General features: G+C 61.7%; 86 protein-coding genes, 1 tRNA gene, 1 other RNA gene and 1 pseudogene (2 of these 89 cut by a window edge). 37 read left to right on the top strand and 52 right to left on the bottom strand.

Going from position 1 to position 115,343, the window contains the following annotated elements; genetic code table 11:
• From GRO01_RS00870 to GRO01_RS00835, 9 genes are all read left to right on the top strand, one after another.
• Positions 1 to 222: the 3' portion of a serine hydrolase gene (locus tag GRO01_RS00870; RefSeq protein ID WP_062508349.1), read on the top strand. The gene continues 1,386 nt to the left of window position 1, outside the view; only the last 222 of its 1,608 coding nucleotides appear in the window; its start codon lies beyond the left edge, outside the window; the stop codon is at positions 220 to 222.
• A gap of 163 nt (positions 223 to 385) precedes the next feature.
• Positions 386 to 1,606: an FAD-dependent oxidoreductase gene (locus tag GRO01_RS00865; protein WP_062508347.1), complete on the top strand. Its 1,221-nt coding sequence runs from the start codon at positions 386 to 388 to the stop codon at positions 1,604 to 1,606.
• Between the two features lie 17 nt (positions 1,607 to 1,623).
• Positions 1,624 to 4,011, top strand: a complete 2,388-nt coding sequence (locus GRO01_RS00860) for a penicillin acylase family protein (RefSeq protein ID WP_174787378.1) — start codon at positions 1,624 to 1,626, stop codon at positions 4,009 to 4,011.
• Positions 4,008 to 5,291 carry a serine hydrolase domain-containing protein gene (locus GRO01_RS00855; RefSeq protein WP_062508343.1) on the top strand — a complete coding sequence of 428 codons (1,284 nt, stop codon included), beginning with the start codon at positions 4,008 to 4,010 and terminating at the stop codon, positions 5,289 to 5,291. Before GRO01_RS00860 ends, GRO01_RS00855 begins: the two co-directional genes overlap by 4 nt.
• On the top strand, positions 5,288 to 5,821 hold the full coding sequence (locus tag GRO01_RS13470) for a hypothetical protein (RefSeq protein ID WP_231490167.1): 534 nt from the start codon (positions 5,288 to 5,290) through the stop codon (positions 5,819 to 5,821). Before GRO01_RS00855 ends, GRO01_RS13470 begins: the two co-directional genes overlap by 4 nt.
• Complete coding sequence (locus GRO01_RS13765; protein WP_062508340.1) at positions 5,764 to 7,362, top strand: S9 family peptidase; 1,599 nt, start codon at positions 5,764 to 5,766, stop codon at positions 7,360 to 7,362. Before GRO01_RS13470 ends, GRO01_RS13765 begins: the two co-directional genes overlap by 58 nt.
• 245 nt (positions 7,363 to 7,607) lie before the next feature.
• Positions 7,608 to 10,496 (top strand): TonB-dependent receptor plug domain-containing protein, encoded by a 2,889-nt coding sequence (locus tag GRO01_RS00845; RefSeq protein ID WP_062508338.1) that lies wholly within the window; start codon positions 7,608 to 7,610, stop codon positions 10,494 to 10,496.
• 107 nt (positions 10,497 to 10,603) lie between these two features.
• On the top strand, positions 10,604 to 12,109 hold the full coding sequence (gene dacB, locus GRO01_RS00840) for a D-alanyl-D-alanine carboxypeptidase/D-alanyl-D-alanine endopeptidase (RefSeq protein ID WP_062508336.1): 1,506 nt from the start codon (positions 10,604 to 10,606) through the stop codon (positions 12,107 to 12,109).
• A gap of 24 nt (positions 12,110 to 12,133) precedes the next feature.
• Complete coding sequence (locus GRO01_RS00835) at positions 12,134 to 13,432, top strand: exo-beta-N-acetylmuramidase NamZ family protein (RefSeq protein WP_083541304.1); 1,299 nt, start codon at positions 12,134 to 12,136, stop codon at positions 13,430 to 13,432.
• Between the two features lie 6 nt (positions 13,433 to 13,438).
• Here GRO01_RS00835 and GRO01_RS00830 read toward each other — a convergent pair.
• Positions 13,439 to 15,732, bottom strand: a pseudogene (locus GRO01_RS00830) (GH92 family glycosyl hydrolase).
• Between the two features lie 697 nt (positions 15,733 to 16,429).
• On the opposite strand from GRO01_RS00830, the gene GRO01_RS00825 reads away from it, so the two are divergent.
• Positions 16,430 to 19,471, top strand: a complete 3,042-nt coding sequence (locus GRO01_RS00825; RefSeq protein WP_231490165.1) for a TonB-dependent receptor domain-containing protein — start codon at positions 16,430 to 16,432, stop codon at positions 19,469 to 19,471.
• Positions 19,472 to 19,664: 193 nt separating this feature from the next.
• Here the strand turns inward: GRO01_RS00825 and GRO01_RS00820 are convergent, their stop codons facing one another.
• From GRO01_RS00820 to GRO01_RS00800, 5 genes are all read right to left on the bottom strand, one after another.
• A complete protein-coding gene (locus tag GRO01_RS00820; protein WP_062508330.1) occupies positions 19,665 to 22,025 on the bottom strand; it encodes a TonB-dependent receptor in 2,361 nt (786 codons plus the stop codon).
• A 113-nt stretch (positions 22,026 to 22,138) separates the two neighbouring features.
• Complete coding sequence (locus GRO01_RS00815) at positions 22,139 to 23,473, bottom strand: MFS transporter (RefSeq protein WP_062508328.1); 1,335 nt, start codon at positions 23,471 to 23,473, stop codon at positions 22,139 to 22,141.
• Between the two features lie 102 nt (positions 23,474 to 23,575).
• Positions 23,576 to 24,730 (bottom strand): M24 family metallopeptidase, encoded by a 1,155-nt coding sequence (locus GRO01_RS00810; protein WP_062508326.1) that lies wholly within the window; start codon positions 24,728 to 24,730, stop codon positions 23,576 to 23,578.
• 161 nt (positions 24,731 to 24,891) lie between these two features.
• Positions 24,892 to 25,536 (bottom strand): TetR/AcrR family transcriptional regulator, encoded by a 645-nt coding sequence (locus GRO01_RS00805; protein ID WP_062508324.1) that lies wholly within the window; start codon positions 25,534 to 25,536, stop codon positions 24,892 to 24,894.
• A gap of 158 nt (positions 25,537 to 25,694) precedes the next feature.
• Positions 25,695 to 26,540, bottom strand: a complete 846-nt coding sequence (locus GRO01_RS00800) for a deaminated glutathione amidase (protein ID WP_244926359.1) — start codon at positions 26,538 to 26,540, stop codon at positions 25,695 to 25,697.
• 473 nt (positions 26,541 to 27,013) lie between these two features.
• Between GRO01_RS00800 and GRO01_RS00795 the strand changes: the two genes are divergently transcribed.
• Positions 27,014 to 28,993, top strand: a complete 1,980-nt coding sequence (locus tag GRO01_RS00795) for a hypothetical protein (RefSeq protein ID WP_062508322.1) — start codon at positions 27,014 to 27,016, stop codon at positions 28,991 to 28,993.
• Positions 28,994 to 29,014: 21 nt separating this feature from the next.
• Here the strand turns inward: GRO01_RS00795 and GRO01_RS00790 are convergent, their stop codons facing one another.
• The 3 genes from GRO01_RS00790 to GRO01_RS00780 are packed head-to-tail and all read right to left on the bottom strand — an operon-like array spanning position 29,015 to position 34,434.
• Complete coding sequence (locus GRO01_RS00790) at positions 29,015 to 32,092, bottom strand: efflux RND transporter permease subunit (RefSeq protein WP_141306726.1); 3,078 nt, start codon at positions 32,090 to 32,092, stop codon at positions 29,015 to 29,017.
• Positions 32,093 to 32,101: 9 nt separating this feature from the next.
• Positions 32,102 to 33,265, bottom strand: coding sequence for an efflux RND transporter periplasmic adaptor subunit (locus tag GRO01_RS00785; protein WP_062508318.1), 1,164 nt, complete (start codon positions 33,263 to 33,265; stop codon positions 32,102 to 32,104).
• Entirely contained in the window at positions 33,262 to 34,434 is a 1,173-nt protein-coding gene (locus GRO01_RS00780) for a TolC family protein (RefSeq protein ID WP_062508510.1), read from the bottom strand. Before GRO01_RS00780 ends, GRO01_RS00785 begins: the two co-directional genes overlap by 4 nt.
• A gap of 268 nt (positions 34,435 to 34,702) precedes the next feature.
• On the opposite strand from GRO01_RS00780, the gene GRO01_RS00775 reads away from it, so the two are divergent.
• The 3 genes from GRO01_RS00775 to GRO01_RS00765 all read left to right on the top strand — a co-directional run bounded on the left by GRO01_RS00775 (position 34,703) and on the right by GRO01_RS00765 (position 37,387).
• On the top strand, positions 34,703 to 35,386 hold the full coding sequence (locus tag GRO01_RS00775) for a Fe2+-dependent dioxygenase (protein ID WP_062508316.1): 684 nt from the start codon (positions 34,703 to 34,705) through the stop codon (positions 35,384 to 35,386).
• 221 nt (positions 35,387 to 35,607) lie between these two features.
• The gene (locus GRO01_RS00770) at positions 35,608 to 36,225 is read left to right on the top strand and encodes a PAS domain-containing protein (RefSeq protein WP_062508314.1); all 618 of its coding nucleotides are present in this window, start codon (positions 35,608 to 35,610) and stop codon (positions 36,223 to 36,225) included.
• A complete protein-coding gene (locus tag GRO01_RS00765) occupies positions 36,113 to 37,387 on the top strand; it encodes a putative bifunctional diguanylate cyclase/phosphodiesterase (RefSeq protein WP_083541302.1) in 1,275 nt (424 codons plus the stop codon). Before GRO01_RS00770 ends, GRO01_RS00765 begins: the two co-directional genes overlap by 113 nt.
• 29 nt (positions 37,388 to 37,416) lie before the next feature.
• Here the strand turns inward: GRO01_RS00765 and GRO01_RS00760 are convergent, their stop codons facing one another.
• Positions 37,417 to 39,720, bottom strand: a complete 2,304-nt coding sequence (locus GRO01_RS00760) for a TonB-dependent receptor (protein ID WP_062508310.1) — start codon at positions 39,718 to 39,720, stop codon at positions 37,417 to 37,419.
• Between the two features lie 234 nt (positions 39,721 to 39,954).
• Between GRO01_RS00760 and GRO01_RS00755 the strand changes: the two genes are divergently transcribed.
• A complete protein-coding gene (locus tag GRO01_RS00755; protein ID WP_062508308.1) occupies positions 39,955 to 42,288 on the top strand; it encodes a TonB-dependent receptor in 2,334 nt (777 codons plus the stop codon).
• 16 nt (positions 42,289 to 42,304) lie between these two features.
• Here the strand turns inward: GRO01_RS00755 and GRO01_RS00750 are convergent, their stop codons facing one another.
• Both GRO01_RS00750 and GRO01_RS00745 read right to left on the bottom strand, forming a co-directional pair.
• Positions 42,305 to 42,958 (bottom strand): TetR/AcrR family transcriptional regulator, encoded by a 654-nt coding sequence (locus GRO01_RS00750; RefSeq protein WP_062508508.1) that lies wholly within the window; start codon positions 42,956 to 42,958, stop codon positions 42,305 to 42,307.
• 127 nt (positions 42,959 to 43,085) lie between these two features.
• Positions 43,086 to 43,562: a c-type cytochrome gene (locus tag GRO01_RS00745; RefSeq protein ID WP_167494554.1), complete on the bottom strand. Its 477-nt coding sequence runs from the start codon at positions 43,560 to 43,562 to the stop codon at positions 43,086 to 43,088.
• Positions 43,563 to 43,727: 165 nt separating this feature from the next.
• Here GRO01_RS00745 and petA point away from each other — a divergent pair, with 165 nt between their 5' ends.
• From petA to GRO01_RS00730, 3 genes are read left to right on the top strand one after another with little or no spacing between them, the layout of a single operon-like run.
• Positions 43,728 to 44,360: a ubiquinol-cytochrome c reductase iron-sulfur subunit gene (gene petA, locus GRO01_RS00740; protein ID WP_062508304.1), complete on the top strand. Its 633-nt coding sequence runs from the start codon at positions 43,728 to 43,730 to the stop codon at positions 44,358 to 44,360.
• 12 nt (positions 44,361 to 44,372) lie between these two features.
• Complete coding sequence (locus tag GRO01_RS00735; RefSeq protein ID WP_141306722.1) at positions 44,373 to 45,551, top strand: cytochrome b; 1,179 nt, start codon at positions 44,373 to 44,375, stop codon at positions 45,549 to 45,551.
• Positions 45,548 to 46,240, top strand: coding sequence for a cytochrome c1 (locus tag GRO01_RS00730; protein WP_141306720.1), 693 nt, complete (start codon positions 45,548 to 45,550; stop codon positions 46,238 to 46,240). Before GRO01_RS00735 ends, GRO01_RS00730 begins: the two co-directional genes overlap by 4 nt.
• A gap of 6 nt (positions 46,241 to 46,246) precedes the next feature.
• Here the strand turns inward: GRO01_RS00730 and GRO01_RS00725 are convergent, their stop codons facing one another.
• Both GRO01_RS00725 and GRO01_RS00720 read right to left on the bottom strand, forming a co-directional pair.
• Positions 46,247 to 46,675, bottom strand: a complete 429-nt coding sequence (locus tag GRO01_RS00725) for an STN domain-containing protein (RefSeq protein ID WP_062507910.1) — start codon at positions 46,673 to 46,675, stop codon at positions 46,247 to 46,249.
• Between the two features lie 137 nt (positions 46,676 to 46,812).
• Complete coding sequence (locus GRO01_RS00720; RefSeq protein WP_231490105.1) at positions 46,813 to 47,379, bottom strand: cupin domain-containing protein; 567 nt, start codon at positions 47,377 to 47,379, stop codon at positions 46,813 to 46,815.
• 272 nt (positions 47,380 to 47,651) lie between these two features.
• Between GRO01_RS00720 and GRO01_RS00715 the strand changes: the two genes are divergently transcribed.
• Entirely contained in the window at positions 47,652 to 48,002 is a 351-nt protein-coding gene (locus tag GRO01_RS00715) for a hypothetical protein (RefSeq protein ID WP_062507914.1), read from the top strand.
• Between the two features lie 6 nt (positions 48,003 to 48,008).
• On the opposite strand, the gene GRO01_RS00710 is transcribed toward GRO01_RS00715, so the two are convergent.
• The 3 genes from GRO01_RS00710 to GRO01_RS00700 form a co-directional block, all read right to left on the bottom strand.
• Complete coding sequence (locus GRO01_RS00710) at positions 48,009 to 48,776, bottom strand: sulfite exporter TauE/SafE family protein (RefSeq protein WP_062507916.1); 768 nt, start codon at positions 48,774 to 48,776, stop codon at positions 48,009 to 48,011.
• Between the two features lie 7 nt (positions 48,777 to 48,783).
• The gene (locus GRO01_RS00705; RefSeq protein ID WP_062507918.1) at positions 48,784 to 50,472 is read right to left on the bottom strand and encodes a bifunctional protein tyrosine phosphatase family protein/NAD(P)/FAD-dependent oxidoreductase; all 1,689 of its coding nucleotides are present in this window, start codon (positions 50,470 to 50,472) and stop codon (positions 48,784 to 48,786) included.
• A gap of 63 nt (positions 50,473 to 50,535) precedes the next feature.
• Positions 50,536 to 51,462 carry an MBL fold metallo-hydrolase gene (locus GRO01_RS00700; protein WP_062507919.1) on the bottom strand — a complete coding sequence of 309 codons (927 nt, stop codon included), beginning with the start codon at positions 51,460 to 51,462 and terminating at the stop codon, positions 50,536 to 50,538.
• A 110-nt stretch (positions 51,463 to 51,572) separates the two neighbouring features.
• Here GRO01_RS00700 and GRO01_RS00695 point away from each other — a divergent pair, with 110 nt between their 5' ends.
• The 4 genes from GRO01_RS00695 to GRO01_RS00680 all read left to right on the top strand — a co-directional run bounded on the left by GRO01_RS00695 (position 51,573) and on the right by GRO01_RS00680 (position 54,251).
• On the top strand, positions 51,573 to 52,220 hold the full coding sequence (locus tag GRO01_RS00695) for a peroxiredoxin (protein ID WP_062507921.1): 648 nt from the start codon (positions 51,573 to 51,575) through the stop codon (positions 52,218 to 52,220).
• The gene (locus GRO01_RS00690; protein ID WP_062507923.1) at positions 52,217 to 52,606 is read left to right on the top strand and encodes an ArsR/SmtB family transcription factor; all 390 of its coding nucleotides are present in this window, start codon (positions 52,217 to 52,219) and stop codon (positions 52,604 to 52,606) included. The genes GRO01_RS00695 and GRO01_RS00690 overlap by 4 nt, the downstream gene beginning before the upstream one ends.
• A 127-nt stretch (positions 52,607 to 52,733) precedes the next feature.
• On the top strand, positions 52,734 to 52,994 hold the full coding sequence (locus tag GRO01_RS00685) for a hypothetical protein (RefSeq protein WP_062507925.1): 261 nt from the start codon (positions 52,734 to 52,736) through the stop codon (positions 52,992 to 52,994).
• A 183-nt stretch (positions 52,995 to 53,177) separates the two neighbouring features.
• Positions 53,178 to 54,251: a LacI family DNA-binding transcriptional regulator gene (locus GRO01_RS00680; protein ID WP_141306718.1), complete on the top strand. Its 1,074-nt coding sequence runs from the start codon at positions 53,178 to 53,180 to the stop codon at positions 54,249 to 54,251.
• A 9-nt stretch (positions 54,252 to 54,260) separates the two neighbouring features.
• On the opposite strand, the gene GRO01_RS00675 is transcribed toward GRO01_RS00680, so the two are convergent.
• The 5 genes from GRO01_RS00675 to GRO01_RS00655 form a co-directional block, all read right to left on the bottom strand.
• Complete coding sequence (locus GRO01_RS00675; RefSeq protein ID WP_062507929.1) at positions 54,261 to 54,926, bottom strand: HAD family hydrolase; 666 nt, start codon at positions 54,924 to 54,926, stop codon at positions 54,261 to 54,263.
• Positions 54,927 to 54,988: 62 nt separating this feature from the next.
• Positions 54,989 to 57,154 carry a family 20 glycosylhydrolase gene (locus tag GRO01_RS00670; RefSeq protein ID WP_231490107.1) on the bottom strand — a complete coding sequence of 722 codons (2,166 nt, stop codon included), beginning with the start codon at positions 57,152 to 57,154 and terminating at the stop codon, positions 54,989 to 54,991.
• Between the two features lie 27 nt (positions 57,155 to 57,181).
• On the bottom strand, positions 57,182 to 58,195 hold the full coding sequence (locus tag GRO01_RS00665; RefSeq protein ID WP_231490109.1) for an ABC transporter substrate-binding protein: 1,014 nt from the start codon (positions 58,193 to 58,195) through the stop codon (positions 57,182 to 57,184).
• Positions 58,192 to 58,974: an ABC transporter ATP-binding protein gene (locus tag GRO01_RS00660; RefSeq protein ID WP_062507931.1), complete on the bottom strand. Its 783-nt coding sequence runs from the start codon at positions 58,972 to 58,974 to the stop codon at positions 58,192 to 58,194. The genes GRO01_RS00665 and GRO01_RS00660 overlap by 4 nt, the downstream gene beginning before the upstream one ends.
• Positions 58,971 to 60,035 (bottom strand): FecCD family ABC transporter permease, encoded by a 1,065-nt coding sequence (locus GRO01_RS00655; RefSeq protein ID WP_062507933.1) that lies wholly within the window; start codon positions 60,033 to 60,035, stop codon positions 58,971 to 58,973. The genes GRO01_RS00660 and GRO01_RS00655 overlap by 4 nt, the downstream gene beginning before the upstream one ends.
• Before the next feature lie 424 nt (positions 60,036 to 60,459).
• Between GRO01_RS00655 and GRO01_RS00650 the strand changes: the two genes are divergently transcribed.
• The 4 genes from GRO01_RS00650 to GRO01_RS00635 all read left to right on the top strand — a co-directional run bounded on the left by GRO01_RS00650 (position 60,460) and on the right by GRO01_RS00635 (position 65,394).
• Complete coding sequence (locus GRO01_RS00650) at positions 60,460 to 61,794, top strand: cytochrome c (RefSeq protein WP_062507935.1); 1,335 nt, start codon at positions 60,460 to 60,462, stop codon at positions 61,792 to 61,794.
• Positions 61,795 to 61,820: 26 nt separating this feature from the next.
• On the top strand, positions 61,821 to 62,297 hold the full coding sequence (locus tag GRO01_RS00645) for a (2Fe-2S)-binding protein (RefSeq protein ID WP_062497722.1): 477 nt from the start codon (positions 61,821 to 61,823) through the stop codon (positions 62,295 to 62,297).
• Positions 62,290 to 64,605 (top strand): xanthine dehydrogenase family protein molybdopterin-binding subunit, encoded by a 2,316-nt coding sequence (locus GRO01_RS00640; protein WP_062507937.1) that lies wholly within the window; start codon positions 62,290 to 62,292, stop codon positions 64,603 to 64,605. The genes GRO01_RS00645 and GRO01_RS00640 overlap by 8 nt, the downstream gene beginning before the upstream one ends.
• Before the next feature lie 195 nt (positions 64,606 to 64,800).
• Entirely contained in the window at positions 64,801 to 65,394 is a 594-nt protein-coding gene (locus tag GRO01_RS00635) for a DUF4339 domain-containing protein (RefSeq protein WP_062508047.1), read from the top strand.
• Positions 65,395 to 65,398: 4 nt separating this feature from the next.
• On the opposite strand, the gene GRO01_RS00630 is transcribed toward GRO01_RS00635, so the two are convergent.
• Positions 65,399 to 66,439 (bottom strand): glycosyltransferase, encoded by a 1,041-nt coding sequence (locus GRO01_RS00630; RefSeq protein WP_174787377.1) that lies wholly within the window; start codon positions 66,437 to 66,439, stop codon positions 65,399 to 65,401.
• Positions 66,440 to 66,479: 40 nt separating this feature from the next.
• Positions 66,480 to 67,019, bottom strand: coding sequence for a hypothetical protein (locus GRO01_RS00625; protein WP_062507939.1), 540 nt, complete (start codon positions 67,017 to 67,019; stop codon positions 66,480 to 66,482).
• A gap of 179 nt (positions 67,020 to 67,198) precedes the next feature.
• Between GRO01_RS00625 and GRO01_RS00620 the strand changes: the two genes are divergently transcribed.
• Complete coding sequence (locus GRO01_RS00620) at positions 67,199 to 69,898, top strand: M16 family metallopeptidase (RefSeq protein WP_062508051.1); 2,700 nt, start codon at positions 67,199 to 67,201, stop codon at positions 69,896 to 69,898.
• 150 nt (positions 69,899 to 70,048) lie between these two features.
• On the opposite strand, the gene GRO01_RS00615 is transcribed toward GRO01_RS00620, so the two are convergent.
• The 6 genes from GRO01_RS00615 to aroA form a co-directional block, all read right to left on the bottom strand.
• Positions 70,049 to 71,086 (bottom strand): CgeB family protein, encoded by a 1,038-nt coding sequence (locus tag GRO01_RS00615; protein WP_231490111.1) that lies wholly within the window; start codon positions 71,084 to 71,086, stop codon positions 70,049 to 70,051.
• A gap of 47 nt (positions 71,087 to 71,133) precedes the next feature.
• Entirely contained in the window at positions 71,134 to 74,124 is a 2,991-nt protein-coding gene (locus tag GRO01_RS00610) for a glycosyltransferase (protein ID WP_062507941.1), read from the bottom strand.
• A gap of 24 nt (positions 74,125 to 74,148) precedes the next feature.
• Positions 74,149 to 77,496 (bottom strand): glycosyltransferase family protein, encoded by a 3,348-nt coding sequence (locus GRO01_RS00605; protein ID WP_141306716.1) that lies wholly within the window; start codon positions 77,494 to 77,496, stop codon positions 74,149 to 74,151.
• Positions 77,497 to 77,723: 227 nt separating this feature from the next.
• Positions 77,724 to 79,436, bottom strand: coding sequence for a 30S ribosomal protein S1 (gene rpsA / locus GRO01_RS00600; RefSeq protein WP_141306714.1), 1,713 nt, complete (start codon positions 79,434 to 79,436; stop codon positions 77,724 to 77,726).
• 252 nt (positions 79,437 to 79,688) lie between these two features.
• Complete coding sequence (cmk, locus tag GRO01_RS00595; protein WP_062507945.1) at positions 79,689 to 80,330, bottom strand: (d)CMP kinase; 642 nt, start codon at positions 80,328 to 80,330, stop codon at positions 79,689 to 79,691.
• Positions 80,327 to 81,655 carry a 3-phosphoshikimate 1-carboxyvinyltransferase gene (gene aroA / locus GRO01_RS00590; protein WP_062507947.1) on the bottom strand — a complete coding sequence of 443 codons (1,329 nt, stop codon included), beginning with the start codon at positions 81,653 to 81,655 and terminating at the stop codon, positions 80,327 to 80,329. The genes cmk and aroA overlap by 4 nt, the downstream gene beginning before the upstream one ends.
• Before the next feature lie 172 nt (positions 81,656 to 81,827).
• On the opposite strand from aroA, the gene GRO01_RS00585 reads away from it, so the two are divergent.
• Complete coding sequence (locus GRO01_RS00585; protein WP_062507949.1) at positions 81,828 to 82,154, top strand: TIGR02300 family protein; 327 nt, start codon at positions 81,828 to 81,830, stop codon at positions 82,152 to 82,154.
• Positions 82,155 to 82,197: 43 nt separating this feature from the next.
• Positions 82,198 to 82,701: a chorismate--pyruvate lyase family protein gene (locus tag GRO01_RS00580; RefSeq protein ID WP_062508055.1), complete on the top strand. Its 504-nt coding sequence runs from the start codon at positions 82,198 to 82,200 to the stop codon at positions 82,699 to 82,701.
• 4 nt (positions 82,702 to 82,705) lie between these two features.
• On the opposite strand, the gene GRO01_RS00575 is transcribed toward GRO01_RS00580, so the two are convergent.
• From GRO01_RS00575 to GRO01_RS00540, 8 genes are all read right to left on the bottom strand, one after another.
• Positions 82,706 to 83,464: an SDR family oxidoreductase gene (locus GRO01_RS00575; protein WP_062507951.1), complete on the bottom strand. Its 759-nt coding sequence runs from the start codon at positions 83,462 to 83,464 to the stop codon at positions 82,706 to 82,708.
• Between the two features lie 2 nt (positions 83,465 to 83,466).
• Positions 83,467 to 84,063, bottom strand: a complete 597-nt coding sequence (recR, locus tag GRO01_RS00570; RefSeq protein WP_041111188.1) for a recombination mediator RecR — start codon at positions 84,061 to 84,063, stop codon at positions 83,467 to 83,469.
• Positions 84,064 to 84,088: 25 nt separating this feature from the next.
• Positions 84,089 to 84,412 (bottom strand): YbaB/EbfC family nucleoid-associated protein, encoded by a 324-nt coding sequence (locus tag GRO01_RS00565; RefSeq protein WP_062497712.1) that lies wholly within the window; start codon positions 84,410 to 84,412, stop codon positions 84,089 to 84,091.
• A gap of 10 nt (positions 84,413 to 84,422) precedes the next feature.
• A complete protein-coding gene (locus GRO01_RS00560) occupies positions 84,423 to 86,381 on the bottom strand; it encodes a DNA polymerase III subunit gamma/tau (protein WP_062507954.1) in 1,959 nt (652 codons plus the stop codon).
• Positions 86,382 to 86,476: 95 nt separating this feature from the next.
• Positions 86,477 to 86,573, bottom strand: an RNA gene (ffs, locus tag GRO01_RS00555) — signal recognition particle sRNA small type.
• 74 nt (positions 86,574 to 86,647) lie between these two features.
• The gene (ggt, locus tag GRO01_RS00550; RefSeq protein ID WP_062507955.1) at positions 86,648 to 88,447 is read right to left on the bottom strand and encodes a gamma-glutamyltransferase; all 1,800 of its coding nucleotides are present in this window, start codon (positions 88,445 to 88,447) and stop codon (positions 86,648 to 86,650) included.
• Positions 88,444 to 89,244 carry a type I methionyl aminopeptidase gene (gene map / locus GRO01_RS00545; RefSeq protein WP_062507957.1) on the bottom strand — a complete coding sequence of 267 codons (801 nt, stop codon included), beginning with the start codon at positions 89,242 to 89,244 and terminating at the stop codon, positions 88,444 to 88,446. Before map ends, ggt begins: the two co-directional genes overlap by 4 nt.
• Before the next feature lie 91 nt (positions 89,245 to 89,335).
• Complete coding sequence (locus GRO01_RS00540) at positions 89,336 to 90,382, bottom strand: D-alanyl-D-alanine carboxypeptidase family protein (RefSeq protein WP_062507959.1); 1,047 nt, start codon at positions 90,380 to 90,382, stop codon at positions 89,336 to 89,338.
• Positions 90,383 to 90,624: 242 nt separating this feature from the next.
• On the opposite strand from GRO01_RS00540, the gene clpS reads away from it, so the two are divergent.
• Both clpS and clpA read left to right on the top strand, forming a co-directional pair.
• Positions 90,625 to 91,050, top strand: coding sequence for an ATP-dependent Clp protease adapter ClpS (gene clpS / locus GRO01_RS00535; protein WP_231490118.1), 426 nt, complete (start codon positions 90,625 to 90,627; stop codon positions 91,048 to 91,050).
• A gap of 129 nt (positions 91,051 to 91,179) precedes the next feature.
• The gene (gene clpA, locus GRO01_RS00530) at positions 91,180 to 93,495 is read left to right on the top strand and encodes an ATP-dependent Clp protease ATP-binding subunit ClpA (protein ID WP_062507961.1); all 2,316 of its coding nucleotides are present in this window, start codon (positions 91,180 to 91,182) and stop codon (positions 93,493 to 93,495) included.
• A 54-nt stretch (positions 93,496 to 93,549) separates the two neighbouring features.
• Here the strand turns inward: clpA and GRO01_RS00525 are convergent, their stop codons facing one another.
• Both GRO01_RS00525 and GRO01_RS00520 read right to left on the bottom strand, forming a co-directional pair.
• Positions 93,550 to 94,044: a DUF3465 domain-containing protein gene (locus GRO01_RS00525; RefSeq protein ID WP_141306712.1), complete on the bottom strand. Its 495-nt coding sequence runs from the start codon at positions 94,042 to 94,044 to the stop codon at positions 93,550 to 93,552.
• Positions 94,045 to 94,162: 118 nt separating this feature from the next.
• On the bottom strand, positions 94,163 to 94,855 hold the full coding sequence (locus GRO01_RS00520) for a bactofilin family protein (protein WP_231490121.1): 693 nt from the start codon (positions 94,853 to 94,855) through the stop codon (positions 94,163 to 94,165).
• Between the two features lie 296 nt (positions 94,856 to 95,151).
• Here GRO01_RS00520 and GRO01_RS00510 point away from each other — a divergent pair, with 296 nt between their 5' ends.
• On the top strand, positions 95,152 to 96,132 hold the full coding sequence (locus GRO01_RS00510; RefSeq protein ID WP_062508061.1) for an adenosine kinase: 981 nt from the start codon (positions 95,152 to 95,154) through the stop codon (positions 96,130 to 96,132).
• Between the two features lie 32 nt (positions 96,133 to 96,164).
• On the opposite strand, the gene hpnK is transcribed toward GRO01_RS00510, so the two are convergent.
• From hpnK to GRO01_RS00490, 4 genes are all read right to left on the bottom strand, one after another.
• On the bottom strand, positions 96,165 to 97,001 hold the full coding sequence (gene hpnK, locus GRO01_RS00505) for a hopanoid biosynthesis-associated protein HpnK (RefSeq protein ID WP_062507965.1): 837 nt from the start codon (positions 96,999 to 97,001) through the stop codon (positions 96,165 to 96,167).
• A 73-nt stretch (positions 97,002 to 97,074) separates the two neighbouring features.
• Positions 97,075 to 98,499, bottom strand: coding sequence for a hopanoid biosynthesis associated radical SAM protein HpnJ (hpnJ, locus tag GRO01_RS00500; protein ID WP_011252191.1), 1,425 nt, complete (start codon positions 98,497 to 98,499; stop codon positions 97,075 to 97,077).
• Positions 98,496 to 99,707 (bottom strand): bacteriohopanetetrol glucosamine biosynthesis glycosyltransferase HpnI, encoded by a 1,212-nt coding sequence (gene hpnI, locus GRO01_RS00495; RefSeq protein ID WP_062507967.1) that lies wholly within the window; start codon positions 99,705 to 99,707, stop codon positions 98,496 to 98,498. The genes hpnJ and hpnI overlap by 4 nt, the downstream gene beginning before the upstream one ends.
• 58 nt (positions 99,708 to 99,765) lie before the next feature.
• A complete protein-coding gene (locus tag GRO01_RS00490; RefSeq protein ID WP_062508064.1) occupies positions 99,766 to 100,422 on the bottom strand; it encodes an ABC transporter substrate-binding protein in 657 nt (218 codons plus the stop codon).
• 324 nt (positions 100,423 to 100,746) lie between these two features.
• On the opposite strand from GRO01_RS00490, the gene hpnH reads away from it, so the two are divergent.
• Positions 100,747 to 101,943, top strand: a complete 1,197-nt coding sequence (hpnH, locus tag GRO01_RS00485) for an adenosyl-hopene transferase HpnH (protein ID WP_062507969.1) — start codon at positions 100,747 to 100,749, stop codon at positions 101,941 to 101,943.
• A 156-nt stretch (positions 101,944 to 102,099) separates the two neighbouring features.
• Positions 102,100 to 103,392: a hemolysin family protein gene (locus tag GRO01_RS00480; protein WP_062508066.1), complete on the top strand. Its 1,293-nt coding sequence runs from the start codon at positions 102,100 to 102,102 to the stop codon at positions 103,390 to 103,392.
• A gap of 9 nt (positions 103,393 to 103,401) precedes the next feature.
• Here the strand turns inward: GRO01_RS00480 and GRO01_RS00475 are convergent, their stop codons facing one another.
• From GRO01_RS00475 to GRO01_RS00465, 3 genes are read right to left on the bottom strand one after another with little or no spacing between them, the layout of a single operon-like run.
• Complete coding sequence (locus tag GRO01_RS00475) at positions 103,402 to 103,833, bottom strand: flagellar protein FlgN (RefSeq protein ID WP_062507971.1); 432 nt, start codon at positions 103,831 to 103,833, stop codon at positions 103,402 to 103,404.
• Positions 103,830 to 104,132: a rod-binding protein gene (locus GRO01_RS00470; protein WP_174787376.1), complete on the bottom strand. Its 303-nt coding sequence runs from the start codon at positions 104,130 to 104,132 to the stop codon at positions 103,830 to 103,832. The genes GRO01_RS00475 and GRO01_RS00470 overlap by 4 nt, the downstream gene beginning before the upstream one ends.
• Entirely contained in the window at positions 104,132 to 105,274 is a 1,143-nt protein-coding gene (locus GRO01_RS00465) for a flagellar basal body P-ring protein FlgI (RefSeq protein WP_062507973.1), read from the bottom strand. Before GRO01_RS00465 ends, GRO01_RS00470 begins: the two co-directional genes overlap by 1 nt.
• 234 nt (positions 105,275 to 105,508) lie before the next feature.
• Here GRO01_RS00465 and dksA point away from each other — a divergent pair, with 234 nt between their 5' ends.
• Positions 105,509 to 105,922, top strand: a complete 414-nt coding sequence (gene dksA / locus GRO01_RS00460; protein WP_062508070.1) for an RNA polymerase-binding protein DksA — start codon at positions 105,509 to 105,511, stop codon at positions 105,920 to 105,922.
• Between the two features lie 52 nt (positions 105,923 to 105,974).
• Positions 105,975 to 106,049, top strand: a tRNA-Thr gene (locus GRO01_RS00455).
• A 181-nt stretch (positions 106,050 to 106,230) separates the two neighbouring features.
• Here the strand turns inward: GRO01_RS00455 and GRO01_RS00450 are convergent.
• The 5 genes from GRO01_RS00450 to addB form a co-directional block, all read right to left on the bottom strand.
• Positions 106,231 to 106,926, bottom strand: a complete 696-nt coding sequence (locus GRO01_RS00450) for a GcrA family cell cycle regulator (RefSeq protein ID WP_062508072.1) — start codon at positions 106,924 to 106,926, stop codon at positions 106,231 to 106,233.
• A 135-nt stretch (positions 106,927 to 107,061) separates the two neighbouring features.
• Positions 107,062 to 108,252 carry a ribonuclease D gene (gene rnd, locus GRO01_RS00445; protein WP_062507975.1) on the bottom strand — a complete coding sequence of 397 codons (1,191 nt, stop codon included), beginning with the start codon at positions 108,250 to 108,252 and terminating at the stop codon, positions 107,062 to 107,064.
• Between the two features lie 76 nt (positions 108,253 to 108,328).
• Entirely contained in the window at positions 108,329 to 108,655 is a 327-nt protein-coding gene (gene trxA / locus GRO01_RS00440) for a thioredoxin TrxA (RefSeq protein WP_011252202.1), read from the bottom strand.
• An 84-nt stretch (positions 108,656 to 108,739) separates the two neighbouring features.
• Positions 108,740 to 112,315, bottom strand: coding sequence for a double-strand break repair helicase AddA (gene addA, locus GRO01_RS00435; RefSeq protein ID WP_062507978.1), 3,576 nt, complete (start codon positions 112,313 to 112,315; stop codon positions 108,740 to 108,742).
• Positions 112,312 to 115,343: the 3' portion of a double-strand break repair protein AddB gene (addB, locus tag GRO01_RS00430; protein ID WP_062507980.1), read on the bottom strand. 19 nt of this gene lie beyond the right edge of the window; the window shows 3,032 of its 3,051 coding nt (coding positions 20-3,051); its start codon lies off the right edge, out of view; its stop codon occupies positions 112,312 to 112,314. Before addB ends, addA begins: the two co-directional genes overlap by 4 nt.

The following is a 115,343-nucleotide window of genomic DNA, read 5'->3' as shown; positions in this document are numbered from 1 at the left end:
CTGACCGGAACGCTCTCCGCCCTGCCACATGATCTGTTCATTGTCCGCTGGGATGACCGCGGACAGGACGCCGACGATGATTCCTACGTGCAGTTCGAGCGCGATGTCTCGGGTCAGATAAGCGGCATGAAAATGCAGGTCATCGGCTCGGATTTCAGTTTCGATGCGCAGGATCTGCACCCAAAGAAGGTCAGTTCCACTCCAGAAGCCCCAAATCCCTGATCCACCGTTTTCATTGCAAAACAACACCTTAACCACAGGTTATGGGAGGATGGCCTCTTTGCATTGGCCCAACCGGTTTGGGAAATGTAGATTCTGGTCATGATCACGGCGCAGGAGACTGCAATGTCTCCCCGCGCCCAGCCTCTGGACGCTCAGGATTCTTATGGCCGGCAAACGGACCATCACCATCATCGGCGGGGGCGTTATCGGCCTGACATCCGCCTGTGCCCTTGTTCGAGACGGACATGACGTCACCCTGATCGAACGACGCGGCGACGTCGGACGGGAAGCCAGCTTCGCGAATGGCGGTCAGCTCAGCTACCGCTATGTCAGCCCGCTGGCCGATGCTGGTATCGCGCAGGACGCTCTGGGCTGGCTGTTCCGCCCGAACTCCCCGATCTCGTTGCGCCTGAAAGCCGATCCGCATCAGTGGCGCTGGCTGCTGGCCTTCCTGTGCGCCTGCAACCGGCAGACCAACCGCCGCAATGCCGCAGTCCTACTCGATCTCGCGCTCAGCGGACAGGCCGAGCTTGAGAAATATCGCGAGGAGGGCCTCGGCGACTTCCTGTGGCGCCGACCGGGAAAGCTCGTCCTGTACCGCAACGCCGCCACCTTCCGCAAAGCCGCGAAATCGGTCAGTGATCCGGAACGTCAGCGCGCGCTTTCCCCGTCCGAATGCACAGACGTCGAACCGGCCTTCGAAGGCCTGCGGGAACAGATCGCAGGCGGCATCTTCTCGCCCGAAGACGAAGTCGGGGACTGCTTCCTGTTCTGCAAGGCCCTGCGCGAAACCCTCGCCGCTTCACCGAACTTCCGTCTCATACAGGGCGACGCCACGCTCACAACAGGCCCGAAAGACCGCTGCGAAGTCCAGCTGGATGGCAAGCCATTCGAAACCGATCTCGTCGTCCTCGCAGCCGGGATCGGCTCCCGGAAACTGGCACGTCCGCTCGCGCTCAACCTGCCGCTCTATGGCCTGAAAGGCTACAGCCTGACCACCCGTCCCCGCCCCGGCCTCGTGCCCTCGGTCAGCGTGACGGATTACGATAACCGCGTGGTCTATGCCGGTCTAGGCGATCGCCTGCGGGTCGCCGCAATGGTCGATATCGGTTCGGAAAACACCCATCTGAACCCCAAACGCCTCGGAGAACTGCGCGCCCTCGTGTCGGAGACGCTGCCCGGCGCGCTCGGCAAGGGTGACGATACGCCCTGGGCCGGACTGCGGCCCGCCACCCCGACCGGCGTTCCGATCATCGCCCGCACCCGATATGACAATCTTCTGCTCAATGTGGGGCATGGTGCCCTTGGCTTCACACTCTCGGTCGGCTCGGGCCTGAGACTGAAAGAGATCGTGGCCGGGTTCGACACCCGCGCCGTCAGCTGAAAAAGGAACAGGTTCCTATGCAGGCCACCCGCCGCACCATTCTTCTTGGCGGCGTCGCCGCCACCCTGTCCATGCCGGGACGCAGCGCACGCGCCGCCTCCCCCCTTCAGAGCCTGCCGGGCCTGAGCCAGCCGGTCGAAGTTCTGGAAGACCGCTGGGGCGTCCCCCATGTCCGCGCGCAGACCATCCCCGATGCCTTCTTTGCTGACGGCTATCTGGTCGCACGCGACAGGCTGTGGGAACTGGATTTCGGCCATCGGCAGTCTCTGGGACGACTGGCGGAAGTCTTCGGCCCGGCCTTCGTCCCGTCCGACACGGCCAACCGGCTGGTTCTGTTCCGCGGAGACGCCGAACGCGAACTCGCAGCCCTCCCTTCCGTAACGCAGGACTGCGCACGCGCCTATGTCGCCGGGATCAATGCGCGCATCGCAGAAGTCACCGCAACCCCCTCGCTCCTGCCGCCGGAATTCGGCATTTTCGCTGCCACACCGCTGCACTGGGACGTGCTGGACCTGATCCGCATCCGCGCCGAAGTCACAGGCAATACCCAGACCGAAATCCGTCGCGCCCGACTGGCCGCACGAGGCGGGCTCGCCTACGACGCGCTCATCACACCGCTGGAACCCGTCCATGACCTGCGCGTCCCGGAAGGGCTGGACACCAGCGCCATCCGCGAAGACGACCTCGGACTGTTCGGCGTGCTTCAGGCCCCCCTGCCACGACACGACCTGCATGCGGCCACCGATAACGAGACACGGCGACGGAACGAGGGCAGCAATTCCTGGGTCATCGCCCCCTCCCGCACCGCCACCGGCCGCCCCATTCTGGCCAATGACCCACATCTGTCCTTCGGCGTCCCCGGCCCGCGTCACGTCATCCATCTGACGGCCCCGGGGCTGGATGTGATCGGCGGCGGCGGTGCTGGCATGCCCGGCGTCATGCAGGGCCATAACGCGACGATCGCCTTCGGCCGGACCAATTTCCATATCGATCAGGAAGACCTGTTCATCCTGCGCACCGACCCCGCCGATCCGCTGCGCTATGCCCATCAGGGCGGCTGGAAACGCATGGAGCAGGTCGAGACACGGATCGCAGTGCGTGGTGAAGCCGAGAGGGTGGTGAGCCTGTTCTACTCGGTCCACGGCCCGGTCGTCTCACGCGATCCAACCCGCAACCGCGCAACGGCGGTCTCGGCCACCTGGCTCGCCCCCGGCGCCAATGGCCTGCTGGCCAATATCGGGATCAATCTGGCGCATGACTGGACCAGCTTCCGCGAAGCCCTGCGCGTCCATACCAGCCCGACCAACTTCACCTATGCCGACACCAGCGGCAATATCGGCTGGCAGGCCGCGGGTGGCCTGCCCCGTCGCGCTCCGGGACATGACGGGCTCATGCCCGCACCGGGAGACGGACGATATGACTGGCAGGGTCTTCAGCCGCTCGAAGCCCTCCCCAGCAGCTTCAATCCCGCACGCGGCTGGTTCGGAACCTCCAACGAAATGAACCTGCCCCCCGGCTATCCGATCGAGGAACGGCGCGTCAGTTTCGAATGGCGTGACGGCTTCCGCCACGAACGCGTGACCCAGATGCTGGATGCAACACCGCGTGCAACCCTTGCCGACAGCGTAGCCCTGCAACACGACACATTATCCGTTCTGGCCCTGCAGATGGTCCGGCTCCTGCCAGACGCCCCGCCCGATCTCGCCGCAGAGGCTGCATTGCTCAAAGCATGGAACGGCCGCGTCGATGCCACCAGTGCGGCCGCCGCGCTGTATGAAGTCTGGTGGACCCGCCTCGAACGCGCCCTGCACGCCCTCATCATCCCGTCCGCCCTGCACGACCTGCTTCCGGGACCGGTCAATGCCACGGTTCAGCTTGCCCTGTTCCAGTCCCCCGATACCCGCTTTGGCGCAGACCCCGTGGCCGCACGGAACAGAATGCTCGTCGAACAGTTCCGGGAGGCTGTTCAGGAACTGCGGGGACGGCTCGGCCCTCTCCCCGTCGCATGGCGCTGGGGCGCGCTCCACACCATCACGTTGCGTCACCCGCTCGCAGTCGTCCCGGCCATCGCGGCGGCTTTCCCCACGATCGGCGGTCCCTCAGCCCAAAGCGGCGGCGACCCCTATACCGTCATGGCCCGCTGGTACAGCCCCCAGAAAGGCGGCGCGAATGCCTATGCCACCACCGGAGGAGCCAGCTATCTGATGGTGTGCGACGTCGGCAACTGGGACCGCTCGCTGTATCTCAACTTCCCCGGTCAGTCAGCCGATCCAAAATCGCCGCATTACGCCGATTTCCTGCCCGTCTGGCTGCGCGGCGCCATGCAGCCGCTGTCATTCAGCGCCCGCAGTGTCGATGCAGCCGCCGTCCGCCGCATGACGCTCCGCCCGGAGGCTCAACCATGACCATCCGGGGCCTCACACTGGCCGCCCTCGCGGTCCTGCCTTCAGCCGCACACGCCCAGACACCCACCGAGACCACCCACGCGCTGGATCGCGTCCTGACGCAAGGCGAAGTCCGGCCACTGGCCGCCATCGCCGCAATCCGTCTGCGCCACGGCCGCGTCGCCTACAGCTATTACGGCGGATTTGCCCGACAGAGCCCGGACGGAGCAGTCCCTGTCGGTCCGCAAACGCTTTTCCGCATCGCCTCGATCTCGAAAGTCGTCACGACCATCGGGCTGATGGAACTGGTCGAACAGGGCAAAATCAACCTCGATCACGACGCCTCCGACTATCTGGGCTTCCGGCTCCGCAACCCGGATTTCCCGCAGACACCCATCACCGTGCGGATGCTGCTCAACCACACCTCCAGCATCCGCGACGCCGACGGCTACACGCTCCCACCGGACCACAGGATCAGCGAGTTTTTCGACGCCACCCACAAACCCGGCGACCCCGGCTATCACTTCGCGCATGGAGACGGACACGCACCGGGCACGTGGTTCGAGTACTGCAATCTCTGCTACGGCCTCGTGGGCACGATCATGGAACGTGCCAGCGGCGAACGGTTCGACCACTACCAGCAGACGCATGTGCTGGCCCCCCTCGGGATCGACGGTGGCTATAACCGTATGGCCCTCCCCCATCCCGACCGTCTGGCCACGCTCTACAGCCACCAGCCCAGAGGATGGGAAGCCGAGACGGACACCCAGCCCCGGACCCCGAACTGGAACGCCGCATTCCTCGCCAGCTACACGCCGGGCACGAACGGCACGCTGTTTTCCCCGCAGGGTGGCCTGCGCATTTCCATGGAAGGGCTGACCCGTCTCGTCCGCTTCATGCTCGCTCATGGCACGCTGGATGGCAGAACACTGCTTTCCGCACGCAGCATCGACCTGATGCAGACACCCACATGGCAGTATGACGGCAAAAACGGCGACTGCCCTTACCCAATCGCCAGCTACGGCCTGAGCATGGCGCGCCTGACCGGAGCACGGGATTCTTCGGGGCGCGAAACCCGGCCCTATAAAGGATATTCCGGCGATCTGGCCGGCCATCTCGGTGACGCCTATTCGCTGCATTCAGGCTTCTGGTACGACCCCGCAACCGGCGACGGCTTCCTGTTTGCCGCAGATGGCTTCCCCGATTCCGGACAGGAACGGCCCGGAGCCTATTCCTCATTCACCCGCGTCGAGGAAGAAATCTTCACCGCCCTCGCCGAAGCCGGGACATCAGCCCCATGACCATCCGACTATCCCTTCTCGCCGCATCCGCACTGCTCGCGGCCACCTGTTCCGGCGCAATCGCAGCCCCCGCGCCGGACACAGCCCAACTGGGCGCCCTGCTGGCCATGCCCTATGCCAACGGCCTGACAGGCGCCGCAAAAACAGCACGTCTGGCCTGGGTGGAACGTCGGGATGGCGTCCGCAACATCCTGATTTCCGACGGAGGCGCGCCCCCCCCCGCAAGGTCACTGCCTATACGCAGGATGACGGAACCGATCTGTGGGGCCTCGCCCTCAGCCCGGACGGGCGAATACTGGCCTTCGTCGAAGGCGGCGATGCAGAATATCCGAACGACCACGCCCCCAACGCCGGCAATGCGGCCATCCCGGGCAGGGAAACCGTGCGTGTCATCCTGCCCGATGGCCGGACCGTCACTGCTGGCGAAGGACATAGTCCGGTCTTCTCCCCTGACGGACGCCTACTGGCCTTCATGCGGGGTGGCGCGCTGCTGGTCGGCCAACCGGGTCAGACGCCACATGTCGTCATGACCACACCGGGCGAGATCACCGCCCTGCACTGGTCCCCGGACAGCACCCGCCTTGCGCTCGAAATCGACCGAGGCTCCCACAGTCTGATCGCACTCTGGAACGCCCGAAACAGCAGTGCCGCACCCGTGTTCCTGCCCGCCGCACTGGGGCACGATCAGGAAGCAACCTTCTCGCCAGACGGCCGCTCCCTCGCCTTCGTCCGTGCCTACAAGCCGCTGCTGACGGCCGAACGCGGCAAAGGGCATTTCTGGTCCGTTCAGGTCTATGACACCACATCCGGCGCAGAGCACACGCTCTGGACCGCACCGGAAGGGCCCGGAAACCGCTTCTGGGCCCCAGAAGGCATGGAGCTGACATGGACCCGCAACGGCCAGCTTCTTTTCCCATGGGAAGGCAGCGGCTGGCTTCGCCTCTGCGCCCTGCCCGTTGCCACCCCGACGGCAACACCACGCTGCCTGATGCCGGATAACGCCGAAATCGCGTCCTACCGTCTGTCAGCGGACGAAACCCACCTGCTCTATACCGCCAATATCGGTGATACGGATCACTGGCGCGCCTGGTCCCAGCCCCTCGATAACGGCCAGCCTGTTGCCCTCAGCGACCCGGACGAACAGGTCATGGACCTCACGATGGCTGGCCCGGACCTCGCCATGATGGCCACAGGCAAAGACCAGCCTGCCCACCCGGTCGTGCTCCAGAACAATGCCCGCCACCTGCCTGTGACGCCCACCATCCCGGCCGGCTTCACATTCACAACGCCTCAGATCGTCCATTTCCGCAGCGATGATGGCCGCGACATCCACGGACAGCTGTTTTTGCCTCCCGCCGAAACGCCGGGCCCGCATCCGGCACTGGTCTTCGTCCATGGTGGCCCGCACCGGCAGATGCTCCCGGCCTTCAATCCGATGGGCTATTATTCCAATGCCTATGCCATGAACCAGTATCTGGCATCGCGCGGATATGTGGTGCTGGCCGTCAATTATCGCAGTGGCACCGGCTATGGCGTGGATTTCCGGACCGCCCCCGGCATCGGCCGGGCTGGCGCCAGCGAATATAAAGACGTGCACGCGGCCGGACTATTCCTGCGCAGCCGCTCCGACGTAGCACCGAGCCGGATCGGCATCTGGGGCGGAAGCTGGGGAGGCTATCTGACGGCTCTGGCCCTCGCCCGCAACAGCGACCTGTTCGTGGCCGGCGCCGACTTTCACGGCGTCCACGACATGACGGAACCAGATCATTCCGGCCTGTCTCCCGAAGAAAAGCAGCGGGAAAAAGACAGCGAATGGCGCTCCTCCCCAATCGCCGACATCGCACACTGGCGCTCACCAGTCCTGCTGATCCACGGGGATGACGACTTCAACGTTGAATTCGAGCAATCCGTCCTGCTGGCCCGCATGCTCGCAGCACGGAACATTCCGTTTGAAGATCATGTCTTCCCCGGTGAGCGTCACGCTTTCCTGCGGACACAGGACTGGCTGAACGCCTATCTGTGGACGCTGCATTTCTTTGACACAAAAATTCCGCTCCAGCAGTCTCACTGATTTTCTGCCGGATCTGCCTTAGGGAACAAGCCGCTCTGAAAGGCAGATCCGCTTGAAATCACAAGACATACCCCGCCCCGCCATACGGAAAATGTTGCTTTCATGAAACATCAAGGGGTGGCACGGACATAACTCTAGGTTATATGGCGCGCGCAGTTTCGAAATCGACGACTGCATAACGGACATGCATATTAGTTCGATATCGCAACATCACCGCCGCCGGCGCTTATCGAGGGAACCAGGGTATGACGGCCAGACTGCCCCTGAAGTCTTATTTCCTGTCCTTTGCGGCCCTGTCATCAGGCGCAGCGTTCCTCATGCCGCAGCAGTCTTACGCTGCCGCAACGGTCACCAAACCTGCCGATACGAAGCCTGCATCTTCCCAGCCTTCGAAGACCGCCGCAAGTCATAAAAAGACACAAAATCAGACAGAGTCCAACCGGGAAGTCATCACCGTTACGGGCAGTCATATTGCGAACTCGCATATCAAATCCCCGACCCCCATCAGCTCCCTCAGCCAGCAGGAAATTCTGAACCAGGCGCCGAGCAACAACATCGCCGATCTCGTCAACCAGATGCCGCAGTTCGCGGGCAGCCAGACGCCCCAGAACTCCGCCTACTCCCTGAGTGACGGCACGGCCGGCATCAACGCGCTCAACCTTCGCAATCTCGGCCCTGTCCGTTCCCTCGTGCTGATGGACGGCCGACGGATCACGCCCTCTGCCATCACCGGCATCGTCGACATCAACACGATCCCCCAGCAGCTGGTCAAACGCGTGGACGTGGTGACGGGCGGCGCCTCCGCACAGTACGGCTCCGACGCCGTCGCGGGCGTTACGAACTTTGTGCTCGACAAGACCTATACGGGCCTGAAGGTCACGGCGGATTCCGGCATTTCCGACTATGGTGACGGAGAAAACGAACACGCCGCCATCGCCGGCGGCTTCGGCTTCGCGCACGGAAAAGGCCACGTCCTGCTCAGTGGCGACATCGCCCATCAGGACGGCATTTTCCACGTCTCCCGCGACTGGAACGTAAACGGCAACCGCATCGTCGCCAATCCCGACTATGTCGCAGGAAACGGCCAGCCCTATTACCTCCGTGTCGGCGATGCAGGCACCAACAACGTCATGCCCGGCGGCATTATCAACGCCTCCACGGGCGGCGTGGCGAACTCCCTGCGCGGAATCTATTTCGGCCCCGGCGGCAGCGTCAACCATTACAATTACGGTTCGTTCTCAACGTCCAGCGTCTCGGTCGGTGGCGACCAGAACCTGGCCAACAACAACAAGAACATTGGTCTGGAACCGCAGAGCGACCGCAAAAACCTCTTCGGACGCCTGAGCTACGACGTCGCGCCATGGATGACCCTGTACGCAGAAGGCGCCTATAACGAGAGCGAATACGTCTACAATTCCGGCCCACAGTATCTCAGCTCGGTCTCGCTGAAAGGGACCAACCCCTATCTCGTGGACGCTCTGGGGGCCGACGCCCTCCAGAACGTGTCGTCCGTCACGGTCGGCACCACCGCGCTCGACATGCCCTATCGCCGGACCGACAACCTCCGCAGCGTCCAGCGCTATACTTTCGGCGGCGAAGGCAATTTCGAGATGTTCGGCAAGCGCGCCTCATGGAGCGCCTACGGCCAGTATGGCGTCACCCACACGCATGAGCAGATCTACAACGTCATGAACACGGCGAAGATCGCCAATGCGACTGACGCCGTGCGCAACTCGGCGGGGCAGATTGTCTGCCGCTCCTCCCTGACCGATCCCGGCAATGGCTGCTCCCCGATCGACTGGCTGGGAACGGGTGTCATGTCCCCCGCGTCCATCGGTTACGTTCTTGACGCACCGTGGCGGAACCAGCGGTTTCAGGAAATCGTCTCGGGCGTGAACCTCTCCACGATCCCGTTCGCCACATGGGCGGGTGACGTGAACGTGGCCGTCGGCGGCGAATACCGTGACGAGCGCTCTTCCGGATACGTCCCGACCGAATACCAGTCGGGCTGGTCCGTCGGCAATTACCGCCCGACATTCGGCCACTACAACGTCAAGGAAGCCTATCTCGAAACCGCAATCCCGCTGGCGAAGGGCCTGTCCTTCAACGGTGCCGTCCGCGGAACCGACTACTCGACCTCCGGCTACGTCACGACATGGAAAATCGGTGGAACCTGGCAGCCCATCAAGGACGTGCTGTTCCGCGCCACCCAGTCGCATGACATCCGCGCACCCAACATCAACGAGCTTTACAACGCCGGAACGTCCCAGACGACAAGCGTGCTCAATCCGGCAACGGGCCTGACGAACACCGTCCTCGCCAATACCACAGGCAACGCAAAACTGCGTCCCGAAACCGCCAACACGACCGTCGTCGGTGCCGTCATCACGCCGCGCTATGTCTCCGGTCTGGCCGTCTCGGTCGACTGGTTCCATACCAAGATCAAGAACGCGATCGAACAGTTCTACCCGCAGTCCATCATCAACGAGTGTTACTCGGGATACACCACGTTCTGCTCGGCCATCCGCCCCGATCCGACAGGCACGCGCGATCTGCTGATCAGCGCCTCCCCGTTCAACTTCGCCAAGCTTGAAACCAGCGGCATCGACATCGACGCCTCATACAGCTTTCCGCTCCGCCGCCTGCTGCGCGACGCCGACGGCAAGTTCACCATCCACGGTCAGGCCACGAACTACCTGAAATATGTCTCTGACTCAGGTATGGGCTACACGGTCGACACGTCGGGCGACATTTCCTCCGGCCCGCCGCGCTGGATCTACCGCTTCTCGGCCACCTACAGCACGTCGCGCTACAGCCTCACGGCCATCGCCCGTGGCATCAGTGCCGGCAATTATTCCAACAGCTACATCCAGTGCTCCGGAACATGCCCGGCCTATAACGCCAACTATCCCACGATCAACAACAACCGCGTCACGGGCATTTTCTACTTCGACATGAACGCGACCTATAATCTTCCGGTCGAAAAAATCGGCAAGATGCAGCTCTTCCTGACCGTCACCAACCTCGCAAACACCTCCCCGATCCTGCTGCCGGAAGGTGGACTTGAAGCCGACGAAACCTACAGCAACCTGCTGGGCCGGACCTATCGCGGCGGTATCCGCATGGAGTTCTGAACCAGACCTTCCACCCCTGACCTGCCCACGAGGCTGCCTGTTCACCCGATACAGGCAGCCTCGTGTCTTTTCAGCCCCCTCACAATTTCCACTCGGACAGGGCCTTCATGCGTCAGATTTCCAGCCATGCCCCGCGATGTTCATCCCGGCTCCTCCGGAAACTGCTCCCATACGCAGCGCCCATCACCCTGAGTGCCTGCGCCGTCCAGAACGCCCCACCCCCGCTCGGCCCACATGCGCTGGCAGACCGCCTTTCTCCCATCCTGCAAACCTCGCAGGACCAGGGCATGCGCTGGGGCATCGTCATTGCCACTCAGGACGGAAAGACCCTGTTCTCCCGCAACCCCAACGGACGCTTCATCCCGGCCTCGAACACCAAACTCTTCACAACAGCCGCCGCCATGGCAGAGCTTGCAGAACTGGACCACGAAGCAGCCGAACACCCCACGACACTCCTGCTCGCCCCCCGCCCTCACGGAGCCCCAGACCTCATCCTGCGTGGCTCGGGCGATGCCGTCCTGTCCGATGACGCTGCCTGCAAAACCGACTGCCTGAAAACACTGGCGGATGCCGTCTCCGCCAAGCGGCTCAGACACATCCATGCCATCATCGCGGATGATCAGCTTTTCGCGGACGAACGCTGGGGCGACGGATGGAGCTGGAACAACCTGCCGACCCAATGGGGAACCGCCGTCTCGGCCCTGACGCTGAACGACAACGTGGCCGAACTGACCGTCCAGCCCGGAACCCACCCCGGCGACCGCCCAACCGTCCACTGGTCAGCACCCGACGAAGGACTGACGCTGGTCAATCAGGCCCTGACAGTCCCGGACGGCAAACCCGAACTAAGCCTTGAAAAGAAGCCCGGCGACACCCGCGTCATCCTGACAGGAACACTTCCGATAGACGCACCCGTCCAGACACTGAAAATCGGGCTCGATGATCCAGCCCTCTCAACCGCCCGCCACCTCAGATCCCTTCTGCGCCAAACCGGCATCCGGGTTCAGACCATACAGGTCAGACACCGTCTGACGAAAACTGCCGCCGATACGCCTGCGCCAGCCGCCCGCATCCTCGCCACCCTCCCCGCCCCGGATCTGAAAAACGACATCCGTCACCTGCTCAAAGTCAGCCAGAACCTCCATGCCGAACTCATTCTGCGCCGGCTGGCCCTTGTGCATGGCAAAGGCTCCACTGAAGACGGCCTTACTGAGCGCAAACAGGTTCTGACCACTCTGGGCCTGCCCACCGCAGGCTTCTCGCTCTACGACGGCTCGGGAATGTCCCCCTATAACCGCGTAACACCTCAGACCGTCATCCAGCTTCTGCGCTTCGCCAACAACCAGCCCTGGGGCGCAGACTGGCGGGACGACCTCCCTCTCGCAGCCCGGGACGGCACCCTTGCCCACCGCTTTATCGGCACCCCCGTCGCGGACCACCTGCACGCAAAAACCGGCACCCTCGCAGCCACCCATTCCCTGTCCGGCTACCTTCAGACCACCCGCGGCCAGACCCTCCTGATCGCCATCTTCGCAAACGACATCCCGGACGATCTGCCTCATCCGACCAAAATCATGGATGATCTGGTCACTGCCGTCGCCAAAGCCGAATAGCCAAACCCCGGGAGCCCGCACGACATGCCCCACCGTTCTTCCGCAACCCCCGCCCGAAAAACCTCCCTCGGCCGTCGCACCTTCATGAGCCTGTGTGCAGGAACCGCCGTATCATCATGGACAACAGCTTCGGGAATGCCTGCGGAATGCTCTCCCCCGGTCAAAATCCGAACCGGCTATGACGTTCTCGAAGCCGATGGCTATCAGGCGCTCAAAGGCCGCAAACTGGGCCTGATCGCCAACCCCACAAGCGTGGACCGACAGCTGCGCCATATTGCAGACCGGCTGCACGCCGCTCCGGGCGTAAACCTGAAAGCCATTTTCGGACCGGAACACGGCTTCCGCGGATCAGCGCAGGCGGGCCATTCCGAAACGAAAAGCATCGACCCCCGTACGGGCATCCCCGTCTATGACATGTACACGCTCTCCGGCCCGAAGCTGGATGCGCTTCTGAAATCTGCGGATATCGACCTTCTCGTCTTCGACATTCAGGATATCGGCGCCCGGTTCTACACCTATATCTGGTCCATGTTCGACGCCCTCGCCGCCTGCGCCCGCTGCGGCATCGCGTTCATGGTGCTGGACAGACCCAATCCCATTACAGGCCTGCACCCCAGCGGCCCTACCCTCGACCCGGCCTTTTCATCCTTCGTAGGCAGGGTCCCGCTCCTCCTGCGACACGGTATGACCGTGGGCGAACTCGCCCGCCTGTTCAACAGCCGCTTTGTGCCTCAGCAGGCAGGCCGCCCCGCCCGACTGAGCGTCATTCCCATAACCGGCTGGCGCCGGGATCTGTATCAGGACGAAACCGATCTCGTCTGGGTGCCCCCAAGCCCCAACATGCCCGACGTGACAACGGCCATCGCCTATCCGGGGACCTGCCTGTTCGAAGGCACGACCCTCTCGGTCGGCCGCGGCACGGCCTCCCCCTTCCTGACACTCGGCGCCCCCAATCTCGACGCAACCCGCTGGGTGGACAACCTCAACAACGCAAGCCTCCCGGGATGCCTGTTCCGCGAAGACTGGTTCACACCCGGGTTTAAAGTCGCAAAAGACCAGTTATGCCACGGGCTCCAGCTCGCCATTACGGACCGGAAATCCTTCGATCCCCTGCTGACAGGCGTGACACTGCTTCAGACCGTCCTGAAAATATCGGACAGCCCGATATGGAGGAAATCCGGCTCCACCTTCGACATCCTGGCTGGCAGCAGCACCCTCCGCCACCAGCTCTCACAGGGCATGTCAGCACCCGACATCACGGCCAGCTGGAAAACGGACGAAGCAGAGTTCGCCCTGCAACGCCGGCCGTTCCTGATGTACTGAGCGCCGTTATGGAGCCTTCGCCCCCGTTTCAGGCTGGGCCTGCATCACAAAACGCAGTTCTCCGCCTGCGATAACACTCTTCTGCGAAAGAAAGGGCGTCTCAAGCCGTCGGCCATTCAACGTGACGGACCCGACATAAGGGTACTGCGCATCAAGATGCTCGGCAACCACCGTAAACGTGCGGCTGTTGCCAAGGTGAATCACAGCCTTCGGAACAAACGGACGCCCAATGGCATACTCCCCGCTCGCCGGCGTGACGGGATAAAAGCCCAGCGCCGTGAAAATATACCATGCCGACATCTGACCGAGATCATCATTCCCGGCCAGCCCGTCCGGCCGGACGGCATACTGCGTCTGCATGATCTGCGTCAGACGCTGCTGCGTCTTCCAGGGCGCACCGGCATAGTCATAAAGATACGCGACATGATGGTCCGGCTCGTTACCATGAGCATACCATCCGATCAAACCGCTGATATCCTCGACATTCTTGAAAATCGCAGGATCCACTTTCGCATCGAAAAGCGTATCGATCTTCGCCATAAACGGCGCCCCCCCATGACAGAGATCAGCCCCGGAATATCCTGCGGGACATACCAGGAATACTGCCAGGCATTGCCTTCCGTATAATCGCTACCATAGGCGGCCGAAGCCGGATCGAACGGCATCCGGAACTGCCCGTCACTTTTGCGCGCCCGCATGAAGCCCGACTTCGGATCCCAGACATTCCGCCAGTTATGGGACCGCCGCTCGAACTCACCGGCAATATCCCCATGCCCCATGGCACGTGCCATCCGTGACAGCGCCCAGTCGTCATAGGCATATTCAAGGGTCTTCGAGGCGCCCTCGGCTTCTTTGTCGATCGGCACGTAACCGATCTTCATGTAGTCGGCGAGATCGCCATAGGACGCGTAACTGGCACTGTGCACCATGGTTCTGAGTGCAGCCTCGGCATCAAAGCCCCGCACACCCGCAAGATACGCATCGGCAATCATGGGCACCGCGTGATACCCAATCATGCACCAGGTCTCGAGCCCCTGATAGGACCAGACCGGCAGCAGCCCGAACGGACTGTTCTCCGCCGCTGCCACCAGAGACTGGACGAACTGCGAACTCAGATCAGGCCGCAGAAGCGCGAGCAGAGGCTGCTGCGCGCGATAGACGTCCCATGTCGACCAGGTTGAATAGAAATCGAACCCTTTCGCCTTGTGCACTTCATAATCCGGTCCGCGATACTCGCCATTGGCATCCATGCTCAGCGTCGGCGCCAGCATCACATGATACAGCGCCGTATAGAACTGCGTGCGCTGATCGGCCGTGCCATCCACATCCATGATCGAAAGCGCGCTTTTCCAGGCGTCCTGTGCCTTCGCGCGCTGCGCATCAAAATCCCAGCCCTGACCTTCACGGTCAAGATTATCGACCGCATTTGCTTCACTGACCGGCGAAATCGCTGTCTTCACCATCAGAGGCGCATCAGGCTTGCCGAAGTCAAAGATCGCCTCAAGCGCACGGCCGTTCTGCGCATCCTGATCCACAGCCCGATTGCCCGGACCTTTGAAGCCCTTGTACGGAACATCCGTCTCACGATTATAGAGCGTCCGGCTCACCATCGGCCGCGAGAACCGCATGGCAAAACACAGCACCCGCCCGGGCGCCCATCCGCGCGTCATGCGGCACCCCGACACGGTGCCATCAGCCGCGACATGCAGCCGCGCCCAGCTGACCTTACCGGGATAGTCATAGATACTCGGCCGCAGATCGAGCAGCAGATGCGCAGGCTTGCCCTTTGGAAACGCATAGCGATGCCAGCCCACACGCTGACCCGCCGTCAGCTCGGCCCGCACACCATAATCATCGAGCGTGACCGCGTAATATCCCGGATGCTCCACTTCGGTCGCATGCCGGAAGCGCGACCGATACCCGCTGCCCGGCACCGCCGCATCCCCCGGCTCCAGCCGCACGTCTCCCGAAACCGGCATGACCAGCACATCACCCAGATCGGAATGACCCGCGCCGGAAAAATGCGTGTGCGAGAAGCCCAGAATGGTCGGATCGTCATACTGATACCCGGCGGCCCAGGGATAGGAATGTTTGAAATCCTTCATATCCGTATCGGGTGAGACCTGAACCATTCCAAACGGCATCGTCGCCCCCGGAAAGGTATGCCCCGCTCCCCCGGTCCCGATCCGCGGATCAACCGCAGACACTGCTCCGTCATCAGCCCGGACCGGATGCAGCCCCCCTCCCGTCAGGAAAACCGAACCCGCAACACTCAGAACGCACAGAAAAGAATGCTTCATTGAAATGACCCGACCAGAACCGTGAGAAATCGGAAAAACCGTAATCAGAAATATCCCGCCCGCCTAGCGCTGCTGGCCCGAACCGACCCCAGAGACAATGCGATCAGACGGCAGAGACCTGCGAATCTTCTCAGATCACCCAGTCACTCCACAACATCCGCAGCACGACAATATACGGCGCACAAAGACGGAAAACCGTTCTTATTCCATAATAGTTTTCGGCTCACACAGCCCGATAAATCATAACGGTAAAGCAATCAGAAATCCATCAAGACTTCACAAGCAATAAAGACACTTCAGTTTCATCAATGAAAACTTAATAAAAAACAATCCATATCCAAAATGGATATGATAAACAAATATGAAATCATTTGCTATTTTAATGAATATTTTTGGTATCCTCCCCATTGCTCATTAGAAATAGAATGACACACTGGTCGTAACATTCAGGCCACACCCAATTCCAAATGCTGCGACCCACATCCTCCTTTAGAAACAAAATCACGTCATATCATTGAAAACAAACAATAGTTTTCTTTCAGATGTGAAACTGCATGTTGCGCATCTGTCACAACTTATACGCCAAGTGAGTGCGCCGTAACACTGAGAGACGATTCCTTCTTGCGCGTCTGCTCAATACTGTTGCGATTATGTATCGCAGACATCTCGATGATTTTCGGAGTTATTCTTTATGCGAATGGGAAGGCGTTTCCGTTTTGGCGCCACATTGTGCAGCGCAACCATCCTGGGAACCATCGCCGTACCGGCCATGTTCCTTGAGGCTCACGCTGCCGATACGGATGCAACAACCAGCACCAAAACGAAAAAAATCGTCAAGAAGACCGCTACCGCACCTTCCGCTGCCACAGCGCCTGCTGCGGCCAGCGCGAAGCATAGCGGAAACGCTGCAGTCCTGCGGACTGCCCGCCAGGGCGATACGGAACCCAAGGGCGGTTCAGAAAGCATCATCGTCACCGGCTCGCTGATCCATGATCCGAACCTGCACAGCGCGTCCCCGATGACGCAGCTCACACGGCAGGGCCTGCAGCAGCGCGGCATCAAGACGGTCACTGACGCGCTGCAGCAGCTGTCATCGAATGGCGCCGGCAACCTGACATCCGCTTTCAGTGCCAACGGCGCCTTCGCAGCCGGTGCATCCGCCCCGTCCCTGCGCGGCCTGTCGACTGACTCGACGCTCGTCCTGATGGACGGCCAGCGCCTGTCCTATTACCCGCTGTCCGATGACGGCGAGCGTAACTTTGTCGACACGCAGTGGATGCCATCCTCCATCATGGAACGCACGGACGTTCTTCAGGACGGCGGATCGGCAACCTACGGCGCTGACGCCGTCGCTGGCGTGGTGAACATGGTCACGCGCCGGCAGATCAAGGGCGTGGAAGCCAATGCCGAAGGCGGCCTGAGCCAGCGCGGCGATACCGGTCACCAGCGGCTTTATGCCACATTCGGCCATGGCGACCTCGATCGTGACGGCTACAACGTCTACATCAACTCCGAATACCAGCAGGATGACGCGCTGTATAACCGCCAGCTCGGCTATCCGTATAATTCGGGTGACCTGACCGGAATTGGCGGCGGCAACGGAAATTACAACGTCGCTTCAAACGGCGCGATCAACAATTTCGTAGCCACACCGAACGCGGTTGTACGCCCGGTCGACAGCAGCGGTGCGGCCGCAGGCCCCTGGCAGCTGCTCAACCCCTCCGCAGGCTGCTCCGCAACGGGTGGCGGCGGCCTCGTGACAGGCACCGTGAATGGTGGCGTTGGCAATAACAACCAGGCCTGCACCATGAACAGCGAGCGTTACGGAATGGTCGTTCCATCCGTACGACGCATCAGCGCAAGCGCACATTTCATTGCGAATGTGACCCCGCGCTCGCAGTTCACGACGATGTTCAACTACGCACAGACGGATACGTACGAGCTTTCGCACAACCCGTATCCTGTCCAGACGTCGAACCAGAACAAGTCCGTCAGCCTGATCGGCATCCAGATCCCTGCACTTCTGCCCAACGGCCAGCTGAACCCCAACGACCCCTTCGCTGCCCAGGGCCAGAACGCCAACATCTACGGCACCTTCGGCAACAATGTTCCCGGAAACACCCAGTTCAGCCAGACCTTCCGTGGATCCGCCCGATACAGCGGATGGGAACCGTCAAAATGGGGCAGTGACTGGAAGTACGACGTCAACTTCGTTGGCATGAACACGCTTCTGGATCAGACCTATACCGGCTATCCCAATGTTTACGCCCTGCAGAACGCGGTCAATGACGGCACGTACAACTTCGTAAACCCGTCACAGACGCCGGCTTCGGTCGTCAACTCGATCTTCCCGAACGTCACGACCCATTCCCGTTCGCAGGAATATTCCGGTGAAATGACGGCCAGCAAGGGTCTGTTCCGCCTGCCGGGCGGCATGACCACGCTTGCCATCGGCGGCAACGTGCGCTGGGAAGCCCTGAACGATCCCAACGCAAACCCGACGATCAACAACGTTGCATCCACGCAGCTCTATGCGGGCATCAACCCGTTCAACGCACAGGGCAGCCGCTGGGTCGAGTCCGGCTTCTTCGAAGTCGCCCTGCCCTTCCACAAGATGTTCGATGCCGACATCTCCGGCCGTTACGACAACTACTCGACCGGAAACCGTCACTTCTCGCCGAAGGTCGGTGTGAACTTCCGTCCGACCGACTCCCTGACGATGCGTGGAACCTTCTCCCGCGGCTTCCGTATTCCGAGCTTCGCGGAAACGGGCGGCTCCAACGTCGGCTACACGAACTACACCATCAAGAATGCCGACTGGATCGCCGAACATAATGGCGACGCCTACACGAACGCCTACAGCCTCGGCGTCAACTCGAGCGGCAACAAGAACCTCAAGCCGGAAATCTCGACCAACGTCACGGGCGGTATGGTTTTCCATCCGACGAACTGGGTCAGCCTGAGCGTCGATTACTACTACATCGAAAAGCAGCGCTACATCACGGCCAACCCGATCCAGGCCGGCGACGTCGCGGAAGCCTATATCGCGAATGGCGGTTCCTACTCGGCACCTGGCGTCACGGTTACCCCGGATACGGTCGATCCGCAGGATCCGAGTGCTTCCGTCCGTCCGGGCATCATCAATATCGGCTACATCAACGCCAACAAGCTCGTGACCGATGGTGTTGACGCTGAATTCTCCGCACGTCACCGCCTGCCGGGCGCACTGCACGACGTGATGTGGTCCAGCCACGGACAGTTCACCTATGTCCGCAACTTCAACCTGACCCTCCCGAACGGCAGCGTTCAGCACTACGCCGGCACGATCGGCCCGTGGGAAGCAGTTTCCGCATCGGGTACGCCGCGCTGGAGAGCCAACTGGGCCAACACCTTCACCTGGAAGTCCCTCTCGGTCACGCCGACGGTCTACTACACCAGCGGATACAAGACGGTGTCTGAAGACTACCAGGCCGGTCTCGGCTGCGGACAGTCCCTCGCACAGGTCAATAACAGCTTCGCTCCTGCCCAGTGCCACGTGAAGAACTGGTGGGATGTCGACCTGACGCTGTCCTATCAGGTCAACAAGCGCCTGAACGTCTATGCGAACGTCTACAACCTGCTCGGCTTCAGAGCGCCGTACGACTTCGCAACCTACGGGTCCTATCTGTACAACTCTTCCTGGGCCCAGAAGGGTATCATCATGCGCTCCTTCCAGTTCGGCGCAACGCTCACCCTCTGAGGAACCTTTTCCTCCCGGTGTGACGCTGCCCACCTGAACGGCCGCAAAAAGAATGGGATGGCATTTCGATGCCATCCCATTTTTCATGTCTGCTCTTCCAACCCGTTATCATCGCAGGTACGGCAAGCACCCTGTTTCCGGATCAGCCCAATCCAGCCGGGAGTATTCCTGCCCCCGGCTGCGACCCGATAGCTTACAGATCCACCCGGAACCGCCCGCCCACCATCCGCGGTGTTCCCGGAATCCCGAAAATCCCGTTCAGACCCGTCTGGCGCGTCACATCATACCGCCGGTCAAGAATATTGTTGGCATAGGCCGAAACCGACCATTTCCCGCTCTTCGGCGCAAAGGTCAGCCCGACATCCATCAGGAAATACGCCGGCATCCGGTACAGATTATTCCCCGGCACATCGAGCTGCGATCCACGATAGCTGTAGTCAAGATACGGCGTCAGCGTCCACCACGCGCCCAGCTTCGCCTTGTAGGATGCCGATCCCTCGAGCGTCAGTTTCGGGATCCCCATATCCACCCCGGCATAGCTGCGATACAGCGCCATCAGCTTGCCCGTCCTGATATAGGTCGCCGCCACGGCCGTGGAATCGATCGCACTGTAATTCTCGTAATTCCCGCGCTCGTATCCGAAGTGCTGATGCAGCAGCAAGCCCGGAATGGGATTGGCGTCGATCTCCATTTCCACACCCCAGATCCGGCTTTTGGGAATGTTGACGTACTGCCCGACCACACCATAGTTCGACACCACGGCAAGCCCGGCCACCTGCTGACCATGATAATCGTACCAGAACGCATCGCCATTGAGGCGGATCTTATGGTTCCAGTAATCGGATTTGAAACCGACCTCATAGGCCAGCAAAGATTCCGGCTTGGTCGGATTAAGCTGCGAGGCCACGACCGTATTGTTCGCCGTAAAACCACCCGGCTTGAAGCCCTTGCGGATGGAGCCATAGAACATCAAATTGTCGAGCGCCTGATACTCGATCCCGCCCATCCCCGAAAACTGGTTCGTCAGCGCCCCGCGACGCCCGTAATGGTTGTTAAACGGCGTGGGATAAACGGCCGTATTATAGCGCATCGTCTGCATGTTATAGAGATCACGATCATCGGATTCATGCGTGATCCCCGCCAGCAGATGCAGCCGCTTCGTCACCGTCAGGCGCAGATGTCCATACTGGCTGAATGCCTGCTGATCCTGATTATAGCTCGTCCGCTGGATATAAGGCCGCGATCCCGAACCGGTATAATCATTGAAAATGACTGAATGCATCTGCGTGCGGTCATAATACATGCCCACATTCCATTGCAGCCGCTCATGCGGATTGCGCGATGCCAGCCTGACTTCCTGCGAGAACAGGTTCGCATCCGTATTGACGTCATCGTCATAGATCGCATAGCGCGTGCCATCCAGATCCATCAGATTATGCACATACATCTGTTGGAACGCACTGATCGTGCTCAGATCGGCAAAGCCCAGATTGCGCGTGAAATTGACGCCCGCCCCCCAGAACGTGTTGTTGTAAGACGGCTTCGTCCCGGCGGAATTGCCTGTAAGCTTCAGGAATTCCGGCGTAAAGCCCCAGCCGGTGTTCCGGTTGTTCTGATAGGTCGGCGTATTGCGCGCCAGATCCTGGATGTTGTAGGCGCCCATCGCCTGGGAATCATCCTGCATCCAGTTGCCGCTGAAGACGATATTCGTCCTGTCATCCGGCTGCCAGGCCACCTTGGCCCGCAAACCGCCCTTGTTCGCATTCCCCAGCGACTGTCCGGTATTGATGTTCTTCTGAAAGCCCCCGCCCTGCTGCGTAAAACCCGCAATGCGGTACTGCACATTGGACGACAGAGGCTCCGAGACATACAGGTTCGTAATGCTGCGATCATAGGTCGCAATGTCTTCCGACGCCCCGTAATGGAACACCTTCGTCGGATCGGCAGTTTTCACATTGATCTCACCGGCCGTCACCGTCTGACCATGCGTAAAGCCCGATGGGCCGGTACTCACATCAACCCCGGCCATATCGAACATCGCAGCCCCCGCCATATACCCGATCGGCAGCGCCACCCCGTCCACATAGGTCATGACCGACGGCGTATTGTTCGCCGTAAAGTCGTTCAGCCCCACACCGCGCAGCGTGAAATTCACCGCCGAACTCGAACCCTGCGGCTGCACCGTCAGGTTCGGCGCAAGGTTCATCAGCCCCTTCACATCCGTGACCTGATGCCGCGCCAGCTCGGTTGAATCGATATGCGTGACCGACACACCCTGACGCTGCATCGCCAGCTGCCCGAACGCATTTTTCCTGCGGCACACCTGGATCGATTCCGGATCGGAAGACGGCGCCACATGCCGCACCCGGGGCTTTGCAGCCGCCACACCTGCCGCATGAGAGCCTACCGGACGGCTGACGACAGCACGCCCCTTCGTACCCTTCGCCCCCTGCACGACCTTGCCGGATGGCGTCGCCGCAACAGCGGACAGACCCAGCGGCAGCGTCAGCACCAGCGCACTCGTACACATGAGGATGTTGTTTAAACGGAACATTTCAGGTCTCCCCGGTACAACTCCGGCTTTCGGAAAATATGGCAGTCATGCAAAATGCATGGCGGATTTCAGATCCGGACCCGGAGCACACAGGCCCGGATATCCGGCAAAACTCAGTACGCCTCCCCGATCTCTTCCAGAGACCGGTTCACGGTCGACGGACCGAAAATCAGAACGGACAACACCCCCACGAGCAGGATCAGCGCCGTCAGGCCAAAAACTCCGGCAAACCCGGCCCGCGGATACAGCGCCCCGATCAGCAGCGGCGCCATAATCGCCCCCGTCCGGCCAACAGCAGAGGAACTCCCCATCCCCGTCGCACGCAGGGCGGTCGGGAAGATTTCGGGCGTATAGGCATAAACCCCGGCAAACGTGCCGTTCATGAAAAAGGACAGCAGCATCCCCGCCATCAGCACCCCGGTAGAGGTCGACACAATCCCCATCGCAAGCGCACTCAGAACAGCTGCCCCCAGATAGGACGCAACGGTCGTTTTGCGTCCGAAATACTCGTTACAGAATCCTGCACTGAAATAGCCGGGGATCTGCGCTACACAGATGGCGATCGAAAACCCGAAACTGTGCGTAATGGTGAACCCGCGCGCGATCAGAAGTGTCGGCAGCCAGGAAAAGAACGCGTAATAGCTGAACGTGACCGACAGCCACAGAACCCAGCTCATGGCCGTCACCCGCCGCAACCCACCACTCCACAGCCGCGCGAACTGCCCGCCCACCGACGGACGTTCCGATGCCACCGCACCCGCTTCATAAGCCGGAGGCACGACGCCGACACTCTTTTCGATACCGCAAAGAACGGAATGCGCCGCCTCACCCCGGCCCACGCCTTCAAGCCAGCGCGGAGATTCCGGCAAAGCCCGACGCCACCACAGCAACATGACCACCGGGCACGCCGTCAGTCCCACCGCCCAACGCCAGCCATTCGCAGAACCCGGCACCAGCGCATATCCCAGCAGCGATGCCCCCACGAACCCGAAGGAGAAAAACCCCGCCAGCGCCCCTGTAAACACCCCGCGATACCGCCGCGGCACGAATTCCGACAGATACGGCGCAATAATTGCGGATTCAGCGCCCGTTCCAAGCCCGGCCACCACGCGCGCCAGCACAAAACCATGCCAGCTCACACAGAGCGCCGAGACGAGAGACCCCACGCAGTAACACGCCAGCGCCCACATCATCACGGACCGCCGGCCCCACCGGTCCGCCGCCAGCCCCGCCGATAGCGCACCGATGAAATATCCAAAAAATGCCCCACTCCCCAACAGACCAAGCTGGGTCATCGACAGCCCCCACAGATGCTGCAGGGCCGGCATGACGAAGGCGAGAATGGCGCCATCAAGCCCGTCAAAACAGTATCCCGCGCCCCCGAGAAACAGGAGCCGGTAGTGAAACCCGGAGAACGGAAGACGCTCCAGTCGATCTGCAATGGACATAGGTTTCTATCCCGGAACGAAAGGCAGCAGGGAAATGCAACTTCTTCCAACCGTTCCCTCGCCCCCAGCCTTTCACAGCAGGAGGCGCAGGCCGGAAGGGCTTTACCCGACGATCAGGTCTTCTTTTCTGTCAGGATATTGCGTGAGGATCTCGTACCCGGTCTCCGTCATCAGAACCGTGTCGGAATGGCGATATCCGCCCTTCCCTTTGATGTAGATCCCCGGCTCAATGCTGAAGATCATGCCAGGCTGGATGACATTATCCTCACCCAGCGCCAGGAACGGCGCTTCATGGCTCGTGACACCAAAGCTGTGCCCCGTCCGGTGCAGCGGCGTCTCATATCCGGCCCCATGCGCAATCGCCTGACAGGCCGCATCGATTTCCGAACCGATCGCCCCGGGTTTGAGCATGTCATACGCCTTGTAGCGCATTTCCATCATCGTATCGAAAGGCCGCTTCGCCTCTTCAGGGATCGTCTGGAGGAAGAACGTGCGCTCTATTTCCGCCCCGTAACCGTTGATCTTGCCAGCCACGAACCCAAGGAACGGACCACCCGGTTCACAGGTCACCGTCAGGCACGAAAAATTATGCGGATCATCCGTATAGGCCGGCGGCTGGATCAGCCCGGCAGCATGGCTCGACATGACGTTATACTGCGGGGATTCCGTCAGGCAGCGCTGATAGAAATACGGCGTCACGTCTCCAATGGCATGCGCCACCATCACACCAGGCTGCACCTTCCCCAGCATCATCGCCAGCGCCTTCGTCATCACATCGCTCGTCCAGGCAATGCGCGAAATCTCATGCGCCGACTTGATCTCACGGACCTCGTCAATGATGTTCAGCACCTTCACCGGATTGGGGATCTGCGCCTGCAGATAGGCCGGACAGGCGCCCTCGATCCCGATTGTTCCCTGCTTCGGCAGCGCCTCGGCAAACCGGTCGGACCAGCGCGATCCCACGACTGCCGGGAACTCCGCATAGCTCAGCAGCCTGAAGTCCCCGACCTTGTGACGCAGCACATGCGGCACTTCGAGCACCGGCACGACGAAGAACGTCTCGGTCATTGTCAGCACGAGCACAAACGGCCGCTCATGCACGAAATTCGCAAAATTCGTCAGGTAATAGACATTGTTCGGATCAAAGGAGACATAGGCCGAAAGCCCGGCCTTCTCCATTTTCTCACGAACCTTCCGATGACGTTCAGCAATCTCGGGCGCGGAAACCTGTGCGGCAGTCAGAGGCGGCATCGTCATGTGGGACCCTGTCTTTCTGGGACAAGCGCCTTCCCCTCACAGGAGAGGACACTCGTGAATCGAATATAAAAGCAATACAACCTACTTGTTTTATGAGCGTCAAGAAAATTATTCTAAACACGCAATGACCTGAAAGGCCCCGATCCCGCTTTTCGAAACGCTTAGTCCTGCCGCCCGGCAATCCGCAGGAACTGCGCCCGCGAGAACTGCCGCCAGACATCAAAGCTGCGCGCCAGATCCTCCAGCGGCACGCCACGTGCCCGCTCCACCGCCATGCCCCGCAGCAGCGCCGAATTCAGCAGCCGCAATTCAACAAACCGCGGATCCGGCGTCACCATGCGCTGCCCCGAAAGCCAGCGGGTCATGAACTGGTCAATCCGCGCCAGAACCGGCGCCGTCGCCGCCTCCAGATCCGGATCGCTCCGCCGCGCCAGCTCGATTTCCACAGTCGCCAGAAATTCCGGCCCGTCCGTCACCAGCCGCCACATTGTATCCAGCATGGCATCCACGCGCTCTTCCGGACTGCCCTTCATGCTCAGCGCCCGCCGGTACAGCCGCGCGCGCTTGACCGCATAATGCCTCAGCACCATCGCCATGACCTGCGCCTTGGTCGGAAACTGATGCTGCAACGCCCCCAGACTGACACCCGCCGTCTTCGCAATGCGCTGGACAGTCGTTGCGGCATAACCCTGCGTCTGCAACAGCATGACAGTCGCCTGCACGACCTTGCCCCGCGTCACCGCACTGCGATCAGCTTGCGTCCGGCGACGGACAACCACGGGAACAGAAGAAGAGGAAACAGTCATAGGCCCGAGGGGAAATCCCTGCCAAGAAAACACGTCCAGAACGACGCCTGTCTTACAGAGACTTCCCCCGATAGCAAATGCCCGGAAAGAAATACCCTGTCGCCCAGCGCGTCATCACACGACGTTACTCCGCCCAGACCGAAAGAGCGCGCCCTGCCTCAGCGTTCGGCCAGAACAGGGTTCGCAAAACGCCGGTTTTCCAACACCGGCAGCACCCGCCGCGCATGGGCCACCCGCTCCGGATCCAGCGTCGCAAAACCCAGAGCCGGCGCCTCACCCAGCGCCAGCGTCACAACACCCAGAGGATCAACAACCATGCTGAACCCGGTATTGCGCGCCCCGCACTCCCCGACCGCCACGACATAGCAGGTGTTTTCCAGCGCCCGCGCCACCGACATGATTTCCCAGTGGCGTTCCTTGCCCGGCCCCCGCACCCAGGCCGCAGGCAACAGCAAAACTTCCGCCCCCGCCAGCGCCAGATGACGCGCCAGTTCCGGAAAACGCACGTCATAGCAGGTCATCAGACCCACCTTCATGTCCCCGATCTGCACAACAGGCGGCAGTTCCAGCCCCGGCGAGGTGCGCTGGGACTCCTTCATGCTGAATGCGTCATACAGATGCAGCTTGCGATACGTCGCAATGAACGCTCCATCCCGCAACACGAACTGCGTGTTGTAGAACCGCCCCGCCCCGTCCGGAACATTCACGCATCCCACCACGGCAATGCCCTGACTGGCCTTGCGCAGCCCCTCCATGAACGGACCATCCAGCGGCTGCGCCGTCTGCGGCAGAAGCTCCGGATTGTTGATGTCCTGCGCCAGAATCCCTTCAGGCAGAACCAGAAGCTCGGCCCCACCCTCACGCGCTTTCTCAATCAGATCCAGACACTGGCGCTGGTTGGTCTCCCAGTCCGGCGCAACGGCAAACTGTCCCAGAGCAACTTTCATCACGGCACCCCATTCCGGAAGGAGAACAACGCCTCCCCATTTCGTTCTCCCCAGCATGCCCGACCGTCCGGACGCGGTGAAGCCAGAACTTTCACCTCTCGCCCCTTCATCACATCACGGAAAAACGGATCTGATACTTTTCCTTACAGACAACAATATGGATATCCGCTCCCCCGAAAAGCAGCGGTTCCAAAGAACACAGAGAGCACCCCACCCTTCAGGAAAAACAGACCCAAAGTTCCCGATCCGGATTACGTCCGTATTCAAAAGAAAATCCACGATATAGCTGCGTTTTTTACTATCGGTCTTCCATCACACTGCCCTCCCAGCACGGCAGGATCACGGAATTCACATTCTGAAACTGACCTCACGTTTCCGTGATAACACCAGAAGCCGCTCCGAATATTTCCCTCCATTCAGCGCGATTTTCCGCCGTCCCACACCGCCCCCACACCTGAAAATCTTTTTAGAAGCTATCGCGCGCGAGTTCATGCACATGTTCGGGACATCTTTTGACATGGGGGAATTAGTTGAAACTGCTCACCTTCCGCACTCTGCACGCCCTGCGGTTATCAGGACGTGGATGCCTGTTTCTCGGAACCACCCTTGGCGTCCTCGTTCTGGGAACAAAAGCCCGGGCCGATGACGATATCGTTTCAAGGATGGAACAGGAAATGAGCCGTCTTCAGGCGGCCCAGGCCCATGTGCAGGAAGAACAGCGCGCCATCAATCACGACATGGCCGTGCTGAAAGCGGAAATCGCACGACACCACAGCGCAGGCACCTCCGCCTCCCATGCACCCGCATCCCATGACGGACAGCTCGCCGCCGCCCGACCCGACGCACGCAGTGACGTCCGCGCAGAGCACGGCGAACGGATCACCACCGCATCCGCCCGCCGTCACGGCGGCAAAACCGCCGAAGCCCCGCAGTTCACGAACGCCCCCGGCGAAATGACGGCCGCTTCCGGAACCGAACCGCTCCGTGGCACTACCGCACGACGCGACCGGGTCTCCCTCTCCCCCACCGGACGCGGTCTGGTCGATGCCGACAAGGGATCGGAACTCGCCGTCGTCGGCCATCGCGCCGAAGACGTGCTCGTCCACTTCGCCGAAAACGGCGTCGGCCCGCATCCGCGTGAAACACTGGGCGCACAGGCCGCGGGTGCCGTTGGCGATCACGGCGTGTTCCATCTCGGGCCGGTCACGCTCATGCTCGGTGGCTTCGTCGATACCGCCGCCGTTCTCGAAAACCGCCACGTCGCATCCGACACGTTCAATTTCTGGCAGGACATGCCGTATCCGAACGAGCCGCGCTATCACACCAACAATTTCGACGGCGGCGCCCGCTACAGCCGCCTGTCCCTGCTCGCACGCGGCAATATCGACTCTGAATCCACGATCTCCGGCTTCTTTGAATCCGATTTCGGCGCCGGTGCCGTCACGACCGACCCTTATGAGAGCAACAGCTATTCCTTCCGGATGCGTCAGGCCTATCTCGCCTATGACGACACCAAGGCGGGGTGGCATTTCCTCGCAGGTCAGGCCTGGAGCCTCCTGACACCGGGCCGTGCCGGTATCGTCGCACGACAGGAAAGCCTTCCGGAAACGATCGAAGCCTCCATGCTCGCAGGCCAGACCTGGTCCCGCCAGTGGCAGGTCCGCATCGTGAAGGACTTCTTCCATCATCGCCTGTGGACGGCGCTTTCGATCGAAAATCCCGCCACGCTGTATGACACGACCGGCTTTTCCGCCAGCAACGGCGCCGTGTCCATGCCCAACGGCTCCATCGTCACGATCGGCCAGAACGGCGTCGGCCTGACCAATGACACGGCCAATTTCTCCAATGAAATCGCGCCAGACGTGATCGGCAAGGTCGCCTACGATCCGATCTGGGGCCATTACGAAATGGAAGGCATCCTGCACTTCCCGCATGACCGCGTGACCATGGGCAATACCGGCCACAACAACACCGCCATCGGCGGCGGCGCAGGCGGCTCCATGATCCTGCCGCTGATCCCCGGCAAGGTGGAACTGCGCATGGCCGGGCTCGCAGGCTGGGGCATCAACCGCTACGGCTCCGTCCTGCTGCCCGACGCCACACTCAAGGCCAATGGCAGCCCCGATCCGCTCTTCGGCGTCCAGGCCCAGGCCGGCATCATCGCGCATCCCAACCCGCGCATCGACGTCTATGGCTATTTCGGCACCCAGCGCGTCGGCCATTCCTACTTCAACCAGAACGGCGGCTCCCACGGCTACGGCAACCCGGGTTATTCCAATGCCGGCTGCCTGCAGGAACTCTCCGCCCTGTCCTGCACCGCCAACACCCGTGGAGTGTCCGAAGTCACGCTCGGCGCATGGTGGCGCTTCTTCAAGGGCAAGTTCGGCACGGTGGAAGCGGGCACGCAGCTCGCCTATGCCCGCCGCCAGATCTGGTCCGGCATCGGTGGCGATCCGCATACCAGCATGAGCCAGATCTTCTTCGACTTCCGCTACCTGCCCTTCCAGTAAGGCTCCCCGCCCCGGACAGGCTCAATCCCTGTTCGGGGCGCTTTCGTCGTCGCGGCCAAAGAACCGCGCATAAAGCGTCGGCAATACAAACAACGTCAGCAGCGTGGAGGACACCAGCCCTCCGATCACGACCGACGCCAGAGGCCGCTCCACTTCCGCACCCGACCCGCCCGAAAACGCCATCGGAAAGAAGCCCAGACTGGCCACGGACGCTGTCGCCAGAACCGGCCGTAACCGGCTCCGGGCCGCCTGAAACGCCGCATCCGCCGCCGCAAGACCTTCCTGCCGGAACACCCGGATCTGGCTGACCAGCACCACACCGTTCAGAATCGCCACGCCAAACAGCGCAATAAACCCGATCCCCGCCGCAATGCTGAACGGCAGACCCCGGAGCGCGAGTACGAAAATCCCCCCCGTCGCCGCCATCGGCAGATTGGCAAAGACCAGCGCCGCCGCCCCGAACGATCCCAGAGCCGCCACCAGCAGCAGGAAGATCAGCGCCAGCGCGATCGGCACGACAATGAACAGACGGTGCAGCGCGGATTGCAGGTTCCGGAACTGCCCGGCCCAGACCATCCGGTAGCCCTGCGGCATCCTGATCTTCTGCGCCACGGCCTGCTGCGCCGCTGCCACGAACGAACTCACATCCCGCCCACGAATATTGGCCTGCACGATCACCCGGCGATGGATATTGTCCCGGTCAATCCGCGACACGCCATCCGACAGCACGATATCCGCCACCTGCGACAGCAGAACCCAGCCCTGCCCGTCCGCCCGACGCACCTGCAGATGCCCGATCCGGTCCGCCGAACTGACCGCATCCTCCCGCAGACGCACCTGCGTCGGAATGATCGCCCCCTGCACCGTCACCGGTTTGCCGACATGCCCGCCTACAGCTTCCACAACCGCCAGAATATCCGGCACCGATACCCCCAACCGCGCCGCCGCATCCCGGTTGACATCAATATGCAGGAACGGCACCGTCCCGCTCCCCTGCAACGCCACATCCGCCGCACCGCGCACCGTCCGCAGCGTCTCAACCACCTGCCCCGCAATCCGGTTCAGCTCCGACAGATCATCGCCATAGACCGAAATCGCAAGCTGCGTGCGCACACCGGCCAGCAGATCATCCATCCGCATCTGGATCGGCTGCGACCAGGAATACGCCGCATCCGGCCGCGTCTTTTCCAGCACGTCATTGATCTTCGTAACCAGCCCGGCCTGCGTGGACGCCGTTTTCCATTCCTCATGCGGACGAAGGAAAATAAACGTATCGGTCTCGTTCGTCCCCATCGGATCAGTCGGAATCGCCGCCGTACCCGTGCTGCTGACGACAGTCTGCACTTCCGGGAACGACCGCAGGATTTTCTCTTCCGCCGTCACGCCCTCCAGCACCGTATCAAGCGACGCCCCCGGCAGGCGCGTCGAAGTCAGGACCAGCGAGCCCTCCTCAAGCTGCGGCACGAACTCCCCGCCCAGACGCCCGCCGATCAGCACCGCCAGCAGAAACGCCGCCACGGTCACGACCAGAAGCCGCCCGCTGTGATGCTCCGTCCAGCGCAGCGCCGGCTCGTAATACCGCCGTACCGTTCGCACGAACCAGGTCTCCCGGTCCGGCTGGGCATTGCGCATCACCAGCGCCGCCAGCACCGGAACACAGACGAAGCAGTACGCCAGCGAAGCCAGCAGCGCCATGATGACCGTCTGCGCCATTGGCCGGAACATCTTGCCCTCAATGCCCTGAAGCGTGAGCACCGGCAGATAGACCATGATGATGACGAAGATCGCAAAACTGACCGGACGCACCACGGCCCGTGCGGCATCCGCTGTCAGCGCGGCAAAGGATCCGGACGCCCGACGCTCCCCACGCTCGACCATGATGTGCTCCACCACGACGAGCGAACTGTCCACGATCATCCCGAAATCGATCGCACCCAGACTCAGAAGATTGGCCGACACGCCAAACAGCCGCATCCCCGCCATCGCCGCCACCAGAGACGCCGGAATGACGGACACGATCACCAGCGCCGCCCGCCAGTCCCCAAGCACGACGACCAGCACGAACAGCACCAGCGCCGCGCCGATCAGCAGGTTCTCCTTGACCGTATGAATCGTCTGTCCCGTCAGGCTCGCCCGGCTGTAAAACGGCTCCAGCGTCACTCCCGGCGGCAGGGACTGCCGGATCGCCGGCAGCACGCGCCCGATTGCATCCAGCGTCGCATTCGAGCTCGCCCCGGTCTGCATCATCACAACGCCAATGACCGCCTCGCCCTGCCCGTCCCGCGTTACGGCCCCCAGCCGCGTCCTCGGCCCGGCGGACACAACACCCATGTCCCGCAGCCGGATCACATGCCCGCCTGTTCCCAGCTTCACCGGAATGGCGCCAAAATCCGCCAGACTGCCCACCAGTGCCCGGCCAACCACCACATTCTGCTCGGCATGATGCGCAATCCATCCGCCACCGGAGGACGCATTGTTCGTATCGACAGCCTGCACGATCTCGCTGACCGAGACCCCGAATGCCCGCATCCGCGCCGGATCAACCGCCACCTGATACGTCTCGACCGACCCGCCATTGACGTTGACGTCCACAACACCCGGCACCAGCCGCAACTGCGGCACGACCGTCCAGGTCATGAGCCGGTTCAGCTCCATCAGCGAGAGCCCGGCGCCCCGGATCTGCAACTGCATGATCTCGCCCATACCCGTCGCCAGCGGCCCCATCGAGACACTCACGCCCGGCATGGTGATGCTGTCCCGCGCCGCCTGCAGCCGTTCGGAAACCCGCGTCCGGTCCAGATCAATATCCGTCGCGTCATCGAACTGCAGATAGACCGCCGACACCCCTGTCCGTGACACGGAGCGCAGATCCGTCACGCCCGGAATACCCGTCAGGCTCGCCTCAACCGGAAAGGTGATGAGCTTCTCGACTTCTTCCGTCGCCAGCCCCGGCGCAGTCACCGAAACCATGACCTGTTTGGGCGAAATATCCGGCACTGGCTCAACCGGCAGGCCCGGCACGGTCATCACCCCGCCGATCATCAGCGCAACAAGCAGACCCAGTAGGACAAAACGGTTGGACTGGAAAAAATGTAGCATGAAACCCGGTCAGTCCGTATCCAGCCCGCTGACGAGCGACATGGATTTCAGGGCAAAACTGCCCTCCGTCACCACAGCATCTCCCGCTTTCAGATTGCCCTGCACGACGACGCTCTCATCCGTCGCTAGCCGCACCCGGACCTCGCGCGGCGCATACTGCCCCTCGGCAGTCTGCACATAGACAAGATCATGCCCCTCGATCGTCTGCACCGCATTCGATGGCACGATCATGCCATCCACGGCCTCGCTGGTCTCAAGCGCCGCATCCAGCATGATCCCCGGCCGCAGAAACGCCACCGGCCGGTCCACGACACACACCACCCGCACCAGCCCCGTCACCGGATCAGCCACACCATCAATCGTCGTAATCTTCGCCCGGAACGGCTCGGCCCGCGCATTGCCTGAAGGCTGGACGGTTACAACACCGCCCGGCACCAGCCGCGACACCTCATCCGGCCGCAGATCCGCGACAATCCACACACCCGACAGATCCACGACCGTCGCCACAGGCTGCCCCGGCGTCACATCCGACGCCACGGAAGTCTGGATGGACTGTACAACACCCCGCACCGGCGAAATCAGCGTGGACGCCTCATCCTGCACGATCTTTTCCGTCACGGAGGTGAACTCCTCCGTCAGCCGATGCTGGATCAGCCCGATATCCGCTTCCCGCGCCACGACCGTACTGCGCGCCTGCTGCACCGCCGCCTGACGCCGCCGCACTTCCCCGGCCGACACCGTGCTGCCCACAAGCGACTGCCCGCGCCGATAGGCCAGTTCGGCCTCCCCCAGCGTTGCCTTCGCCGAGGCCAGAGCTGCCTCGTCCTGCTCAAGCTGAAGATGCAGCACATGAAGGGAATGATCCGTGTAATCAATGAGCGCCTGTCCGGGCACCACAGTCTGCCCCGGCGTCACCCGCACAGCCGTGACCTTCCCATCCCCGCTCGTGCGGATCACCACCGTCCGCGACAGATCCGCGCTCACCCGCGCCAGCGCCGAGACAGTGTCATGCAGCGTCCCCTGCCGCACCGTCGCGGTCTGGAGATGCTCGCCGTCCCGCGCCTCGGCCCCGAGCGTCAGCGGCTGCATCCAGCCCGGCGCATCCGCTGCCCCCGCACGCGACAGAGCGCACAGCGCCACCCCACAGACCAGAAAACGTACAAACCGGCTCATGGAATGGTCCCCGTCGCAATACCCATCCGGATGATCGCCGCATGCCAGGCAATCTCCGCACGGTTCAGATCCAGCAGCGCCCGATACGCATCCATCCGCGCCCGCAACGCCTCGATCAGCGGCGTCTCACCCACCCGCCAGGACCGCTCCATCCCGTCCGCCCGGCGCAGCATGGAACTGGCCTCGACCCGCGAATTCGACAGCGATCCCGTCGCCGCGACCAGATGCGCCCGCACCTGCGCCATCTCGTTACGCACCGCCCGCCGCGCCTCGATTTCCTGCCGCGTCGCCGCCGCCATCCGGTCCCGCGCTGCGGATTCCTGCGGCGTATTCGTCACCGCACTCGGCAGCGGCACCCGCAGATTGACACCCACCTGCGTATCCCAGGGGCTGTCATACTGCCCCTGATCGATCGCATCGACGCCGATTTCCGGATTGGGCATGAAGCTCTTGCGCGCCAGCTTCATCTGGTTCTGCGCCGCAATCACGGCCTGATGCGTCGCCCGTACCCGCGGATCAACATCCTCGACCCAGCGCGCATCATTGGCCCGCGTCAGCGCCAGCCAGTGCTCGTCCGCCTGCGTGATGTCCGGCACCCCCGGCAGCCCCGTCAGCGTCCGCAACTGGCTCGCCGTGGTTTCAATCTCCTCAGCCGCCATGTCGGCTTCGTTCCGCGCCTGAGCCAGCTGCGCCTCCACGGCCTGCTGATCCGACACCGCGATTTCGCCCACATGCCCGGCCCGCTGTACATCGTCCTCGATCCGCCGTAATGCCGCCACCGTCGCCAGCGCCGCCGTCTGCCGACGCATGGCCATGATTGCAGCTCCCGTCGCATCCACGACCCGCACCGCAACCGACATCCGCTCTACATCGAGGCGGACCGTCGCTGTCTTCGCCTCGGCCTTCGCCACGTTCTCGGTCGCCGTGCCCTGCCCCGGCAGCCAGAGCGGCACGGAAACGCCGCCCTGCCAGGTGATGTAGCCATGATTGGAACCGCTGATGCGATCATCATAGTAGTCGCCCGTCAGCGTCGGACCACCCGCAAACCAGGACTGCGCCGCCTTCGCGCGCGCATCGGCGGAATCCTGATTGGTCTCCAGCTCGGCCCGCACGGGGTCCGTCCTCCAGGCCGCCGCAATCGCATCGTGAATGGACAGTGGCGCCCCCATCCCTTCCGAGGCCCAAACCGGCGCCGCACCACAGGCCAGCACAGCAAGACACGCAGCAGCCACCTGCCTGCGCGACAGTCCCGCACACCACGCAACGGAAAGGGAATGAAATGCCATCCCCGTCTCATCCCCCGCTCTGCCAGACGTGTCAACGGACGGAAGCGCGACACTCACCCCCACCCCCGATTGCCGCCCTTCACAAACAGTCTTATGAGTCGAAGATAAGATTCATTCTCAACTGAACCTTCCCTCCCAGAGAACAAGACGCATGCTCATCCATATCCCCAATGTCCTCTCCCCCGAAGATGTCTGCTACTTCCGTGACAGGCTGGAAAACGCCGAATGGACGGACGGCCGCGTCACAGCCGGCGAACAGTCCGCCAAGGCCAAGCTGAACCTCCAGATCCCGCAGGACTCCCCTGAATGCCGCGAACTCGGCGAACGGGTCCTGCGCGCGCTCGGCCGCAACCCGACCTTCAACAGCGCCGCCCTGCCCCTGCGCGTCTACCCGCCCCTCTTCAACCGTTACGATACCGGCATGCATTTCGACGCCCATGTGGACAACGCCATCCGCCCGATCCCGGGCGCCGGAATGCGCATCCGCACGGATGTCTCCTCCACGCTCTTCCTCACCGGCCCGGATGAGTATGACGGCGGCGAACTCGTCATCCAGGACACCTACGGCACCCAGAGCGTCAAACTCCCCGCCGGTGACATGGTACTCTACCCCTCGACCAGCCTGCACAGCGTCAACCGCATCACACGCGGCAGCCGCTGGGCCTCATTCTTCTGGTCCCAGTCGATGGTCCGTGACGACACGAAGCGCAGGCTGCTCTACGATTTCGACTGCTCCATCATCGAAACCCGCAAGGCCCTGCCCGACAACCACCCCGCCGTTCTCGGCCTGACTTCGACCTATCACAACCTGCTGCGTCAGTGGGCCGAACTCTGACCTTGACGTTGGCCCTGCCCCAGCCGCGCCGGAGCCATCCGGCACGGCTTTTGCTTTTACTGAAAATTATCAAATAAAAACTAACATTACATCTGGAAGACTGGAAAACCTGCAGCAGCTCTGCGAAAAGGTTCCCAAAAATACCGCAACAGCCTTTTAACGAACGCTTAATTATTGTATGATATTACCCGGATCTCCTATCGAGAGAGTCAACCCGGGTGATGGAAAAACAAGAGGATGATGTCAGGAAAAACCTGAATTACGTCAATAACTGGCCTCAGGGGACCCGTGACGATTTCGTTCTTCACGCCCTCGACTGTTCCGCCATTGTTGCCATCACTGATACCCGTGGCCGTATTCTTTCGGTCAACAGTCGCTTCGAGGAAATCAGCGGCTATACCCGCGCCGAACTCATCGGCAACGACCACCGGATGCTGCGCTCCGGCCAGCATGACAGGAAGTTCTTCCGGCAGATGTACCGGACGGTTGCCTCAGGCCATGTCTGGCACGGCGAAATCTGCAACCGCCGCCGCGACGGCTCCCTCTACTGGGTCGATACAACCATCGTTCCCCATATTGCGGAAAACGGCAAAGTCACGAGCTACGTGGCTATCCGCTTTGACATCACGTCCCGCAAACAGGCTGAAAACCACCTGAAGGCCAGCCGCCAGAAGCTCCAGAAAGCCGTCAACACCGACTTCCTGACCAAGATTTCCAACCGCCAGCATTTTTCCCACGCCCCTGCGCCGGCTCCTGCGCACAAGCGCTGCAAGCCATATCTGCCTGGCCCTGCTCGACATCGACACATTCAAGACGATCAACGACACGTCCGGCCATGATGCAGGCGACCGCCTGCTGCGGAAGGTTGCCGAAAAACTCCAGGACTTCCAGAGCGACAGCTGTTTCATCGCCCGCATCGGCGGCGACGAATTCGCCATCCTCATGACAGGCAACATCCCCGCCCTGTTCGAAACGGCCCTTCTCGACATCCTCGCCCGGATGCGTTTCACCTTCCGCAACCCGATCATGAGCCATGCCTGTACCGTCAGTATCGGCTATGTCTGCGTTCCCCTTCCAGACGCCCGGGAAAAATCCCTGCTCAAACGCGCCGATCTCGCCCTGTATGCCGCCAAGACAAGCGGGCGGAACCGGATCTGCGAATATCACCCGGCGATGGAAGAGAAGCTGGACCTCGCCGCCCGTCTGCGCAGACGCGTCCAGACCGGTCTGCGCGACCACAGCATCGAAGTCTTCTACCAGCCTATCTTTTCCCTGAGCGCCCCGGGCCGCATTTCCTTCGAGGCCCTCCTGCACTGGGACCACCCGCAGCACAGCCTCCTGTCCCCGCAGCATTTCCCGGAAGTCTTCGATGACCCGCGACTGACCCTAACGCTGAATACCTTCGTCACACATCAGGTCATGCAGGACATGCGCCTGCTTCAGGAACAGAACGTCCGTTTCGAGCGCATCGCCATCAACATCGCCTCATGCGACCTCGAAGGCAGCGGCTTCTTCACGAATATCAGCACGGTCGCCGAGGAAATGAACGTCCCGCTCGACTCCCTGGCTCTGGAAGTCACCGAGAACGTCTTCTCCCGTCCCCATCACCAGCAGCTCGAACATGAACTCGACACCCTGCACCGTCAGGGCGTGCAGATCTCGCTGGACGATTTCGGTACGGGCTTTGCCTCCCTGACCCATCTCAAAACCATCACGTTCGATTACGTGAAGATCAACCGGGCCTTCGTCGCCGGGCTGGAACGCCACGGCACGGACGCCGCCATCATCCGGGGCGTAATCGACATCGTCCACAGCCTCGGACGCAAGGTCGTCGCCGAAGGCATCGGCAGCGCCACACAGGTGCGCGCGCTGCTCGAGATGGAATGTGATTTCGTACAGGGCGATTTTCTGTGCGAGGCCGTGCCGGTGATGGACATCCCGGCCGCCCTCGAAAAAATCCGCTACCGGGCACTTTTGTCCCCGGAAAACGGACCAGCCTGACGGATCATCCGACCCGTCAGGAACCAGCGTCAGAAACGCTGGTCAATACCGGTGAGGATCGTCCGGCGCAGACCATATTGCGGCGCACCCACACCAATGCCGCTACCATCACGCAGCAGATAGGTCCGGTCAAACAGGTTGGTCACGTCAAGACGCAGCTGCGTGCGCTTGAGGAACGGCACCTGGAACAGATCCTTGAAGGACTGCACCAGCGACAGGTTGAACGTTGCATATTGCGGAACGGAAGCCCCGTTCGGCGTCGCACCATCCGCCCGCAGACCACTGCCATAGACCATCGTAGCCGACAGACGCAGCGGATGGCCCGTCCGGTGGAAGAAGGAATAGCTTCCACCTGCAGAAGCGGTCCAGCGCTGATCGTGATCCAGATGGATCCAGTGCTTGCTGGTATAGGCCAGATCGTCCGGATCAAAGTTCCACTGCGCCGTGGTGATGTCCTTGCCGATAGCGCGCGACCAGGAGAAATTGCCGTACACACTGAAGGCGCCGCGGGTATAGTCGGTGGCGAATTCATAACCATGAACCTGCCCGCGACGATAATTGAACGCCGACAGAATGACCGGAGAGCCGAACTGGCCTTCGTCGATCATGTTCTTGGCCAGCTTCACATACGCATCAAACGACGCATGCCAGCCCGGCAGAAGGGTCTGCGAGAAGCCCGCATCAAAGTAATGATCGCGCTCGGCCTTCACGTTACTGTTCTGGAACGTCCCCGGAGCTGCCGATGTATTGGCAAACTTGTTAAGCGACGTCCCGCCAACCAGTTCAAACGGCGGCGGCGTGAAGTAACGCGAATATCCCGCATGGAACGTCCCGCCATGCCAGGGCTTGTAAACAATGTTCAGGCGCGGACTGACCTGCTTGGAATGGGTATATTCATCCACCCCATCAAACCGCAGACCATAATTGATCGTCAGGTTCTTCAGCGGACGCCACTCGTCCTGCGCATAAAGCCCATACATCCAGCCCGTCCGGCCCGTGCCATCATGAATGGTCAGCGGGTTGTCGGAATAAACCGCTTCCCCGTCAGCATCCTCGCCGCTCTGCGGATAGACGGTTGAATCCGACTTGGAAACGTTCCGCTCCACATAGATCTGGTAGCCGAAGCGGACCGTATGATCCTTCGCCGCCTGCCATGTGGCATCGGACTGCGTACCCGTCGAGAAGACCGAACGCGCCGCACGCTGGGCAATGCCGTTATAGACCAGATCGCCCAGCGGATCAGGCGAATAGCGCAGCGAGCTGTAACGCAGCACGGCAGACGTCTGGAAGCTCAGCTTGCCCATGTCTTTCTGCAGAGACAGGATGCCGAAATCCGTGATTTCCTTCTGGTGCTCGTTCAGGCTTGAACTGTCGCCATTACCATAGAGCTGCTGTGACAGGTCACTATTGGCAAAGGACGGATTGGCGAACTGACGCTGCTGCCCCGGATTGTTGGGAAGCTGGTACTCGGCATTGGACACACCAGCGGTCAGGCTGATCCGCGTGTTTTCATCCACTGTGTAACGGGCATGACCCAGAAAGTGATACTGGTTCGTCAGATCATGCAGGGCGTTGAAGCTCGGCGTCGTATTTTCAATCCCGACACGGTTGTGAACGAAATCACCCGTCGCAAACCAGTCCCACTTGCCATGATGGCCGCCAAACTGCGCGGACGGGAAGAAATAGTCGCGTGCGCCACCATAGATCGAAACGTCACCACCAGCGTCCGAATAGCCGTTCTTGGTGTTGATATCGATCACACCGGCCTGAAGGAACCCGTACTCACTCGGCAGCGCGCCGGTCGTCAGCGACATGGAATGTGCAAACCGGGTCATGAGCGTCTGCCCGAAAACGCTCATGCCTTCCGGAAGCGCCACACCGTCCAGACGGAACTGCACTTCATTATGGTCACCACGCACATGGATCTGTCCGTAGCTGTCCTGCGCCACACCCGGAGCCTGCAACAGCAGCGTGTTCAGCCCCGCATTGTCACCGCCGGGATTGGGCTCAATGGCCTGTCGCGAGAAATTATAGGTCGTCGCACCCGTAGACGGCTGAAGCGCCGCGCGCGCCCGCTCAAGATGAGCGTTGACGGTAATGTCATCCGCCCCTGCGCGACTGACTTCCGTCGTCGTCGTTCCATGCTGGTCATCGGCATGACCGAAGCTGGACCGCGCAGCGGACGTCTCGTCATCCGTCTGTGCCGCAGAAGGCGTCGTCGCCTGCGAAGCCGGAGTGGACGACGTAACCGACTGCGCGAATGCGGAATCGGCAAGGGCAGTGGTGCAGCCCAGTAGCAGAAGAAATGAACGGGCAGACACGAAAGACGGCATGAAACCTCCGGGCAGGAAGACGGGCAGGAGCGAAGGATAATCGGAACGGCTCTCTTATTATGTTATATCATAACAGTTCAAGCGAAATCTTTCGCCTCAGGAACCAGTTTGCACGGATCGTTGGCTCCGATGCGCGAGTGCAATATAAGCACGATGTTTTTCAGGGCTTTCCTCCCCGTTTTCAGGCAGGATGCCCCCACCGATATCGCCCCCTCCAGGAGACCCGCCCCTTCCATGACGCTTCGCAAGGCCCTTCTCCTGAGCGCCAGTCTCCTTGGCCCTTCCCTCGCCCTTGCGGCCCCGCCGGAAGAGACAAAACCGCTGGCCGGCAAGGCCCGCACGCCCCATCATGCAGGCCCTCACCACACGCCCGCAAAGCCTGCCTCCCACCCGGCCACTCCGCCCGCGCCCCATGCCATCCAGGCCCGTGACACCGAAACAATCTCCGTCACCGCCCGCCGGACGGATTTCGCCTTCGCCGCCGCCCAGCACCTTCCAGACGCCGACACCCGCCTGACCGCAGACCGCCTGATCCAGCGCGGCGTCGTCACCCTGCGTGATCTGGAGCGCGTGGCGCCCAACCTGACGATCCAGTCCATCAACGGCACGGCCTCGACCAATTTCTATCTGCGTGGCGTCGGCTTCAACGACTTCACGATGAACAACATCCCCACCGTCATGACCTATTTCGATGACGTGCCCTTCGCGTTATCGACCATGTCGAGCGGCCTGATGTTCGATCTGGCAGACGCCACCGTCACCCCCGGCCCGGTTGGCACCACACACGGACAGTCCGACACCGGCGGTGAAGTCCGTCTGCGCACCGCCGACCCGACCAGCACCCTGCATTACGGTGCCAGTCAGGACATCGCCTCCTACGCCCGCAGCCGCAGCGAGGCCTATATTTCCGGCCCGATCGCCAAAGGTCTGGATTTCCGTCTGGCTGGCCAGATCCGACAGGGTGGCGGCTGGCAGACCGACCCGCAGAACGGCGCCCATCTCGGAGACGCGGATTCCTATGCCCTGCGCGGCAAGCTGCGCTGGCACTCGGATGACAACCGCACCACGATCCTGCTCTCCGGCCATTTCGTGCAGGACAACAGTCAGGTCGTCACCAGTCAGGCCATCCACCGCCTGATCGGCACGACCGGCCTGCCCCAGCTTGGCCAGACACAGGCCGAGTGGTCCTCCCGCCCGCAATTCGCAAATCTGATCGGACGTCCCGAAGGCCTCAAGCCCAGCGAACACAACCAGTTCTGGGGCTGGGACCTGCATATGGATCATAATTTCGGCTTTGCGAAACTCACCTCTGTCACGGCTTTCGAGACCGAGCGGCAGGGCGAATACACCGATCAGGACGGCACCTCCCGCTCCGAAGCCGACACCTACCGCACCATCAGCGCCAATGCTTTCACGCAGGAACTGCGTCTGGGCTCCAGCAATCCCGACAGCCGCCTGCAATGGGTCGTCGGCGCATTCTATCAGCGCAGCCGCATGAAACAGCGCTTTTTCTTCGATTACACCGACTATGCAGCGCGCGGTTACATGATGGCCACGTCCTTCTCCATGAATCAGGAAAGCACGTCCGAGTTCGGCCATATCAGCTATCGCCTGCCACATAACGTGACGCTGTTCGCAGGCCTGCTGCATGAAATCGACGACCGCAGCCTCCCCGGCCTGACATCGGAAATCTTCGGTGGCAAGACCACGGCCTTCCACGGTGAGAGCACGGCCTCGGCCCAGTTCGCCGGACAGGTCGGCGTTTCATGGCAGGCTACGAAAAGCACGCTCGTCTATTACAAGATGAGCAAGGGCTTCAAACCCGGCGGCTTCAGCGCCAACAACACCCAGATCCAGGCCCAGCTCGACCCGTTCGGCCCCGAGACGGTGCTGACCTACGAACTCGGCTTCAAGAGCGACCCGATCCCCAACGTCCTGCGTCTGAACGGGGCGGCCTTCTACAACGATTTTCACAACCAGCAGGTCGTGGGCACGGTGCTGATCCCGAATTACGGCCCACTCAGCGAGATCACGAACGTCCCCAAATCCGAAAGCTGGGGTTTCGAGGGCACGATCGAACTGCACCCGGTGCGCCATGTCTTCGTGACGCAGAATATCGGCTGGCAGCGCGGCAATTATCAGGACTTCCTGAACGTCAACCGCGCCGCCACCAATGCCGCCTACGCCAAAACCGGCGTCTGGCAGGCGGTGAACAGTAATTTCGCGGGCGTGGATAACGGCCAGCCCAAACTGACCCTCAACGGTCAGGCGGAATGGCGCCAGCCTCTGACATCTTCACTGGGTTTCGATATCGGTCCGGACTGGTCCTATCGCGGCAGTCAGGCCATCGCCGTCGGCGGCACCGGCTTCTACCGCCTGCCGCCCTATTTCCTGCTCGGCGCCCATGCCACCCTGCGTCCCTCATCCGGGAAATGGGAAGCCACGGTCTACGCGTCCAACCTGCTTAACCGCAGCTTCTTTGAAAGCGGCGGCATGGCAACAACAACCTATTTCTACATCCCCGGGCCGCCGCGCTTCATCGGCGGCCGCGTCTCCTACGGCTTCTGAAAACCCCCGGGACGGATCAGCAGGAAATCAGGCAGTGCGCGAGCGACTGGATTTCCTGCAGGTTCTTCTCGGTATTCATGGACTCACGCCCGAGCATGTTCATGGCCCGGAAGTGGATCGTGCTGAGCAGCATGTCGAGAACCGTATCCGGGTCCTGACAGAAAACATTCTCCCCGCGACGGCTTGCGCGCTCAAGAAACTGCGCCATCTGCGCCCGCGCCGGAACCACGCTCGTCTCCCACAGAACCTGACCGAATTCCGGATCATGCACCGCCTCACCCAGCAGCGTGCCATAGGTCCGCCCCAGCGGTGTCGCGAGAAAACGGACCCGCGCCGCAATCAGCGCATCCACATCCCCGGCAAAACTGCCCGTATCGATCTGCGGCGTCAGATCATCACGCCACAGACGGATCGCATCGAAGAACATCGCCTGCTTCGTCGGCCAGCGCCGATAGACCGTCGCGGTCGAAACCCCCGCCGCCTTGGCCACGCGGCTGATGGTCAGGCCCTGATACCCTTCCTCCACCAGAACCCGCGCGATCGCCGCAAGAATATTGTCCTTCAGCCGAAGATTGACAGGACGCCCCGGCGCACGGGACGGCACCCGGTCCCTTGAGGGAACATGAAGATTCTTTAGCGGTAAAGTATGTGACACTACGCTCTGTGACATGGTCGTTCCCTCCCTGGCCATTTCCTCGGCTGGCATCATTTCTGAATGAACGCAGCTATTCAGATATGGATTAACCGTTACAAGACGCATTTGCGTTTGTTTGGCAACAAAAGATGTCCGGTTTTTCTCAGTGGATCACATGGGAGGCCACAAGAGCCTGCCTTTTCGCCTGAATCGCCGCCGCATCCATGGCCGTCCCCCGTATGGATGCCACGTCCGACGCTGCCACACCAGACGCCGCCGACCCACCGCCCAGCGTCGCCGCATAAGCCAGCACGGCCGCAATATCATCATCCGACAGCGCCCGGAACGCCGGCATGTATCCCTTGTAGGACTGCCCCTCCACCGTAACCGGCCCATGCAGCCCGTTCACCAGAACCGCTGCCAGATACGCCTTCCCGTCAGAACTGCCCGCAATCTGCCCGACCCGTCCGGCCAGCGGCGGAAATGTCCCCGGACGTCCCGCACCCGAAGGCCCGTGACACATCGCACATTTGCCGCGGTATAGCGCCGCGCCGTCCGCCGCCATGGCCGAAGACGCCAGCACCGGTCCAAGCCCCAGCAGAGCCGCCAGCATGATCCTCAAACCGTGTCCCGTTGTCATGGCCCTGGGCCCTCCCGGAGTTCGCATTGCCGTAGCATTTCGGAAAACACTAGCCTCCGCTTTCCCCAAAAGCTACCGCCCCTGTCTTTCTCGCCACGGCAAAGCCGCCTATCCTGCCGCCCTCTTTCCCGCCGGACATCCCGGCACAGTCGGCAGAGGTTCCGCATGGCCCAGAGCGAGACACCCCCGTCCCCGGACGGCACAAAACGGCGGGACCTGCTGGCAACCGGAACCCTCGTCCTTGGCTGCGCAGGCGCCTGCGCCCTGAGCGTTCCCTTTCTCAACAGCCTGAAAAACCCCGCCGCCACACCCCTGTCCGACAACACGCTGGAAGTCGATCTGTCCACGCTCACCCCCGGACAGAACATGACCGTGCAATGGCGGGACTGGCCCATCTTCATCCAGCGCCGCACCTCACAGATGCTGGCCGCCCTTCAGGGCCCCGCCCACATTGCCACCCTGCGCGACGCAGACTCCAAAATCCTCCAGCAGCCCAAAGACGCCACGAACTGGCACCGCTCGGTCCGTCCGGAATACGGCGTTCTGGTCGGCATCTGCACTCATCTGGGCTGCGTCCCGACCTTCGAGAAACCCGGCTCGGCACCGGAAGCGAAGGGCGGCTATTTCTGCCCCTGCCACGGCTCGCATTTCGACGCCGCAGGCCGTGTCGTCCAACGCGCGCCCGCCCCCTACAACCTACCTGTCCCGCCCGTGACCTTCCTCTCCGACACGAAAATCCGCATCGGCCACAGCGCCGGCGATCCGGGCTTCAGCATGTCCGACATCCAGCAGATCTGAGGACCGGACGACATGCCCTCACCCGACAGAATGCCCGACACAGAACCCTCCGGCTGGCTCGACCGCCGCTTCCCGGTCACAGGCTTCCTGCGCCGCGAATATGTCGCCTTTCCGATGCCCCGCAACCTCAACACCCTGTGGAGCTTCGGCGCGTTCCTGATCGTCACGATGACCTTCATGATCGCCAGCGGCCTGTTCCTCGCGATCAACTACACGCCCGACATTACACAGGCCTTCGCCAGCGTCGAAACCATCGACCGGCAGATCCCCTCGGGCTGGTTCATTCGCAGCCTACATATGGGCGGCGTGACGATGCTGTTCGCCTGCCTCTACATCCATCTCGGCCGCGGGTTGTGGTACGGCTCCTACAAGGCCCCGCGCGAACTGCTCTGGCTGACCGGCCTTGGCCTGATGCTCATGATCATGGTCACGGCCTTTGCCGGTTACGTTCTGCCCTGGGGACAGATGTCCTACTGGGGCGCGACCGTGGTTCTCAACGCCGTTCACGCCATCCCCCTGATCGGCCACCCGCTCTCCGAACTCCTGCTCGGCGGCGAGACACTGGGCAACATCGCCCTGCACCGCCTCTTCGTGCTGCACTTCACGATGGCCTTCGCCATTCTCGGCGTCATCGCCCTGCATGTCGCGGCCCTGCATGTCGTGAAATCAAACAACCCCACCGGCATCGATCCCACAAGCCCGGCCCAGACCCTGCCGTTCCACCCCTATTACACCAGTCGGGACGGCTTCGCGCTCTGCCTGTTCCTGATGGTCTATGCCGGACTGGTCTTCTTCCTGCCCGGACTTCTGACGCTGGCGGACAACTACATTCAGGCCAACCCGCTCATCACCCCGCGCGACATCCGGCCCGAATGGTATTTCGCCCCGTTCTACGCAATCCTCCGCGCCGCCCCCTCCCGCCTCGGCGGCCTGATCCTCGCGACCGGAAGCCTCGCCGTCCTCTTCGCCCTGCCCTGGCTGGACCGCTCCTCCATCCGCCCGGCAACCCGGCGCCCGCTGGTCCGCCTCTCGCTCCCGCTCGCCTTCGCATCCTTCATCCTGCTGGGCGTCGCCGGCATGCATCCGCCCACCGAGGCATGGCTGATCGTCAGCCGCGTGGCGATGGCCTGGTGGTTCATCCATTTCCTGCTCGTCATGCCGCTGGCTTCCGAACGGGAGATCCCGTCATGACCCGCTGGACCCGCCCCCTTCTCCTCGCCGCCAGCCTGACCGCCCTTCCCGCCGCAGCCAGCACACCAGCCCAGCGCGGCCTGATGGTCTTTCAGCAGGTCTGCGCTGCCTGCCACGGCATGGAACATGTCGATTATGGAGACATGAGCGCCCTCGGGCTCTCCCCGGACGATATTCGCAAATGGGCCGCGGATCAGGAATTACCCGATGGCGTGGATGACAACGGCGACCCGAAAACCCGCCACGCCACCCCCTCCGATCCGATGCTCTCGCCCTATCCCAACGCAGCAGTTGGTCGCCTCGCCAATCACGGCCTGCTCCCGCCCGATCTGTCCCGGCTGGCCCTGACGCTGCCCGGCGGCGCAGACGAAATCCGGCGGATCCTGCTTTCCTACGCCCCCCCCCCGCCGGGCGTAAAACTCGATGAGGGCCGCTATTACAACACTGCCCTGAAATGGAAGCATATCGGCATGCCCCCGCCCCTTCAGGACGGCATGCTGACCTATCCCGACGGCACCCGCGCAACCTCCGCGCAAATGGCCAGCGACGTCTCCGCTTTCCTCAACTGGGTGGCGCACCCGCACCAGACCGAGCGCAGACGGATCGGCCTTTACGTCCTGGTCTATCTCGCCCTGATGGCGTTCCTGACCTTCCTGCTGCAACGCCGCGTCTGGACGTCCCGCCGCTGAGCGTCCCTACATCCGCGAGGCATTATCCATGCGATGCGCCGCCCGATAGGTCAGCGGCATGACCGCCAGCCCCTGCACCGTCTCGATCACATCCAGCTCCGTATTCCCCAGCAGCCGGATCAGCGCCTCCCGCGGCGTATAGGCCCCACGGACCGCAATACTGCTCCCGCCCTGCAACAGCGCATCATCCATCAGAACCGGACATTTCGTCTTGCGCGCCAGCTCCGCCACGGCCGCCGCAAGGCTCTGCCGCCCGATCTGTAATGTCGTCCTGCGGATCGGACAGATATCCCGCGTCCGCGTGACCGTCTCCGCCGAAACCGGGCTGCCCGCGCACAGGGCACAGAGCATCACCGCCACGCCCAGCCCCGCCCGAAAGAAACGGGAAACCGCGTGACGCCACTCATGTTTTTCTGAAAACGGACGGTCGCACATGTCCGTGACTCTCCGCTGGACCACCTGCCCCGGACCGCAACACGGGCAGGCTTACTCGCGGACTCAACGCCCCATAATCACGGGAAGCCACAGCCCTCCCGCTTTTTTGAGAACCCGGCACACCGGACCACGGGCAACTAGAACGTCGGCGGCGTACAGGCGCTGATGATCTCGCAGCCGTCCGGACTGACACAGCGGAAACGATGCGGCTGCCGGCTGTCGAAATGATAGGCGTCCCCCGGCCCCAGCACCTCGCACCGCTCTCCGACCGTAATCTCCACCCGGCCACGCAGGATAAACCCGCCTTCCTCGCCCTCATGGGCATAGACCGAAGACCCGGTATCCGCGCCTGGCGCATAATTCTCATTCAGGATCTGCAGGGTCCGGCCAAATGCCGGCGCGCCCACCTGCCGGAACGTCACGCCCCCCTGCTCGAACGTGACCAGTTCGTCCGACCGGAAGAAGATCTTCTCACCGCCATCCGGCGCAATGCTGAAAAACTCCCCGAGCGTCACCGGGATTCCGTCCAGAACCCGCTTGAGCGTCCCGACCGAAGGATTCATGTCCCCGGACTCGATGAGGGAAATGGTGGAATTGGTCACACCGGTCCGCTTGGCCAGTTCACGCTGGGACAGGCTCCTCGCCGTCCGGACAAAACGCAGGCGTGCTCCCAGATCCATTCCCTCGTCTTCCTCCCGACCCATTGCGTGTAACCAGTATGTCATATCGAAACAGAAAGGAAACCCGCAGAGATCAAAATACCCTATGGCGGTATAATTTTTCCCATATATGGCCTCACAACCCCACACACGATGACCCGGAGCCGGGGAACGTCTGGCCGCAAAAGCCGTTCTGGAGTAGAGAATCAGTCGGAGCGCCCTGTTTCGCAAGTTCTGAGGAACATGGTGACTTCCGGATATTCCGGTCACGGGTCCGAGAGTATGCGCGGATACATCAGGCACAAGGTGGATGACAGATGCTGTATGCTTCGACGGGATGTTTCACTCTGACGGTGATGATGGGTATCTGGCTCGCAATTTTCGCAGCCCGCTACAAACGCCCCTACAGCTTCCTCACCCCGCTCCATGTCGGCTCGGCCGTGGTCGGATCAATCTTCCTGATCATCGCACTCAGCAATGGTGACAGCCGCCTCATGCTGAACGTGGCGCTCGCCGTCGCCATCGCATCTTTCGGCGTCCTGATGGCCTTCTTCCGCAGGCGCGGCGCCATGATCGCGCCGCTCTATATGTGTCACATCCTGCTGGCAGTGATGTTCTATTTCTCGATGGTCTGTTTCACCATCTTCCCGAATTTCGGCCTCGACTGACCGCTCTTAGAGAGCCGAAAGGCTCTTCCAGATCATATAGGCCGCAACCGTGAAGATGACGCAGGCGAAAAACGTCGTCAGCGCCGCACCGGAACCCGACAGACGCTTCGCCGCCCGGGTTCCGAGGAAACTGCCCACAATTCCTCCCGCCACGAACAGCGCCCCCATTACCCAGTCCACATAGCCCGAGAGCATGTAACTCAGCGCCGTACTGGCCCCCAGCGCGGCCACGGCCACAAGCGACGTGCCCACGGCATTGAGAATGGGCATCCGCGTACAGGCAATGAGCGCGGGCACAATCAGGAACCCACCACCGATCCCGAAAAACCCGGATAGAACACCCGTCCCGGCCCCGGCCATCATGACGCGCGGCATGTTCTGGCGATTGCACGCCGCCCCCGCCTCGCCCTGATTGCGCCGCCCCCGCAACATGAGCACACCGACTGCGATCATCAGCAGCGCAAAACAGAGCAGCAGCTTCTGCCCGTTCACCGCTTTGCCGAAGGCCGCCCCGATGAACGCCCCCACCACACCGCAGGGCGCGAAAATGGCCGCGCATTTCCATTTGACCGTCCCCGCCCGGGCATGACTGACCAGCCCGGTCAGCGCATTGACCGCCACGGCCATGGCACTCGTCCCGATCGCGACATGGGGGTTCTTCACCCCCACCACATAGACCATCAGCGGAACGGCAAGGATGGAGCCGCCACCGCCGATCAGGCCCAGCGTAAACCCGATCAGGACACCGCAGGCCAGTTCAAGCGCAATCTGCACAACCGGTTCAGCCGTCCTTCTTCGCGTTCAGCGGCTTGGGCGCAACCATGAGCTCGCGCCCCTTGAGCATCCCGTCCCAGTACATCAGCGGCATGACATATTTCTTGAGCCACCAGGCCAGACGCGTCGGCTTCTGCCCGTTAAGCAGCCATTTCGGCAGCGTCGGCGCCAGCTTGCCGCCATAACGGAACTCGGCCAGCACGATCCGTCCGTTCTCCACCGTCAGCGGACAGGCGCCATAGCCTTCATATTCCGAAACCGGAGCCTGATGCTTCAGGAACGCCAGCACATTGGTCGCCACCACAGGCGCCTGCACGCGAACCGCCGCAGCCGTCTTGGCCGAAGACGTCCCGATCACGTCACCAATGGCGAACACGTCCGGGAAACGCACATGCTGCAACGTCGCCGGATTGACCTCAACGAACCCGTCCGAACCCGCCAGCGCACTCTCGCGGATCACCTGCGGCGCACTCTGCGGCGGCACGACATGCAGCATGTCGAACTTGCGCTCCACGCGCTCCACACCCTCGCCAGCCTTGCGCTCGAACACGGCGGTCCGGTTCGGACCATCCACTGCCACAAGCTTCGATCCGGTATGCAGCCCGACATGATAGCGCTTGATATACTCCATCAGCGGCGGCACGAATTCCTTCACGCCAAACAGTCCCGGCGTGGCCGTGTCGAACTCGACCGAAATGCTGTCCAGCACGCCACGGCGCTTCCAGGCATCACAGGACAAATACACGGCCTTCTGCGGTGCACCGGCACATTTGATCGGCATGGGCGGCTGCGTGAAGATCGCCGTCCCGCTCTTGAGCTGCTGCACGAGCTGCCAGGTATAGGGTGCCAGATCGAAGCGGTAATTCGACGTCACGCCGTTCTTGCCCAGCGTCTCTGTCAGACCCGGAATGGCATCCCAGTTCAGCGTAATCCCCGTCGCCACGATCAGCGCATCATAGGAAACGACCGACCCGTCCCCCAGAACCACTTCCCGCACATCCGGCCGGAACAGCTTGGCCGCCTGCCGCACCCAGACGACGTCTTTGGGCATGACATCCGCTTCCTTGCGGCGCGTCTGGGCCGCCTGAAAAACGCCTCCCCCCACAAGCGTCCATCCCGGCTGGTAGAAATGCTCGTTCGACGGCTCGACCACACCGATGGATAGATGGCTGTTGCGCTTGAGCAGACTACCCGCAACCGACAGGCCACCCGCACCACCGCCAATAATCAGAACCTGAAAATGCGCCGCCCCCTTGCGTGGAGCCGCAGACGGTGCCGCGACACTCTCGATCCGTCCCCGCAGAGCACTGACATCCACCCCGGCCTTACCCGCCGCAGCAATGATTTCCGCAGCCGGACGCTTGCCCGCTTCCGCCAGAGCCCAGATCTGCGCCACCCGCGCGCCCGACCGGCAATAGCCGACAACCGGCGCGGGAAGCGTAGCCAGAGCCGTCCGGGTCTGCGCGACCTGTGCCTCATCCGGCACGGTTCCCGCCTTGACCGGAACCGCAGCAAAGGCCAGCCCGGCCTCCTTCGCGGCCTCTTCGATCGCACCCATGTCCGACTGGTCGGGAGACTCTCCGTCCGGACGGAAACAGAGGATCGTGCGGAACCCTTCCGCTTTCAGATCCGCCACATCACTGACGGCGATCTGGGGAGACACGGCATAGTTTTCGGTCAGATGGCGGGTCGGCATGGGAACTCCAGAAACGGAAAAAGGATCAGAAGACCGGCACGCATCCCGCACCGGAGAAGAACGTCAGAGACGGTTGACGGGAATCTTGATGTAGCTCACGCCATCAGCTTCGGGCTCGGGCAAATGCCCCCCGCGCATATTCACCTGCACGGACGGCATCAGCAGGCGCGGCATCGCCAGAGTGGCATCACGGGCCGTCCGCATCTCCACAAACTCGTCCTCGCCCACCCCGTCATGAACATGGATGTTGTACGCGCGCTCATGCCCGACCGTCGTCAGCCAGGCATATTCGTCCCGCCCTGGCGCCTTGTAATCATGGCACAGGAACAGCCGCGTCTCGACCGGAAGTGACAGCAGACGGCGGATGGAGCGAAACAGCGGGCGCGGATCACCGCCCGGGAAATCCGCCCGCGCCGTCCCGAAGTCCGGCATGAAGATCGTATCCCCCACAAAGGCCGCATTGCCGATCACAAACGCCATGTCAGCCGGTGTATGCCCCGGAACATGCAGCACCGTCACCGGAAGCTCACCGATCCGGAACGTCTCGCCATCCGTGAACAGATGATCGAACTGTGACCCGTCCCGCGCAAACCGCGTCCCGGCATTGAAAATCTTGCCGAACACGTTCTGGACCCGGATGATATCCGCCCCGATCCCGAGCTTTCCGCCAATCTTCTCCTGCAACCATGGGGCTGCGGACAGATGATCGGCATGGGCATGCGTCTCAAGCTGCCACTCAACAGTCAGGCCTTCACGCTCGACATAATCAACAATCGCCTGCGCCGATCCATGCGACGTCCGCCCGGCAGCCGCGTCATAATCGAGCACAGAGTCGATCACCGCCGCCTGTTTCGTAACGGGACAGTGGACCACATGGCTCGCGGTATTGGTGGCCTCGTCAAAGAAGGTACAGACAACCGGCGCAGGGGCCGAGCCTTCCTCGGTTCGCCGGATCTGCGCGGTTGCGGCCTGAATTGCTGCGTCATGCATGGGCGCTCACCTTGCTGGCTGTGGAATGCCTTTACGACACTTTCATTAACTGTTAAGTTAATATTGTAAGTGTTGCATGTCAAGCGCCCTGATGCTTTTGGAACCGGATCATGACCGCATCTTCCCCCGTTGAGACCCAACTCCCGACCCTGCGCATCGGCGACCGCGCACCGGATTTCAGCGCCCGCACGACACATGGCGAATTCATCATGAGCGCCCTGCGCGGACACTGGGTCCTGCTCTTCGCCCACCCGGCCGATTTCACGCCGGTCTGCACCAGCGAGTTCATCGCCCTCGCCCGCAGCGCGGAGGAGTTCCAGCAGCGTGACTGCGCCCTGCTCGGCATCTCGGCGGACAGTCTCCCGGCCCATCTCGCCTGGGTTGAGGCCATCAACACGCAGTTCGGAATCCAGATCCCTTTCCCCATCATCGAAGACCCGTCCCTCGCCGTCGCCCGCGCCTATGGCATGCTCGACAGCGCCGCACAGGACAGCGCCACCGTGCGCTCGGTTTTCGTGATCGATCCCACCGGTACAATCCGCGCCACCCTGAACTATCCCGCCACCGTAGGCCGCTCCGTCCCCGAACTGCTGCGCCTGCTCTGCGCCCTGCAGGAAGTGGACCGCGCCGGCACGCTGACACCCGAAAGCTGGCAGCCCGGACAGCGCACGGTCGCCCCGCCACTCCAGACACAGGCCGCTGTGGAAAAAGCCGGCGCGACATGGTTCTTCCAGCCCGCAGCCCGGGAGCGCTCATGACCGTCCTGCTTCCGCTGGAGAAAAGCCGCGAACTGGCCGAATGGCTCCGCGTCCTCGCCCAGCCCCAGCGCCTGATGCTCCTCTCGGCCCTGCTCGACAGCACCCATGCCGTGAGCGAACTCGAAACCATGACCGGCATCGGCCAGCCCACACTAAGCCAGCATCTCGGCGCACTCCGACGCGCCGGCCTGATCGAATCCCAGCGTGAGTCGCGGGCCATTCACTACTGCTGGGCCGACACGCCTGACGCCCGGCGCGCCCGCGCCCTGCTCATGAGCCTGCAACCCGGCGCCCTCCCGCCCGAACTGCCCAACCCGGTCAATACGACGGACCCCACACCCGGCCCCGCCGCCTCAGCAAGATTTGCCCGTATTCTTCACCCCTGACAGTTCTCAATCAGGAATAGCCCGGTCCTTATTGAATAGCGGTGCGGTTTCACAGTTGTGATAAAGTGTTTGTCGCCTGAAACCACAAAACCTTTCATACGCTTACCTGAAGGTAAGGAGAGACCATATGATCCGTTATTTCATCGCCCTGACCGGACTGGCATTTGCACTGACACAGGGCGCATCAGCCGCCACCCGCGAACAGCAGAAGCAGGCCTGCCAGGGCGACGCCATCCGTCTGTGTACGCTGGCCATTCCGAACGAAGCCAAAATCACCGCCTGCATGAAAAAGAAGATCGACCAGCTCTCTCCCAAGTGCCGCGCCATGTTCACTCCCGTGCAGCAGCCAAAGAAAAACCAGTCCACTCCCAAGCCGAAGCAGGACTGACCCCAGATCGGGCTAAATAGAGAATTTGACGTTTTCGCAAATCCTCCCGTTCCCGTGACTGGTTTATGTCAGGGAAAATGAGTATGGTGTCGGCAGTGATTTTCAAAAGAGCACTGACACCATACGGCGAGCGTCAGGATCTGACATGACGGCTCCGGTGTCGTTACTGGACAGACCTGAACAATGACCCGACAGCACGACCGCCGCAAAGTAACCCTCAAGGACGTGGCGGCGCAGGTCGGCGTTTCCCATACCACCGTCTCGAACGCCTATATCCGCCCGGGCCAGCTTTCCGCCGCCCTGCGCGAGAAGATCCTCGCCGCAGCACAGGAGCTTGGCTATACCGGCCCCGACCCGGCCGCCAAACAGCTCGCCACCGGCCGAGCCGGCGCCTTGGGCTTCCTGTTCAGCGAAGACCTGCCCTACGCCTTCTCTGATCCTGCCATGCTCAGCGTGCTCAACGGCGTCGCCAAATCCTGCGACGAACTGGAGACCGACCTCGCCCTGATTTCCGCCGGCAGCAACCTGCGCAACCGCACGGCCCCCGTCTCGCTGGGCAATGCCGCCGTGGACGGCTACATCCTCTATTCCGTCGCCCCCGACAGCCGCTGCGTCCTGATGGCCCAGCAGCGCAACGTCCCCCTCGTCGTGGTGGACCAGCCCCGCGTTAACGGCGTGCCCTATGTCGGGATCGACGATCGCGGCTCCGCCTATCGCGCCGCAAAAACCCTGCTCGAACTCGGCCACCGTCATTTCGGCATCCTGTCGCTCAAAACCGCCCATGACGGCTATTACGGCCCGCTGACCGCCAAGCGCCGTGCCAACATCGCCCACAGCACCATCGCCATGCGTCTCGAAGGCTACCTGCTGGCCCTCAAGGAAGCGAACATCGCTCCCGAGGACGTCCCCACCTGGGAAATCCCCATCAATTCCGAGGAAATGGGAGCCGAAGGCGTACGCCACCTGCTCAACCGCGCCCAGCGCCCGACCGCCATCCTCGCCATGAGCGACCGCGTGGCCATCGGCGCCATGCGCACCATCCGCGCCCTCGGTCTCAGCATCCCGCAGGACATCTCGATCTTCGGCTTCGACGACATCCCCAAGGCCGAAGCCGAAGACCTGAGCACGATCCGCCAGCCCCATGAACGCAAGGGCACGGAAGCCATCCGCCTCCTCAGCGCCAACAAAGGCAGCGAAAACGTCATCCTCGACACCGAACTGGTCCTGCGCGGCAGCATCGGCCCCGTCCCGACCTGACGCTCCGGATCAGTCCCGAAGCGCCGTCAGGAGGTCCCCGAAGGAATCGATCCGGATCTCCGGCTCCAGTGCCGCGCACTGGCTTGACGATCCATGCCCATAACTGGCCCAGCACGACGCCACACCGGTATTGCGCGCAAACTGCAGATCCGCCGCCGTATCTCCAACCATCAGAAACGCCGAACGCGGCTGCTTCGGAAATAGCGGCAAAACCCGCTCATCCATGACCCGCGGGTCCGGCTTGTGCGGAAAATGCGGCTCCGAGGCGATCACCCCGGTAAAGAATGACGTCAGCCCAAAGCGCGCAATGCTCGCACAGACCGTAGGCGCATGCTTGTTGCTGAGAATAGCCAGGATCTTCCCCTGCTCTTTCAGAGCGGAAAGCGTCTCCACCACCCCGTCGAACAGAACAGTCTCTTCCTCATCCGCCGCCGGATAGAACGCCCGGTAATACCGCACGAACGCCGCCGCATCATGCTCGTCACTGTCCGGCACAATCGCCTGAAACAGCGTCTGGAGCGTCCCGCCACGGGTCAGCTCCTGCTTCAGAACATCCGGGGATGGGGCCGGAATCCCGCTGGCCCCAAAAGCCTCTCTGAGGCTGCGCAGAATGGCCGGCTGCGTTTCCGCCAGCGTGCCGTCATAATCAAGAAGAAGGATCGGAAAGCGTGTCATGCTCTCCTTCTCCCCCGCCCTGATCCGGAAATCCATCCCCCGCATCGCAATATGCGCAACACTTACGGTGCGTGCGCCCCCAGAAGTGCGCGGATCCCCGGCAGGATCGCAATCAGCAGCCCGCCCGGCGGCTGCGTGGAATGCGCCGATGCCAGCATGCTGGCAGAGCCTTCAAACGCCTGTTCCTGCTCCTGAAGCAGCCGCTCCGCATCCATCCGCCAGGCCGAACCTTCCCGTCCGTTCAGAACGTTAAGCCCCGCCCGCGACAGCAATCCGACGGCATGGGACACTGGCACAACCGCCTCAAGCGCCGGCACACCCTTTGCACTCGCCACAAATGCCGGATCATTGTCGGCCCAGCGCTGCAACATCTCCCGCAGAGGCCCGGCCAGCCCGGCCTCACCCCGCACATAACGCGCCGCCATCGCATTGAATCGGATCGCCGCGAACGCATCCGGATTGCTCACCGCCACAGGCGCCGACAGCATCGCCTCACCCGTCGGCGCCGCAAGATGATTGAGCGCATAATTGCGAACCGGAACCACCGCTTCCGTCAGCACCTTCAGCGGCCCCGAATGCCCCGGCACCATCGCCTCACGCATGGCCTCCTGATGCTGGGACGCCTGTAATCCGGTCGCCTCAAGCTCCGTCATCACACCCGGCAAACGCCGCTCCAGATCGGACACGTCACGCACATCCTGCGCAGACCAGAACCGCTCCGCCAGCGCCGCCATCCGCGGCCACAGACGCGCGTCCAGCATCGGCTCGGACACCATCTCCGCCCAGAGCGTCCCTTCCGCCCCCATGATCAGCGACTTCTGCCCGTCATCCAGCGGCGGCGCGTGCTCGTCCATCACAAACGGCATTGAAAATTCAGGATGCTTGGGCGGATACTTCGCCAGCTGCTCCGCCGTGATCCCCTCGGCCTTCGTATCGAATGGATCAACCGCATAATGCATGGAAGCAGGCCGCAGCAGATCGAGATAATACCCCGCAGACACCACAACCGGATGCCCCGCCCGCGTCGCCGTCCCGGTCCATTTCGACGCCCGCCAGGGCTCGACCACAACGTTCTTCGGGATCGGCGCCTCGCTGACCTCATCCCAGCCCATCATGACATGCCCCTGGGCCGCAAGGATCTTCGCAACTTCCGCCGTAAAGGCCGCCTGAAGCGCCGCCGCCGTCTCGAAACCATGCGCCTTCATGTAAGCCGCAATCGCCGGGTTCTTCGTCCATTGCGAAGAGACGACCTCATCGCCGCCCGCATGCACATAACGGTCCGGAAACAGCCCGCCCATCTCTCCGTACAGCACCCGCACGAAGCGCAGCGTCTGCGGATTGGTCGGGTCCAGCGCAGCATTGTTGAGGTTCAGCCCCTTCGTTCCCAGATCCGGCAACGGCTGCGCCCCCAGCTCCGGATAGGCCTCCAGAATGGCCAGCGCATGCCCCGGCACATCAATTTCCGGCACAACACGGATGCCCCGATCCGCCGCATACGCCACGATCTCGCGCACCTGCGCCTGCGTATAATACTGCCCGTGCGACGCCACATTCTGCAGCTTCGGGAACATCCGGCTCTCGACCCGGAACCCCGAACCATCACTCAGATGCCAGTGCAGCACGTTGAGCTTGACCAGCTCCATCGCATCAAGCTGCCGCTCCACCGTCTCGACCGTATCGAAATGCCGCGACACATCCAGAAGCAGCCCACGCCAGGCAAAACGCGGCGCATCATCAATATGAACGCGCTCGACCACAGCCCCTTCCGGCGTGGCCCGGACAAGCTGAAGCAGCGTCGCCAGCCCGTGGATCACACCAGCCGGACCATCCGCCTCAAGCCGTGCCCCACCCGCAGCCGTCGTGAGCGTGTAATGCTCCTTCTCGTCCACACTCAGATACGCCCGGTCCGCCCCGGCTGAGACATGCAGCACATAAGGCGCCCCATGCCCCGCAGGCCCGGCGATCGCCGTCAGACGCGTGACGAACCGCGTTGCTGCCCGCTGCAACAGAGGCGAAGGCCGCGTCTCCCAGACGATCTGAACACCGCCCCCGATGGACGCCACACCATTGGAGACCGAAACGGATTTCGGCACCGGCAACAGGCTCTCCTCAGCCTGCGCCGCTCCAAAGACACTGCCTGACGCAAACACCGCCCCGGCCAGAAGAACACAACGAACAGCACCGAGGCGAAACACACCCGGGCGACGGGGCAGAACTGTCTGCATCATACGGAAATCAGATCCTTGTCCGGAATATCAGGGCGTGTCGGAAGCGGGCGGCAGCGCATCGAGCATCCGCTGCGCATCATCGGCCGAAAGCGCAATGCCATAGAAATCATGATAGAAAGACCGGATCGAGCGGATCATCGCCGGAGCGTCCACCTGACCGGTCTGCACGATCTGCCGCGCCCAGATCACCTGAAGCAGCAGTTCCGGCCCATAGCGGTCCCACGGGAACAGACCCGTCGGATTGCGATAGACCCGCCCCGTCTGCACGGCCTTGATCTTCGACCAGACCGGGTCCTGCTTCAGAGCCGCCGGATCGCCCGCATTGGCCGCAATAATGAGAATGTCGGGATTCCAGGACAGGACCTGCTCAATGGAGACAGGCTGCTTGTTGCCATGAATGCCCTGCGCCGCATTCTGCCCGCCCGCACTGCGGATCCACTGGTCGATGATGCTGTCATCCCCATCAACCCGCAGCGGCTTGAGGGACTCAACATGCAGCACATGCGGCCCATCCGGATTGGTCGGCGCCTGCGAAATCACCTGCAGAAACGCCGAGCGGTAAGCCTGCGCCCGCTTGGCCGCAATCGGCGTCTGCAACAGCGTCGCCGTCCCGTCCACACAGTCGAGCATGGAATCAAACCGGTCAAAGCCCTCGGGCGCCACATTCAGCCCCGCATGGGTCAGCGCATCCGCCGCATGTCCCGAACTCGTCACGAACACCAGATCCGGATGCAGCGCCAGAACCTCTTCCGCATTCAGGTTTCCCGGGTCCAGCGTCTCCGCCTTCGCCAGCTCCGGCACCAGCCGGAACATCCAGGGCAGCATCGCCTGACGCGCCACCGTCCCCACAATCCGGTCCTGCGCCCCAAGCATGATGAGCGTCGCGTTATGCGCGTACCACCCTTCCACAATCCGCGATGGCGGCGCGGCATGGGCAACGGGCGCAGGCAATACCGTCGCAAGCGGCAGCGCCAGAGCCGACCCCAGCAATGCCAGACGGGTCAGGGCCGGAAGCCGCTTCAAGATCCGTGACTGTTTCATTCGTCATCCCTCCCGTGATGAAAAAAGCGGTTCCCGGCGTGATCCATCTGTCGCAGAGGCACCCCGTAAAGCGCTGACATCCGTTGCGCCGTCACAACATCCTGCGGCGGCCCGTCCGCTTCAATCCGTCCATGATCAAGGATCAGGACCCGGCTGGCGCGGACATAAAGCTCTTCCGGCCGGTGTGAAGTGAGCATAACAAGCCGCCCCTCCCGCGCAAGATCATGCAACAACGCAATGAGTCGGATCTGGTGCCCGTAATCCAGCCCGGTCATCGGCTCATCCAGCAGCAGCCCCCGCGCATCCTGCGCAATGGCCCGCGCCAGAACGACACGCTGCCGCTCCCCGCCGGAGAGTTCCGTCACCGGACGCCCCGCCAGAGCCTCCAGCCCCATCCGCTCAAGCGCTGCCTCAACCGCCATCCGGTCCTCAGCCCCAAGCCGTCCCGTCAGCCCCGCATACGGCACACGCCCCAGTTCCACCATGCGCCGCACCGTGTACGGAAAACTCGCCACATGACTCTGCGGCACATAGGCCAGACGCCGCGCAATCGCCGAAGCCGACCATTCCCGCAGCGCCCGCCCTTCCAGCAGAACCTCGCCGGAGGTCGGCACAACAAACCCCATCAGCAGCCGCAGCAGCGTACTCTTCCCCGCCCCGTTCAGCCCTAAAAGCCCGACCAGTTCCCCCGGCTCCAGCGCAAGATCAATCCCTTCCAGAACCGGACGCTTCCGTCCCGGCTGGCAGAATGTCAGCCCCTCGCAGCACAGGAACGTCATTGCACACCCCGCCGCAGCCGCCGCAGCACCAGCACAAACGCCAGCGCACCAAAAAGCTGCGTGACAATCCCGAGCGGAACCTCTCCCGTCGTCAGACTGCGCGCACAGGTATCCGCCAGCACCAGCCCCCCGGCCCCCAGCAGCGCAGTCACCGGCATCATCCCCCGATGTTCCGCGCCCACAAGAAGCCGCGCGACATGCGGCACCAGCAGCCCGATCCAGCCTATGATCCCTGCCATCGAAATCGTCATCGCACAGGCCAGCGTCGCCAGAACGATCAGCGCCGGACGCATGACCCGCACCGACACGCCCAGACTGCGCGCCTCGTCATCCCCGAGCGACAACACATCCAGAACCGGCGCGCACAGAACCAGCGCCACCGTCAGAACAATCAGCGGCCCCGACATCCAGGCCAGTTCCTGCCATCCGCTCGGTGCCAGACTGCCCAGAAGCCAGTTCACGATGGCCGGAAGCTGGTCCATTGGATCGGCAAGATATTTCACTAAAGACAGTAAGGCCGTGAAAATCGCATTCCCGATCAGGCCGCCCAGCAGCAGCGTCAGGATGCCCCCGCCCGGCAGCGTCCTGCTGATGAGGAGGCCGGTTCCGACCGCCAGCAGGCCGCCGCCAAATGCGCCCATCTGCACCACGACCGCCGAGCCGCCACTGACAATACTGAGCGCCGCACCAAACGCCGCCCCGCTCAGAACCCCGAGCAGATCGGGCGAGACCAGCGGATTGCGGAACACCGCCTGATAGGTCGCGCCCCCGCAGGACAGCGCACTCCCGACCAGCAGCGCCACCAGAATACGCGGAAGCCGCGCCTGCATGACCACAACCTGCGCCACAGGGTCGCTCGCGGAGGACAGATGCAGCAGAGACCCGAATACCCCCAGCACCCGCCCCGGCGAGAGCGGAAACCGTCCCAGACAGAGCGCGCCCAGCACACTCAGGACAACGCCCGCCAGCGCAGCAAACCGGATCAGGGCGGAACGGTCAGAAATGGCGGATCCTCTCGGCAGAACGACCGCAGAACCAGCCGCGCCCCGAGCATAAGCCATGCATCACAACACGGCCAGAACCCGCGCTATTCCCCGTCAGGGCCTCAGGACGCGTCAGAACGCCTGCGGAAAGTCCGCCCAAAGCATAGGAAGTTTTTGGCACTCGGTGTCATAATATTCGTGCAAAGACACCCTGGCCTTTTCATGAATTGTAACAGACTCCCGCGACAAGGACTTAATATCCCCTTCATAGCCACACAAAGTCCAGACCCTGAAATACTGCAATCCGGACCAGATATCACCCTAATTTACGCAGAGGCGTCCGGAAACCTGTGTTATTTTCATGACAACGACTGCATTTATTTCCGGAAACACACGGTTTTGAGATAACGCAATCTTTCCTTTCACGGCTCCGTGCACTAGGTTGCACGCAACAGCCACCTTTTGTGGCAAATGATTTCAAACCTGCCGGGACAGTATAAGCATGCTCAAACGGATAGCTGCCGCCGTCATTGGCCTTGGCGCAGTGGGAGGCATCGGCTTTCTTGCCTATGCTTGGTACCCCGCCATTGCCCCGATCCCGCGGCCAGCCGCATCGTCATTCTCCGCAGACGCCATCAGCCGTGGCGCCATTGTGGCGAATGGCGGCTACTGTGCGGAATGTCATACCCGCGTGGATGGCAAGCCCGGCCCCGAACTGGCCGGCGACTTCAAGATGGCCACCCCCTTCGGTGACATCTTCTCGTCCAACATCACGCCTGATGAAGAATGGGGAATCGGCAACTGGTCGCTGGCCGCGTTCAAACGCGCCATGAACAAGGGCATCGCCCGCGACGGCTCCCAACTCTATCCGGCCTTCCCGTTCGACCATTTTACGAAGGTCAGCGATCAGGACGTCTCGGACCTGTACGCCTATCTGATGACGCGCCCGGCCATCCACATGAAGCCGCGCGACAACACGGTCCCCTTCCCGATCAACATCCGCCTGATCGGACAGGGCTTCTGGAAGCTGCTGTTCTTCACCCCGGGCCGCTATCAGAACGACCCGAAGCATGACGCACAGTGGAACCGCGGCGCCTATCTCGCCGAGGGTAACGAACACTGTGGCGCATGCCATACGCCGCGTAACCTTCTCGGCGCCGAGAAGATGAGCAGCGTCTATGACGGTGCGGTCATCGACGGCTGGATTGCCCCGCCGCTGAACGAGCACAACCCGACGCCCGTCGTTTGGACTGAAGACGAACTGTTCCAGTATCTGCGCTTCGGCGTGGCCCCGCTGCACGGTTCCGCCGCAGGCCCGATGTCGCCCGTCCCGCACCGCTTCCTCTCCAAGATCCCCGAGGAAGACGTGCATGCGATCGCACATTATTATGCGGACGTGGACAAGGCCGCCCAGCGCAGTGCCGGCGATCAGGCCGCGATCTCCCGCGCCATGCAGATGTCCGGCCGTGACCTGACGGGTCCGCAGCCGCTCGACGAAGACGCACGCCTGTATCAGGGGGCCTGTGGCGCCTGCCATTACAATTCCGGCCCGAACCCCGTTCTGGGTCGCCCGGAACTGGCCCTGAACAACGCGCTGTGGCTGGATGAGCCGAACAACCTCTATCAGGTCATGCTGCACGGCATCACCGCGGAGGAAGGTCAGGACCACATCTCGATGCCGAGCTTCTATTCCGGCCTGTCCGATCATGACATGGCCCGCATCGCCGCGTATCTGCGTCGCACACGCACCACGCTGCCCCCCTGGACGGATCTGGAGAAGAAGGCTGCCAGCGCGCGCGCCACGCTCGAAGCTCCGCCCATCAACGCTTCGCACTGATCCGGGCAGGACTGGGAAAACAGGACATGACCACGAAATTTGAACTCAACGGACAGCCCGTTACGGTCGACGCCCCGGCAGACACCCCCCTGCTCTGGGTCATCCGTGACGACCTGAACCTGACCGGCACCAAGTTCGGCTGCGGCATCGGTGAATGCGGCGCCTGCACCGTCCATGTGGGCGGCCGCGCCACGCGCTCCTGCATCACACCGCTCTCCGCCGTCGAAGGTGCCTCGATCACCACGATCGAAGGCCTCGACCCGGAAGGCAACCACGTCGTGCAGGTCGCCTGGCGTGACCAGCAGGTGCCGCAGTGCGGCTACTGCCAGTCCGGTCAGATCATGCAGGCCGCAAGCCTCCTGAAGGACTATCCGAACCCGACGGACGACCAGATTGACGGCGTGATGGGTGGCAGCCTCTGCCGCTGCATGACCTATATCCGCATCCGCAAGGCCATCAAGGAAGCTGCCTCAAGGCAGCAGGAAGGCGCCAACAATGGCTAAAATCGAACAGATTGCGAAAAAGAGCGACGCCACGCGCCTCTCCCGCCGCAACTTCCTGATGACGGCGGCCGGCGCCGGGCTGATGTTCGGTTTCGCCCGCAAGGCCGGTGCCGCCACGACCCTGCCGTCTGCCATGCCGCCGGAAGCCGCGTTCGAGCCCAATATCTGGTGCGCCATCGCCCCGGACGGGTCGATCAACGTCAACATCGTCCGCGCCGAAATGGGCCAGCATGTCGGCACCGCCCTCGCCCGCATCATCGCGGACGAAATGGACGCCGACTGGGACAAGATCAAGATCACGCAGGTCGACACCGCCCCGAAATGGGCCGGCAAGTACGTCACCGGCGGGTCCTGGTCCGTCTGGGATACCTGGGACACGTTCCGTCAGGCCGGTGCGGCCGCCCGCAGCGTGATGCTGACCGAGGGCGCAAAGCTCCTCGGCACCACGCCGGAACGCTGCACGGTCAGTGAAAGCGTCGTCTCCGCTGGCGGCAAAAGCGTCTCCTTCGGTGACATCGTTGCCCGCGCCAAGCCGACCCAGACCTTCACACCCGAAGAGATGGCCAAGCTGCCGCTCAAGCCGACGACCAACCGCCGCCTGATCAGCAAGCAGGTCCCGGCCCTCGACATTCCGGACAAGACGACCGGCAAGGCCATTTACGGCATCGACGTCAAGCTCGACGGCATGGTCTATGGCCGTCCGAAAATGCCGCCGACCCGCTACGCCGCCAAAGTCATCTCCGTGGACGACAGCGCCGCGAAGAAGATCCCCGGCTATGTGCGTTACGTCGTGCTCGACGATCCCTCGGGCATCGTTCCGGGCTGGGTCGTGGCACTCGCCAAGACTTACCCCGCCGCGATCCGCGCCGCCGACGCCCTGAAGGTCCAGTGGACTCCCGGCCCGACGATTAACGTCTCCGAGGCGGACATCATCGAGCACGGCCGCAAGCTGGCCGCCGACCCGAAGAACGGCACCTGCGTCTTCAATGACAAGGGCGTGGACGAAGCCCTGACCATCCATCCCGGTCAGGTGTTCGAGCGCAGCTATACCTGTGCCTCGGTCGCGCATTACCAGCTCGAACCGGTGAACGCCGTGGCCCGTCACATCGACGGCATGTGGGAAATCCACACCGGCAACCAGTGGCAGTCCCTCATTCTGCCGCAGCTTGCCAAGGCGCTTCAGGTCCCTGAAGAGCAGGTCGTCATGCGCACCTACATGCTCGGCGGCGGCTTCGGACGGCGGCTGAACGGCGATTACTGCATCCCAGCGGCCCTCGCCTCCAAAGCCATCGGCGGCGCTCCGGTCAAGCTCGTCCTGACCCGCTCCGACGACATGGAGCTGGACTCCATCCGCTCGCCGTCTATCCAGACGATCAAGGTCGCGCTCGACAACGACCGCAAGAAGATCGTGGGCATGGACTATGTCGCGGTCGCCGGCTGGCCGACGCAGGTCATGGCGCCGGCTTTCCTCGCCACCGGCGAAGACGGCAAGAAATACGATCCGTTCGCCATCGCCGGCGCGGATCACTGGTACGAAACCGGCCCGACCCGCGTCCGCGCCATCAGCAACGATCTGGCCAATGCGACCTTCCGTCCCGGCTGGCTGCGCTCGGTCAGTGCCGGCTGGACGCCCTGGGCACTGGAATGCTTCCTCGACGAGCTGGCTCATTCCACCAAGCAGGACCCGCTGGCGTTCCGTCTGTCCATGTTCACGGCGCAGGGCCGTAACGCCGGTCAGGCTCCGAACTCCGTGGGCGGCGCCAAGCGTCAGGCTGCCGTGCTCCAGCGTCTGGCCGACAAGATCGGTTACGCCAACAAGCAGCTCCCGGCCGATACCGGCATCGGCATTGCCACCAGCTTCGGTCAGGAACGCGGCATGCCGACCTGGACGGCCGGTGCGGCGCAGATCCATGTCGATCGCAAGACGGGCGTCGTGACCTGCCAGAAGCTCTGGCTCGTCCTCGATGCCGGTACCATCGTCGATCCGGGCGGCGCACTCGCGCAGACCGAAGGTGCGGCACTGTGGGGCTTCAGCATGGCGCTGTTCGAGGGCACCGAGATCGTCAACGGCACGATCAAGGACCGCAACCTCAACACCTACACGCCGCTGCGCATCCCCGATGTGCCGGACATCGACATCGAGTTCATCCAGAACACCGAAAAGCCCACGGGCCTTGGTGAGCCGGGTGTCACGGTCGTCGCTCCCGCCATTGGCAACGCGATCTTCAATGCCGTGGGCATCCGCCTGCGTCACATGCCGATGCGTCCGGCCGATGTGCGCCGCGAGTTGCAGCAGCATAGAAGCTGATCCAGCCCGCACCTCATGAGAAAGGCCGCAGCCCCGAATGGAGCTGCGGCCTTTTTTCTTGTCTGTTCCAGACCCTGAACACGCAACACTGACAGGATGGGTCTTGCCAAAAACCCCAAAAGTCGTGAGAGACTGACCCGTTCAGCAGGCAGCAGAAGCCGGAACGACGATGCGCCGCCGGAAAAAGGACGAACTGTGAGCTGGTTTTACGAAGAACATGGTGCCCGCAAGGGGCCGGTCTCCGCGGATGGCATGAAAGCCCTCGTCACGGAAGGCATCATCGGCCATGCCACGCTGTGCTGGACCGAGAGCTTCGGCGGCGAGTGGCACCCGGCCGGAAGCTGCGTGTTCTGGCCACCCCAGCCCGAAGGCGTCCCCCCGGCACTGCCTGCCAGCCTGATCTCGAACCGCTGGCTCTGGCTCAGCCTGGTCGGCCCGTTCTTCGGCAGCACGGCCGTCGATATTCTCCTGAGCTTCGGCCTTATCCCCGACATCGCCAGCAACATCGCCTCCATGGTCGTGAGCGTCGCCATTTTCTACGGCGCCCTCATCATGGACCGCCGCAGCCTGCTGGCCGCAGGCTTCCGCCCCGGCACGATCCTGTGGATCCTTCTGCCGCCGCTCTATTTCTGGCGCCGCATCCAGATCGTGGGCCACGGCATGCTGCTCTTTTTCCTGTCGATTCTGGTCTTCCTCTGGGAGTTCGTCCCAAGCGTCACGAATGGCTGGCACATCATGCCGAGCGAAGGCCTCTCAAGCTACGTCTCCCGCCGCTACTACGAGCTGTAAAGGCTCAGCAGTACCGGCGATAGAACGCCTCGACCCGACGCGCCGCCGTCCCGATCCGGTAAGGCGACATGTCCCACTGGCGCGGCCCGGCCTCTTCCAGCCGCCGCAGCCCCGCCACCAGTGATGCCAGACAGCCCGGCGCCACCAGACATTCCGGCGCCTCCGCCAGAATATCCGTCACACCCCCCGCCGCCGTGGCACAGACCGGCAGCCCGGCCTCCATGGCTTCGAGCAGCACCAGCCCGAACGGCTCATGGCGGGACGGCACCACAAACGCATCCAGCGCCGCCAGCAGATCGGGCATATCCGTCCGGTACCCGGTGAAAAGGATCTCCGGACAGCCCTGCGCCGCACGCTCCAGCGCCGCACGTTCCGGACCATCCCCGATCAGCACAAGCCGCGTCCCCGGCCGCAGCCCCGCCTGCTTCCAGGCCTGAATCAACAGCCCGAAGTTCTTTTCCTCAACCATCCGCCCCGCCGCGCCGATCACGACGCCACCGTCCGGAATGTTCCACTCCCGCCGCATCCGCTCGCGCAAGGCGGCACGATGCTCGACCGTCGAACACGGCGGTACGGTCCAGTTCGGAATGAGGGTACAGCTTTCACGCTGCCGCTCCGGCAATGCCTCACGCTGCCAGGACGCAATACAGACAAGCCCGTCATGCGTGCCATAGCTGCGACCGCGATACCCAGTATGCAGCGTCGCCACCACAGGCACCGACCCCGCAAGCCCTGCTCGCCGCAGCCAGCTCGCCCGCGCTGAAGCCCGCCCCAGATGCGTGTGGACGATGTCATGCCGTCCACTGCGCAGCTCGGACGCCAGAGCCGACAGATACCCGCCTGCCCCCGCCCGCACGATCTTCACATCGGGACACAGAAACCCGCTGATATCCCCGCCCGTCAGCGGATCAGCCGTCCTGCGGTTGAGCAGCAATGTGACGTCATGATCCCGCGCCTGAATGGCCGACAGCTCCGCGAGATGACGCTCCGTCCCCGCAAATTCCCGAGTAGAGAGGCAGTGCAGAATTCTCAGTCGGGAAGTCACGCGCTTATTCCTTCACAGGCGTGTCGAGAGAACGGGACTGTCAGGTGTTGTTGAGCCGGCCTCCGGCGCCCCAGACGCCTTCGATGATCGGGCCTCCGCGGGTGGACATGCGCCGATAGGGCGGACGCGGCTGACACGCCACGAGATAGAGCCCAACCGTGAACAGAACCTGCGAAATCGTGGTCAGCTGCGTCACGAGCCAGACGATGCCCGGCGCGCCCATGCCCCGGAAGAACTGGTAGAGCAGAAACGCCAGCGATAGCAGCCGCATGGCCCGCAGCAGCGGCCGCAGCGGATTGAGCATCCCCGGCCGCACCAGCGGCGCCGAACGCTTCATGCCAAGAAAGAACGCCAGACTGATGCACCAGATCAGCGTACTGTCGATCATGTTGCCCAGCGTCGCCCCGAACAGCAGCATCGGCAGCACGAGCGACAGCCCGTCCAGCATCAGCGCCCCGAGCTGACAGCTCAGACCAAGATGAAGCGCCGTCAGACGTTCAGGAAGCCGGTCCGCCAGCGGCTGGAACAGCCGGTCGATCAGCCAGTCATCAACCCGGGCAATGCGTTCAGATAAAGTCATCGCCCGCAGTTTAGCCAGCGCCCCGCCCCTCTGCACATAATTTTTTCTTCATCCAACGGTCAGATACACCCGCCCCAACCCGCGCTAGACATGCTGGACAGGGGCCGGAACAACCGGTTTACTCCTTTGTGAAATTTATGTTTCCCCTGCACGTTTCCCCGCTGGAAAGTCCTGAACATATGTCCGCACTCTCCCGTCTGTCCCGCCTGTCACTGCTGGCCGCCTCCATGCTGGCGCCGCCGGTGCTCGCGGGCGCCCATGCCGCACCCGCCGTCGCACCCGCGACCAGTGCGGCCCCGGCAACGGTGACGCGGGCCACGCTCTCCAACGGCCTGCGGGTCATCGTGGTGCGCGACACCCTCGCCCCGGTCGTGCAGACCATGCTGAACTACGAGACCGGCTCCGTGAACGCGCCCAAGGGCTTCCCCGGCACGGCCCATGCGCTTGAGCACATGATGTTCAACGGCTCGCAGACCCTCTCGCGTGACCAGCTCTCCACCATCAGCGCGCAGCTCGGCAATAACGACAACGCCGACACCACATCCGACGTCACGCAGTATTACTTCAAGGCCCCCGCCAGCGACCTCGACGTTCTGCTGCGCATCGAGGCCGGACGTATGCGCGGCCTGAACATCACCGAAGCCGAATGGGCGCATGAGAAAGGCGCGATCGAACAGGAAGTCTCCCGCGACCTCTCCAGCCCCATCTACCGCTACCTCTCGCAGATCCGCGCCGCCCTCTATGCCGGCACGCCCTACGAACAGGACGCCCTCGGCACCCGCCCGTCCTTCGACGCCACGACCGCGCCCCTGCTGAGGAAGTTCTATGAGTCCTGGTATGCGCCCAACAACGCCGTGCTGGTCATCACCGGCGACGTGGACCCGCAGGACACGCTGAAGAAAGTCGAAGCCGCTTTCGGCAGCATCCCGGCCTCCACCCTGCCCGAGCGCGGCACCGTCTCCCCCACCCCGGCCAAGGCCCAGAGCATCGCGCTCGACACCGACCTGCCGATCGGGCTCGTGACCATGGCCTGGCGGATGCCCGGCCAGCGCGACCCCGACTACGCCGCAACCACCCTGCTCGCCGACGCCATCAGCAGCCAGCGCGCCGCCCTGTTCGACCTCGTCCCTTCCGGCAAGGCGCTCGATACCGGCTTCATGTATGACCCCGAGGCGCAGGCCGGTCTGGGCATCGTCTATGCCGGCTTCCCCAAGGGTGCCAACCCGGACGCCCTGCGGACCAGTGTCGCCTCCATCATGGAGAATTTCCGCACCCACGGCATCCCGGCCGAGCTGATCGAAGCCGCCCGCCGCAAGGAAATCGCCTCGCTCGAATTCAACGCCAACAGCATTTCCGGCCTCGCCGAAAGCTGGTCGCAGGCCGTCGCCATCCAGCACCTGAACGACCCGCAGGACATGCTGGCTGCCTTCTGCAACGTGACCAAGGAACAGGTTGACGCGCTGGCCAAGAAGCTGCTCGACCCCGCCCACGCCATTACCGCCACCCTGACGCCAAGCCCCTCGGGCAAACCGGTCGGCCAGAAAGGCTTCGGCGGCGCGGAATCCTTCAACACGCCGCCTTCGGGCAAGGTCGCCCTGCCGGACTGGGCACAACAGGCCCTCGCCCGCCTGACCATCCCGGCCGCAGCCCCGCTTCCGGCCGCCTATACGCTGCCAAACGGCCTGCATCTTCTGGTCCAGCCCGAACATGTCAGCCACACGGTCGAACTGATCGGCCGCATCCGCCAGAACGCGGACCTCGAACAGCCTGCCGGTCAGGAAGGCGTGGCGGACGTGACCGAGCAGATGTTCCTCTACGGCAGCAAAACGCATGACCGTCTGGCCCTCGCCCGCGCCCTCGACGACATCTCGGCGGACGAAGACGCCGGACCCTCCTTCTCGCTGAGCACCCTGACACCGAACTTCGAGAAGGGCCTCGCCCTGCTGGCCGATCACGAGCTGAACCCGGCCTTCCCGGAAAAAGCCTTCCGCATCACCCAGATGCAGGCTGCACAGGCGCAGGCTGGTGAACTCCAGTCGCCGGGCTACCGCTTCGGCCGCGCCGCCCGCAAGGCGCTGGTCCCGCCGCAGGATCCCACCCTGCGTGAAGCCACCCCCGCCACGATCGGCAAGCTCACGCTTGCGGATGTGCAGGCCTATTACGCCCACGCCTACCGTCCGGACCTGACCACCATCGTCATCGTCGGCGACATCACCCCCGAAGCCGCAAAGGCCGAGGTGGAGAAGGCATTCGGCGGCTGGAAAGCCACAGGCCCCAAACCCGCCGTTGACCTGCCCACCGTCCCGCTGAGCCGCACCTCGCAGGCCGTCGTGGCCGATCCGGGCCGCTCGCAGGATGAGGTCAAGCTCGTCGAGACCATCGGTATGAAAGTGACCGACCCCGACCGCCACGCCCTTGCCGTCGGCAACACGATCCTCGGGGACGGCTTCTCCTCGCGCCTGATGCAGGACCTGCGCGTGAAGACGGGCTATGTCTATGGCGCCGGAAGCGGCTTCTCCTATTCCCGCACCCGCAGCGGCTTCGGCATCACTTTCGGCGCCGATCCGGACAAGGTCGGCAAGGCCCGCGCCCTCGCCGTCAAGGACGTCGAGGACATGCGCAACGCCCCCGTCTCGCAGGAGAGCCTCGATCTCGCCAAGGCCTCGCTGCTGCGCAGCCAGCCCATGTCCCGCGCCAGCTTCAGCGCCTTGGCTGGAAGCTACCTGTCCCTGATCGCGCTGGACCTGCCGCTGGACAGCCCGGCCAAAGCAGCACAGGCAATCTACGACATGAAGCCCGAACAGGTGCAGGCCGCCTTCCGCAAATGGGTCCGCCCCACCGATCTCGCCCAGATCGTCATGGGCCCCCAGCCAAACTGACCTGACCCTGAACAACACGAAAAAGGCCGCGGAGCATTCCGCGGCCTTTTTTTATGCCCAACACCTGAACCCCGGACACAAAAAAAGCCGGAGACACGCTCCGGCTTTTCTCAGGTTCAGGCAGGAAAGAGCGTCAGGTCAGACCGACCCTCAGCCAATCAGCCCCTCATCCTTGAGTACACGCAGCGCATACTGGATGCGATGCTTGTACAGATGCTCAGCCTGCGTCCGCGCCTGCGCCTTGCGCGCCATCTTCACACGCAGTTCGTTGTTATCGAGATAGGTCTTCACCAGCCGCTCGAAATCAACACGGTTGGAAAACACCGGGATCTCATCCGCGGAATAATAGCGGCGGATTTCATGCGTATCCTCGTGGAACACCTGAAACGCCCCGGCCAGAGCCGCCTCGAACGTGCGCGGTCCCGGCGTGGACGGCGCAATGATGAAGCGCTTGTTCTCAAAGCTCAGCGAACGACCAAGGTTCAGAACCAGCTTGGACCGGCGATACAGCTCCACAAGCTGGGACTTCTCGATCCGCGCATCGGAGAACCCGATCCCCAGCTCACCCCAGCCCGGCCCGACGATCTTGATGTTCAGATCCCGCAGAACAGGAAGCAGGTTACGGACGATGTCCTTGCGGTTCGTAAACGCCACGCCGCAGAACAGGACATCGATCGTCTTTTCGGAATCCGCTTCGATTTCGCCGTAATGCAGCTTCGGGCTGGCTGCCAGCGGCAGATGGAAGACCCGCTCACGCTGATAGAAATTATGCCCCCAGCGGTCACAGGAGAAGATCACATCGAAATCATCGGCGATGCGGTAGTTCGCATCCTGCTCATAGGGATCTTCCGTCGCCCAGAACACCGTCACCGCGCCGATCTTCTTCGCCTCGCGGCAGACCTCGCCGAAATACGTGCTTTCCGGAAGATACGAGCCGATCGCAAACACGATCGTCGGCTTCAGGATCCGGATGGAACTGGCCGCGGCCGAGATATGCACGGCCGTGACATTATCCTCGCCAAAACAGTCCGCCCAGCCATCCATGATGGACTCGCGGATCTGCGCATTGGCCTGGCTTTCATACCGGCCCCCGCTGCAGACAAGAACACGCCCGCTCAGGGCGCTTTCCGTCCCGGCATCCGCATGCGTCTGTGTGGATTCCACGATCGCTTCATTCACTGCGTCCATAGCCTTGCTCTCCCCAAACCTTCCTGAACCGGATCTCTCCGGTCATCTCATGCAATGCAGCTCTGAACAATGTCGGACAGCGCCTGCCGGAACCGGACCGGAGAACAGTCCCGCTCGACAGCCGCCAGCGCACCCTGTCTCAGCTTCTCCCACAGCGCCCCGTCCTGATAAAGCCGGACCACCGCTGCCGCGAACGCTTCCGCATCATTCGCCGGCGCAGCAAGCAGTTCTTCCCCATCCGTCCAGCCCACCTCGTCGCAAAGCAGCGTCGTCACCACCTGCGGCAACCCATAAGACGCGGCCTCATGAACCTTGAACGGAATCCCCCCCGCAAACCGCGTCGGCGCCACAAACACCCGATGCCGGTCAAACAGCTCCCGGGGATCCCCCACAGGCCCCACGATCTTTACCCGGTCACTTGTCGAGAACACCGTCATATCCACCTTGGGATCCACAAACCCCGCAATGGTAAAATGGACATCCGCAGGCAAAACCCCGTCCAGAATCGGCAGCACACTGTCTACGAACCAGACAAGACTGTCGTGATTTGGGGCACCCTCATCATGGATAGCCCCAAAGAAGAGAATGTTGTGTCGATCTTCAAATGCGGCAGGTGTCGGCTGTGGGGAGAGCTCGTGCCCCAGGACAGAGACATTTTCATAACCTGCATGACGCACAAGATCGGCATCGTGAGATGTCACCGTAATGATCTGCTGGCAAAACCTTGCACTCTCCAGTTCCTGCTGAAGCATTTCATCGAAACTGCTGTCGGGTTCATCGAGACCAAGAACGCGGATACGTTCCATCGTGCGCGGTGTGGCTATCACTTCCGTATCAAGAACCGGACCATCCAATGGAAGATAACGGCTCGACTCATTAAGCAACGGAAGGAGACGTGCCATATTGTGCGTGCGGCCAATCCAGACCAGATCGTAATACCCAACCCGTTCCTGGATAAAGTCGGCAAAACCGGACAGATCCTGATTGACGATCAGTTCCACCGTTTCGGGAAAGTCCCCGAACAGATCAAGAGCCGTCTGTTCTCTGGGGAGAACAGGAAAGACCGTGACCTGATACCCCAATGCCGCCATCTCCCGGATGATATCATTGGAGCGAACATAACCTGATCCCAAGCGACGTAAAGGAAGACGATCCTCAATGAAGAGGACGCGCTTGCGCTGGCTGATTCGATGTTCCCGGCCCAGGATGGCATTACGGATATGAGCGGGCTGCTGATGACGCAGGAAATCGTGTTGCAACCGGGCAAAGGTTTTCAAATTACCGCGGATCAGCGCATGCGATCCGGCTGCCCCGGAACTTCCAAACTCGAGATGCTCAATGACGACGCCTGGATCATAGATGACACGCATTCCCGTTTTGAGAATACGGACACACAGATCCGCATCTTCAAAATAGGCTGGCATGTAACGAGAATCATATCCTCCAAGACGGCGAAGCAGCGCCGTACGCACCATGAGAAACGCTGCAGAACAATAATCAACGTCCCTGACAAAATTGGCATTTGTCAGATTTGGATCGCTTTCACGAAGATAACCGTAAGTCGACCCATCACGCCAGATAATGGAACCGGCTTCCTGAAGCCGCATATTGGTTCGTATCAGCTTGCCACCAACGGCTCCGATATCAGCTTCAAAACGCAGTCGTTTCAGTGCGTGAACAATAGCATTCGGATAAAGACGGATATCATTATTCAGATGAAGAACAAATGGAGCTTCCGCTTTTTCCAGCGCAAGATTACAACCCTGAAGATAGCCGATGTTATATCGATATCGCAGGATGGTGGCACCGCACACCATCTGCCCGATATGACGGGTCTGGTCGTGGGAGCCTGAATCCACGAGTATAAGCTGGATAGAACCGGCATAATTGGCGCGCAGTGAGGCCAAAGCCTGCGCTGTCAGGGCCACCCGGTCATAGACGACCATGAGAACGCTGATTTCAGGAATACCATGCACGGTAAAATCCAGCGGATGCCGGATCAATGACGGCAAAATAGCGTCAGCTTCACGCTCGAACAGAAGCTTGGACTGTTCTTCTGGAAGTTCGGAAACACCTGAAAGGGCTGCCATCCTCCCTTCACCAAGCCCTGTCTGGCCAGCGACCAGATGGGCGAATGCACTGTCATAAAGACGGTTACGGACATCATTGCGGACCTGTGCCTGCGCCATATGGGCGGCCAGATCTACATCTTCTTTCGGAGAGCGTCCTTCATAGGCTCCATGATGCACAAAATGATCATAACCGTTACGGAAATATCCATGTTCCAGCGAAGGCACCATATCCGGATGGGCCTGTTTGTAGAACTCTTCGGAAAAAAATTCCTGGGGGTCGAAAAGACGCGGCGTTTCGTTCGTAAGATAGTGGTGCAATGCGCTTGAATAATGGCCTGCGGCAATTTCCTGACGAACTTCTGGATATCGTGTCAGATACCACACCGGATCAAAATACCAGGAAACCCGTCCCGCATCTGCAACGTGCGATGGCAGACCAAGCCATGACCCAAAAAGACCAATCCGGCTGTCAAAATGATCGGGAAATGTAAGCGCGAGTTCACGGCAGAGTTCATCATCAAAGAAATAATGACCACGGTAATAGTGGCTTTCTCCAATTTCCAGATAATGATCATAACCATTCCGGAACCCGTTTTCTCTCAGAAAACGTTGGGAAAGTTCCGGATAACGTCGACGATAACCGGGCTCGTCAAAAAGCCAGTGTGGAGAGTGGGTCTTATATCCGGTCGCTATATAATGTGCGAAGCCTGAAGCCCATTCTTCCCGGATCAGGCCCTGACGCACGTCCTTATGTGCGTCACGATACCACATCTCATCAAAATAACGGTTTGGAGAATGACCGTAACACTGCCCTGTCTGCAGGTAGAACGAATACGGGTCTTCTTGCCCCTGCTCCCGCATCCAGTCCCGAACCTCGGGATACCGCAGCAGATACCATTGTGCGTCAAACCGGGACCAGCGAGGTTCCCGGATTTCCAATACCGGGGCTGAAGCACTTTCGGACATCAGGGCAAGCCTCCTGCTCGCAGGTCAGGAAACAATCTTTTCTGCAAGAAGGCGCTCGGCACGTTCCACATTTGACGGCTGAACGTCGATACGATCCACAGAAAGAATTGCCCCATTGTCAAAGGTGACGACAATATCGGTCATTCTCGACCCAAAGACATCTCCGACGACATTTACGAGTATGAAGCGATAGAGACCATCCAGCGGACGAGCATAACCTTCACGTGGCATAAACACACCGCTGAATCCGACACAGAGAGGTGCATCCCGATGCACCTTACCAACGTCGGCACGCGTTATCCTTTGTGTTGCAAAAAATATGATCTCGTCCCGGCTTTCCGAGACCAGACCACCGTAAATCTGCCCCGAACGGGCGAGGTTACGGAAGAACATCCAGCCTTGGACAATGAGCGAACCATCTGGTTCCAGCGCAGGAGGAGGATTCCCAAGCAGTCCGCTAAAATCGTCGATATAATAATCTAGGGCTCCACCCGCATAGGGATGCATCTGGTGCTTACCCACACCTGAAAGCTTTATGCCGCGCATAAGGCCGTCACTATGAGAAACCCGGCGAAAGTCGGACAGAATCAGGTCATTGGATGGAGCAGAACGGATAATATCACGTATCTGTCCTCCTTCAACCTCAATCTGCAAAGGCGTCAGCTGGAACGCTCCTTGCCCGTTAATGACGTTAATCAGGCCAATTCTGAAACGTCCTTCACACCATTTACCCCGCAAAGCGACCTTGCCTGAAAATCCGGCGCGACGCGGCGCATTGCCGAAAAATTCGGCAATATCGGCCCGGATTTCGCGCTGACATTCAAGAAAGATCATCGCACTGTCAGAGTCTTCACCAAGTAGAACCGTGAATATCTGGCCAGCTGAACTAACGCCAGGAATAATCATCCATCCACGAATATGAAACTCGGGAGCGCCCTGGAACGGCTTTTCTTCAAGATCGGAAAAGACATGATGACAGATATCATCAATGTAACATTCTCCACCCTGCACCGAAAACCAATCCAGAACAGGAACAGGCATTTCTATGGACAGGTCACGTGCTGTCGGCGGATCAAAAATATGACGTGGTGGAGCCTGGTGACGCCATGATACATGAGGAAGTAGATGAACCTGGCCTGCATCCAGACGGAGTTCCGAAACACCCATTTCACGGCGGGGCGCCGTGTCGTGATAGAGCGCCAGAAGCTCGTCCGCGTAGTCGCGAGCATGGGTCCAGAGTGCGGGCGTGATGTTCTGCATGATCTGGCGACGCAGGGGCTCAGATGAACGCAGCAGTTCCAGACGCTCAAGCACCATGCTGGGCCGGCTGATAGGCACCTTGAAGCCGTTAACCCCGTCCTCAACACGATCTCCCAAAGCTCCCACATCCGTTACGACCGGGACCAAACCGTTCTGCCAAGCTTCTGAAAGGGAAATGCAGTAGGTCTCGGGCCAGATCGACAGGTTCAGCGCAACATCAGCGACTTTCAACGCTTCGATATCACCCATTTCATACCGGCCATAAATCTTGACGTTCGGACGGGGAACCGAGGTCAGGACGGCTTCATATTCTGGATGCACATAACCGAAGATGTGGAAAACGAAATGGTCCGGATGGGCAATATCGATCAGGTTAAGGATCGTATCGGCACCCTTGGTTCGTAGGAAGTTCCCGACGATTGCAACGCCAAGAGGGCGATCCCCAAGAGGCTCATAAGGCTTCATCAGAACAGGAACGGTGTTGTCAGGGCTTGGGATACCCATGACAAGACTACGTTTGGTATCAAGAACCGGATAGATCTCGTGCGTCAGGTTCCGTGAATGATCTGTTCCAAACAGGATGGCGTCAACGGAATGGAGCATCTTGGCCACGAAGGCACGGCGGGTCTGCTCGCCTCCATGCTCGACATTTTCCGATGCCTTAAGTGTAATGTCCGCAGCGAGAACAGAACGAATCTCGTCTTCAACGTAGCGCAATTCGTGATTGAGAAGATTGTACCGGGCAGACAGCAGCCAGAAATCATGGGCCGAAAAAATTACTCCTGTACCGTTCGCCTTCGCGATGATCGGCAACGACAGGGCATGATGTCCAAGATGCTGGAAGTGAACGATATCGATGTTGTACTGGCTGAGGACGCTGGAAAACGCCATCTCTTCTGGTGAATCGCATAGAGCGTCCTGCCAGCCCACTTCTGGCACATCGAAACGCTCGAGTTCATGTCCATTGGCTGTCGTCAGACGGCAGAAATTTCCACGACGCAACCAGTAGAAATATTCGACATCGCGCGACAGGAGTGTGCAGAGCCCTTGCTGATAGACCTCAACGCCCCCCCATGCCTGCTCATGAATCGTGGAATGCGTACACATCAGCACACGCAGACGGCGACGACGCTGCAGGGGAGCAGGGCGCTGGGTTCGACGCCCGAAATCAGCTCCAGTGATTTCACGCATCTTCTCAAGACGATGCTCATAAAGATGTTGCGATACAACTGATTTCTGCGCAGCCAAAGCCGCATTGCGACGCGCGCCCTTTTCCTTGAGCAGACGTGCAATGGCATCCACAACTTGATTGGCATCGCGAGCTAAGGCAATGCCGTTCACGGTCTCGAAATACTCGGCGCTCATGCTTTCCGGAGCTTCCACGACTTGGGCAGCGCCTGCCAAGGCTAGTTCAAAGAATCGCGGACCGGGAGCTGTGGCCTGACTAACATCACCGTGACTAGCATAGTCGCGGAACATGGTCAGAGTGACGGCGCTGACATTCGCAAAATCAATGAAAGCCTCGTGGCTGATCGGGCGTTGGATCGCCAGCGCCGCGAGATCAGCCGGCAGCGGGGGGAGAAATTCGTTTGTTGGGCAGACAAGCTTGAGCCGGGCATCCGGGAATGCGGCAATAACCTTACGCAGTGTATGCACCCGGTTGGGCCACATCGTACCGGCAAAGAAAATATCATATTCAAGTTCCGCTGCAGGCAGAACGGGCCGCTCGTGAATCGATGGGCTCGCGGCTAGCGGGAGATAGTGTCCTTTACCCTGGTAATGCTCTGCACAGGATGGATCGTTCGTGAAAACATAGTCGAAAAGCCCAGCATTCTCGACATTGAAGTCCCGCATGAAAGGATCTTCGAAGGTCCAGAGGATCATGGTGCTGAATGCAGGCCGGATACGACGGATCAGTGGCAGGTTGATACGCTGGGCATCCAGGCAGATCAGGACGTCATGCTCGCCGGAAGCTGCAATACTTGCCAGACTCATATTGTCCGCAATGACGACCTGCTCTTTGCCAAACAGCGTTTGAGCTGCCCTCTGTACGGCAAGAGTCAGATAGGAATTGGGATTGTGGGTATAGTTCGTATTATAAATGACCGCCATCAATCTCCTGGGCGCGGACGCCCACTCCCATTTCTTACTGGACCGCCGTTTTTTAGGACACCAGCCGGTCGATGGTGTTGATATACCCCATCTTTTGTAGCTGATACCTTAAAAGATCAAAAGCCCATCGCAAAAGATTAACGCCAAACTAAAAAAGGGCCGCCGAAGCGACCCTTTCATATCCGACCGGAAGAGGAAAACCTCTCCCGATTCACCAGAGCGGAAGCTCAGGCGTCCGTGTTACGGCGACGGATGGCGGCACCCAGGATATCACCCAGGGATGCGCCCGAGTCAGAAGAGCCGTACTCGTTGATGGCCTGCTTGTCTTCCTCGACCTCACGGCCGCGGATCGTCAGGGCCAGCTTGCGGGACGCGCGGTCAACGGAGACGACCTTGGCGTCAACCTTTTCACCGACTGCGAAACGCTCCGGACGCTGCTCGGCCTTGTCACGGGCCAGCTCGGCGCGACGGATGAAGCCGGTCAGAACGTCGTCGACCTTCACTTCGATGCCGTTGCTCTGAACAGCCGTCACGACGCAGGTGACAACAGCACCCTTCTGGACGCGGGACAGGGTGTCAGCTGCCGGATCTTCCTGAAGCTGCTTGATGCCCAGGGAGATACGCTCCTTCTCGGGATCCACGTCGAGAACCTTGGCCTTGACAACCTGGCCCTTCTCGTAGTGCGACATGGCGGTTTCGCCCGGCTCGTCCCAGGACAGGTCGGACATGTGAACCATGCCGTCGATGTCTGCGGAAAGACCAACGAACAGACCGAATTCGGTGATGTTGCGGATCTCGCCTTCGATGATCGAACCGACCTTGTGCTCTTCCTCGAACTGCTCCCACGGGTTACGCTGAACCTGCTTGAGGCCGAGGGAGATGCGGCGCTTGGCGCTGTCCACATCCAGAACCATGACGTCGACTTCCTGCGAAGTGGCGACGATCTTGCCCGGATGGACGTTCTTCTTCGTCCAGGACATCTCGGAAACGTGCACCAGACCTTCGACGCCCGGCTCCAGCTCCACGAATGCACCGTAGTCGGTGATGTTCATGACGCGGCCCGTGAAGCGCGCACCAGCCGGATACTTGATAGCGACGTTTTCCCACGGATCAGCTTCAAGCTGCTTCATGCCGAGGGAGATACGCTGCGTGTCCGGGTTGAAGCGGATGACCTGCACGCGAACCGGCTGACCGATCTGCAGGGCTTCGGACGGGTGGTTGATGCGCTTCCAGGCGATGTCGGTGACATGCAGGAGGCCATCAACGCCGCCGAGGTCAACGAACGCACCGTAATCGGTGATGTTCTTGACGACGCCGTCGAGGATCATGCCTTCCTTCAGGCCCTGGGTCAGCTCGGAGCGCTGTTCCGCACGGGTCTCTTCGAGAACGGCACGACGCGAGACAACGATGTTGCCACGGGCGCGGTCCATCTTCAGGATCTGGAACGGCTGCGGCTGGCCCATCAGCGGTCCGACGTCACGAACCGGACGGATGTCGACCTGGCTGCCCGGAAGGAACGCCATGGCGCCGCCGAGATCAACCGTGAAGCCGCCCTTGACGCGACCATAGATCGTGCCGTTGACGCGCTGGTTGTTGGCGAATGCACGCTCCAGGGCGGTCCATGCCTCTTCGCGGCGAGCCTTCTCGCGCGACAGGACGATGGAGCCGTCACGGTCTTCGTAACGCTCGACATAAAGCTCGACGACATCGCCCGGCTTCACGTCCGGAGCAACGCCGGCCGGACCGAATTCCTTGAGGGACACGCGGCCTTCGCTCTTGAGGCCGACATCGACGATTGCGAATTCGTCGGTCAGGCGGACAACGCGGCCGGTGACGACGGAGCCGTCAAAGCCGGTGTCACGGCCCAGGGTCTCTTCCAGAAGGGCTGCGAAATCTTCGGTGCCGTGATTGGCCGTGGGGGTCTGAGTGGCTGAAGCCATGTAGATACTATATTCCCGGATGTCCGTTCCTTGGCGGAGCGGATATCCACGTCTGCGCCAGATCCATGACGGACCGGACGTCTCCCCGCTGCCGCTGAACGGTCAGATCGGGTTGTTGGCTGTTGGACCGCCTGCCAGACGCAGGACGAACCACACCCTGCCCCTTGCGGGCCGGGTGATACGGTGCACCAACACCCTGCGAGGGCGCGGTGTCAATAAAAAAAGCCGTTTTTGGGGCGCTATTGCGGCAGGTCAGTTCCGCGCTTTCCAGCGGGCCACGGTTTCGCATGCCTTTTCAAGGACCTCTGCGGCAGAGAGCGCATCGGTCTCGATCAGGATGGCGTCGGGGGACTGCACCAGCGGAGCGGTTTCACGCGATGAGTCGCGCTCGTCCCGCGCCACGATTTCGGCAATAGCGGCCTCAAGCGCGGTCTCCTCCAGCGGCGTCCCGCCATGGACCTGATGATGGCGCCGTAGTGCACGGGTGCGGGGCGAGGCCGTGATGAAGAACTTCACGTCCGCATCGGGGAAAACGACGGTGCCGATGTCACGGCCATCCACGACCGCGCCCGTTTCGGATGCGAAGACGCGCTGGCGTTCGAGCAGGGCCGCTCGGACGGCGGGCTGCGCGGCCACGAGGGAGGCGCCCCGGTCGATTTCAGGGACGCGCAGATCCGTGCGGGCCAGATCGGCCTGTTGCAGGGCCTGTGCCTCAGCCGACGCATCACCAGCCGGGTCCAGTCCGGCATTCACCATCCGGCGGGCAACGGCGCGGTACAGCAGGCCGGTGTCAAGATAGGGCAGCCCCAGCTTTGCAGCGAGCGCCTTGGCGAGCGTGCCCTTTCCGGCTGCGGCGGGACCATCGACAGCAATGACAAGCGGACGAACTGTCACGGCGTCAGCCCTGCGCCGAGCGCGTTCATCAGGTCCACGAAACCGGGGAAGCTGGTTTCGATGAAAGCCGTGTCGTCCACGTTCACAGGCTTCTGGGCCGCAAGGCCAAGCACGACGGCACTCATGGCGAGGCGATGATCCATGTGGGTCTGGACCGTGCCGCCACCGAGGGGGCCGTGACAGCCCTTCACGATGAGATCGTCACCGATCACCTCGGTTTCGGCGCCGTTCACGTTCAGCAGCGCAACCGTGGACGCCAGACGGTCGCTTTCCTTCACGCGCAGCTCTTCCAGACCACGCAGACGGGACGCGCCCTCGGCAAAGGCACAGGCGACGGCGAGAACCGGATATTCGTCAATCATGGATGGCGCGCGCTCGGGCGGAACATCCACGCCCTTGAGCTGGCTGTAGCGCACATGCAGATCGCCGACCGGCTCACCGCCTTCGACGCGCTCGTTCTCGATAGAGAGGCTGGCGCCCATTTCGATCAGGGTCGTGAACAGACCCGTGCGGAGCGGGTTGAGCCCCACGCCTTCGAGCCAGATATCCGACCCCGGAACCAGCAGGGCCGCGACGATCGGGAAAGCCGCGGAGGACGGATCGCCGGGGACGGTCACGTCACGGGCGGTCATGCGCACCGGACCCGTCAGGGCGATTCGGCGTCCACCGGCACCGAAGCGGGAAACATCGACCTCAACCCCGAAATGGCGGAGCATGTTCTCGGTGTGGTCGCGCGTGGCGACAGGCTCTTCCACAACCGTGGTGCCATGGGCGTTCAGGCCGGCCAGCAGAATGGCGGACTTGACCTGGGCGGATGCGACGGGAAGGCGGTATTCAATCGGCTTGGCCTCACCCGTGCCGCGGATCGCCATTGGCAGGCGGCCACCTTCGCGGGTCAGGAATTCGGAGCCATTGGCGGCCAGCGGGACTGTTACGCGGCGCATGGGGCGCGAGCGCAGGGACGCATCGCCCGTCATGATGCTGTTGAAACCATGGGAGGACAGGATCCCGGAGAGCAGACGCGCTGCCGTGCCGGAATTGCCCATGTCCAGCACATCCGCCGGCTCGGTCAGGGCACCCACGCCGCGCCCCTCGATGACCCAGTCCGCGCCTTCACGCGTGATGGTCGCGCCCAGCGCGCGCATGGCGTCTGCCGTCCGCAGCACATCCTCGCCTTCGAGCAGGCCGGTCACATAGGTGCGGCCGGAAGCGAGGGCGGCGAACATCAGCGAGCGGTGGCTGATGGATTTGTCACCCGGAACACGGGTGCGGCCGGAAAGTCCCTTGGGGGACGCGGAGACGGTCAGGGGGCGCGAGACTTGCATGGCAATGTTCTTGCTGGGGCTCCCCTCGCCTGTCAATCACCTCGTGAATCATGCCGAGGCGGCACAGTCATGCGCCTGAAAACTGTCAGGAATCACGCTTCGGGATTTGACAGGGCGCGCGCAAGATGGCATGGCCGCGTTCCTTATTCGAGGCATTAGCAGGCTCCGCACAATGGCAAAACCCGAACTCGGTCTGAAACGGACATGCGTTGAATGCAGCGCCCGCTTCTATGACCTCAACCGCGTCCCTGCGGTGTGCCCGAAATGCGGCACGACGCAGCCGGACGATTCCCGTCTCAAGCGCAGCGAGGTTCCGCTGCCGGAAGAGAAGGATCCGAAGCCCCAGGCCAACGAGCATGAGGATGATGTGGATCTGGAAGTCGCCGAAGACGAGGACGATGATGATGTGATCGCCCCGGACGACGATCTGGACGATGACGATGATCTCAGCAATGACATCGAAGTCCCGAACGACAAGGATGACCGCGACGACAACTAAGGTTGTCCCCAGATTCCTCTGCGCTGTCTTTCTGGCGGCACTGATGAGCGGCTGTTCTGATCCGGAAGGTGTTTTTGCCCCGGACAGCGCAGCCGTTCGCGCATTCAGGGCCCGGCTTGACGGTCAGCCCAGTGCCACGGCGGTGCTTCAGGCCCGCTGCCCCTCCCCGATCCGGGTACTGCGCCTGAGCGTGGACCGGCCGGTGACGGAAGAGATCCTGACCCTGCTTCAGGTCACCGAGACCCATCAGGTCATGACGCGGCATGTCCGGCTGCTTTGTGGTGAGACCGTGCTGTCGGATGCGTGGAACTGGTATGTGCCCGAACGGCTCTCCCCTGCCATGAACACGCTGCTGGAACAGACCGACACGCCGTTCGGACGTGTTGTGCAGCAGACGGCTTTCCGGCGACAGAGACTCGAAACCCGTTTTCCGGGTGCCGCTTCCGGCATCGTTCTGGAAAACCGCGCGCTTCTGCTGCGTGGTGCGGACAGCGCACCGATTTCCCTTGTTGTGGAAGATTATCTTCCGGCCGCTGTCCGACCCTGAGAGTTCAGGACGCGGGCGACCAGTTCAGATGCTGCCCACCATCGAGCGCAAGCATCTGGCCCGTCACGGATGGCAACGCAAACAGCGCGAGCGCGGCCTGAGCGATTTCCTCGGGCGAGGAGCCATGTTGCAGCGGGGTTCGCGCGCACATGCTGTCAAAATGCTCCTGGCTCTGACGCACGGCCGGCAGGACCGGACCGGGACCGATCGCATTCACCCGCACCCGGGGCGCAAGTGCGAGAGCCATGGTCTGCGTCAGGGTCCATAACCCCGTGCGCGAGAGGGTATAGCTGACAAAATGCGGGGTCAGATTCCACACACGCTGGTCCAGCATGTTCAGGATCAGGCCCTCGGCGTCTTCGGGAAGCGCCTGAGCCATCGCCTGTGAGAGAACGAAGGGGGCGCGGAGATTGGTTTCGAGATGCAGGTCCCAGCTTTCGCGGGTCACGCTGCCCATTTCGTCACGGATAAAGGCGGATGCGTTGTTGATGAGGATACCGACCGGCCCAAGCACGGCGCTGGCACGGGGCAGAAGCGCCTCGACGTCTTCTTCGCGTTGCAGATCCGCCTGCAGGACGCAGCCTTTGCCGCCGATCCGCTCCAGCAGGGCTTCGGCCTCGCTGGTACTGTCACGGCAGTGAATGGCAACCGCGAATCCCTGCTCTGCCAGCATCTCCACGAGGGCCGCACCGATGCGGCGCGCGCTTCCCGTGACGAGAGCGACACGGGGGACGCGCGGCGAAATCCGGAAGGGCGAAACCATGGTCAGAGAGACCGACGGGCCGTGAGGGCTGCAGCCAGAGTGCCATCATCCAGCACATCCAGCGCGCCGCCCATGGGGACGCCATGCCCAACGCGCGTCACGGTCACACCCGTAGGCAACAGACGTTCCTGAAGCCAGTGCGCGGTCGTAGCCCCTTCAACGGTGGCGCTCAGGGCAAGAATGACTTCCCTCACCCCGCCTTCCTCGATCCGCTCGAACAGCGGGCGGACATTCAGGTCATCCGGGCCAAGCCCGGCCAGCGCGGACAGGGTGCCGCCCAGAACCTGATAGACTCCCCGATGGACGCCTGCGCGTTCCAGCGCCCAGAGATCGCCCACGGTCTCGACCACGCAGATCAGACCCCGGTCACGCCCTGCATCCGTGCAGATATGGCATGGATCGACCGTATCGAGATTGCCGCACAGGGTGCAGGTCTTCACGCTCGTGGCCGCGCGCTCCATCAGATGGGCGAGCGGCAGCATCCGGCTTTCCGGCTGGCGCAGAAGAGCCAACGCGGCCCGGCGGGCGGAGCGTGGTCCCAGCCCCGGCAGGCGCGCGAGCATGGTGATCAGCTGGTCGATGTCGCCATGGCCCATCATGGGCGTGCAGTCCCTGTCAGCCGGATCAGAACGGCAGCTTCAGACCGGCCGGGAGGTCGAGCCCACCGGTTACGTCACGCATGGCTTCGGAGCTTGCAGCTTCAGCCTTGGTCTTGGCGTCCGTATAGGCGGCGACAATCAGGTCCTGCAGCGTTTCAATATCGCTCGGATCGGCAAGCTGCGGGTCGATCTTCAGATCGCGCATTTCGCCCTTCCCCGTCAGCTTGACGGTCACGAGACCGGCGCCGGCAGAGCCTTCGACAATGAGGGACGCCAGATTGCTCTGGGCGGCTTCCATCTTGGCCTGCATCTGGCTGGCCTGCTTCATCAGTCCGGCAAGGTTCTTCATCAGTATCGTCCTATCGGTTCAGGTTCAGATCGTCTTCATCAAGGAAATCGGCATCCAGGGGCGCGAATTCCAGATCGGGCGGTTCGTCATCGGTCAGCGGCACGGTGATTTCCGGCGGCAGACCGTATTCATCAAGGGAATGGTCCTGCACTTCCCCGATCTTCGCGCCCGGAAAAGTCTTCAGGATGGCCTGCACCAGCGGGTGCTGCTCCACCGAAGCCTGATTGATCGCTACGACTTCAGCACCCTGTTCATCCAGCGTCGGCTCGCCCGGAGCCGTCGAGGCACTGACGCGCCACTGACCGGGATAGACGCGGTCCAGCAGTTTCTGAAGCTGGCGTTCGATGCGGGCCTGCGGCTCTTCGGCGCGGATCTGCACATCCGGCGGCGAAAAGCGCACGAGATGCACAGCATTACGCAGCAGGCCATGCAGAACCGGTTCGCGCTCACGCGCCACCATCGCCACCATTTCACGCCATGTGCGCGGCGGAGGCGGAAGCTCGGGTTCAGGCTCTGGTTCCGGAACCGGCTCGGCGTAACCGATGCCGGGCTCGACGATCTCGCCCCCATTGGCCACCAGCCGGACATGCGCGCGGGGCCCATGGCCACCAGAGGTCTCACTGACACTGCTGGACGCGATGCCGCTGACCGGCCCGGACGGCGCTGCGGAAGACGCGCCACCCATCGGGCCGGACGGACCGGCCGGGAGCGACAGATCCTGCCCCCCTTCCGTCAGCTGGCGGATCAGGCGGTCCGGTGTGGGCAACAGGCTAGCATGACACAGGCGGATCAGCACCATCTCGGCGGCCTGACGACGGTCCGGAGCGGTCTCGACTTCCTGCACGCCCTTGAGCAGGATCTGCCAAGCGCGCCCCAGAACGGCATTGGACAGCCGATCGGCCAGAGCCGCGCCGCGTGTACGCTCGGCTTCCGGCAGATCCCGGCCTTCCCGCAACGATGGAATGGCCTTGAGACGCGAAATCAGATGCAGCAGATCGAGCAGATCCGCCAGCAGAACGCCCAGATCGGCCCCGCGGGCATAGGCCTGATCGGTCAGGTCCAGCGCGTCTGCGGGCTTGCCAGCCATCAGGGCATCCAGCAGATCGAAAACCAGCCCGCGATCCGCCAGGCCGAGCATATCGGCCACGGCATCTGCATCACTGGCCCCTTGCGCGATGGCCTGATCGAGCAGCGAAAGCCCGTCACGCACGGAACCGTCTGCCGCGCGGGCAATCAGGGCAAGCGCGTCTTTGGAAAGAGTCGCACCTTCTTTGACGGCGATATTGTGAAAATGCCCGGCCAGAAGGGACTGCGGAACGCGGCGCAGGTCGAAACGCTGGCAGCGCGACAGGACCGTCACCGGAACCTTGCGCAGTTCGGTCGTGGCGAAAATGAACGTGACCTGCGGCGGCGGCTCTTCGAGCGTCTTGAGCAGCGCGTTGAAGGCGTTGCGCGAGAGCATATGGACTTCATCGATGATGAAGACCTTCATCCGCGCCTGCATCGGACGGAAGCGCGTGGCCTCGATGATTTCGCGCACATCGTCCACGCCGGTGCGGGAAGCGGCATCCATTTCCAGAACATCGGGATGACGGTCCGCGAGAATGGCAGTGCAATTGGGGCAGACGCCGCAGGGATCGGCCGTCGGGCCACCCTTGCCATCCGGGCCAACGCAGTTCAGGGCACGGGCGATGATCCGGGCGGTGGTCGTCTTGCCCACGCCCCGCACGCCGGTCAGCATGAAGGCATGTGCCACACGCTTGAGCTCGAAAGCGCGACGCAGGATGCGGACGAGGGAATCCTGACCGATCAGGTCATCGAAAGTCTGCGGGCGGTACTTGCGGGCCAGCACGCGATAGGGCGTGGCCTCGGCAGCCGGAGGCGCAGACAGTTCCGGCTCTGGCGCATCTCCAAAGAAGCCACCGCCATTTTCAGGCGGCAGGGGGAGATCGTCGTTTTCATCAGTCATGAAATTGTCTGACCCTCAGCACTGAGGATGGGACCGTGGAGGAACGGTCGGGACGCTGCGTTTAACAAACCGGAGCGTCCGGTGATCTGTGTGAGGTAGGAGGCCGGACATTCAACCCGGATAAAACTCACTGCGGCTGCTTCCTTCCGGACCTGACCGGGTTGGCAAGGTATCCGTCCAAAGCCGACCTCCCGGCGCTCTCCTAACACGGAGAGAGGGGTGTCTGACAACCCCCAATCATCAGAGTGCGCCATCATTGTCCCGTCTTATTCTCCGACAGCCGCCCCACCCATGTGCCGCGGATCAGCCGCACCATAGATCAGGCCGGTCTTTGCAGCAGACAGGCTCGGGTGGTCCGCAAGAATGCCTTCAGCCACACCCCAGGGGCGATGCGGCGACAGGGCATAACCTTCGGCCTTGAGGGTCTGCATGGTCTCATCAGACAGCGCACCGGGCTCCAGTTCGACAGCCGAAGGCTCCCACTGCTCGTGGATTCGCGGCAGATCCACGGCCTGACGGATATCCAGCCCGTAATCGATCACACCCAGAATGACGGACAGCGTGATGGTCGGAATCCGCGACCCACCCGGGCTGCCGATCACCATGACGGTCCTGCCATCACGCGAGACGATGGAGGGCGACATCGAGGACAAAGGCGTCTTGCCCGGCGCAATCGCATTCGCTTCCGAACCGACGATGCCGAACATGTTGGGCGCACCCGGCTTGGACGAGAAATCGTCCATCTCGTCATTCATCCAGATGCCGGTATGGCCACCCATTACGCCCGCACCGAACCATCCATTGAGGGTATAGGTCGCGGAAACGGCCATACCATCATGATCGAGCACGGAGAACTGCGTCGTCTCGTGCTTTTCCTGCGTGTCGGGTGCTGCCTGCGCCACGGGAGCGGGAAGTGGTTCCCCTGCCCTGAGCGTGCTGGACGCGAGAGCGTGATCGGTCGGGATGCCCTGACGGATCTGATAGGCATAGGCCGGATCGATCAGGTGCTCGACGGGGTTGTGCACGAAATCCGGATCGCCAAGATCGCGACGGTCCGAATAAGCGTGACGCATGGCCTCGACTTCACGCTGCACGGACGGCGCCGTGTGCAGGCCAAGCGCATGCATGTCGTAGCCGGACAGGATGTTCAGGATCTCGCAAAGCGCAACACCGCCACCGCTCGGCGGGGGCGCGGTGTCGATCGTGTAGCCGCGATAGGTGCAGCGGATCGGTTCGAGATTCCGGATGTGATAGGACGTGAAATCGGCAGGCTGAAGCAGGCCGCCGCCTTCCGTGCTGGCACGCACGATTTCCTTGGCGATCGGACCTTCATAGAAGGCTTTGGGACCGTCCTTCGCGACCAGCTCAAGGGAATTGGCCAGATCCTTCTGCACCAGACGGTCACCGGCCTGAAGCGGCGTGCCATCGGGGCGCAGATAGAACGCCCGGGCATACGGGTCTTTCTGGAAATAGCGCGTGGACGTATGCAGGAGATCCGCATCGCCCTGATTCAGAATGAAGCCGTCACGGGCCAGCGCAATGGCAGGCGCCATGACCTTTTCCCGGGACAGGTGACCCCATTTCTGCAGGATCGCGTCCAGACCCGCCACCGTGCCAGGGATGGCAACGGCCTTCCAGCCCTCGGTGGAGAGGCCCGGAATGACCTTACCCGAAGCGTCCTGATACATCGTCGCCGTTGCCGCACCTGGTGCATGCTCGCGGAAATCGATGAAGAGTGTCTGGCCGGTTTTCAGACGCAGGGTCATGAAACCACCGCCGCCGATATTGCCGGCTGCGGGATAAACCACTGCCAGAGCGTATCCGACAGCCACGGCTGCATCGACCGCATTCCCGCCCTGCGCCAGAATCTTCGCGCCCGCATCGGAGGCCAGGTGCTGGGCCGAGACCACCATGCCGTGACGACCAGAAGCCAGCATGCCGGCACTGACATGATCCGGACCAAAAGCCAGCGGATCATGGGCGGAACTGAGCGCCTGGGGTGCTGCATTGGCAAGCGTCGTGCTGCTGATCAGGGCCGTAGCGAGGAAAAGCGGGAACGCTCTCATACAGGCTCTCCATAAGGCGGCTTGGTGTAGCCTTTGGGGGACAGGGTGAAGATTTCGCAGCCATCGGCCGTCACACCGACCTGATGCTCGAACTGGGCGGACAGGGTGCGGTCACGGGTGACAGCTGTCCAGCCATCATCAAGGATTTTCACGTCCGGGCGGCCGATATTCAGCATCGGCTCGATCGTGAAGACCATGCCCTCCACGAGCTTCACGCCCTCGCCCGGCCTGCCGTAATGCAGGATGTTCGGTTCGGAGTGGAAATCGCGGCCGATGCCATGGCCGCAGAAATCGCGTACGATGGAGAAACGGTTGGCCTCTGCATATTCCTGGATGGCATGGCCAATATCGCCAAGCGTGTTGCCGGGACGGACCTGGGCAATGCCGCGCATCATCGCATCATAGGTCACATCGACCAGCTTCTCGGCCTTCTTGGGCGCCTTGCCCACGACATACATGCGCGAGCTGTCGCCATACCAGCCATCCAGAATGGAGGTAACGTCGATATTGACGATGTCCCCGTTGGACAGCTTCTTGGAGCCCGGAATGCCGTGGCACACGACATGGTTGATCGAGATGCAGCAGGATTTCGGATAACCGCGATAGTTCAGCGGAGCCGGCGTGGCGCCATGAGCGATCGTGAAGTCATGGATAAGCTGGTTGAGCTCTTCCGTGGTGACGCCAGGCTGAACATGAGGCGTGATCATGTCCAGCGCCTCTGCCGTCAGGCGGCCGACACGATGCAGATGTTTGAAATCGTCCTCATCGTAGAGAACGATACCCTGTGGCTTGTCCATATCTGCTGCCCGATCCTTCAATCTTCAAAAAGCCCGGACAAAATGCGTCTGTCCGGGCTGGATCGCAAGGCGGCAGGTCAGATTTTCGGTATCAGCTGTGCCGGGAGCGCTTCTTGTGGGCAACCACATGACGCACGCTAACCATCCGAACGGCCGCACCATGATGAGAAATCCGGCCATAACGGCGGGGGGCCGTTGGTGCATCCGCCACTTCCATCGGGCGGGATGCTGCAAGCAGAATGCTCTGATGGAAGCGGCCGCGACGACGGGCAGACGCCATCAGGACACCGGACGGCGCTGCCGGATGCAGAAGCGGCTGGGGCGCGATGCCTTCATCAGCAAAGCCCTTGTCGAGCAGCGCTACCATTTCCATCGAACGGCGGGTATTGCTCGACGATCCCATGACCACGCCGATCAGACGGACATTGCCACGCTGGGCAGATGTGATGAGATTATGACCAGCAAGATCAGTATAACCGGTCTTCAGACCGTCCGCGCCGGCATAGATTTTCAGCATCGGATCATGATTCGGGACCATGCGACGATGGAAGTAGAAGGATGGGACATTGAAATAATGGTAATACTGCGGGAAATCGGCGATCAGATGCTGTGACAGCAGCGCAAGATCATGGGCCGTCGTGACCTGATCAGGGTCCGGCAGACCGGAGGCATTGCGGAAGGTCGTGTTGGTCATGCCCAGCGCACGGGCCTGCTGCGTCATGAGCTGGGCGAAACGGACTTCATCGCCGCCGCCGAGAAACTCCCCGAGCGCGCAGGCCGCGTCATTCGCGGATTTCGTGACAAGACCCAGAATGCCCTGCTCCACCGTCAGACGCGTGCCCGGCACGAGACCAAGCTTGGATGGGGCCTGAACAGACGCGTGAATGGAAACCGGAACCTGTTCATCCAGCGTGATCTGATGCGCCTCAAGGGCACGGAACGTCAGATACAGCGTCATGAGCTTGGTCAGGGACGCCGGGTAACGCTGCAGATCTGCATCCGTCTGGGACAGAACGGCACCGGTCTTTGCATCCATCACGTAACTGGAAACGTGCCCCGCATACTGTGCCTTGGCCGATCCCAGACCCATGGCTGTCATGGCGCACAACAGAAAAGCTTTCTGAAACGGGAAACGCATGTGTCTGACAGCCTCTGAACGGGAATATCGTCGCGGGAACAATTCTAGGCTCTGAAGCCCTGCATTACTGGTACTCTAGGCGCATTGAAAACTTCCCGTCCACCAGCTTTGAAGGACTTTCCTTAATTTTTCGTAAGCAGGGGCCAAAGGAGGCAACATCATGGCAGACGGCGCATAAAAACCTTATTTCGAAGACCGCCAGCCCTTCTCAAGAGGGAAATTCGCACCATATCATACCAGTCATGTCTTCTTATGATCTTCCCTCCTGTCTGAACGGCCGTCCTGATGTCGCTTTCACGCGCATGATGTCTCGCATGGGGCCGGAGTCGCCCGACTCCATTCCTCCACTTGGCCCGGGAGACGGGGATCAGGACCTTGAAATCAGCGTGGTGGTGCGCCCCCGGACACGGACGCGCAAACCTTCCATGTACAAGGTGCTGATGCTCAACGACGACTACACGCCCATGGAGTTCGTGGTGCATGTGCTGGAGCGCTTCTTTGCCAAGACCAGGGACGAAGCAACAGCCATCATGCTCCAGGTTCACCAGCGCGGCGTTGGGGTCTGCGGGGTGTTCACGTATGAAGTGGCTGAAAGCAAGGTGACACAGGTGATGGATCTGGCGCGCCAGAACCAGCATCCACTTCAGTGCACGATCGAGAAAGACTGATCCGTCTGACAGGCAGAAAAGCGCGGACCCAGGATAATTTCTTGTTTCCATCTGCGTTTCTGACTGGCGTTACACGTTACTCCGCGACAAGATACCTTTCTTACGAGAGGTCGAGAGGAGCGCCATCACATGCTGTCCCGTACGCTCGAACAGACGCTCCACCGCGCCCTGACATTCGCAGGTGACCGGCGTCATGAATATGCAACCCTCGAACACCTTCTGCTCGCGCTGACAGAAGATGACGATGCCCTGACGGTCTTCCGGGCCTGTGGCATCGATCTCGACAAGCTGCGCTCCGACCTGACCGATTTCCTCGACAAGGATCTGGCGGGGCTCGCCGCAGAACGGCCGACGGAACCCAAACCCACCGCAGCGTTCCAGCGCGTGATCCAGCGTGCGGCGATCCATGTGCAGAGCACGGGCCGTGACGAGGTCACGGGTGCGAACGTGCTTGTGGCCTTATTTGCCGAACGCGAGAGCCATGCCGTCTATTTCCTGCAGCTGCAGGATATGACGCGACTCGATGCGGTCAATTTTATCTCCCATGGCATCGCCAAGGCGCCGGACCGTGGGACAGGACGCCGTGCAACCGCAGCGTCCAAGGACACGTCCGAGCGTGAAGAGCGCAAGGAAAGTGCCAAGGAAGGTGCGCTGGCGACCTATTGCGTCGATCTGAACGAGCGCGCGCGTGAAGGACGGATTGATCCACTTATCGGCCGCGATCAGGAAATCGAACGCACCATTCAGATCCTGTGCCGCCGCACCAAGAACAACCCGCTCTATGTGGGCGATCCGGGCGTGGGCAAGACGGCCATTGCCGAAGGTCTGGCCAAGCGGATCGTGGAAGGTGACGTACCGGAAGTGCTGCTGAACAGCACGATCTACTCGCTCGACATGGGTTCGCTTCTGGCCGGCACACGGTATCGCGGCGATTTCGAAGAGCGGCTGAAGGCCGTCGTGACGGAAATGGACCAGACCCCTGGCGCAATTCTGTTCATCGACGAGATCCATACCGTGATCGGTGCCGGTGCGACCTCGGGCGGGGCGATGGATGCGTCCAACCTGCTCAAGCCTGCCCTGGCTGCCGGGACGCTGCGCTGCATCGGGTCCACGACCTACAAGGAATTCCGCCAGCATTTCGAGAAGGATCGGGCGCTCGTCCGCCGGTTCCAGAAGATCGACGTGCCGGAGCCTTCGATCGAGGATGCGGTCAAGATCCTGCGCGGCCTGAAGGGCAGCTACGAGAAGCATCACAAGGTGCGCTACACTGACGAAGCCCTGCGCGGCGCGGTCGAGTTGGCGGCCAAGTATGTCCATGACCGCAAGCTGCCAGACAAGGCGATCGACGTGATCGACGAAGTCGGCGCCGCGCGGATGCTGGTGCCCGAAAACAAGCGCCGCAAGACGGTGACGCTGAAGGACGTGGAAGAGGCCATCGCCAAGATCGCCCGCATCCCGCCCAAGAGCGTCTCGGCCGATGACCGCGAGACCCTGCGCCATCTGGAGCGGGATCTGCGGAACATGGTCTTCGGACAGGACAAGGCGATTGATGCGCTGGCCGCTGCGATCAAGCTGTCCCGTGCCGGACTGCGCGATGCAGAAAAGCCGATTGGTAACTATCTGTTCTCCGGCCCTACGGGCGTCGGTAAGACGGAAGTGGCCAAGCAGCTTGCGAACTCGCTCGGGATCGAGCTGATCCGCTTCGACATGTCCGAATATATGGAGCGTCATTCGATCTCCCGTTTGATCGGCGCGCCTCCGGGTTATGTCGGCTTCGATCAGGGTGGCCTGCTGACGGATGCCATCGACCAGCATCCGCATGCGGTTCTGCTGCTGGACGAGATCGAGAAGGCCCATCCGGACCTGTTCAATGTCCTGCTTCAGGTCATGGATCATGGTCGCCTGACGGATCACAACGGCAAGGTCGTTGATTTCCGCAACGTGATCCTGATCATGACCACGAATGCGGGTGCGGCGGATCTGTCCAAGGAAACGATCGGGTTTGGTCGCACCGTACGCAGCGGTGAGGATGAAGAGGCGATCAAGCGCCTGTTCACGCCGGAATTCCGCAACCGTCTGGATGCGATCATTCCGTTCGCCAACCTCACACCGGAAACGGTGGGCCGTGTAGTAGAGAAGTTCGTGCTCCAGCTCGAAGCCCAGTTGGCCGACCGTCACGTCACGATCGAGATCTCCTCGAGCGCGAAGGAATGGTTGGCCGAGCGCGGATATGACCGCCTGTATGGCGCGCGTCCTCTGGGCCGCGTCATTCAGGAGCACATCAAGAAGCCGCTGGCGGAAGAATTGCTCTTCGGACGGCTGGCTCAGGGTGGTGCCGTGCGGATTGGTATGAAGAACGGCGCGCTCGACTTCGATATCATCGAAGGCCGGGACGAGCCCAAGGGCGAGGATGGCGCTTCGAAGAAAGACGAAGCAACAAACTGAAGCCCAGCTTTAAAAGAGAAGGCCCGGGAGACATCGTCTCCCGGGCCTTTTTCGTTACTGGTAGCGGGTGCCGTTCACAACGACATAGCCGGGCCAGCGCCATTTGCGGCTCGTACCGTGATGGGTCCAGTCCACGCCCTGACGGCGCAGGCTGTCGTAATAGTACCGGCCCTGCACCTCAACCTGATCGCCCTTGTTAACCCAGGGCCATTGCGGGGCGTTCATCTCATCAAGATCGGAGACGATGCGGATGGAGACGCCCTGCCCGACTGACACATAGAAATAGCCATGCCAGCCGCTGCGGGTCCGCTTGGCTTTTGGTGAGATGGCGAGGACCTGTCCGCACAGATGCTCGGGAAGATCGATACGGGTGGGTCCGGACTGTTCCAGTCCCTGCTGGTCCGCAAGGAAGTGGGCATTATCGCAGGCAGCAGGCATGTCATGGGTGGTCTGGCCTGTCAGAGCCTGACCGAAAAGACCCTGTGCGGATGCGGCGAACGGTGCGCACAGCAGGGCTGCGGCAACTGCGGGGAGCAGACGGAACGTCATGGAGTTTCTCCTGTCTGGGCGGCCCTGTGCGATGTTCTGCCGCCGGCGGAAAGGACCTGGACACAAAAAAGCCCGCCCCAATCCGGGAACGGGCTTTTCTGCTGGTCCGGAAAACGGATCAGGGAGCTTCGCTGGAACCTTCACCGGCGGCCGGCTCGGCCTTCGGGGCTTCGCTGGCGAGCGGGCGGGCAGGTGCGCCGTCCGTGATCATTTCGAGCTGACCGGTGATCTGGCCACCATCCTCGACCTGCAGGCGACGGCACTTCACCTTGCCGATCAGACGGCCGGTGGAGCGGATCGTCAGGCTGCCATTGACGGTCAGGGTCCCGTCGATCGTGCCAGCCAGTTCCGCGTCTTCAACTTCAACGCCACCACGGAAGACGCCACCATGCGTGACCTGAAGCTCGGTCGCCTGGATCATGCTGGACTCGACGGTGCCCTCAACCACGAGGCGCTCGGCGTCCTGCACCGAACCCTGAACGCTGATGCCGCGGCCCACGACAAGCGTGCGACGCTCCGGACCGGTCTGGCGCGGTGCGCCCGGAACGGCGGCCGCACCGGGACGCGGAGCCCCTGCCGGCATTGCGCCCGTCGGAGAGTTGGGGGACGGCGGCGCCGGGAAAGGGGTACGACCCATGGGAGCGGGGTCCTTCTGCTGGTTGGGCTGCTGGGGACTGGTGGGCGATCCGGATCCTGACGCGGGAGCCGTCTGGCTGGGAGCGTCCGGCCGGTTGGGGAAAATGGGCTGTCCTGCGAGCTTGCTGTTCTCTGCAGGTTTGGACTCATCTTCCGGTTTGCGTCTTCTGAACAAGGAAACCCCGCTGCGGATCTGGAAAAGAACACTCTGTCTAGGACGTCTCCCGGATGCTCCATCGCAAGGGCGGAACAGTCAGGGCGGGCCTTTCGACAACGCTACACGCTCACCACCCGGCGGGACAAGACGCGCATTTCCATAAATGTGACGAAAGATCACGTATGAAAACGGCACGAGAGCGACCGGGAGTTGGCGTAGCCCTACAGGGGACCTATGATCGTGTTGATTTAATGGCGCAGTCCGCCCGTTAAATGTTTTTTTCCGAAGTTTTCAGCGACCTGACCGGAGTTCCAATGTCTGCACCCCAGCATGACCTTCTGTGTATCGGCAATGCCATCGTCGACGTCCTCGCCCCTGTGGGCCAGGATCTGATCGACGGGCTTGGCGCTGCTGCCGGGAGCATGACCCTGATTGACGCTCCTACGGCGCATGCCATCGAAAGCCGCGTCGACATCGAAAACGTGACCGGTGGCGGTTCCGGCGCAAACACCGCTGTTGTTGCAGCCCGCATGGGCGCGAAGGTTGCGTATCTCGGCAAGGTAACGGCTGACGAAGCCGGCGACCATTTCACGCGCGACATCCGCGAACAGGGCATCACCTTCCCGTCCGAGCCGCTTCCGGCCGCCGATGGCACGCCGACCGCGCGCTGCATCGTTCTGGTGACGCCGGAAGGCCAGCGCACGATGTTCACCTATCTCGGTGCCTGCACGGAATTCACGCCCGAGGATGTGCATGAAGCCGTCGTGGCCGATGCTGCCATCACCTATCTCGAAGGCTATCTGTACGACAAGCCGCAGGCCCAGGAAGCGTTCGAGCACGCTGCCCGTCTGGCCCGCAAGGCCAACCGTCAGGTCGCCCTGACGCTGTCCGACACGTTCTGTGTAGAACGTCACCGCGCGGCTTTCCACGAACTCGTGGCCGGTCATGTGGACATCCTGTTCGCCAACGAGGCCGAGCTTCTGGCGCTGTACGAAGTCACGGATTTCGAAGAAGCCGTCACGCAGGTCTCCGCCGAGACGAAGCTGGCCGTCATCACGCGCGGTGAGAAGGGTGCGGTCGTCATCGGCGATGGAGAGCGCCATGACGTGCCGACGACCGAAGTGAAGGTTGTGGACACCACGGGCGCGGGTGATGCGTTCGCCGCAGGCTTCCTTGCCGGTCTGAGCAAGAAGCATGACCTCGTGACCTGCACGAAGCTGGGCAATCGGGCCGCCGGCGAGATCATCACCCGTTACGGCGCACGCCCGACCGAGGCGTTCACGCTGACGGCCTGAACCTCGCCCTGCCCCGTCGGTCAGGGCCGGTCTTACAGATCGGCCCAGCCGATGCGGGCGACACCATAGCGGTCGAATGAGACCCGCACGGCCGGGTCCAGAAGGGCGGCCAGTTCGCCTTCCTGCTCATAGCCCGGCATGAAGCGCTTCATCATGGCGTTCTGGGCTGTGGCGGGGTGGAAGTAGATTTCGCTCGTGCCCTCCGGCAGACGCGGGATAAGGCCGCAGATATGGTCCGGCGTCATATGGCCGGACCAGCGCAGACCGAAACACCAGTCATTGGTTTTCAGTCCCGCTTTGCGGAGCTGGTGGCGCAGGACGCCGATCCAGTGACGCAGGGCGCGGTCTCCCAGCGTGTCATTGGCCTCAACAGGCTCCGGCGGCTCGAAAGGCGAGCGGACAGCCTGCAATCCATGCTCCAGCCCGGACTCGATCAGAAAGCGCCCCACGGTCGGATGCAGATGCATGTGCTTGTGGGCGTTGGCATGATCGAGCGTGAGCCCGGTCGCGGCAAAGGCCCGGAACTGGGCTTCGATCTCGCGGCGCAGAGCCTTGCGCGCGGCCGGGCAGAAGAAATATTCTACGCCAAGACGCAGCTGGTTACGGTCGAACCAACCCTGCTCATCGGTGATGGCGGGAAGATCGAGCACAGACTTGCCCTCGATCGCTACCACATGCAGCCCGACCTTCAGGTCCGGCATGGTCTTCGCTCGCCGGATGGCGTCTTCGGCGGCGTCACCTGCGACCATCAGGCTGGTCGTGGACAGGATGCCATTACGATGGGCCTGTTCGATGGCCTCGTTGACTTCAAGGCTCATACCGAAATCGTCGGCGGATACGATGGCGCGGCGAAGGGCGCTGGATGTCATGGCTGGTCTCACGAAAAAGGGGCCATGACATCTGCCATGACCCCTGGGTAGTGTCCGGTCAGGCGCGCACCGTTCAGGCGGCGTGACGGTCCTTGAGGAACTGGAAGAACTCCACGCCCTCGCGCAGACGGCGCTTCATCATCTGCGGGCTGCGAACCATCTCGTTGACGATCGAGGCGATCTTGGAGCCGCGGAAGTAGAACTTGCGGTAGAATTCCTCGACGCTCTCGAAGATTTCCGTGTGCGACAGGTGCGGATAGTGCAGCGGAGCGATCTGCACGCCACTCTCATCGATCAGTTCAGCTTCCGCCTCGTTCAGCCAGCCGTTTTCCGTCGCCTGCTTGTGCAGGAACGTACCCGGATACGGCGCGGCTAGGGAAACCTGCAGGGTATGCGGGTTGATTTCCTTGGCGAACTCGATCGTCTCTTGGATGGTCTCCTTCGTCTCGCCCGGCAGGCCGACGATGAAGGTTCCGTGGATCTTGATGCCCAGCTTGTGGCAGTTGCGCGTGAATTCCTTGGCGGTCTCGACGCGCATGCCCTTCTTGATGTTGTGCAGGATCTGCTGGTTGCCGCTCTCATAGCCGACCAGCAGCAGGCGCAGACCGTTTTCCTTGAGAACCTTCAGGGTCTCGTAGGGCACATTCGCCTTGGCGTTGCAGGACCAGGTGACACCGAGCTTGCCCATTTCGCGGGCAATGGCTTCCGCGCGCGGCAGGTCGTCCGTGAAGGTGTCATCATCGAACATGAATTCCTGCACTTCAGGGAAGTACTGCTTGGCCAGACGCACTTCAGCAGCCACATGCTCGGGGCTGCGGGTCCGGTAGCGGTGACCGCCAACAGTCTGCGGCCACAGGCAGAACGTGCAGCGCGACTTGCAGCCACGGCCCGTATAGATCGAGATGTAGGGGTGCTTCAGGTAGCCGATGAAGTAGTCATTGATGTTCAGGTCGCGCTTGTAGACCTCGGTCACGAACGGCAGGCTGTCCATGTCCTCGATCATCGCGCGATCCTTGTTCGCGATGATCTCACCCTTCTCGTTGCGCCAGGTGATGCCGTCCACTTCGGCCAGCGGCTTGCCTTCGGCGATCTCCTTGATCGTGAAGTCGAACTCGTTGCGGGCCACAAAGTCGATCGGGCCACCCTTCTCCATGCTCTCCATCGGCTGGACGGCAACCTTCGCCCCCACCATGCCGATCATCAGCTTGGGGTTCGCATCCTTGAGCATCTGGGCGACGCGCACGTCGGAGGCGAAAGACGGCGTGGAGGTGTGCATGACCACGAGATCACGGTTCTTCACGTCTTCAAGAATGGGGTCCATGCCCATCTTCGCCGGCGGAGCATCAATCAGACGCGATCCGGGAACCAGTGCAGCCGGCTGGGCCAGCCAGGTCGGGTACCAGAAGGACTTGATCTCACGCTTCGCCTGGTAGCGGGAGCCAGCGCCACCATCAAAACCGTCAAAGGAAGGAGGCTGGAGAAAAAGGGTTCTCATCATGATCGGACACTCCTGTGGGTGGCGCCGGCCTGGAGCGAGGTGGCGCAGGACGCGGAATTTCGTTTTCTTCGGGCGATATGGACCGTTCTGCCCCGCCATGCAACGCGTGATCCACGCGCACTGCCCACCATAATGGCAGCAGACAGCCAGTCACGGGCGATCAGAAGCGGGATTGCGGCTGGCAGCGGACACTCCGTTGCACGATCCATGATGCGGCTTCCAAGGGCGCGGACCAGCCATGTCAGGAGCAGCATGAACCAGGTCCACCAGGCATTCGGACGGAACAGCACTGCTGTAACCGCCCAGAACAGGGGAAGCTGGATCGCGGACAGGCCATAGCCAACGGGCGCAACATTCTTGACCGTCCGGCCCCAGCGCAATTCATGAGCCAGAAGATCGCTGAGTGAATGTTCGCCTACGGTCGTATGGGTCAGGGTCGGTGCGATGGAAATATTCTCCCCACGCGCCCGGATCAGCTGACCCAGTTCGGCATCATCAGCCACATGGTCAACCAGCACCTCAAGACCACCAATGTCTTCAAGGGTCTGACGACGCAGAGCCATCGTGGCTCCCAGACAGTCCTGCCGTCCCAGAAAACGGGACATCATGACGCCGGGGAGGAAATTATGGTTGATCTGACATGCGCCGATCTGTTGCACGAGCGTACCGGCAGCCGGCCGGCCGGCATACAGGGTCGTGACCAGGCCCGTCCCCGCCTCCTCCAGACTCGTCACGACATGGCGCAGGTAGTTCGGACTGGCATGAATATCCGAGTCGGAGATCACAATAATGTCATGACGAGCTTCCCCGTACATGTTCATCAGATTTCCGACCTTCCGGTTCGGACCATGTTCCTGCGGATTGATCACGACACTAACCGGAACCCGCGGATAACGTTTCCGGAGACGTTCAATGACCGGCAGGGCCGTATCTTCGGCATGCTGGACACCGAAGACGATCTGGAAATCCGGGTAATCCTGGGTAAAGACGCTTTCCAGCGCATTTTCCAGTAGTGGCTCGTTTTCGTGCAGCGGTTTGAGAATGGTAACCGCAGGCCACGCCCGATCCGACAGACGCAGGGCCTCATCAGCACTGCGTTCCGTGCGGCGGAACCGGGCGAGCAGTGTCGCACCGGCCAGCGCCTGCAGATTGCCGGCAGCAGAAACAAGGGCGCAGAAACCGGCCGCGATCGTAAGAGGTAGGGGCACGACGGTCTTCTACCCTTCCCGAACGCTTTTGGGAAAGGGTGCCGTCGTGGAGGCGGACTCAGTCATGCAGGAAGTGGGCAGTCTTGCTGTCCAGATGATCGGCCAGACCACTGGCGCCGCCCGAACTGAGGGCACCACCAAAATCGGCGCGCTGGGCAGCAACCTGGCTGATATGCGCATTGAGCAGAACGTCCGTGATCCGCCAGCCCGAGGCACCATTGGTCATAATGTAGTCAATCGGCGTGACACCGCTTCCGTCGGTTCCTCCGATCGTCGTGTCCACGATCTGGCCACCGGTCGGGTTGGGGCGGGTCTGCGGAGAAACCGTAAAGGCCGCCTGGGCTTCCGGCTTGAATGACGACGCATAGCGCGCGATCGTGAACTGGCGGAAAGATCCTAGAAGACGGGTCCGGTCAGCAGGGCTCAGGCTGTTGTAGCGCACGCCGACCGAGCGACGGAGAATCGCTTCAAGATCAAAGGCGCGATCCACGGCAGGGGCGATCATCGTTGCGCGCTGCTGGGCGGTTTTCCCTGTTTTCTGGGCCGTTTTCAGAGCATCATACAGCGCAGAGATCGGTGCCACGGCTGATGTCGCGTCAGCGGGTGCCGTCTGGGCCAGTGCTACCGGCGAAAGCGCCGTCATGGCGACAGGCCCCGTCAGGAGGCAGGCGGACAGAAGGGACAGAGTCACTTTCGGGGAAAAACGGCAAATCATGATCGTGCTTTCGTCCTGTAGACAGTTCTGGGCATAAAGATCAGGTTCATGACACATTGTATCAAGTTCCCTGCATCAAGTTCTGGCATCCATAGTTCCATCTGTGCTCGATTAGCCACAGGCCTGATGCGAATTATGCAGCCTGACATTGAGGCGAACACGACAATGGGTCTATAGGCAGTCAATCTAATGCTCGATGGTCCTTCATGTTTCCCGACTTTCCGAAGCCGGGACAGGGAAGACAGCCACGGGCCCATCCACGATGTGCAAGGCCCCGGGCGCCCTATGGGTGCACCCTCCGGAGGCTAGAACCAGAGGATTATAATGGCCGTTCCTTTGATGCAGGCTGTCCGAGTCGGACGGTACGTTGTCAAGCAGCACCTCACGGGCCGCAAGCGCTATCCGCTGGTCCTGATGCTCGAACCGCTGTTCCGCTGCAACCTGGCGTGCGCCGGCTGTGGCAAGATCGACTACCCGGCGCAGATCCTGAACCAGCGTCTCAGCCTTCAGGAATGCCTGGATGCCGACACGGAAGCGGGCGCTCCTGTCATTGCGATTGCCGGTGGTGAACCCCTCCTGCACAAGGAAATGCCCCAGATCGTCAAAGGTTTGATCGGGCGGAAAAAATACGTCTACCTGTGCACGAACGGTCTGCTGCTGGAGAAGAAGCTCGACGATTACGAGCCCTCCCCGTTCTTCTCTTGGGACGTGCATCTCGACGGCGATCAGCTGATGCATGACTCGTCGGTCTGTCAGGAAGGGGTTTTCGAACGTGCGACCGCAGCGATCCGTCTGGCGAAGTCCCGCGGCTTCCGCGTCTCCATCAACTGCACCCTGTTCGACGGTGCCGTTCCGGAACGCGTCGCAGCTTTCTTCGACGAAGTCATGGCCATGGGCGTCGATGGCATCATGACCGCTCCGGGCTATGCCTATGAGCGTGCACCGGATCAGGCCCACTTCCTGAACCGCCAGAAGACGAAGCAGCTATTCCGTGACATCTTCCGCCTCGGCAAGGGCAAGAAGTGGCGCTTCACGCAGTCGCCGCTGTTCCTGAACTTCCTGGCCGGCAATGAGAACTATCACTGCACGCCGTGGGGCAAGCCGCTCCGTACGGTCTTCGGCTGGCAGCGTCCGTGCTACCTGCTCGGTGAAGGCTATGCCAAGACGTTCCGGGAACTGATGGACGATACCGCCTGGGAGCAGTACGGCACCGGCGCTTACGAGAAGTGCGCCGACTGCATGGTGCATTCCGGATACGAGTCCACGGCTGTCATGGATGCTGTGGCCCGTCCCTGGCACATCGCCAAGGTCGCCCTGTTTGGCCCCGAGACCGAAAAGCCGATGGTTCCGGAAATCTCGCTCGCCAACCAGCGTCCGGCCGAATACGGCTATGAGGAACAGGTCCAGCAGCAGATGGAGCGCATCTCCACGGGTGCAAAACCTGCTCGCGGTCCGCGCGTCCGCGTGAATGGTCGTCCGGCAGCCAATACGGTTTCGGAAGCCGCTGACGCAGCAGACTGAGGGCATCACCCCTGTCTGTGTGTGCACATGAAGAACCGGCTCCTAGTGAGCCGGTTTTTTTGTGAAAAGACTCCTCCATTTGACCGGACAGAATGAAGGGCATGGCATCCGCCAATCGTCCTGTTATGATTGGGTATTCATTATTCTGGCCGGATCATGCTGACCCCTATTCTCGTTATCTGTCTGCTCATTTTCCTCAATGCCGTGTTTGCCATGGGAGAAATGGCTCTCATTTCGGCAAAGCGGCCACGGCTGGAAGTTCTGGCCAAGCAGGGCACCCGAGGGGCCACAACTGCAATCCGGCTGGCAGAGGATCCGCACAGCTTTCTGCCAACCGTTCAGGTTGGCATGACGCTGGTCTCCATTCTTGAAGGTACGTTTGGCGGCAGCCAGATGGAAAGTACCGTCACGGCATGGATCGCCAACATCCCGTCGCTACGTCCGATTGCCAGTGAGGTTTCGATCGTCCTCGTCGTGGCGATGATCACCTTCACCATGCTGGTTTTCGGTGAACTCATCCCCAAACAGATCGCATTACAGCAGCCGGAAGCTATTGCTTCACGGCTGGCATGGCTTCTGGTCGGCGTGGCCCGCATCGCACAGCCCATTGTGTGGCTACTCAGCGGCACGTCCTCACTGGTGCTCCGCCTGCTCCGTGTCGGTCCCCTGACACGCGCCGCGGTAACGGAAGAGGAACTGAAAGCCGTTCTGGCCGAAGGAGCCCGCGCCGGCGTTCTCGAAACCGACGAACAGGCCATGATCGAGCGCCTTCTGCGTCTGGCAGACCGCCCCGTCCGCGCCATCATGACCCCCCGCAACGAGCTTTTCTGGATCGACAGACATGCGGATCAGGAAACGCTGGTCCGCAAACTGCGCCAGTCTTCCTACGCCCGGATAGTCGTTTGTGAAGGAGACGTGGACCATCCCGTCGGTGTCATTCTGGCCAAGGACATCATGGACCGGCTGCTCCTGAAGCTTCCGGTTTCCGTCGATGCCGTACTGCGCGAACCGCCCGTTATTCCTGACAGTCTCAGCGCCCAGGACATGATTGAGCGCATGCGCGGAGTCAATCTTGGCATCACCTTTGTCTTGGATGAATACGGCTCCTTCGAGGGCATCGTGACGCCGTCAGACGTCTTCGAAGCCATTGTCGGTGAGGAAAAGACCGAGTCATCCTCTTCAGAACTTCAGGCAGCCGAAGGCGCGGATGAATATGTATTCGACGGCTTCATGCCAGCTGATGAACTACGCTCCCGCCTCGATCTGCCAGAACTGCCTGGTGCTGGCGGCTACCATACCCTTGGTGGCGTCATGCTTGCACTTCTACGGCGCGTTCCGGCACGTGGAGACAAAGTCGCTTTTGGAGGCTGGCTGTTCGAAGTTCTGGAAATGGACCGTCGGCGAGTCGGCAGGGTCAAAGTCAGTCGTCAGGTCCTTGCCGAGGACTGACCCCGGTTTTCAGGCCTTACTGATGAACAAGGCCTGCCTGTCTGTAACGGGCGCATAACTGCCCTGATTGCCGTAACTCTGAGGCAAAGATGCTGTTGGCGTTGAAGTCAGCAGTTCGATCACGCGCTTCTGGGCCGTAATCGCCCTCTGCAGAAGCTCTCCATTGCGGTTGCCCAGTTCTGTCATCTGCTCCAGCAGATCACGGTAAGGAAGGGCTGGAGAATCTTCCCTGGCGACATTCTCTTCATCAGGGCAGCACGGGCAAAGTTCTTCTTTACGATCATTGGCAATGGCGACTTCCTGCTCAAGCGTTCTGGCCGCATCCTGCTTATCATTCAGAAGCGCCAACGCATCGGGAATGCGCGCTTCTTCCAATGCAGAATTTTCCGCCTCGAGAATGGCGATCAGTCGCTGCATCGCCGGGATAATGGACGCGCTCATTTCTGCTCCTGCATGGCCAGCATCTGACGATCAATCGCGTCCGTCAGCCCTATTCCGCCATTATTTTCCATCTGCTTGGCGATCTGTTCTACGAGCATGGGCCGGAACTGCTTTTCACCTGCACCGCCACTGAACATGCTGTCGCTATTGTCCTCAGTGGCGAACATGGGCTGAAGCATCTGGTTAATGGCCATCGACTCGAAGCTCTGGGCTGACTTCAACGTTTTGGCAGGGTCTGCCTTCTGCCCATGCAACGGCAATCCCTGCGATGCAGCGCCGGTTGTCGAAGATATTGTCATCAACGCATCTCCAGTTCTGCCTGCAGTGCGCCATCAGCCTTGATGGCCTGCAGAATGCTGATCATGTCCCGTGGCCCTACTCCAAGAGCATTCAGGCCTGAAACAAGCTCCCTGAGCGTTGTTCCACCGGGTACAACGGCCAGATGGTGTGTCTTGCCTGTGTCCACCTTGACGTTCGTACGTGGCACAACAGCGGTCTGACCGCCGGAAAACGGACCAGGCTGGGAGACTTCGGGAGTTTCCGTTACCTGAACCGTCAGGTTTCCCTGTGCCACGGCGACCGTACTGATCCGGACGTCTGCTCCCATGATGATCGTCCCACTGGCTTCATCCACCACCACTTTGGCAGGGTTATCGGGCGTCACGAGAAGATCGCCAATTCTGGAGAGTGTAGAAACAGGGTCATGATTGCTCAGATCCAGCAGGACCGTGCGTGGGTCCTGCACAATAGCAATCGGTCCGAAAGTCCGGTTGATGATGGCCGCAATGCGACTCGCTGTTGTGAAGTCCGGATTTCGCAAACTTAGATGGAGATTCGCGCGGTGACTGAGATCGAAAGGCACTTCACGCTCAACGATGCCGCCATTAGCAATATGACCGCTGGTAGGAACGTTTCGCGTAATGGAGGCTGCAGCTCCACGGGCAGAGAACGCATTCGTAGCCAGAGAGCCCTGAGCTACGGCGTAGACCTCACCATCAGCCGCCATCAGTGGAGTGACCAAAAGCGTGCCGCCCGTCAGGGACGAAGCATCACCAGCCGCTGAAACCGTAACATCAATGCGGTTACCGCCATGAGCAAAAGCCGGAAGATCGGCCGTTACCATAACCGCAGCAACGTCATGCGTCTGAAGCTGGGTCTCCTGATCGCGAATGTTCACACCCAGCCGGTTCAGCATGGAAATCAACGTTTCACGGGTGAAAATCGTATTAGTCAGCCGGTCTCCGGTACCGTTCAGACCAACCACAAGACCGTATCCGATCAACTGGTTGCTCCGGACGCCTTCCATGTCCGTGATATCCTTGATGCGAACGCTTGCGGCCAGGGTAAAGCCAGGCAAAAGTAGCAGTCCGACACATGCAAGCGCCGTCAAACGCCGCAGCAGGGTCTGGAAGGAAGATGGAGATCGCATGAAAAAGCGCATGGGCGACGAAGGGTATCCTGATGCCTGCAAGACAGGTCTGGGGGGCTCAGGTGTTGAGGATGGGCGTACAGGGTAAAGAAACCCCTAACAGAGACGCAGATTTCCGCGCTTTCCGACAGACACGCAAAGTATGTTCGGGGTTGGCGGATGCGGCTGGGGTGGCTATAAGCCGCGCGTTATAGCCTGCGGCTGTTGGAAGCGGACGTTGGCAGACCAGCCAGGGATTGGATGCGCATGATTACGCTGCCGCCGGATTATAGACCCTCCGACAACGAAGAGTTCATGAACCCGCTTCAGGTCGAATACTTCAGGCAGAAACTTCTGCGCTGGCGTCTTGATCTCCTGAAGGAAGCGGATGGGACCCTTGCGAGTCTTTCGGAAGGTGGGATTCATGAATCCGACATTACCGACCGCGCCAGTGTCGAGACGGACCGCGCTTTCGAGCTTCGGACCCGCGACCGGGCTCGCAAGCTGATCTCAAAGATCAATATGGCGCTCGAACGTATCGATGACGGGAGCTATGGCTTCTGCGAAGAAACAGGAGAGCCGATTGGCCTGAAGCGGCTCGAAGCCCGCCCGATCGCGACACTGTCCATCGACGCTCAGGAGCGTCATGAGCGGATGGAAAAAGTCCATCGCGACGATTAAGGCTTGCGCTTGGCGCGCTGACCCGTTACGAAGCGCGCCAAGGCAACGGTACGCTGCTGTAGCTCAGTGGTAGAGCACTCCCTTGGTAAGGGAGAGGTCGACAGTTCAATCCTGTCCAGCAGCACCATTTTTCCTTGTTTTCAGAGGCTTGGATTTTTATCAGCCTCGAACTTTCCAGAATATTTTTGAATCTTCTGAGTGTTCGGTTTGAAACTCAGGAACGCATTCAGAGTGTCTGCCTCGGTAACCAGACATGAAAAAGGCCGCCCTCCTTCAGGAAGAGCGGCCTTTTCTGATTTTAGGCCATATCAATCGCGACGGTCGCGAATTTTTACATAAGCGATGGCTGCGTGTTCGGCGCAGTAGGGCTTTCCGGGAAGCGGTGTGGCGCCGCAGAAATGAAACCCCGGGGTACCAGGATCACCAATCGGCCAGCAGCAGGACGGCCCACGGCGCGTAGGCCGATCAATACCTGCTGTTGAAAAACGGGGCGGAAGGGCCGGTCGGGGCACAGGAGCGACGCGGGGTTCTGGCTTGGGAGCCACAACAGGATCCCGACGAACTGGCGCGGCTTCCTTGGGAGCAGCAGAAGCAGGACGCGCTGCTGTTACGGGCTGAGGAACAGCCTTGGCGGCTTGAGGAGTGTCCGAAGGTGCCTTGCGAACAGGTGCCGCAGGCTTTTCTGCTACTTTCTCCACCACTTCGGAAGCCTTCTTGGCAGCAGACGCATCCTTGCTGTCCGCAAACAGGTCAGACGCGGCGGTTTCTGTGACCTTGGCACGGGAAGGACTTTTGCGACGAGGCATTGCCTCAGTCGTAGCAGTATCCCCGTCCTTGGTCTTGCGATTGCGGATGGGAGAAGGACGCGGTGGCAGGCCCAGACGGTGCGCCTTGCCGACGACGGCATTCTTGGTGATGGAGAGCTGGCGGCCGATTTCTGCGGTCGAAAGTCCCTGACTCCACAGATCGCGAAGTCTGGCGATCGTCTCGTCCGTCCACTCCATATGTTCGTTTCCCTGTCCCGCTTCGGTGCCTGGCCCGGCCCGATATGCTGTTGATTTCCAGTTCCGGCCCACCGGACCCGGAACATCTTTGGGAGGTTTCTTACCAGAAACTCCCCGCCGCGTCGAAGTCGGTTCTTACGAGGCCGGTTCTGCGACGCGCTGTAGCTCTACAAGTCCATTCACGACAGCCAGTGCGATCTCGCCACGGACCAGTGCCTGAGCGTCCAGACCAAACAGTTCACGCCGCCAGCCCTTCAGGGCACCGACATCGGTTTCCCCAAGCGCAATCCTATCCAGATCGTCCGAAGAGGCGACCAGACGGGGCGCCACCTTGTGCTCCTCGCACTTTGCCGCCAGCAGGACCCGCAGAAGCGCCACGAGGGCCGTGGACGGCCGTGGGCGATCGGATTTTGATGGTGCTTTCGGAAGCTCGGACTCCGGGAGTTCCTGAGCAATGCTAATCGCTTCAAGCAGGCCTTTGCCCATCTTGCCCTCGGCAAAACCGCGCGTCACGCCGCGGATGCGGGAAAGGGCCTCGACCGTATCGGGATGGACGGCCGCGATTTCCAACAAGCTTTCGTCACGGATGACGCGCTGGCGGGGAATATCGGCGTTCTGGGCTTCCTGCTCGCGCCATGCCGTGACTTCACGCAGGATACCAAGCATCCGGCGGTTGCTGGTACGGGCCTTCAGCTTTTCCCACAGACGACGGGGATCGGGACGGAAGGTCTTTTCTTCTGTCAGGACAGCCTGTTCGGCGTCGGCCCAGTGCAGACGTCCCTGCTCGGCAAGCTGTTTGCGCAGGGCGTCATAAACCGTGCGCAGATGCGTAACGTCAGCCGCAGCGTAGGCGATCTGCGCCTTGCTCAGCGGACGGGCCGACCAGTCACTGAAACGGTGGGCCTTATCAATGCTGCGACCAGTGATTGCGCCGACCAGACTATCATAGCCGACCTGATCGCCGAACCCGGCCACCATGGCGGCGACCTGCGTATCGAAGACCGAGACCGGAAGGCGGTCGAAAATATGCAGAAAAATCTCAAGATCCTGCCGGGCGGCATGGAAGACCTTGGTGCAGTCCGGCTTGGCCAGAAGGGCGCCGAGGGGCGCCAAGTCGATGCCGGGAGCCAAAGTGTCGATCAGGACAACGTCTTCGGTTCCGGCAAGCTGCACCAGGCAGAGCTCCGGCCAGTAGGTCCGTTCCCGGACGAATTCCGTGTCGATGGTCACGAAAGGCTCGTTCTGCAGTTTTTCGCAGATACGGGCCACCTCCTCACTGGAGGTCAGGAGAACGGGGGTCGGGAAGGTTGGAGCTTTCGAGCGCATGACACGATCCTACACAAAGCGCAGGATGGTGACCACGCCCCCTGATCGTCCTTCCCTCACCCCATTTTTGGGTCGTTCAGAGGGACTGGTCGATCCAGGCCTTGAGCTGGCTCTTCGGCAGCGCGCCCATCTGCTGGGCGACCGGCTTGCCGTCCTTGAAGACGATCAGTGTCGGGATGCTGCGCACGCCATACTTGGTCGGTGCTTCCGGATTGGAGTCGATGTTGACCTTGGCGACCTTCAGACGGCCTTGGTACTCGGCGCCGATTTCCTCAAGCGCCGGTGCGATCATCTTGCACGGACCGCACCATTCCGCCCAGAAATCGACCAGAACCGGACCTTCGGACTTCAGGACGTCGGCTTCGAAGCTGCTGTCGCTGACGGCGACGGTGTTTGCGCTCATGAGGGTATTCCTTGTGGCGAATGATGTTTCTGAGAACGGATATCGGCTGCCCTGCCCCTCACTGCAAGGGGCTTTTGATCTGCGTCAAGCTCCGGGACGGACCTGATCCAGCAGCGGGGACGGAAGTGTGACAACGGCCGGTCCTTCCGTCCAGACCAGAGAACAGTGAATGTCGTAGCCGGGATGAAGTTGCTCCAGCACAGCGCGATAGGCCGCCATCTGCCGCAGATAGGCGACGGGGGTGCGCTCGGCCCGCAGAGGGGGATTGCGATTCGTTTTGTAGTCACAGACCCAGATCTGCCCGTCCCCGATCCGTAGACGATCCACCTGTCCGAGCACCACGCGGCCCGCGCTGACACCGGAAATCGGCTGCTCCGCGCGGCTTCCGGGCGCAAAAAGCGGTGCGAGATCCGGATGGGACAGAACACCCAGAACCTGCTGGGCCAGACGATCGATTTCCGGTTCCGTCAGGCCGAGAGCCCGGCGGGACAGCCAGCGCAAAGCCACAGCCTCACGCTCGGCGGCCGGAGTTTCGGGCAGGAGCTGGAGCAGACGGTGAATCATCGTGCCGCGTCGCATGGCCTGTTCACGGACCGGCGTGGGACGACCGGCCAGAAGCTCCAGTGGTGAACGCGCGGCCGGAAGTTCACCGAACTCCGCACCATCCGGACGGCTGGGCGCGAGCGGACGTGTCATGGCATCCTCATGCGGCGTGATGACGGGCTTCCAGTCCGGCGCACGCCCCATCCAGTCCGGCAGCGTTGCACAGAGCGGTTCGACCGATCCAGGCTGGAAAGCAACGGGAGCAAGCGTGCGCGCTTCTTCCAGCACGAGCCGTTCGCCTTCCCAGCCGAGATCCATCGGTTCGGAACAGGCATTGGCCAGGTGCCGGAACCCGGCCTCACACTGCCGATACCAGCTTGTATCCGCAGGCTCGCGCTTGGCTCCGGCCCCACAGATCACCAGCCAGTCACTGGCGCGGGTCAGGGCGACGTAAAGCAGGCGGTTGCTTTCGGCGCGGGCTTTTTCGGCGTCCCGTTCGGACAGGGCCGTCGTGACCTCCGTCCCCATGTCCTTTTTCGGCACCCAGAGCGGAAGTTCGAGCCCTCCTGTCTCTTCCCATAGGAAATCGCTGCCCGGAGGCGGCTTGGACGTCGTGTCCGGCATCACAACCAGACGCGCTTGAAGCCCCTTGGAGCCATGCACGGTCATGACGCGGACGGCTCCGAGCTCGCTTTCAGCTTCGCGTTTGCTGGTGATTTCGCTGGCTTCGAGCCAGTGCAGGAAGCCCTGAAGCGACGGCGGATGCAGCCCTTCATAGCGCAGCGCCGCCGTCAGCAGTTCGTCCACCGGTTCAGCTGCTTCTGGCCCCAGACGCCGCAGCAGGCGTGTGCGGCCACCATGCTGGCCTAGCGTTTCGGCGAGCAGGCGGTACGGAGAGGCATAATCGACGCGCGAATAGAGCGTTGAGAGCATCTCCCAGGCGGCCCGCCAGTCCTCGCGCTCCCGGTGACGCTCCCGCAGAACGGTCCAGAGCGGCTGGCCTTTCGGGCCGAGGGCATGGGCCGTGCCGTTGCGGGTAGCAAGCGCCATCAGCGAGTCGTCCGTCAGACCACCGAGCGGAGACGTCAGGATGGAAGCCAGTGTCAGATCGTCCTGCGGCAGGAGCAGGGCGGCGCAGAGCGTCATGAGATCGCGGACTGCAACCTGCTGCGTCAGCCCGACCCGGACCAGTGTCGCGACCGGCACATTGCGCGATTTCAGGGCCCGGATCAGCGAACGCAGGAATGGCGAACGCCGGGGGACGAGGATCAGCACATCGCCTGCGGTCAGAGGCGCCTGTCCCGGCTGAGGCGGCCGACCGATCTGCTGGTCGATCCATTCCGCAAGAGCTTCGGCCAACCTTTGGGGAGCACTCCGCTGCCCGGTATTGGCGGAGGGCGCGCGCCAGGGTGTGAGGCCTTCGTCATCATCCTCGCCCTGCACGACGGGGACGAGCGGCCAGAGTTCCACGCGCCCCCCCTGCCCCGGATGGGCCGAGACATGCGGACGGAGTGTCTTTTCGTCGTCCTGAAGCAGGCCATGCGCCGCGAGAGGCTGGGAGAACACCGCGTCCACGAAAGACAGAACGGGTGGGACCGAGCGGAAGGAGACGTTCAGCTCCGGATCGCGCCATAGCAGACCGGCATTACGGACCCGGCTGGCAAATTCATGACGCCAGCGGTGAAACTCTTCCGGCTGGGCGCCCTGGAAGCCGTAGATCGACTGCTTGTAATCGCCGACCGCGAAGATCGTGCGCGGACGCGGCCCCATGTCCCACGCACCTTCACCTGCGAAGAACTCGGATGTAAGCGCGCCGGCGATTTCCCATTGCAGGCCGGAATTATCCTGCACTTCATCCAGCAGCAGATGGTCAATGCCGCCATCGAGCTTGTAGAGCACCCAGGCCGCACCCGGATCGCGCAGAAGATTGCGGGTTTCCTGAATAAGATCGTTGTAATCGACCAGCCCGCGAGCTGATTTGCCATCCTGAAACGCCGTCAGCATGGGCGCGGCCAGACCGAGCAGGGCACGGTTCAGCAGGACAAGGCGCGCGCTCTTGAGGCTGGCCTGAAGATCGAGAAGACGCTGCGCTTCTTCTTCCAACAGCGGCGCAATCCATGGAACGGCCGCCTGCGCTGCTTTACCGACGATAGCGTTCACTTTGCGCGCGGTGCCCTCCTTCGTGAGCAGGCACTTCGCCCATACCGCTGGTGCACGCTCAACCTGTTCCGTTCCAAGCCACGCCAGCATCTGCTCGACGAAAACACGACCGGATGCGGTTGCAGATCCAAGCGCATCCCGCAATCCAGCCCGCAGATCATCTTCCTTCGGCGGCTGGCAGGCGAGGTTTTCAAGGTCTTCGAGGCTCTGCTGCCCGGCTTTCAGGGCCTTGCGATAGGCACTGACCACGCTATCCGGCAAAGTGGCCCAGCGTTCCAGCAGCGGACGGGCGCGGCTCTCCTCCATGTTGAGCGTACGGATGCGCTGGAAGAAGCGGTCCAGCCCTACCGTTCCGGCCACATCGGCGGCAAGTTCCGGCGAACGGGCCAGCCCGTCTTCCATCGCTTCACGCAGCGCCAGCGTAGTGTCGGTGTCTTCCATCAGCGTGAAATGTGGATCAACCGAGGCTTCCAGCGGGAAACGCCGCAGCAGGGACTGGCAGAAGGCGTGGATCGTCTCGATCCGCAGACCGCCCGGAAGATCCAATACGCACAGGAACAGGGCACGGGCGCGACGGCGGGTTTCGTCCGTGTTGGGAACGTCGAGGCTTTCGAGCTCCGCACCCAGCTTCGCATCCGGCAGCGAAACCCAGCTTCCCAGCTTCTGCTGAAGACGGTTGGCCATCTCGGCAGCGGCAGCCTTGGTATAGGTCAGGCACAGGATGCGCGAGGGATGCGCGCCATCGGCCAGAATGGTGTCGCCGTCATCGGTCTGCACATAGAGCGGCAGCATGAGCCGTAGCAGGCGGTCGATCAGCAGCTTGGTCTTGCCTGACCCCGCCGAAGCCGAGACGAACACCGAAGCACGCGGATCGGAGGCCTGACGCTGCGTGCGATCGGCGGCGGCGATGACCTCGTCGCGGGTGATGGGACGTGTGACAGGCGGCATGTCGTTCATTCGCCCTCTCCTTCCGCATAGGCCGCGCGCCATTCATCCACGCGGGCAAGCTGCGCGTAATCGGTGTAACGCGGGACATGCCCGGCCCAGGGTTGGGAGCGGTAGGGCTGATCGGGATTGTCGTATTCGTCCACGAGAGTCCGGAGTTTTTCCATGGCCTCACCAATCAGGGTCGGCGCATCCGTGCCGGAGCGTGAGCCGGGCACTTCACTTTCCTTGCCCGGATCGTCACCGCCGGTCAGATGCCAGTAGAGCAGTTTCTTCGTCTCAACGGCCGGAACGTCTTTAAACGCCCCCTTGGCCAACAACGCGCCTTCGAGCACGAGCTGGACGGACCAGCCTTCAGCGACATTCTTTCCGCTGGGTGGCTGCCCGGTCTTGTAATCGAAGACCGTCGCCAGACCATCTGCGCCGATATCGATCCGGTCCGCACGGCCACGCAGTTCGAACGGCGCGAAAGCCGCCTGAAGACGAAAAGACGCAGTGACCTCCACAAACCGCCCCTGCGCCGGGCCACTTTCTTCCATGTCCAGACGGTAGGCCGCTTCCTTTTCCGCAACCCAGTCCGCAATCCGGGCCAGACGCGGCCCCCACCAGTTCACGAGGGCCGGGCGCATATTGGCCTTGGCCAGTTCCTCGGCAAAAACGCGACGCAGGATGGCACTCGCATTGGCAGGCCAGCACTCGGGGAAGTCCCGCAGGACGCGTTCCATCGCATCATGCACGATCATGCCGAAATCGGCGTGTTCCGCGCCTTCCTCCAGCGGCTTGAGCGCCCGGAGCTTCAGGACATGCTTGGCATAGATCGCATAGGGATCGTGCATCCAGGTTTCGATCTCGGTGATGCTGAGACCGCGCGGACGCAGGGCGACGGGCGGACGTGGCTCGGGTGGCGCGACGGCTTCGGCGCCTGCGAGCGGCTGGTCCAGACAGCGCTGCCAGTCCAGAGCGGGATGCATCGGCAGGCTCTGCGACCGTCCGCCAAGAAACGCATCCATCCGGACCATCCACCGCGCCGGAACGCCGGGCGCGCCCTCACGCCGGGCCGAACTGGCGAACACGACTTCCTTCGACGCCAGAATGGTTGAAACGAAATCATGCGCGCTCACGCCCGTCTGCCGCTCCGGAGAGGGCAGACCGACACGCACGCGCATCGGACGGCTCAGCCAGGGACCCGGATCGGTCGCGGGCGGCCAGACGCCTTCGTTCAGTCCTCCCAACACCACGATATCGAACGCCAGAAGCCGCGCTTCCAGCACACCAAGGATCGAAACACGCGGATGCGCCAGTTCCACGCCGCCGCGATGCGCGCGCAGACCGGTGAGCATCTGCCCCGTCATGGAGGTGTTGAGGAACGAATCCAGATGCGTCAGGCGCTGCGGCGGAAGGATGCCGGTATTGACGATCAGCGCTGCTAGATGGCGCGACAGGGCCTCGCCGTCCTCACCCAGCCACAGACGCGCACCCGGATGGCGCGGTTCGTCTTCCGGTGCGTCCAGCTCCTCAGCGGTAGCCGCCAGCGCCTCCGCCGTGTGGATCAGGCGTTCGAGCAGTTCCGGCAGGGGAATGGCGCCCTCGATGGACAGGAGCGGATCAAAGGCCTGCTCGATGCGTGCGATGAAAGCGGCGGGGCCTTCCGGCTCATCCGGGGCGTCGGCGCTGGCGCCGTGATCGGGGGCATGTTTCTTCTGCGTGTAGTCGTGCAGCGCGGCTTTCAGACCCGCAATCCCCGGCGCAGGAGCAGGTCCACGCAGCAACAGCCGTTCCAGTCGCCGGGCAGAAGCGTGGCAGTCGCCTGGCGTACGGCCCAACGAGGCAAGCGGATGTTTCAGAACGGACAGGAGCGCCACCGGTGACAGACGCGCTTCGGCGGCAGTCGCGATCAGGCGCAGGAATACGGCGGCCGGAGTCTGGGACAGGGACTCGCCCGCACTGTCATCGGCATGGATGCCAAAGCGCAGAAGCTCGGTGCCCACACGCTGCGCCAGAGCGCGATCCGGCGTGACGAGTGCGCAGGTTTTCCCGGCTTCGGAGACGACATCGCGCAGGATCAGGGCGATGGCCTGCGCTTCCTGCTGCTGGTCCTGCGCGGGCAGGATGGAGAGGCCATCGATATCGCGAGGACGACTGTCCTGCCCCCAGTGCTCGATCCCATGTTCCGGCAGCAGGACTTCACGCAACATCAGTTCGCGCCCGCGATCCCGGCCGCCATCCCAATCCGTCAGTTCCTCGCGGGACAGGCCCAGATCCGTCAGGATTTCCTTTAGGCCAGCCTGCGGATGCGATGGCGGCAGATCGGCCCAGATCTCGTCCGCCATGCCCAGATCCACACCCGGCAGGATCACAAGCCCGGCGGGAAGCCGCGCCACTACGGCCAACACGTCCGACACCGCCGCCGATCCGTCCGCGAAGCCCACGCCCCAGACGGGCGTCAGCGGCGGCTTTTCCGCCCAGGTCTGTGCCTGTGCTTTCAACCGCGCGATCTGCCGCGCGACGGGGTTGGAGAGCCCTTCTTCTTCCAGCCATTTCGGCCAGACGGCGGTCACGATTTCCAGAAATTTCAGCGTCTGCTGCCAGTGATCGGAGAAGCGCTCCTCCACCGCATCCGGCAGGCGTTCAGCCAGATCGACACCACTGCGCTCGGCCTCGTCCATCAGGTCCGCCAGCGCCTTGGCCAGCGGCCAGGCACGGTCGATCCCCTTGGTGCTGTCCACACCAACGCTCACGAGCGGCGTCTGGAGGATCAGCATCGAGAGCACAGCCAGACGCCGTTGCGGCTCTACGGCTGGCGGCAGGACAACATCGATCCCGATGGATGCCAGCGCATCCTCGTCCACGTCATTGATCGCGACGATGCGCGGCAGGAGTGCGGCCCGCGTGTCCAGAACCCGCAGGAACGCTTCCATGAGCGCACGGCCTGCGCGACGGCTGGGAACGAGGATCAGGCCGGGACCATCCGTTCCGGCCGCCGGGTCCTGCTCAAGCCATTCCTGCGCCACACGGTCCAGAAACGGCTCCGTGCCCGCAA

The organism is Gluconobacter roseus NBRC 3990, assembly GCF_006538885.1.
Lineage (GTDB): Bacteria > Pseudomonadota > Alphaproteobacteria > Acetobacterales > Acetobacteraceae > Gluconobacter > Gluconobacter roseus.
This window is presented reverse-complemented; position numbering and strand designations above follow the sequence as displayed.

Excerpts from the sequence above, each read along its gene's own strand:
- GRO01_RS00645 (WP_062497722.1), top strand. The coding sequence starts at position 61,821 with ATGACCACGAAATTTGAACTCAACGGACAGCCCGTTACGGTCGACGCC.
- GRO01_RS00525 (WP_141306712.1), bottom strand. The coding sequence starts at position 94,044 with ATGACGTTCCGTCTGCTCCCCGCAGTTGCCGCAGCCCTGCTGTGCGCA.
- GRO01_RS00480 (WP_062508066.1), top strand. The coding sequence starts at position 102,100 with ATGCTGACCCCTATTCTCGTTATCTGTCTGCTCATTTTCCTCAATGCC.
- GRO01_RS00820 (WP_062508330.1), bottom strand. The coding sequence starts at position 22,025 with ATGTTCCGTTTAAACAACATCCTCATGTGTACGAGTGCGCTGGTGCTG.
- GRO01_RS00725 (WP_062507910.1), bottom strand. The coding sequence starts at position 46,675 with ATGTGCGACCGTCCGTTTTCAGAAAAACATGAGTGGCGTCACGCGGTT.
- GRO01_RS00835 (WP_083541304.1), top strand. The coding sequence starts at position 12,134 with ATGCCCCACCGTTCTTCCGCAACCCCCGCCCGAAAAACCTCCCTCGGC.
- GRO01_RS00540 (WP_062507959.1), bottom strand. The coding sequence starts at position 90,382 with ATGCGTTTCCCGTTTCAGAAAGCTTTTCTGTTGTGCGCCATGACAGCC.
- GRO01_RS00790 (WP_141306726.1), bottom strand. The coding sequence starts at position 32,092 with ATGCTACATTTTTTCCAGTCCAACCGTTTTGTCCTACTGGGTCTGCTT.
- GRO01_RS00805 (WP_062508324.1), bottom strand. The coding sequence starts at position 25,536 with ATGACTGTTTCCTCTTCTTCTGTTCCCGTGGTTGTCCGTCGCCGGACG.
- GRO01_RS00585 (WP_062507949.1), top strand. The coding sequence starts at position 81,828 with ATGGCAAAACCCGAACTCGGTCTGAAACGGACATGCGTTGAATGCAGC.
- GRO01_RS00860 (WP_174787378.1), top strand. The coding sequence starts at position 1,624 with ATGCAGGCCACCCGCCGCACCATTCTTCTTGGCGGCGTCGCCGCCACC.
- GRO01_RS00705 (WP_062507918.1), bottom strand. The coding sequence starts at position 50,472 with ATGCCGACCCGCCATCTGACCGAAAACTATGCCGTGTCTCCCCAGATC.
- GRO01_RS00685 (WP_062507925.1), top strand. The coding sequence starts at position 52,734 with ATGATCCGTTATTTCATCGCCCTGACCGGACTGGCATTTGCACTGACA.
- GRO01_RS00610 (WP_062507941.1), bottom strand. The coding sequence starts at position 74,124 with ATGTCCGAAAGTGCTTCAGCCCCGGTATTGGAAATCCGGGAACCTCGC.
- GRO01_RS00865 (WP_062508347.1), top strand. The coding sequence starts at position 386 with ATGGCCGGCAAACGGACCATCACCATCATCGGCGGGGGCGTTATCGGC.
- GRO01_RS00615 (WP_231490111.1), bottom strand. The coding sequence starts at position 71,086 with ATGGACGCAGTGAATGAAGCGATCGTGGAATCCACACAGACGCATGCG.
- GRO01_RS00510 (WP_062508061.1), top strand. The coding sequence starts at position 95,152 with ATGTCTGCACCCCAGCATGACCTTCTGTGTATCGGCAATGCCATCGTC.
- hpnH (WP_062507969.1), top strand. The coding sequence starts at position 100,747 with ATGGCCGTTCCTTTGATGCAGGCTGTCCGAGTCGGACGGTACGTTGTC.
- hpnK (WP_062507965.1), bottom strand. The coding sequence starts at position 97,001 with ATGACATCCAGCGCCCTTCGCCGCGCCATCGTATCCGCCGACGATTTC.
- rnd (WP_062507975.1), bottom strand. The coding sequence starts at position 108,252 with ATGCGCTCGAAAGCTCCAACCTTCCCGACCCCCGTTCTCCTGACCTCC.
- GRO01_RS00670 (WP_231490107.1), bottom strand. The coding sequence starts at position 57,154 with ATGATGCAGACAGTTCTGCCCCGTCGCCCGGGTGTGTTTCGCCTCGGT.
- GRO01_RS00745 (WP_167494554.1), bottom strand. The coding sequence starts at position 43,562 with ATGACAACGGGACACGGTTTGAGGATCATGCTGGCGGCTCTGCTGGGG.
- GRO01_RS00775 (WP_062508316.1), top strand. The coding sequence starts at position 34,703 with ATGCTCATCCATATCCCCAATGTCCTCTCCCCCGAAGATGTCTGCTAC.
- GRO01_RS00810 (WP_062508326.1), bottom strand. The coding sequence starts at position 24,730 with ATGACGATGCCGCCTCTGACTGCCGCACAGGTTTCCGCGCCCGAGATT.
- clpS (WP_231490118.1), top strand. The coding sequence starts at position 90,625 with ATGTCTTCTTATGATCTTCCCTCCTGTCTGAACGGCCGTCCTGATGTC.
- GRO01_RS00575 (WP_062507951.1), bottom strand. The coding sequence starts at position 83,464 with ATGGTTTCGCCCTTCCGGATTTCGCCGCGCGTCCCCCGTGTCGCTCTC.
- GRO01_RS00690 (WP_062507923.1), top strand. The coding sequence starts at position 52,217 with ATGACCGTCCTGCTTCCGCTGGAGAAAAGCCGCGAACTGGCCGAATGG.
- GRO01_RS00855 (WP_062508343.1), top strand. The coding sequence starts at position 4,008 with ATGACCATCCGGGGCCTCACACTGGCCGCCCTCGCGGTCCTGCCTTCA.
- GRO01_RS00470 (WP_174787376.1), bottom strand. The coding sequence starts at position 104,132 with ATGACAATATCTTCGACAACCGGCGCTGCATCGCAGGGATTGCCGTTG.
- GRO01_RS00605 (WP_141306716.1), bottom strand. The coding sequence starts at position 77,496 with ATGGCGGTCATTTATAATACGAACTATACCCACAATCCCAATTCCTAT.
- GRO01_RS00815 (WP_062508328.1), bottom strand. The coding sequence starts at position 23,473 with ATGTCCATTGCAGATCGACTGGAGCGTCTTCCGTTCTCCGGGTTTCAC.
- GRO01_RS00680 (WP_141306718.1), top strand. The coding sequence starts at position 53,178 with ATGACCCGACAGCACGACCGCCGCAAAGTAACCCTCAAGGACGTGGCG.
- GRO01_RS00560 (WP_062507954.1), bottom strand. The coding sequence starts at position 86,381 with ATGACTGATGAAAACGACGATCTCCCCCTGCCGCCTGAAAATGGCGGT.
- GRO01_RS00750 (WP_062508508.1), bottom strand. The coding sequence starts at position 42,958 with ATGTCACAGAGCGTAGTGTCACATACTTTACCGCTAAAGAATCTTCAT.
- GRO01_RS00780 (WP_062508510.1), bottom strand. The coding sequence starts at position 34,434 with ATGGGGGCGCCACTGTCCATTCACGATGCGATTGCGGCGGCCTGGAGG.
- GRO01_RS00785 (WP_062508318.1), bottom strand. The coding sequence starts at position 33,265 with ATGAGCCGGTTTGTACGTTTTCTGGTCTGTGGGGTGGCGCTGTGCGCT.
- GRO01_RS13765 (WP_062508340.1), top strand. The coding sequence starts at position 5,764 with ATGCGGGGTGGCGCGCTGCTGGTCGGCCAACCGGGTCAGACGCCACAT.
- hpnJ (WP_011252191.1), bottom strand. The coding sequence starts at position 98,499 with ATGATGAGAACCCTTTTTCTCCAGCCTCCTTCCTTTGACGGTTTTGAT.
- map (WP_062507957.1), bottom strand. The coding sequence starts at position 89,244 with ATGGACAAGCCACAGGGTATCGTTCTCTACGATGAGGACGATTTCAAA.
- GRO01_RS00490 (WP_062508064.1), bottom strand. The coding sequence starts at position 100,422 with ATGATTTGCCGTTTTTCCCCGAAAGTGACTCTGTCCCTTCTGTCCGCC.
- GRO01_RS00650 (WP_062507935.1), top strand. The coding sequence starts at position 60,460 with ATGCTCAAACGGATAGCTGCCGCCGTCATTGGCCTTGGCGCAGTGGGA.
- GRO01_RS00695 (WP_062507921.1), top strand. The coding sequence starts at position 51,573 with ATGACCGCATCTTCCCCCGTTGAGACCCAACTCCCGACCCTGCGCATC.
- GRO01_RS00450 (WP_062508072.1), bottom strand. The coding sequence starts at position 106,926 with ATGGAGTGGACGGACGAGACGATCGCCAGACTTCGCGATCTGTGGAGT.
- GRO01_RS00475 (WP_062507971.1), bottom strand. The coding sequence starts at position 103,833 with ATGAGCGCGTCCATTATCCCGGCGATGCAGCGACTGATCGCCATTCTC.
- GRO01_RS00735 (WP_141306722.1), top strand. The coding sequence starts at position 44,373 with ATGCCCTCACCCGACAGAATGCCCGACACAGAACCCTCCGGCTGGCTC.
- GRO01_RS00465 (WP_062507973.1), bottom strand. The coding sequence starts at position 105,274 with ATGCGCTTTTTCATGCGATCTCCATCTTCCTTCCAGACCCTGCTGCGG.
- aroA (WP_062507947.1), bottom strand. The coding sequence starts at position 81,655 with ATGCAAGTCTCGCGCCCCCTGACCGTCTCCGCGTCCCCCAAGGGACTT.
- clpA (WP_062507961.1), top strand. The coding sequence starts at position 91,180 with ATGCTGTCCCGTACGCTCGAACAGACGCTCCACCGCGCCCTGACATTC.
- recR (WP_041111188.1), bottom strand. The coding sequence starts at position 84,063 with ATGATGGGCCATGGCGACATCGACCAGCTGATCACCATGCTCGCGCGC.
- GRO01_RS00730 (WP_141306720.1), top strand. The coding sequence starts at position 45,548 with ATGACCCGCTGGACCCGCCCCCTTCTCCTCGCCGCCAGCCTGACCGCC.
- GRO01_RS00655 (WP_062507933.1), bottom strand. The coding sequence starts at position 60,035 with ATGGCTTATGCTCGGGGCGCGGCTGGTTCTGCGGTCGTTCTGCCGAGA.
- GRO01_RS00665 (WP_231490109.1), bottom strand. The coding sequence starts at position 58,195 with ATGAAACAGTCACGGATCTTGAAGCGGCTTCCGGCCCTGACCCGTCTG.
- GRO01_RS00620 (WP_062508051.1), top strand. The coding sequence starts at position 67,199 with ATGTCCGCACTCTCCCGTCTGTCCCGCCTGTCACTGCTGGCCGCCTCC.
- GRO01_RS00580 (WP_062508055.1), top strand. The coding sequence starts at position 82,198 with ATGAGCGGCTGTTCTGATCCGGAAGGTGTTTTTGCCCCGGACAGCGCA.
- GRO01_RS00625 (WP_062507939.1), bottom strand. The coding sequence starts at position 67,019 with ATGACTTTATCTGAACGCATTGCCCGGGTTGATGACTGGCTGATCGAC.
- GRO01_RS00565 (WP_062497712.1), bottom strand. The coding sequence starts at position 84,412 with ATGAAGAACCTTGCCGGACTGATGAAGCAGGCCAGCCAGATGCAGGCC.
- GRO01_RS13470 (WP_231490167.1), top strand. The coding sequence starts at position 5,288 with ATGACCATCCGACTATCCCTTCTCGCCGCATCCGCACTGCTCGCGGCC.
- addA (WP_062507978.1), bottom strand. The coding sequence starts at position 112,315 with ATGAACGACATGCCGCCTGTCACACGTCCCATCACCCGCGACGAGGTC.
- rpsA (WP_141306714.1), bottom strand. The coding sequence starts at position 79,436 with ATGGCTTCAGCCACTCAGACCCCCACGGCCAATCACGGCACCGAAGAT.
- GRO01_RS00675 (WP_062507929.1), bottom strand. The coding sequence starts at position 54,926 with ATGACACGCTTTCCGATCCTTCTTCTTGATTATGACGGCACGCTGGCG.
- GRO01_RS00755 (WP_062508308.1), top strand. The coding sequence starts at position 39,955 with ATGACGCTTCGCAAGGCCCTTCTCCTGAGCGCCAGTCTCCTTGGCCCT.
- GRO01_RS00800 (WP_244926359.1), bottom strand. The coding sequence starts at position 26,540 with ATGCTGGGGAGAACGAAATGGGGAGGCGTTGTTCTCCTTCCGGAATGG.
- trxA (WP_011252202.1), bottom strand. The coding sequence starts at position 108,655 with ATGAGCGCAAACACCGTCGCCGTCAGCGACAGCAGCTTCGAAGCCGAC.
- ggt (WP_062507955.1), bottom strand. The coding sequence starts at position 88,447 with ATGAGAGCGTTCCCGCTTTTCCTCGCTACGGCCCTGATCAGCAGCACG.
- GRO01_RS00825 (WP_231490165.1), top strand. The coding sequence starts at position 16,430 with ATGGGAAGGCGTTTCCGTTTTGGCGCCACATTGTGCAGCGCAACCATC.
- dksA (WP_062508070.1), top strand. The coding sequence starts at position 105,509 with ATGATTACGCTGCCGCCGGATTATAGACCCTCCGACAACGAAGAGTTC.
- GRO01_RS00720 (WP_231490105.1), bottom strand. The coding sequence starts at position 47,379 with ATGGGTCGGGAGGAAGACGAGGGAATGGATCTGGGAGCACGCCTGCGT.
- GRO01_RS00760 (WP_062508310.1), bottom strand. The coding sequence starts at position 39,720 with ATGCCGTCTTTCGTGTCTGCCCGTTCATTTCTTCTGCTACTGGGCTGC.
- GRO01_RS00845 (WP_062508338.1), top strand. The coding sequence starts at position 7,608 with ATGACGGCCAGACTGCCCCTGAAGTCTTATTTCCTGTCCTTTGCGGCC.
- petA (WP_062508304.1), top strand. The coding sequence starts at position 43,728 with ATGGCCCAGAGCGAGACACCCCCGTCCCCGGACGGCACAAAACGGCGG.
- dacB (WP_062508336.1), top strand. The coding sequence starts at position 10,604 with ATGCGTCAGATTTCCAGCCATGCCCCGCGATGTTCATCCCGGCTCCTC.
- GRO01_RS00770 (WP_062508314.1), top strand. The coding sequence starts at position 35,608 with ATGGAAAAACAAGAGGATGATGTCAGGAAAAACCTGAATTACGTCAAT.
- GRO01_RS00715 (WP_062507914.1), top strand. The coding sequence starts at position 47,652 with ATGCTGTATGCTTCGACGGGATGTTTCACTCTGACGGTGATGATGGGT.
- GRO01_RS00700 (WP_062507919.1), bottom strand. The coding sequence starts at position 51,462 with ATGCATGACGCAGCAATTCAGGCCGCAACCGCGCAGATCCGGCGAACC.
- GRO01_RS00640 (WP_062507937.1), top strand. The coding sequence starts at position 62,290 with ATGGCTAAAATCGAACAGATTGCGAAAAAGAGCGACGCCACGCGCCTC.
- GRO01_RS00660 (WP_062507931.1), bottom strand. The coding sequence starts at position 58,974 with ATGACGTTCCTGTGCTGCGAGGGGCTGACATTCTGCCAGCCGGGACGG.